The organism is Glycomyces lechevalierae (assembly GCF_027622945.1).
GTDB classification, from domain to species: domain Bacteria; phylum Actinomycetota; class Actinomycetes; order Mycobacteriales; family Micromonosporaceae; genus Glycomyces; species Glycomyces rutgersensis.
In genome coordinates, this window is the sequence record NZ_JAPZVQ010000008.1 from 6413 (window position 1) to 118290 (window position 111878).

Consider the following 111878-nt stretch of genomic DNA (forward strand, 5'->3'; position numbering starts at 1 on the left):
CGCCCCCACACCCCCCCCCGGGCGCCCCCGCCCCGCGCGGGGGCGGCCGCGGCGGCGCTCTCACTCTTTCGAGTGACACTTCCATTAACGACGGTAAGAACCGGGGTTTGCTGTCGGACCCCGGCGAGAGACTTGGCCTGGGGTCGCCCCCCTGGGAGGGCGGGGGCTGCCCTCGGGCGGCCGGGCCCTAGAGCGTCTCGACGCCCGCGACGCCCCGCAGCGCACCCCGGGTGTCCAGCACCGGCACGCCCGCCGGGAGCGATTCCGGCCGGTACTCGGCGTGGTTGGTGAGCAGCACGATCAGGTCCGCCTTCGCGGTCGCGAGGTCGGTGACGCGCTCGACCTGCTGCGGGCCCACGCTCCAGACCGGCACGTGCGGGTCGTGGTATGCCAGCTCCGCGCCCGCCGCGATGAGCTTGCGCGCCACCGGCGTCGAGGGCGACTCGCGCTGGTCGGCGATGTCGGGCTTGTAGGTGACCCCGAGCAGCAGCACCCGGGCGCGCGACAGCGCGATCCCGGCCGCGTTCAGCCGCGCCATCGCCCGCGTCACCACGTACTCGGGCATCCGGTTGTTGATCTCCTGCGCGAGCTCCACGAACCGGAACGGGTACCCGAGCGTGCGCACCTTGTACGACAGGTAGTTCGGGTCGATCGGGATGCAGTGCCCGCCGACGCCCGGCCCCGGATAGAACGCCTGGTACCCGAACGGCTTGGTCTTCGCGAGGTTGATCGCGTCCCAGAGGTCCACGCCGAGCTCCTGGCAGAACACCGCCATCTCGTTGACGAGCGCGATGTTCACGTGCCGGTACGTGTTCTCGAGCAGCTTCGCCATCTCCGCCTCGCGCGGGCCCTTGGCCTCGACGATGGTGTCGATGAACCGCGAGTACATCGCCTTCGCGACGGCCGTGCACGCCGGGGTGAGGCCGCCGACCACCTTGGGGGTGTTGACGATCCCGTACACCGGGTTGCCCGGGTCGACGCGCTCGGGCGAGAACGCGAGGTGGAAGTCGACGCCGGGTTCGAGCCCGGACTCCTCGCGGAGGATCGGGGCGACGACCTCTTCGGTCGTGCCCGGGTACGTGGTGGACTCCAGGACCACGAGCGTGCCGGGCCGCAGGTGCTTCCCGGCGGCGTGCGACGCGCCGATGACCGCCGCGAGGTCGGGGCCGCCGGCCTCGCCGAGCGGGGTCGGCACGCAGATGACGATCGCCTTGGCGCGCGCCTGCACCGACGCGTCCGTGGAGGCGCTGTACCCGCCGCGGAGCATCGTGTCGAGGTCGGCGTCGGAGACGTCGTCGATGTGGCTGGACCCGGCGTTGAGCGCGTCGGTCACCCGCTGCGAGCGGTCGAGGCCCACCACGGTGAGGCCCTTGGCGATCGCCGCCTGGGCCAGCGGCAGGCCGACGTACCCTTGGCCGACGACGACCAGGTCGATCGGGCGCGCTGCTTCGTCAACAGTTGCCACAGTGGAGTCCTTTGCGATTCAGAGGCGAGTCAGGGGTGCCTGGGCCAACATTACCAATAGCGAACAACGCAACGCTGGCCAGGGAAGACGTCGTTCCCTGTAGGTCATTCGTTCATATCGGCGACACCTTTCGTCAAGCCGTTCGCAGCCTCGTCGGATTGTTCACCTTGCGATTGAAAAGAGTTCACCATTCTTCGGCTCGCGACACGAATCAAGAATGGCCCTCGTATTCACAGTGAAAATCCGCCGTTTACATGCGCTGATGCCCTATCTGCGACGTGATCCCGGTCCTATTCACCGGGCAATGCGAGTGTGCGCTTGGGGCTACTATCGACACATGCCCGCTCTGAGCATTGTCATCCCCGTCTTCGAGGCCGAGGAATACCTCCCCGGTTGTCTCGACACCGTCGTCGACGGCGGCACCGGTGTGTACAACGCAGACGAGCTCGAGATCGTCGTCGTCGACGACTGCTCGCCCGACGGCTCCCGCGCCGTCGCCGAGCGCTACGCCGAACTCGACGGCCGCGTCAAGGTCTTCACGACCCCCGCGAACGCCGGCTCCGGCCCGGCCCGCAACTACGGTCTCGCCCAAGCGAAGGGCGACTACGTGTGGTTCGTCGACGCCGACGACGAGCTCAAGCCCGGCGCGGTCGAGCGGGTCCTCGCCGCCATCGCCGGGCCCCGCCCGCCGGACGTCGTCCTCGTCCAGCATGAGAAGCGCCGCGACACCGGCTTCATCGAGACCGGCGAGCTCCCCGAGCTCGCCGCGCACTGCCCGGCCGACCCGAGCGGCTTCACGCTCGCCGAATGGCCCCGCATCGTCGACTACACGCACACCCCGTGGACGAAGGTCTCGCGCCGCGACTTCCTGAACGGCACCGGACTCGGCTTCCCCACCGGCTGGTACACCGACATCCCGTGGACCTACGCGCTGCTGCGCCGCGCCGAGCGGATCGCGGTCGTCGTCGAATGCTGCTACCAGTGGCGCCAGCGCGCCGGGTCCTCGATCACCCGCACCCGCGACGACCGCCACTTCGACGTGTTCACCCAGTGGCAGCGCACCTGGGACGATTTCGAGGACGTGGACGACGCGGGCATCCGCGTAGCCCTGTTCAACCACATGGTCTGGCACCTGCTGCTCGTCATCGGCAACACCGAGCGGGTCGAGCCGAAGAAGCGCCGCGAGTTCTTCCGCCGCACCTCGGAGCTGTACCGCCGCTACCACCCGGGTCCGGACGCGTGGCAGCCCGCCGAGGGCGTGACGGGCCTGAAGCAGCGGCTGCTCGCCGCCCGCGCGTACGTGGGCTATGAGGCGTTCCGGCAGGTGTACCGGCTTGCCAAGCGGGTCAACCGGAACGGGCCGCAGCGGCCGGTGCCGGTGCCCGAGCCGACGGCTTCCGAAGTGGAGGCGTCGTCGGCGAACGGCTCGGTGGGTTCAGCGGTCCAGCACGCGGCGGAGGAGGCCCCGGGCTTTCCCGCGCAGCCCACGCTGCCCGCCCCGCGCGTCACCGGTTCCTGATCCCGCACCGTTCGCGCCGAACGCTTCGGCGTGCCGGCCGGAGACGCGTGCGCTGCCCCAGACGGCGTCGATGTCGACCCCGAGGCGGGCGGCCCTGGCGGCGGCGGCGGTGCGTTCGAGGCGCAGGACGCCTTCGGGGGTCGCGACTTCGAGCAGGCCGAGCCGGTGCCGGTTGGCGTACTCGACGAGCGCCGCGATGGAGTCCGGGCCGAGCTCGGCGGCGGCGGGGACGCGGATCACATACGGCACCTTGGGGTCCGGTTCGTGGGCGTCGGTGAACGCGACCCGGGGTTCGCCCCGGAACGCCTCGAGGAGCAGCCGTGCCCGGAGGGCCGGGTCGTCGAGGGCGGCGTGGCGGCCGGTGTGCGGTGCGGGCCAGTCGCCGGTGAGCGTGACGCGGACATCGGGGGCCGTACCCGCCAGGATCATGTCGACAGTGGACTCGAGTTCGGGTGCGGGGGCCTTGCCGGCGTCGATGACGACGTCCGCGAGCGGCGTCTCCCAGATCCGGGTGGCCCTGGGGCGCTTGCGGTCGAGCTCGGGGACGCGGTTCGCGATGCGCGGCCGCCGGTAGGCCTTCGCGAGCTCGCCGCGTTCGGCGATCTGGCGCGGTCCGAGATGCCACGCCGAGGACTGGTCGTCCGGCACGAACACCGCGCCGGCCTGGTGCAGCCGGTACCCGAAGACCGTGTCGGAGCCGAGCAGCACGTCCGCGTCCATGCCGCCCGAGGCGTCGAACAGGCTGCGGTGCACGGAGAACGATGCGCCGACGAGGACCCGGAACGCCCGGTGGTCCGCTTGGCGCAGCCCCGCGGTGGCGTCGATGATCTGCTCGATCCACTGCGGCTCAGCGCGCTCGGCGTCGAACAGCTCCGCGGCCTTCCCCGCCCGCACGGCCTCGAACACGTCCGCCGGGTCGAGATCGCCCGCCCGGTAGTCCACGAACCGCTTGTGGCCGAGGACCGCGAGGTAGTCGGCGGCATGGTGCCAGCGCAGCTGGGCGGCCACGTGGTCGTCGAACACGAGCATGTCCGCGTCGAGGCGCAGGATCACGTCGCCGTCGCTCTGGGCGGCACCGGAGTTCGTGGCGTGCGCGGAGGCCCAGCCGCCGGGCAGGGGCGCCACGATCCGCGTCGACTCGGGCCTGATCTCCGGGAGCCGCAGGGCCGGCTCGGAGCCGTCGTCGACGACGACGACCTCCATGAGACCGGCCGGATACGTCTGGGCGGCAAGGGACGCGAGGGTCGCGTCGAGCTTGTCCTGCTGGCCGTACGCGGGAATGACGACGCTGACGCTGAGCCGGGGCGGCGCGTCGGGCCGTTCGAGCGGCCCGTAGTCGTTGCCGCGCAGCACGGGAGCGGCCACGGTCACCGCCGCAGGAGGGCGCGCAGGCGCGCGCGCTGGCGGGCGTCGAAGAACCGGCGGGCGAAGCGCCGGGCGGCGTCGGGCGGGCCGGGCTCGTACACGGTGGATTCGGGTTCGCGGGCCGCGAGCCCGGTGTACTGGGCGGCGCCCCAGATCCCGGCGACGACCTGGTCGAGCCCGCCGCCGTCGGTGATGTGGCGGGCGCGCGCGAAGGCCGCCGTGCGTTCGAGGCGCGCGGGCGGCGCGTCCGGCAGGGGAGCGAGGAGCAGGCCCGCGTCGGACCGTTCGATGCTCGCTATGAGTTTCGCGACACTGTTGGGCCGCAACGGGACCGGCTTCGGCAGGACGAGCCGGTAGGGGACGACCGGGTCGGGCGCGGGCGCCTCGGCCGCGATCCGGACGCGCGGTTCGCAGTCGTAGGCCTCTTCGACCAGGCGCAGTTGCGCGCCGTCCCCGGCGAGGATCGACGCCCGGTCCTGCGGGGCGGGGCCCTGCCCGGTGACGAGCGTGATCCGGGCGTCCTGGCCCGCGAGCACCGGTGCGACGCAGGCGTCCACGTCGGCGGCCGTCGCGTCCTTGACGTCGATCACGATGTCGACCAGCGGGACCCGCCACGCGCGCGGCGGCGCGGTGCGCCGCATCCCGTGCAGGGGAACGCGCTGCGCGATATAGGGGACGCGCTGGTGGCGGCCCTCGTCCCACTTCTGCAGCATCTGCGGCATGCCCAGATGCCAAGCGGAGGACGTGGTCTCGGGGACGAACACGGCCCCGGCCTGCGCGAGCCGGTACGCGAACTCGGTGTCCGAGCCGAGCCGCAGATCGGTGTCGAGCCCCCCGGCGGTCTTGAAGAAGTCGCGGTGCACGGAGTTGGTGGCGCCCACGAACACCCGGAAGATCCCCGGGTGGTGCTGCACGAGCCCGCCCGTGTCCGCGATGACGTTCTCGATCCAGTGCGGCTTCGAGTCCTCCACGGCGAACAGCGCGTCGGCCTCGCCCGCGAGCACCTTCTCGTGCACCTGCTCGGGCGTGAACCGGCCCGGTTCCCAAGCCACGAAACGCTTGTGGCCCAGCACGGCGAGGTAGTCGGCCGCATGGTGCCAGCGCATCTGCGCCTCCACGTGGTCGCGGAAGGCGAGCATGTCGGCGTCGAGCCGCAGCACGACCTGCCCGTCCGCGTGGTTCACGCCGGTGTTCACCGCGTGCGCCGAACCCCAAGACTCACTTGTGGTCACGACCAGTCGCGTGTGCTCCGGCCGCAGTTCCGGCAGCCGCAGCGGCGGGCGCGAATTGTCGTCGACGACGACGACTTCCATGAGGCCGGCCGGATAGGACTGCGCGGCGAGGGCCGCCAATGCGAGATCCAGTTCGTCCTGGCCGCCATAGGCCGGGACGACCACACTCACCGCGAGACTCGGCGTCCAATCACCCGAGGTGGGCGGGTGCAGGGCCTTATAGTCGTTGCGGACGATGCGCGGGCGTTTCGGTGAGTCGCTCATTTCCCGACCACGATATCCCGGCGCCATTCGCGGGGAATGACCGGCTTCCCAGTTCAGCATCTGTTTACGCGAGTGAGGAGCATTGTTCGCACTCAATTCAGTTCTATTGCCTTTGGTTACGCGAAGATCTGGGCGGAATGCAACGTGGAGATGAACGGACGAGATGAACCCAGCTGATGAGACCGCACGCTATCCGGGACGACTCACCGATGATCTCCTGGTGCGCGCGGGCGAGCGGGCCCCCGGCACCATGGCCGCGACCGCGCTGCGCACCCGCTCGCCCGGCGCCCGCCACCTGCTCGCACGCGCCGCCACCCGCCGCCTCGACCTGCCCTCCCTGATCGACGCCGCCCACCACCGCGATGCGTTCCCCGCGAGAGAACTCGAGGTGAACCCGGCGGCGCTGGCGTCACTCGCGCGGGTGATCGGCCTCCAGACGGGGAGTGAACAGGACCGGCGGGACGCGTTGGCGCTCTTCGACCTCGCGCTGGACGCGGGCGGGGTGCGGCGGGTGAGCCCGCGGGAGGCGGCCGTCCACGTGCAGCTCGCGTACGTCCTCGGCGACCTGGGCCGGACCCGGAGTCTGCTGCGCCGCTACGGAAGGCACCTGCCCGCGTTGGAGCGGGGCGCGCTCGTCGCGGACCTCGCGCACCCGGACGCGGGGGGCGACGAGCTGGCGTGGATCAAGCGGCTCGGCGCGCTCGCGGGCCATCGGGAGCTGCGGCTCGGTCCGGCCTCGGCCGACGGCGAACTGCTGCCGTGGTTCGACCGGCTGCGGGCCGCGCCGGGCCGGCGGGTCCAGTCCGGGCCGCGGATCTCCGTGGTGGTGACGGCGTACCGGCCGGACCGGGCCCTGCTCACGGCGGTCCGCTCGCTCCTCGACGGCGAGTGGACGAACCTCGAAGTCCTCGTGGTGGACGACGCCTCCGGGCCCGACTACGCGGCGGTCCTCGACGCGGTCGCCGCGTTGGACGAGCAGCGGGTGCGGGTGATCCGCCGGGGTCTGAACGGGGGCACGTTCGCGGCGCGCAACACCGCGTTCGACGCGCTCACGGGGGATTTCGTGACGGGCCTGGACTCGGACGACTGGGCGGTCCCCGGGCGGCTCGCGCGTTCCGTCGCGCCGCTGCTCGACGACCCGGGCCTGCAGTTGACGTACGGGGAGGCGTTCCTGTGCAACGAGGACCTGACGGTGACCCGCCCGGGCCGGGTCCTCACCACCGTGTCGACCGCCTCGATGATGTTCCGCCGCAGCGTGCTCGACCGGCTCGGCTACTACGACGAGATCCGCAAGGGCGCGGACACCGAGTTCCTGCACCGGGTCTCGGCCGCGTTCGGCGACGGCGCGGTCCGCCGCCTCCACGGCGTCCGCGACACGATCATGCGCCAGGCGCCCGGCTCGCTCTCCCGCGACGAGTTCGGTCCCGGCTGGAAGCACCCCGCGCGCCGCGCCTACCAGTCCTCGTACCCGCTGTGGCACGACGAGATCCGCGCCGGCGCCGACCCGTACCTGCCGAGATCCCCGGCCCGGCGGCCGTTCTGGGCCCCGTACCACGCGGCGGTCGCCCGCGCCGACCAGCGCCGCCGCCACTTCGACGTCGTGTTCTGCCTCGACTGGCGGCCCTTCGGCGGCCCGCAGAAGTCCATGATCGAAGAGATCAAGGCGCTCAAGGCCGCCGGGATGAACGTCGCGGTCATGCACCTGGAGTCGTGGCGGCACATGACCGTCGACGACCGGCCGATGTGCGAGCAGTTCCAGCGGCTCGTCAACGACGGCATCGGCGGAGCCGACGGCGGCACCGGCGGCACCGACGATGGCACCGGCGGAGCCGACGATGGCACCGGCGGAGCCGACGATGGCAGAGTGGAGCAGGTCCTCGTCACCGACGACGTCGCATGCGACCTGCTCGTCCTGCGGTACCCGCCGATCCTGCAGTTCCGCTCCGGCGAGCGCTCGAACGTGCGCCCCGAGCGGATGATCGTGCTCGCCAACCAGGCCCCGCACGAACGCGACGGCTCCGACACCCGGTACGTCCCGGACGCCTGTCACGCCAACGCGATCGACATGTTCGGCGTCGCCCCCCTGTGGGTCCCGCAGGGCCCGCAGGTGCGCGAGGCGCTCGCGGGCCTGACCGCGACCCGCCTGGCGGACTTCGACATGCCCGGGATCATCGACACCGCGGACATCGCGCCCGCCCGCACCGGATTCCGGTCCGTCATGCCCGTCGTCGGGCGGCACTCGCGCGACGACCGCACGAAGTGGCCCGCCGCGGCGGACCTGCCGCTCATCTACCCGGGCGACGGCCGCTGGGACGTGCGGATCATGGGCGGCGCCGGGTCGGTAGCCCGCATCACCGGCGAGGACCCGCCGGCGGCGTGGACCTGCTACGGCTTCGACGAGACCGACGTCGAGTCGTTCCTGTACCAGCTCGACTTCTGGATCTACTTCCCGCACCCGAGCCAGTACGAGGCGTTCGGGCGGGCGATCCTCGAAGCGCTCGCCGCCGGGTGCGCGGTCGTCCTCCCGCACCGGTTCGAGCCGACGTTCGGCGACGCCGCCCTCTACTGCGAACCATCCGAAGTGGCCGGTGTGGTGGACGGGCTGTACGCCGACCCCGACCGGTTCCTCGCCCGCAGCGCCCTCGCCCAGCGGCGGGTGCGCGAGCGGTTCAGCCACGACTCCTACCGCCGGCTCGTGGCGGACCTGCTGGACGGCGCCGCAGGCGACGCCCCCGGGCCCGCCCCGGCGGTCGGCGCTCCGGCCGCCCGGCCCGAGCCCGCCGAAACCCCCGCCGTCCGAAGTCCCGTCGCCAGATGAGGGTGCGCCTCCCATGAAGCAGAAGCTCAAAGCCGTCTACGTCCGGCTCGGCAGGCCCTCGCCGCTGCGCCTGGCGGTGGCCGCCTGGTGCGCGTGCGCCGTCGTCCTCCTCGCCGTCGGCCTCTTCGGCGGCCCGCGCCTGGTGTGGGCCGTCTCATTGCTGATGAGCCTGGTCACGTTGGGGGCGTTGGGCCTCGTGTGGAACGAGAGCCGCCAGACCCGGCTCGAGGCCCGCGCCTCGGCCGAGCGGTCCGAGGTCACGCTGCGCCGCATCCTGGCCGCGTTCGAGGTCGAACGCCTGGCAGCGGAGCGGCGCGGCGCCGCCGCCGGCGACCGCGCGGCCTGAACCGGGCCCCGCGGCCCGGCATGAGGAAGGTCTCCGATCTGCCGCGAGCTGCCGAAAACCGCCGGGCGGTACTATGGGCGCGCTGTGTCAACCACCTGTCCGGGAGGGCCGCCCCCATGGAAGAGCCGATCATTCAGGCTCGTGACCTCGGGATCTGCTTCGCGAAAGGCAAGCAGAAGAAAGGCCGGGTCAAAGACCTGTTCGTCAGGCGCGCCGCCAACCAGAAGGGCGTCGCGGCGCAGGACTTCTGGCCGCTGCGCCACGTCAACTTCGACATCTTCCCGGGCGACGCCGTCGGCATCATCGGCCGCAACGGCACCGGCAAGTCCACGCTGCTGCGCCTGATCACCGGCGTGCTCATCCCCGACGAGGGGTACGTGCGCCGCGAAGGCCGCGTGGCCCCCCTCATCGCGCTCTCCGCGGGCTTCTCGGGCGACCTCACCGGCCGCGAGAACGTCAACCTCGTGGGCGCGCTGCACGGCATGACCAACAAGGAGATCAAGGCCAAGTACGACGAGATCGTCGAGTTCTCCGAACTCGAGGACTTCATGGACACGCCCTTGAAGCACTACTCCTCCGGCATGAAGGTGCGCCTCGGCTTCGGCGTCATCACCCAGCTGCCGCACCCGATCCTCCTCGTCGACGAGGCCCTCGCGGTCGGCGACGCCGCGTTCAAGCGCAAATGCCAGGCCGTCATCGCCGGACTCCTCAAAGAGGGCCGCACCCTCGTGTTCGTCTCCCACTCCGAAGGCGACCTGAAGAAGTACTGCAAGCGCGGCATCTTCCTCGACGCCGGCACGCTCGAGACCGACGGCACCGTCGAAGAAGCCCTCGACGCGTACAAGGCCGCCGAGAAGCGCGACGCCGACGCCAAGGCCGCCAGGAAGAAGCGCCAGGAGGCGGCGAAGGCCGCCGCGGAGCAGGCCGCCGCTCCGGCCGTCGTCCCGGGAGCGGTCGAGGCGGCCACGTGAGCCGAGCCGTCATCCTGCCGGCTCCGGGCGGCCACGCCGAGATCACCGAAGACACCACGGTCCTCGACCGGCTCATCGCGCAGATCCGCGAAGCCGGATGCGACGACGTCACCGTGCTCACCCGGCCCGGGACGGACCGGCCCGTGAAGGCCGCCCAGCTCGAGTCCGCCGACGCGAACGCCGACCTGCGCCACCTCGGCGACCTCGCGTTCGCCGGCGGCGGCGCGCTCTTCGTGGCCTGCGCCGACCTCGTGGCCTCCCAGACCACCGTCGCCGCCGTCCTCTCCGACTCCTCGCGCCGCTCCGGCGTGCTCGTCGGCGGCGACGACCCGACCGCGGCCCCCGTCAACGTCGAACGCGGCCTCGTCACCGGGCCCGGCCCGGGCCCCGTCCGCCTCGGCGGCCTCCTCAAGGTCTCCGCGGCCCACCTCGCCCGGCTGCGCCGGCACTGGCCGCGCCGCGCCAGTGCTCCCGACGGCACCGGCGACGCGTTCGCGTCCATGCTCGCCGCGCTGCACGCCCGCGCCATCCCCGTCAACGCGTACCGGACCGCCGGGCTCGAGCACCGCCAGGTCGACAACCCCGACGAGGCCCGCGAGACCATCGCGGCCTTCGAAGCGGTCGACATGGACGCGTGGCGGCTCAAGAACGCCATCAAGCACGACGACGACTTCTTCGCGACGTACGCGGTCTCGACCTGGACGCCGAAACTCGTGAAGCTCGCCGCGCGCCTGGGCTGGACCCCGACGCCGATCACGTGGGTGTCCATCGCCCTCGCCGTCGGCGCGGCCGCGATCTTCGCGACCGGCTGGTCATGGTGGTACCTGGCGGCGGCCGCGCTCATGTACTTCAGCTTCGTGTTCGACTGCGTCGACGGGCAGCTCGCCCGGTACACGCAGAACTTCTCCTCGTTCGGCGGCTGGCTCGACATGATGGCCGACCGCTCCAAGGAGTTCCTCATCTACGCCGGCCTCGCCGCCGGCGCCGTCGCGGGCGGCGCGGGCGCGCCCGCCGCGTGGGGGCTCGCGATCGCCGCCATGGCGACCCAGACGATCCGGCACACCGCCGACACCTGGTACGCGGTCCTCCTCGACACGGCCGTCGTCCGCCAGGCCCGGATGCGCGAATCCGCCCCTCCCGTGGGCCGCGCCGCCCACCTCGGCCGCCGCCTCGGCTCCGCGTCCGAGCAGGTCATGGGCGCGCACCGCACCCCGCTGTACTGGGCGAAGCGCACCATCGTCGCCCCCGTGGGCGAGCGCTGGCTGCTCCTCGCCGTCGCGGCCGTGGCCTTCGGGCCGCAGATCGCGATCACCGCGCTGCTCGTGTGGCAGCTCCTCGCGCTCGGCTACACGACCGCCGGCCGCACCCTCCGCTCGCTCGCCGCGCGCACGGCGGCCCTGCGCCGCCCGGACCGCTCCGCGCACCGCGACGACGGGCCCCTCGGGAAGCTCGTGCCGCGCAGCCCCGTCGGCGGGGACATGACGCCGTTCGCCGCGACCGCCGCCGCCGTCCTCGCCTCCGGCGCGGCCGTCCTCGCGGCCGCGCTCGGCACGCCGCCGTGGGTGCCGTTCGGCCTCGCCGGGCTCGCGATCGTCCTCGCCGCCTCCGTCGCCCGCACCGACCACGAGGGCCTGCTCGACTGGTTCATCCCGGCCGGGCTGCGCGCCGTCGAACTCGGCGCGATCGCCGCCGCCGGGATCGCCGCCGGCGTGTCCTGGCCGGTGCTGTACACCCTCTTGACGGTGATCGCCCTGTACTTCTACGACCTCGCCGCCGGACTCGACAAGGCCGCCTCGCCGGTGGCCCGCCGGGACCTCGGCCTCGGCTGGCCCGCCCGCAGCATCATCGCGATCGCGGCCGCCGCGATCGCCGTGGCCACCGAACCTTCAGTGGCCACTGTGGTCTACGGGGTGCTCGCGGTCTACGTCGCCGGCGTGTTCGTCGGCGCCGTCGTCACCGGCACGATCCGCGCCGCCCGCGAAGCCGCCGCCTGACCCCCGAACCCCCGCCGCCCCAACGCCACCCGGCCCAAAAGGCCCGTCATGCTTGACCGCCAAGCGAACTCGTTCGGGTTACATGCCCCGACAGGCGAGCGCCGCTGGTGTCCCACGACTAAGGTGTACCTGTGCGCAAGTTCCGGCTCTCGCGTCTGGTGCTCGCCGCGACCGTGATCGGGGTGGCGGGTCTCTTCTCGCTGCCCGCGATTCTCGGCGACGCGGCGGCGGACGGGAACGCGGCCGGCGACCCCTCCGCGATTTCCCATGTGGACTGGATCAACGCCGACGAGACCTACCCGGGCCCGTCCGGTTCCCCCGCGCCGAGCCCCAGCTACGACGGCGACGGCACCTCCGACACCGACGGCCACGACACGGACGGGGACGGCACGCCCGACCCGTCGAACGGCGGCGGCGCCAGCCCCGAGTCGGGGCCGAGGGACTCCGGGTCCGGCGGCGGCGACGGCGGCCTCCTCGACCTCGCCTTCCCCGTGCAGGCCGGCATGAGCGTCGGGCTCATCGCCCTCGCGTTCCTCGCGCTCCTGCCGGGCCGGAAGATGCCCGCCGGCCTCCGCTGACCGGAGGCCGGCCGAAGCGCGACCCTTCGGTGCTCAGAGCGCGGTGTAGACGTAGCCGCGCCGCGTGAACTCCGCGAAGATCGACTTGAGCGCCCCGCACATGTCCTTCTGGTTCGACGCGCCGTCGTGCAGGAGCACGATCGCGCCCTCCTCGCTGCGGTCGAGCACCCGGTCGCGGATCTGCGCCTCCGTGGTCGCGTTGTCCCAGTCCGACGGGTCCACGCTCCAGTGCAGGGACTCCATGCCCATCTCGGCGGCCACGGCGATCGCCCGGTCGGTCCACTGCCCGCCCGGGTGCCGGAAGTACGCGATCTCGGCGCCCGGCGCGGCCTTGAGGATCGCGTCGTTCGTGCGCTGCAGGTTCGCGCGGATCTCCGCCTCGCTCCACTTGCCGAGGTCGAACTCGTGGAACCACGAGTGGTTGCACAGCGTGTGGCCCTCGCGGACGATGTCCGCCACCAGCTCCGGGTACGCCTCCGCGTACGCGCCGATCAGGCAGAACGTGGCCTTGACGCCCTGGTCGCGCAGCATGTCGAGGACCTTCGGCGTCCACTCGGGGGACGGCCCGTCGTCGAAGGTCAGCGCCACCGTGGTGTCCCCGGTGTGGTTGCGCGTCCCCAGCGGCCCGTCGTACGTGTTCGCGGCCTGCTCGGCCGGCGGCGGGGCCGGCGACGCGGGCGCGGGCGGCGAGGCCGGCGTGGGTTCCGGACTCGGATCCGGCTGCTCGGGAGTGGACGGTTCGGGCGACGCCGCGGGCGTGCTCGGGGCCTCGGGCGAACCCGTGTCCCCGGCCTCGTCCTCGCCCTCGCTCGGGGGCGCGGACGTCCCCGAGGCGTTAGGCTCGGTCGCGGCCGTCGTCGCGCTCGCAGGAGGCTCCGCGCCCTCGGGCCAGAGCCAGGCGAGTACGAGAAGCGCGGCGGCGGCAGCCGCGATGCCCAGATTGTGGCGGACCATGCCGTGATTGTAAGTGCGCTGGGCCACAATTCGAGGAAACCTGGAGGGTACATGCGACTCGTCGTCGGCATCACCGGAGCGACAGGCGCGATCTTCGGCGTCCGGATCCTCGAAGCCCTCCGCGAACTCGACGGCGTCGAGACCCACCTCGTCATGAGCCGCTGGGCCCGCACCACCCTCCGCCTCGAGACGCCGTACACGCCCGCCGACGTCACCGCGCTCGCCGACCACGCGTGGGGGCCGGGGGAGCAGGCCGCGCCGATCTCCTCCGGGTCGTTCCGCACGGACGGGATGATCATCGCGCCGTGCTCGATGAAGACCGTCGCGGCGGTGCGCACCGGTTACACGGAGGGCCTGATCGGACGGGCCGCGGACGTGACGCTCAAGGAGCGGCGCCGGCTCGTGCTGCTCGCCCGCGAGAGCCCGCTCTCGGAGATCCACCTGGAGAACCTGCTGGCGCTCTCGCGCATGGGCGCGGTCGTGCTTCCTCCGGTGCCCGCCTTCTACAACAAGCCTGAGACGATCGACGACATCGTCGACCACGTGGTCGCGCGGACGCTCGACCAGTTCGGGCTCGAGTACTCGCGCGCGCGCCGCTGGGACGGCCTGCAAGGCTTGGACGCGGAAAGCACCGGCGCGGAGGAGGAGTAGCGGTGGACACGCTGATGTGGGAGGCCAAGGCCGCCGAGGGGCGCGGGGCCGAACTGCTCCGCTGGGTGCTCGACGAAGGCGTGCGCGCCTTCGCCGACCCCGGGGTGCGCATTGAGGTGTTCATCGCCGGCGAGCGCGTCGTCGTGATCGCCGTGGGCGACCACCCGCCCCGCCGCCTCCCCGACCCGCCTGAGGAACTCATCGACCGCCCCCCGCACGCCTGGCCCTTCACGAGAGTCAACCTCGCGCCGTGAACGACGAACCGCCCGGCGCGTCGTGCGCGCCGGGCGGTTCGGGGAATTCGCGTCTCAGAGTTTAACAGCGGAGCCTGGCAGCAGAGCCTAACGGCGGAGCCTGGCCGCAGTGCGGCGTCTAGCGGCCGATGCCCTGGTACGACCAGCCGTGCTTGCGCCACTGCTCCGGGTCGAAGGCGTTCATGCCGTCGAGGATGCGCCGCTCGGCGACCTGCCGGCCCAGGGCCTCGGGGTCGAGCGTGCGGAACTCCTCCCACGGCACCATCGCGCACACGACGTCGGCGTCCGCGACCGCCTCGGCGAGGGTCTTCACGAAGCTCAGCTCGGGCGCGTACGCCTTCGCGTTCTCCAGGCCCTCGGGGTCGTACACGACGACGTCGGCGCGCGCCGAGCGCAGCCGCCGCGCGATGTCGAGTGCGGGCGAGTCGCGGATGTCGTCGGTGTCGGGCTTGAACGTCGCGCCCAGGTAGGCGATGCGCACGCCCGAGAGGTCCGGGCCGTTCGGGCCCGAGGTGCGCCCGGCCAGGTCGGCCACGGCCCGCACGGTGTGCGTGCGGCGGCGCGTGTTCACGGAGTCGACCTCGTCGAGGAACCGGAACGACTCGCCCACGCCGAGTTCGCCGGCGCGCGCGGAGAGCGCCCGGATGTCCTTGGGCAGGCAGCCGCCGCCGAAGCCGATGCCGGCGCGCAGGAACCTGTTGCCGATGCGCTGGTCGTAGCCGATCGCGCGGGCCAGGTCGACGACGTCGGCGCCGGCGGCCTCGCTCAGGTCGGCCATGGCGTTGATGAAGGAGATCTTGGTGGCCAGGAACGCGTTCGCGGCGACTTTCACGAGCTCGGCGGTCGCCAGGTCGGTCTCGACGACGGGGACCTCGCGGTCCTCGACGGCGGCGAGCTCGAGGATGCCGCGGTGGACGTCCTTGAGGAGCTGGGAGGCCCACTCGGACTGGGAGGCGTAGACGATCCGGTTGGGGCGCAGGACGTCGTGCATCGCATTCGACTCCTGCAGGAACTCCGGGCTCCAGCCGACCTCGACCCCGAGTCCTTCGGGGGCGTGGCGGTCGACGAGCTCCTGGACCCACTGCGCGGTGCCGACGGGCACGGTGGACTTGCCGACGATGAGGACCTTGCGGCTCAGGTGCTTCGAGAGGTTGACGACGGCCGTCTCGATGTAGGAGAGGTCCGCGCCGTGCTCGCCCTTGCGCTGGGGGGTGCCGACGCAGATGAAGTGGACGTCGGCGAAGTCGGCGACGGCCTGGACGTCGGTGGTGAACCGCAGGCGCCCGGATTCGAGGTTCTTCTTCAGCAGCTCGGGCAGGCCCGGCTCATGCATCGGGAGGACCCCGGTGTTGAAGGACTCGATCTTGGCGGCGTCGACGTCGAATCCGACCACCTCGTAGCCCAGCTCCGCGAAGCAGATCGCGTAAGTCGCCCCGAGGTACCCGCACCCCAGGAAGGAGATGCGGGGCCGGGTGGTGGTGTTCTGCGAGGGAGGCTGGATCGCGTTGACCATCTGGTGCCTTGTCTGTTCGTTCGGCAGGCGTGCCCGGTGGGGGCGGCGCCCGTGCGTGGGATCCGTGCGCGGCGACCTCGAATTGTACGTGAATGCGACTTTGGCCTGCGCAGTCGTATATTCAGCTTCACGCATGAACTTCGTCCTAAGTTGCGGCGAAGCCGTGAGAAATTCGCGGTGGCGGGCGTCACCGGTCGCGTCCACCGTGGGTTACACTCGGCCTGTCTTACTGACGAGTAACAACCGCGGGAGCCACTGATGTCCACCGGGTTCAGCCCCTACCAGTTGCCAGAAGAGTACGCCGACATCCGCTCGGCCACCCGGGAAGTCTGCGACACGGGTGTCGCCCCGCACGCCGCCGAGGCCGACGCGGCCGCGACCTTCCCGAAGCGCTCGTACGAGGCGCTCAAGTCCGCTGACCTGCACGCCCCGCACATCCCGGCGGAGTACGGCGGGGCGGGCGTCGACGCGCTCGGCACCGCGATCGTCATCGAAGAGGTCGCGCGCGCGTGCGCCTCGTCCTCGCTCATCCCCGCGGTCAACAAGCTCGGCTCGCTCCCGCTGCTCCTCGACGCCTCGGAGGAGCTCAAGCGCCGCTACCTGCCGCCCGTGGCGGCCGGGGACGCGATGTTCTCGTACTGCCTCTCCGAGCCCGAGGCCGGCTCGGACGCCGCCTCGATGACCACCCGCGCCGTCAAGGACGGCGACGGATGGGTGCTCGACGGCGTCAAGCGCTGGATCACCAACGCGGGCGTGAGCGAGTTCTACACGGTCTTCGCCGTCACCGAGCCCGGCGCGGGCGCCAAGGGCATCTCCGCGTTCGTGGTCGAGAAGGGCGACGCCGGCGTCTCCTTCGGCAAGCCCGAGAAGAAGCTCGGCATCAAGGGCTCCCCGACCGCCGAGGTCTACCTCGACTCGGTGCGCTTGCCCGCCGACCGCCTCATCGGCAGAGCGGGCCAAGGGTTCTCGCTCGCCATGCGCACCCTCGACCACACCCGCGTCACCATCGCCGCGCAGGCCCTCGGCATCGCCCAGGGCGCGCTCGACGCCGCGACCGCGTACGCCGCCGAGCGCGAGCAGTTCGGCAAGCCGATCGCCGCGTTCCAGGGCGTCCAGTTCATCCTCGCGGACGCGGCCATGAAGATCAGCGCCGCAAGGGAACTCACCTACGCGGCCGCCGCCCGCTCCGAACGCGGCGACGCCGACCTCACCTACTTCGGCGCCGCCGCCAAGTGCTTCGCCTCCGACGCGGCCATGCAGATCACCACGGACATGGTCCAAGTCCTCGGCGGCTACGGCTACACCCAGGACTTCCCTCTCGAACGCATGATGCGCGACGCCAAGATCACCCAGATCTACGAAGGCACCAACCAGGTGCAGCGCATCGTCATCGCCCGGGAGCTCCAGCGCGGCAAGGCGTTCTAGGCGGCGAGCACCGAGCGGCCCGAACCGTTCACCGGTTCGGGCCTTTTCTGTCATGTTGCGGGGCTTCCGAATAGGACGTCCCTTCGCTTATGATTTCGGGCATGAGTGAACCTCTGCACCATGCCCCCCGCCGTCGCAAGATCGCCGCGGTGGCGCTCGCCCTGCTCACCGCTGCAGGGCTCCTGGCGTCCGCGCCGGGCGCCGCCCAGGCCCGGGACGCTGCCGACCACTGCGTCGTCAACCTCAGCACCGGCGAGACCACTTGCGCCGCAACCCAGTCCCTGGCGCTCGCCGCGGACGCGGCCGCCGCCGAGGACGTCGGCATCATGTCCGTCACCCTCATCACCCTGTACGACCGCACCAACTACGACCCGGCCGGAGGCACCCGGTCCTTCGTCGCCGACGGCAGCTACACCTGCTCCGCCGCGTACTCGCCCGTCGAGTTCAGCGTCGACCACCTCGACGCGGCCAACTGGAACAACCGCGCGAGCTCCGTGCACACCTACCGCTCGTGCGACATCAAGCTGTGGGACACCGTGACCCTCTCGGGCGCGTCCTCCACCTGGATCGACAACCTCGCCAACCTCGACACGATCGGCTGGAACAACCGCGCCGGCTCGTACCAGATCAGCTGACCTGGGAATGAGAACGCCCGGACCGCGACGGTCCGGGCGTCTTTCGTTGCGCGGCTACGCTTCGGCCTCCACCGGGGCGGGAGCGGTGGCCGCTTCCCGTTGGGCCGCTGTGCGTTTCGGAGCGATCAGGACGAGGGCCCAGACGGCCGCGAGCGCCAGGTAGAGGCCCGTGACCACCGGCCACGGCACATCGAAGTTCCCCAGCAGGGTGCGCAGGTTCAGCGCCACGACGAGCATGCCGATCGTCGAACCGAGCTTCGCCGTGGGGATCTTGCGGGTCAGCCACGCCGCGAGCGGGGCGGCGGCCATGCCGCCGACCGCCATGCCGACCACGACCGGCCACAGCACCGTCAGCGTGTCCGGCACCGCCATCCAGAAGCCGAGCACGGCCGCCGTCGACGCGAACACCTGCGCGGTCGAGACCGAGCCGACCACGCGGTGGGGCTCCAGCCGCGACGTCGTCAACGTGATCGGCATCGTCACCGGACCCCAGCCGCCGCCGCCCACGGCCGCGAGGAAACCGCCGACCAGGCCCGTCGGGATCGCGAACCCGCCGCGGATCGGGCCGTGGCCCGCGCCGGCGCCTTTCACGAAGCGCCACACGATGACCGCGCCGAGCGCGATGAGGATCGCGCTCGTCACCGGCGTCGCCGCGTCCAGGCGCGTCAGGGACGCCAGCGCCCAGGCGCCGGCGAAGCCGCCGACCGCGCCGGGTATGCCGAGTTTCAGGGTGGTCGGCCAGTGGACGTTCTGCAGCCTGTGGTGCGAGGCGGCGCTCACCGCGCCGGTCGCGATCGTCGCCACGTTCACCGAGGCGGAGGCGACGGCCGGGGCGATGCCCAGGCCCAGCAGGAAGGTCATGGTGATGGTGCCGAAGCCCATGCCGAGGCTGCCGTCGACGAGCTGGGCGACGAAGCCCGCGGCGACGGAGGAGAGGATGGTGGTCGCGAACAGCACGCGCGGCTCCCTCGGGTACGGATGGCCTCTGAATAGTCCACTACATCAATCGGACAAGTCAACGAGTGCCCACGCTTCGGGACCGCGAAGCGGGACGGATATGCGACACCACGCGGGTTCCCGTCCGTCCCGCCATCATCCCCCGGCGCGGCCACCCCGGGCGCCGCACAGCCCGGCCGATCGCATTTGGAGGCCTCCGCCACCCGGTCAGGGGCCGGTCGCACCCTCCGAGACGAGGGTCATAGCGTGGACGAACAGACCTGGTTACTCTCGTGTAGCCCAACATTCACCTGGTACGCCACGGCGACGCACGCGCCGCCGCAACAACCCGAGGGCCTGCGAACCGCACAGGCAGCCTTAATGCAGAGGAGCATTCGATGGGTAAGAAAGTCACGGTCGTCGGCGCCGGATTCTACGGCTCCACCACCGCCCAGCGCCTGGCCGAGTACGACGTCTTCGACGAGGTCGTCCTCACCGACATCGTCGACGGCAAGCCCGAGGGCATCGCCCTCGACATGAACCAGTCCCGCACCATCGAGGGCTTCGAGACCAAGGTCGTCGGCGCGACCACCGACAACGACGGCAACGGGTACGAGAAGACCGCCGGCTCCGACGTCATCGTCATCACCGCGGGCCTGCCGCGCAAGCCCGGCATGAGCCGCATGGACCTCCTCGAGGTCAACGCCAAGATCGTCCGCGGCGTCACCGAGAACCTGGTCAAGCACTCCCCGAACGCCGTCATCATCGTCGTCTCGAACCCGCTCGACGAGATGACCGCGCTCGCGCAGCTCGCCTCCGGGTTCCCCAAGAACCGCGTTCTCGGCCAGGCCGGCATGCTCGACACCGCCCGGTTCACGAACTTCGTGGCCGAGGAGCTGCAGGTCCCCGTCAAGTCCGTCACGACCCTGACGCTCGGCTCGCACGGCGACACCATGGTCCCCGTCCCCAGCCAGTCCTCTGTGGACGGCAAGCCGCTCGCGGACCTCCTCCCCGCCGACAAGGTCGAAGAACTCGTCACCAAGACCCGCAACGGCGGCGCCGAGATCGTGGCCCTCCTCAAGACCGGCTCCGCGTACTACGCGCCGTCCGCCGCCGCCGCCCGCATGGCCAAGGCCGTCGCCGAGGACTCCGGCGCCGTCATGCCCGTCTGCGCCTGGGTCGACGGCGAATACGGCATCTCCGGCGTCTACCTCGGCGTCAACGCCAAGATCGGCGCCGAAGGCGTCAAGGAGGTCGTCGAGACCCCCCTGACCGACGACGAGCTCGCCAACCTCAAGGAAGCCGCCGAAGCCGTGCGCACCAAGCAGGCCGACGTCGCCGGACTGTAACCCGCGCTTCCCGAAAGATTCAGGCACCGTTCAGGGGCGCCCGCCCGGGCGCCCCTGCGGCGTATCCGGCCGCACCCCCATATCCGATTCGCCGGGCCCGTGCCGGTCGCTAGGCTTACGCCCGTGATCGCCGCAGACCAGCGCCGCACCGACGCCTGGCGGCCCTTCGTGCTGAAGCGGCCGCGCTCATGGGTACCCGAGATCGTCCTCGCCGTCGCGTTCGCGGCCCTCACCATCCCGCTCGCCTGGCCGAGCCCGCTGGTCGACCTCGACATCTGGATCCGCGACTTCTCCGACGCCCACCGCCCCGAATGGGCGTACCTCCTCGCCGTGCAGACCAACCGCCTCGGGCAGGGCGGCCTCCTCGGCGGCATCGCCCTCGGCATCGCGGCCATCATCGCCTGGCGCGGCCGCAACGTGCGACCCCTCATCGCGTTCCTCGTCGCCTACGGCATGGCCGGGGCCGTACTCGTCCTCAAGTACACGCTGCCGCGCGTCTACCCCCACTGGCCGCGCCCCGAACCGGGCCCGTACGCCGAAGCCGCGCAGGCCGTGCTGTTCACCTCGCTCGACCCGTCCGGCGCGTACCCCTCGGGGCACGTGCTCAACACGATCATCTGGTACGGGTTCATCGTCCTCCTCATCGGCGCGCACATGCGGCGCTGGCAGCGCGGGCTGGTCCGGCTGGCGCCGCCGGTGATCGTCATGTTCTCGACGACGTACGTGAGCTTCCACTGGTTCTCGGATACCCCGGGCGGGCTCGTGCTCGGGCTCCTCATCCTCCGCACGGTCCAACGCATCCCATGGGACACAGTGGTACTGCCGATCTGGCTCGAGCCTGACCGGCGCTATCGCTAGCCGGTTCGCGTAATACGGGCACGGTATCTTCGACCCATGCCCACACCGCCGCGCGAGCGGCCGACACTGCAGCGCCGCCTCGGACTCCCCTCAGCCATCACGATCGGTCTCGCGTCGATGCTCGGCGCGGGCGTCTTCGCGGTCTGGGCCCCCGCCGCGCGCGCCGCCGGGTCCGGGCCGGGCCTGCTCGCCGCCCTTGCGGTCGCGGGCGTGGTCGCCTACTGCAACGCGAACTCCTCGGCGCGGCTCGCGGCGCTCTATCCGCAGGCGGGCGGGGCGTACGTGTACGGGACGCGGCGGCTGCACCCGGCGGCCGGGTTCGCGGCCGGGTGGGCGTTCGTGGTCGGCAAGACCGCTTCGGCCGCGGCGATGGCGCTGACGCTCGGCGCGTACCTGCTGCCGGACCATCCGCGGGCGCTCGCGGCGGCGGCCGTGACCGCGTTCTGCGCCATCAACCTCTTGGGCGTCAAGAAGACCGCCGCGGCTTCGGCCGTGTTCGCCGCGACGACGCTCGCGGTGCTCGCCGCCGTCGTCGTCGCCGGGTTCACGGGGCCCGTGGCCGCGCAGCCGCTCGGCGGCACGCACCCGTGGGGCGTGCTCACCGCCGCCGGGTTCCTGTTCTTCGCGTTCGCCGGGTACGCCCGGATCGCGACCCTCGGCGAAGAGGTCAAGGACCCTGAGCGGACGATTCCCCGCGCGATCCCGATCGCCCTGGGGATCGCCTTCGCCGTGTACCTGCTCGTCGCCGTCACCGTCTTGAGCGTCCTCGGCGCGGGCACGCTCGCCACGTCGACCGCGCCGCTCGCGGACCTCGCCGGGGCCAGCGCGCCGGCACTCAAGCCGGTGGTCGCGATCGGCGCGGGCGTCGCCGTCGCGGGCGTGCTGCTGAGCCTGCTCGCCGGGATCGGCCGCACCACGCTGGCGATGGCCCGGGACCGGCGGCTCCCGGGCGGACTCGCGGCGGTGTCGGAGCGGTTCGGGGTGCCGTGGGCGGCCGAGGTCGCGGCGAGCGTCCTCGTCCTGATTCTGGTGTCCACACTGGACTTGTCGGGGGCGATCGGCTTCTCGAGCTTCTGCGTGCTCGTCTACTACGGGGTCGCGAACGCCTCGGCCGTGACCCTCGAGCGGCGCGCCGTGATCCCGTGGCTCGGGCTCGTCGGCTGCCTCCTCGTCGCCGCGAGCCTGCCGCTGCACTCCGTCCTCGGCGGCTTGGCCGTCTTCGCCGTCGGCGCGGGCTGGTACGCCCTCACCGAACGCCGCGCCCGCCGAGCCTGAGCCCGGTCAGCGCTCGGCGCGCCGCTGATCCCGGGCGGCCCTGAGCCGCCGCACCACCGCCGGCTGCTCCGCGGCCGCCTCCGGGTGGTCGATGAGCCGCGCCAGATGCTGGTAGTACCGCTCGGGGGTGAGCTCGAGCTCGTCGCTGATCGCCTGCGTCTTCGCGCCCGACGCCCGCCACCAGCGGGCCTCGAACGCGAGCAGCCGCGACTCCAGCGCGCTCAGCTTCGACTCGGGACCGCGCGGTTCCCGTTGCGGGGCAGGCTGCTTCGGGGGCGCCTCCCGTGCCGGACGGGAGGTCTCCTCCCCGCGCGCCGGCCGCGGCGCGGGCAGCAGTTCCTCACCGCCCTGGCGTGCACGGGATGCGGACTGGGCGGGGCGTTGGCCGGGAGGCATGGGGCGGCTCCTCGTGAACGTGCGGCGCCGCGAGCGGTGCCGTGACTACTCGATCCAGTCGATCAGGTCCGCCACCGAATCCTTGACGTGGTTCGGTCGGAAGGGGTAGCGCTCGACTTCTTCCATAGTGTCAGTGACCCCCGACAAAACGAGGACCGTCTCGAGCCCGGCCTCGAGGCCCGACAGCACGTCGGTGTCCATGCGGTCGCCGATCATCACCGTCGTCTCCGAGTGGGCCCCGATGCGGCGCAACGCGTTCCGCATCATCAGAGGGTTGGGCTTCCCCGGGAAGTACGCCTCGGAACCCGTCGCGGCAGTGATCATCGCCGCAACCGCGCCCACACCGAGCATCAGGCCCTCCGGGCTCGGCCCGGTCGTGTCCGGGTTGGTGCAGATCAACCGCGACCCCGACTTGACCAGCCGCACCGCCGTCGTGAGCGCCCCGAAGTCGTACCGCCGGGTCTCACCGAGCACCACGTAGTCCGGCCGGTAGTCGGTGAGCACGTACCCGATCTCGTGCAGCGCCGTCGTCAGGCCCGCCTCGCCGATCACGTACGCCGAGCCCTTGGGCCGCTGCGACTGCAGGAAGTCCGCCGTCGCCATCGCCGAGGTGTAGATCGACTCGACCGGCACCTGCAGCCCGGAGTTCTTCAGCCGCACATGCAGGTCGCGCGGGGTGTAGATCGAGTTGTTGGTCAGGACGAGGAACCGCTTCCCCGCCGTCTGCAACTTCTCGATGAGCTTGTTGGCGCCGGGAACCGGCACGCCCTCGTGGACGAGCACGCCGTCCATGTCCGAGAGCCAGCTGTCGAAGGGTCCAGGTGTAGTCATGCTCAACATCTTGCCATCGCTCGGAGAAAACGACGAGGACCGGACGTAAAGTGGTGCCCGTGGAGACGGCATTGACGGCCGTGCTCGTCATCGCCGCAGGCGCCATGGCGGGCGCACTCGGCTACTGGACCATTCGAACCGCGAGGAACAAATGAGCGAGCGCGAAGTACCCGAAGAGTTCGCCTCGACCTTTCAGAAGGTCGAGCCCTACCCGTTCGAGGAGACCGACGACCTGCGCCGCGGGCCCAACCTGCACGACGACCTGCTGCCGCTGCTGCCCCTCGTCGGCCGCTGGCGCGGGCGCGGCCAGGGCGGCTACCCCGGCACCGAGGACTTCCTGTACGCCCAGGAGATCGCCTTCCTCCACGACGGGCGCCCGTTCCTGCGCTACCACGCCAGGTCCTGGATCATCGACCCCGACGGGAAGCCCATCCGCCCCGCGGCCCAGGAGACCGGCTGGTGGCGAGTCGTGAAGGGCGAGGACCCCAAGCGCCCCGAGATCGAAGTGCTGCTTTCCCACCCCACGGGCATCCTCGACCTGTACTACGGGCACGTGGACGGCCTTCAGATCGAGATCGCCACCGACGCGGTCGTGCGCAGCCCGCAGGCGAAGGAAGTCACCGCCGGCAAACGGCTGTACGGCATCGTGGAAGGCGCCCTCATGTACGCCCAGGAGCTGGCCGCCGAAGGCAAGCCCCTCAGCCCCCACCTGAGCGCCAGCCTGAGCCGGGTGGCCGGATAGTCGTCCAGACACGCGATTGAGGGCGGCCGGGCTGGTGTGTCCGGCCGCCCTCTGGTGTTCCTCCATGGAGGAGGTGTGGCCTGTGCGGGGACCGCGCGCGGGTGGCTTCCCGCGCGCGGTCTCGGTATGGTGGCGTTCGCGAAATCCCTCTTGTCGCCGCCATCCCGCAAGGCCAGATGGCTTTTTTGATCCAAGGCTGACACATGCTGTAGTTGCTCTGCAACAGAAAGTTGCTGCCTGTGGATAACTTTCCGCAGAAGCGAGTTCGCGCTGGACACGGCTTTGTGGAGGGTGTCGGTGAGGCTGCGGGTGGGTCGGTTCGTCTGGCGCATGCGTCAACCCTGTCACGGGTTGTCGTTGATCGGCAACAGTGAGTTTCCGGCCTGTGGATAACTCTGTGGGCGGTTAGAAATCGCCTGGCCAGAGGTCGTCTTCCTGCTTCGCCTGCGGCGGCTCGGCGGCGTGGACCGTCGACTTGACCGGGCCTTCACCGGCCTTCAGCAGCAGGTCGAGGACCGCGACCGCTCCCTGCTTGTGCAGCGGCTCGTTGCCGTTGCCGCACTTGGGACTCTGGATGCAGCTCGGGCAGCCGAACTTGCAGCCGCAGCTCGCGATCGCGTCCTTCGTCGCGCCCAGCCAGTCCTTCCACTTGCGGAAGGCCTGCTCGGCGAAGCCGGCGCCCCCAGGATGACCGTCGTAGACGAACACCGTCGGCAGCTCCGTGTCCATGTGCGCCGGAGTCGACAGACCCCCGATGTCCCACCGGTCGCAGGTGGCGACCAGCGGCAGCAGGCCGATCGAGGCGTGCTCGGCCGCGTGCAGCGAACCGGCGAGGTCCTTGACGCCTTCCAGCGCTTCGAGTTCCACCGTCCACCACACCGCGACAGTGCGCAACGTCTGCGGCGGCAGGTCCAGGGCCTGGGTGTCGATGATCTCTCCCGACGGCAGCCGCCGCTTCTGATACGAGATCACGCACGACGTGACCTCGACATCGCCCAGGCACAGCGAGACGTCGCCCATCTCCAGCCGCTCGCGCTCTCCCAGGATCTCGAGATGCGTGATCTCCTGCGCGCTGGTCGTCCACGGCGGCTTCGCCGCGTGCACCATCGCGATGCCCTCTTCAAGGTCCAACTCGTCCACCAGGAACGACTCGCCCTGATGCAGATAGACCGCACCCTTGTGGACGATGCGGTGCGAGGCCGCCGCGTCGATCGTGCCGATCAGCCGGCCCGTCTTCGTCTCCGCGATGTCCACGCCCATCGGCCCCGAACCGCGCAGCGTCACCTCCGGCCGCTCCGAGCCGATCCAGTAGTAGCGGCCCCCCGGGCGCTTCCGCAGCAGCTTCTGCTCGCAGAGCTGGTCCGCCACTTCACGGCTGCCCGGAATCGCGTCGAGGTCCTCGTTCTTGAGCGGCAGCTCCTCAGCCGCCAGGCACAGATGCCCCGCCAGGACGTACGGGTTCGACGGGTCGCACACGCTCGCCTCCACCGGCCGGTCGAAGATCGCCTCCGGATGATGCACCAGGTACGTATCGAGGGGATCGTCCTTCGCGAGCATCACCGCCAGCGCCTCCGTGTCCCCGCGGCCCGCGCGCCCGATCTGCTGCCAGAACGACGCCAGCCGTCCCGGATACCCGCAGAGCAGCACCGCGTCGAGACCCGTCACGTCGATGCCGAGTTCCAGGGCGTTCGTCGTCGCGACACCGAGGAGTCTGCCCTCGCGCAGGTCCGACTCGAGGTCCCTGCGGTGCTCGCGCAGGTAGCCCGCGCGGTACGCGGCGATCCTGTTCGCCGCAGGGTCGGCCCCCAAGCGTGATTTCGCCTCCGCCGCAACGATCTCCGCGCCTCGTCGCGACGGCACGAACGCCAGGGTCCGCACGCCCCGGCGCGTCAGCTGGGCCAGCATCCGCGCGGTCTCCGAGAGCGTGCTCGCCTGCTGCGGCTCGCCCTCGATCTCGTAGGTGACCGGCTCCCAGAGCGCCACCGTGGCCCCCGGATGCGGCGAGAAGTCCTCCGTCACCGCCACCGCGGGACGTCCGGTCAGTACCGACAGGGACGCCGCCGGGTCTGCGGCGGTCGCGCTGGCGGCGATCACGGTGGGGCTCGCGCCGTAGTGCGCGGCGAGGCGCAGGAGCCGGCGCAGGGTGAGTGCGACGTGTGCGCCGAAGACGCCCCGGTAGACGTGGCATTCGTCGACCACGACGTATTTGAGGTTCTTGAGCAGTGAGCGCCACATGCGGTGGCGGGGGAGCAGCGAGTGGTGGAGGAGGTCGGGGTTGGAGAGGACGAGGTTGGCGAACCGCTGGGCCCACTGGCGGTGCTCGAAGGGGGTGTCGCCGTCGACGATCGCCGGGATGAGCCCGGGGACCTCGAATTCGGCCACTGCGCGGGCCTGGTCGGCTGCGAGGGCCTTCGTGGGGGCCAGGTAGAGGGTGCGGCCTTCGCCGGGTCTCGGGGACGCTTGCGGGCCGTCGATCGGTGCGGCTGCGGCTTCGGTGAGGAGTGGGAGGAGGTAGGCGAGGCTCTTGCCGGAGGCCGTGCCGGTGGCGACGACGACGTCGCGGCCTTCGAAGGCGTGTGTGGCGGCCTCGACCTGGTGGGGCCAGGGGCGGGTGATCCCTATGCCGCCCAAGGCGTCTCGCACGTCGCCGGGCACCCACTCGGGCCATTCGGTGCGCACGGAGGCGCGCGGCGGGAGGCGGCGCAGGTGGCGGAGGCCCGCTCTTGGCGAAGCTTGCGAGCCATAAATCTGCACTGCCTCCGATTCGAGGGCGGCGATGAGCTGGTCGACGGACACCGTCCAATGATGCCGCAGCCCACCGACAGGGTCGCCGCCAGCGAAGCCGCGCGCCCGCAATTCGGTCATACGCTCCCGGCTCCCCTTCACTGGGAACGCAGTACGCTTATGGGCCAAGACACAGTGCTCATATGCCGCGGCTGCGTCGGGACCGGGCCCGCCCAGGCCCGCCCGCACCACCGCGGGATCCGCCGAGAGAGGGGAGCGACGGCGTGAGGGGAACATCAGGCGATGGCGCGGCCGAGCCCGAGCTGGGGCTCAGCCTCTCCGAGGTCGGCGAGTACGCGGTCATCAGCGTGACCGGCGAGATCGACATGTACACCGCGCCGCAGTTGCGCGAGGCCGTCCGCCAACTCTCCTCCGAGGGCCGCATGCGGGTCGCGATCGATCTCACGCCTACCGAGTTCTGCGATTCGACCGGTCTCGGCGTGCTCATCGGCGCTCGTCGGCGCCTCTCCGACGCGGGCGGGAGCCTGGTCGTCGTCTGCGCGAACCCGCGCATCCGGAAGCTCCTGGACCTCACCGGCCTCGACAAGGTGCTCGATGTCCGGGAAGCGGTGCCCGGCGAGTGAACGGCTCCAAGCACGACCGCACTGGGGGACGGGCCGAGGCGGTGACCGTCCGGTTCGCGTTCACCCCGGCCGCCGCGTACGTCCGCGCCGCGCGCCTCGTGGCCGCGGACGTGGCCGCGCACGCGGGCGTCGCGACGGGTCTGCTGGACGAGGTGCGGCAGGCGGTCGGCGAGGCGTGCACGCGCGCGGTGCTGCGGCACCGTGACCGGGGCATGGACGATCTGGTGCGCGTGGAATTTTCGATCGGTGATCGTTTTGTTGCGAAAATCACGGATAACGCGCAGGATCTGCGCGCGCGCTCGAGCGGCCGGATCGGGGCGGGCGTCGGCGGCGGCGATGCGCGAGCGGGCGATCACGACGCGATGGAAGAGGACACCCTCTCCGAGGAGATCACCCTCATCGTCCTGGGGGGACTGGTCGAAGACCTGGTCGTGACCGGTCCCGACGCGAACGGCGGGACGACCGTCAGCATGTCCTGGCCCCTCCCCGGATCGGGCTCCGCCGCCGATCACTGAGGCGTTGCACACCCGGTCGGGAGAGCGTGACCATCCCCACTCGCAAAGCCCTCACATCGTTACACTCCGCACGTTACTTCTGCCGGGCCGTTGGCCCGGCCCCCTGGCCGCGCCGTCCTACCCGTCCCGCGGCCTTTACGTGTTCGCGATACCTGTCCCGCGGTGCCCCGCCGGACACATGGCGAAGCTTGCGAGCCATGAAATGTGTACAGCTTGGAGGAACTACATGCATACGTTGCTCGCCAATGGCGACGAGGGCGTAGGTGAGCTCGCGGGCTCGAACCTGAGCCTCGTCGTGGTCGCGGCCGCGCTCGCGCTGGTCGCCCTCGGCGGCGCCGCCGCACTCGTCAAGAGCATCCTCGCGGCCGGCACCGGCACCGACAAGATGCGGGAGATCTCCGGGGCCGTCCAAGAAGGCGCCTCGGCCTACCTGCGCCGCCAGTTCCGCGCGCTCAGCGTGTTCGTCGTCATCGCCGTGGTCCTGCTGTTCCTGCTGCCCGCCGAAGGGGGCATGGACGTCCGCATCGGACGCAGCGTGTTCTTCATCGTGGGCGCGCTGTTCAGCTCGTTCATCGGCTGGGCCGGCATGAACATGGCCACCCGCGCGAACGTGCGCGTGGCCGCCGCGGCCCGCGACGGCCAGCCCACCACCGCGATGCACCTGGCCTTCCGCACCGGCGGCGTGGTCGGGTTCCTCACCGTCGGCCTCGGCCTCCTGGGCGCCTCGATCGTGGTGTTCGTCTACAACGGCGACGCGCCGGTGGTCCTGGAGGGCTTCGGCTTCGGCGCCGCGCTCCTCGCCATGTTCATGCGCGTCGGCGGCGGCATCTTCACCAAGGCCGCCGACGTCGGCGCCGACCTCGTCGGCAAGGTCGAGCAGGGCATCCCCGAGGACGACCCGCGCAACCCGGCGACCATCGCCGACAACGTGGGCGACAACGTCGGCGACTGCGCCGGCATGGCCGCCGACCTCTTCGAGTCCTACGCGGTCGTGCTCGTCGCGAGCCTCATCCTCGGCCGCGCCGCGTTCGGCGAGACCGGCCTGGTCCTGCCGCTGCTCGTCGCCTCCGTCGGCATCGTCTGCGCCGTCCTCGGCGTGATCATCACCCGCATGCGCGCCTCCGACGCCTCCGGGCTCACCGCGATCAACCGGGCGTTCTACCTGTCCGCGGTCATCTCCGCGCTGCTCACCGTGGCCGCGGTCCTGTGGTACGTCCCGTCCGACTGGGCCTCGCTCGGCACCGGCATCGACGCCGCCGGCATCCCGGTCAACCCGCAGGTCTACGCCATCGTCGCGGTCGTCATCGGCATCGCCCTGGCCGCCGTCATCATGGCGCTCACCGGCTACTACACCGACACCCGCTACAAGCCCACCCGGGCCGTCTCGGCCTCGACGCGCACCGGCGCGGCCACCAACATCCTGTCGGGCTTCTCGCTCGGCCTGGAGTCGGCCGTCTACACCGCGCTGTGCATCGCGGCCGCCGTCCTCGGCGCCTACCTGCTCGGCGGCGGCGAGATCCTCATCAGCCTCTTCGCGGTCGCGCTCGCCGGCTGCGGCCTGCTCACCACCGTCGGCGTCATCGTCGCCATGGACACCTTCGGGCCCATCAGCGACAACGCGCAGGGCATCGCCGAGATGTCCGGCGACGTCGAAGGCGACGCCGCCCGGACCCTCACCGACCTGGACGCCGTCGGCAACACCACCAAGGCCATCACCAAGGGCATCGCGATCGCCACCGCGGTCCTCGCGGCCACGGCCCTGTTCGGCTCCTACACTGACGCCGTCGCCGGCGAGGGCCTCGCCGGAGCGGCCCTGTTCGAGGCCCTCAACATCGCCAACCCGGCGAACATCGTGGGCTTCATCATCGGCGCCTCCGTCGTGTTCCTGTTCTCCGGCCTCGCCATCAACGCCGTCGCCCGCTCCGCCGGCGCCGTCGTCAACGAGGTCCGCGACCAGTTCGCGCGGTTCCCCGGGATCATGGAGGGCACGCAGCGGCCCGAGTACGGCCGCGTCGTCGACATCTGCACCCGCGACGCCCAGCGCGAACTCGCCACGCCCGGCCTCCTCGCCATCACCGCGCCCATCGCGGTCGGCTTCGGCCTCGGCGTCGGCCCGCTCGCCGCGTACCTCGCCGGCGCGATCGCGTGCGGCGTGCTCATGGCCGTCATGCTCGCCAACTCCGGCGGCGCGTGGGACAACGCCAAGAAGGACGTCGAGGACGGCGCGCACGGCGGCAAGGGCTCCGAAGCCCACGCCGCGGCCGTGATCGGCGACACCGTCGGCGACCCGTTCAAGGACACCGCGGGCCCGGCCATCAACCCGCTCCTCAAGGTCATGAACCTGGTGAGCCTCATCATCGCCCCGGCCGTGGTCGTCTACACCGTCGACGGCGTCGGCGCCGAGTCCGGCGGCCCGGTCCGCTGGATCATCGCCGGCCTCGCCGTGGCCGTCCTGGTCGCCGCGATCATCGTCTCCAAGCGCCGTTCCGCGGTGGTGGAGGCGGGGGAAGCACGCACTCCGGAACAGCGTGAGAAGGTCGAAGTCGGCTGACCGCCGACGACACCGGTCAGCTCGCGAGCAGCCACGGCGACGCTTGCGAGCCGTAGATCGGCTCCGCTGATTCTGGAACATTCCCGCGTGTGCCCCGGCCGATCCGGCCGGGGCACACCCATGTCGGTTCCGCGTATTCGTCACGTCCGGCGGCTAATGTGAGTCGGTGCAACTGCGATACCGCTACCGCCTCTACCCCGGCGCCTCCCAGGAGGCGGCGCTGGCGAAGGCGTTCGGCAGTTGCAGGGTCGTGTTCAACGACGTGATCGAGTTGCGCGACAAGGCGTTCGCCGAAGGACGGCCCTGGGTGAACGACGCCGAGGTGTCACGCCGGGTCGTGACCGAGGCCAAACGCCGTCCGGAGCGGGCCTGGCTCGCCGAGACCTCGGCGGTGGCGCTCCAGCAGGCCGTCCGGGACGCCAACAAGGCCTACCGGCACTACTTCGCCGCGAGGACCGGCAAACGGGCGAGGGGCCCCGTCGGCAAGCCGCGCTTCAAATCCCGGCGCGACCGCAGGCAGGCGATCCGGTTCACCCGGAACGCGCGATTCAAGATCACCGCGGCGGGACGACTCAGGCTCCCCGGCATCGGCGAGGTCAGCGTGGTCTGGTCGCGCGACCTGCCGTCGGCGCCTTCGAGCGTCACCGTCGTCCGCGAAGCGTCCGGGCGGTACTTCGCCTCGTTCGTCTGCGAGACCCGCGACGATCCGCTCCCGGACACGGGCCGCGCGATCGGGCTCGACCTCGGACTGGCATCGTTCGTGACCGGGTCCGACGGCTCGAAGACGGCGGCGCCGCAGTACTGCCGCCGGGCCGAACGGAAACTCGCGAAGGCGAACAGGAATCTGGCGCGAAAACGGCCGGGCTCCGCGAATCGCGAAAAAGCGCGTCGCGCCGTCGCGGTCGCGCATTCGAGGGTCGCGGACGCCCGCACGGATTTCCTTCACCGGCTTTCTTCGAAGATCATCGGCGAGAACCAAGTGGTGGTCATCGAAGACCTGTGCGTGAAGGCGCTGGCCAGGACCCGGCTCGCGAAGAGCGTGCACGATGCGGGCTGGGCGAGGTTCACCGCGATGCTCGAATACAAGGCCGCAAGGCGCGGCCGGGAACTCGTGAAGACGGATCGCTTTCTGCCGTCCACGAGGACCTGCGCTTCGTGCCGGGCCGTCGGCGATCGTAAGCCGTTGCACGTCCGATCGTGGACGTGCAACCATTGCGGCGTCCTCCATGACCGGGACGTCAATGCGGCGAAGGTCATTCTCGCGGCGGGGCTCGCCGAGAGGGAAAACGCCTATGGAGCGGAAGAAGACCTGCTAGCGCCCCCGCGCGACCAGGCGTTCGCGCAATCTCAAGCCCGACATCCGGTCGGGGACTGGGCAGAAGTAGGAATCACCACTGCCGCGAGGTAAGCGGCCACAGTATGGTGGAAACCGCTCCGTCACGGAGCGGCGAAGGCCAACGTAACGAACCGAGTGCATATCCGAGTGAATGGTGGGAGCAGTGGCCGATCTGAAACGCCTGGTCATCGTGGAGTCCCCTGCGAAGGCCAAGACGATCGCCTCCTATCTCGGACCCGGCTACATCGTCGACTCCTCGCTCGGGCACATCCGGGACCTTCCGCGCAGTGCGAAGGAGATCCCGGCCAAATACAAGGACAAGGCCTGGTCGCGGCTGGGCGTGGACGTCGAGAACGACTTCGCGCCGCTGTACATCGTCAACCCCGACCGCTCGGCGCACGTCAAGAAGCTCAAGGGCTACCTCGCGGAGGTCGACGAGCTCTTCCTCGCCACCGATGAGGACCGCGAGGGGGAGGCCATCGCCTGGCACCTGCTCGAGACCCTGAAGCCGAAAGTGCCCGTGAAGCGCATGGTCTTCCACGAGATCACGCCGCAGGCCATCGCCGAGGCCGCCGCGAACCCGCGCGAGCTCAACCAGGACCTCGTGGACGCCCAGGAAGGGCGGCGCATCCTCGACCGGCTCTACGGGTACGAGGTCTCCCCGGTCCTGTGGAAGAAGGTGATGCCGCGCCTGTCCGCCGGGCGCGTGCAGTCCGTCGCGACGCGGCTCGTGGTCGAGCGGGAGCGGGCGCGCATGGCGTTCCGCGCCGCCGACTACTGGGACGTCACCGCGAATCTCGCCACGGATGACGACCAGCGGTTCAAGGCCACGCTCATCGCCGTCGACGGCGACCGCGTCGCCACCGGCAAGGACTTCGACGCCGCCACCGGGCACGTCAAGGGGAACGTCGTCCACCTCGACGAGGCCGGCGCGCGCGGCCTCGCGCAGCGCCTCGAAGGCCGCGACTTCACCGTGCTCAAGGTCGAGAAGAAGCCGTACCGGCGCAAGCCGTACGCGCCGTTCATCACCTCGACGCTGCAGCAGGAGGCCGGACGCAAGCTCCGCCTCTCGAGCGCGCAGGTCATGCGGGTCGCCCAGCGGCTCTACGAGAACGGCCACATCACCTATATGCGGACCGACTCGACGAACCTGTCGAACACCGCGATCAACGCCGCGCGCGCCCAGGCCGCCGAGCTCTACGGCGCCCAGTACGTGCCGTCCGAGCCGCGCCGGTACGCCCGGAAGGTGAAGAACGCCCAGGAGGCGCACGAGGCCATCCGGCCCTCCGGCGACCGCTTCAAGACCCCGAACCAGCTCAAAGGCCAGCTCTCGGCCGAGGAGCACCGGCTGTACGACCTCATCTGGCGGCGCACGCTCGCCTCCCAGATGGTCGACGCGACCGGGAACTCCACGTCCGTGCGCACCCGCGCGACCACCCCGGACGGCGAAGAGGCCGACTTCGGCGCCTCCGGCAAGACCATCACCAACCCGGGCTTCCTCCTCGCCTACGTCGAGTCCATCGAGGACGGCGACGCGGACGACGCCGAGAAGCGCCTCCCCGAACTCGCCGAGCGCCAGCACCTCTCCGAGCAGGGCCTCGAGCCGGCCGGGCACACCACGCAGCCGCCGGCGCGCTACACCGAGGCGAGCCTCGTGAAGGCCCTGGAGGAGCGCGGGATCGGCCGGCCCTCGACGTACGCGTCGATCATGCAGACCATCCAGGACCGCGAATACGTGTTCAAGAAGGGCCAGGCCCTCGTCCCGGCCTTCCGCGCGTTCGCCGTCATCGGCCTCATGGAGCGCCACTTCCCGCGCCTGGTCGACTACGACTTCACCGCCGGCATGGAGAACGAGCTCGACGAGGTCGCCGCCGGGCAGGAGTCCCGCGAGGAGTTCCTCCACAAGTTCTACTTCGGCGGCAAGGACAAAGAGGGCACCGTCGCCGCCTCCGGCGGACTGCGGCACATGATCGAGGAGGAGCTCGCGAAGATCGACGCCCGCGAGGTCAACTCCATCCCGCTGTACACCGACGACAAGGGCCGCAAGGTCGTCGCCCGCGTCGGCCGCTACGGGCCCTACCTCGAGCGGACCACGCCCGGGCAGGAGGACGCCGCCGAGCCCGGCAAGCGCCCCTCGATCCCCGAGTCGCTGGCGCCCGACGAGCTCACCCCCGAGAAGGGCCAGGAGCTGTTCGAGCTGGCCGAGAACGAGGGCGAGCTCGGCACCCACCCCGAGACCGGCGAGCCCGTGTTCGCGAAGACCGGCCGCTACGGCCCCTACGTGACCAGCGGCGAGAAGTCCTCCTCGCTGCTCACCGGGCAGAAGCTCTCCGAGATCACCCTCGCCGACGCCGTGAAGCTCCTGACGCTCCCGCGCCTGGTCGGCAAGGACGCCGAAGGCGAGGAGATCCGCACCGGCCTCGGCCCGCACGGCCCGTACGTCAAGAAGAACCGCGACTTCCGGTCCCTCGAGAACGAGGAGCAGCTCTTCACGCTCACCCTCGACGAGGCCGAGAAGCTCCTCGCCCAGCCGAAGACCCGCGGACGCCAGCAGCGCGCCCAGACCCTCCTCAAGGAGCTCGGCCCCGACCCCGTCACGGGCAAGGAGGTCACCCTCAAGGACGGCCGGTTCGGCCCGTACGTGACCGACGGCGAGACGAACGCGTCGATCCGCAAGACCGACTCGATCGAGGACCTCACCATCGACCGCGCCGCCGAACTGCTCGCCGAGCGCCGCGAGAAGGTCTCCTCCGGGGCCGTCCCCGCCAAGAAGACCGCGAAGAAGGCCGCCAAGAAAGCGGTGAAGAAGACCGCCGCGAAGAAGACCGCGGCAAAGAAGACCGCCGCCAAGAAAACCGTCAAGAAGACCACTGCGAAGAAGGCGGCGAAGAAGGCCGCGCCCGCTTCCGACGAGTAGTCGCGGGTACCCGGACGAGTGATCCCGAGGCGACGCGATCACTGGAAGTTTGCCCGGTTATGTGGCTTATCTGACAGTGCCATGCCACCGGCCACGCCCGGGTCCTGCGCGTCCCCCTAGGGTTCAGCCTTCCGTAAACTAAATGCCGCGTAGATGCAACCCGCAGCGGTGGCTCGCGCGTCAAAGCAATGCGGATCGGTCTCGGCGTAGAGCACCGTCTATCCGTTGTGGCTGAAGACGGCAATTCTTCGAAAGCGAGTTTCGAGTTCATGCGAATCACATTTCTGGTCCGGAACATCTATGGCATCGGCGGGACCATTAAGACCTCCATCAATACCGCTGAAGCCCTGGTCGACCTGGGCCACGACGTGACCATCGCCTCATTCGTGAAGCACAAGGCCAAGCCCGCGTTCGCCATCGACCCGCGCATCAAGATCGTCGACCTCTGGAACGTCCGCAAGCCCTCCGACGGCGGCGACAAGCTGTCCTTTATCGAGCGGTGGCAGTCGAAGCGGCCGTCATTCCTCGACGCCGACAAGGTGAACAACCAGGGCGAATCCTCGAAGCTCCTGGACATGAGGGTCAAGAAGTACCTCCAGAAGCTCGACACCGACATCGCCATCGGCACCCAGATCTCCGTGAACCTGTACATGGCCGCGTACGGCCGCCCCGACCGGTACGCCATGGTCGCCCAGGAGCATATGTACCTCGACAGCTACCGCGCCAACATGCGCCAGCACATCGACGCGCAGTACCCCAAGCTCGACGCGATCGTCACCATCACCGAGGCCGACGCCAAGGCCTACCGCGAGGCCTTCCCCGCGATCACTGAAAAGATCGTCTGCGTCCCCAACTCGATCCCGGCGAACCCCAACCCGCCCTCGGTGCTCACCGAGCCGGTCATCATGACCGCCGGCCGCATGACGGGCATGAAGGGCTTCGACATCCTCATCAAGGCCTTCGCGCAGGTCGCCGAGGAGTTCCCCGAGTGGAAGGTCAAGATCTTCGGGCGCGGCCGCGACCGCAAGAAGCTCGAAGGCCTCATCACCGAGCACGGCCTCGAAGGCCGCGTCGAGATGCCCGGCCCGGTCACCCCCCTCGACGCCGAGTGGGGCAAGGCCTCCATCGCCGCGATCCCCTCCCGCTTCGAGCCGTTCGGCCTCGTCATCGTCGAGGCCATGACCGCCGGCCTCCCCGTGGTGTGCACCGCCGTCAAGCACGGCCCGATCGAGATCATCGACACCGAGGAGAACGGCCTCCTCGTCGAGTCCCAGAACCCCGCCGCGCTCGCCGACGCCCTCCGCCGGCTCATGGCCGACCCGGACCTGCGCCGCAAGCTCGCCGACGGCGGCATGGCCACCGCCAAGCGGTTCGAGCCCGACCAGGTCGTGGGCCTCCACGTGCAGCTGTTCGAGAAGGTCCTCAAGGCCCGCGCCACGGCCGGGTCGTAGCAGCGCAGCGCACCCGCCGCCGCGACGCGCGGGCCCGCTCGGCCCGCGCGCGCGGCAGGGAACGTAGATTGGTCCGGCAGCCGACCGCCGACCAGCAGGAGGACCAGTCGTGCCCCACCCACCGACCATCGCGGCGGTCCTCGCCGGCGGCCGCGGCTCCCGCATGGGCGCCGCGGTCCCCAAACAGCTCCTCGAAGTCGCGGGCAAGCCGGTGCTCCAGCACACCCTCGAGGCCTTCGAGGCCGCCGCCGCGGTCGACCGGATCGTGCTCGTCATGGCCGAGGGCTTCCACGACACCGCCTGGGCCATCGCGAAAGCCGCGAATGTGACAAAACTCTCCGCGGTCATCGACGGTGGCGCGACCCGCGCCGACTCCTCCGTCGCCGCGATCCGCTGGGCCCTCGCCCAGCCCGGCGTCGGCGAGGACGCGAAACTCCTCGTCCACGACGCCGCCCGCATGCTCGTCACCGGCCGCATCATCAACGATGTCGTTGCCGCCCTTGACGAATGCCAGGCCGTCACCGCCGCGATCCCCTCCTCCGACACGGTCGTCGAGGTGCGGGACGGGCGCATCGTCGACGTCCCCGACCGGGCCTCCCTCGCCCGCGTCCAGACCCCCCAGGGCTTCCGGCTCGGCCTCATCGCCGCCGCCCACGCCGAAGCCGCCGCCGACCCCGGCTTCACCCCCACCGACGACTGCTCGGTGGTCCTGCGCTGCCGGCCCGACGTCCCCGTCCGCACCGTCGCGGGCGCCGAACGCAACCTCAAAGTGACCGAACCCGCTGATCTCGCCCTCGCCGAGGCCCTCCTCGACCGGTGACCGTCACCCCCGGTCCCTGCCGCGCGACAGCCCGCATCATCAGCGCATTCACATGTGACCCCCGTGGAAACCGCACGTTGGGCCATGCGTCACGGGACGTTCAGCTAGGTAAACTGCACCAATCCATCATCCAAACCGAACGAGGTGGCACTCGACATGTCCACGAACATCGTGATCCTCGCGGCCGGCGTCGGCTCCCGGCTCGGCAAGCCGCACCCGAAGCCGCTGACGCCCCTGAACACCGGCGAGACCATCCTCGGCCGCTCCCTGCGCCTGCTCACCTCCCGGTTCAGCCGCCACTCCATCCACCTCGTCGTCGGCTTCAAGAAGGAGATGATCATGGAGGAGGTGCCCGACGTCGGCTTCATCTACAACCAGGCCTACGGCGACACCAATACCTCCAAGAGCCTCCTCAAGGCCTTCAACATCCTCGGCCCCGGCGGGGTCCTCTGGCTCAACGGCGACGTCGTGTTCGACCCCCAGGTGCTCGACGTGATCCTCCCGCACATCGCCATGGACCGCTCCTTCATCTCCGTCAACACCGCGAAGGTCTCCGACGAGGAGGTCAAGTACACCCTCGGCGCCGACGGGTACATCAACAAGCTCTCCAAGAAGGTCAGCGACGGCGCGCTCGGCGAGGCCGTGGGCATCAACTACGTCTCCGCCGACGACCGCGCGCTCGTCGCCAAGCGCCTCGCCGAGGTCGACGACCAGGACTACTTCGAGGGCGGCATCGAGCTCGCCATCGAGAAGGACGGCCTCAAGTTCGAAGCCGTCGACATCTCCCAGCACAACGTCATCGAGGTCGACTTCGCCGAAGACCTCAACAGCGTCAACCAGGCGTTCAAGTAAAAGGTCCCGCAGGAGTGACCGCTCGACAGACACCGTGCGGCGCCGGGCCCGGCCCGGCGCCGCGCGCACGAACCTAGCCGAAGGCCCGGTGCGTTGAAGAAACTGCTCAAGTCGCTGCCGATCTGGCTCAACCTGCTCGCGGTGGCCTCCGTCGTGACGGCCGTCGCGATCGCCTCGCAGCCCTGGATCACCCTGCTCGTCGCCGTCGCCGTGTTCGGCATGATCACGTGGAAGGTCCCGGACGCGCTCGTCAGCATGCGCATGGCGCGCACCATGACCGCGCTCGCCGTGCTCATCACCGCCTGGAACCACGGCGGGACCGACCGCTGGCCGTTCCTCGTCGCCGGCGTCCTCGTCACCCTGTTCATCGTCGGCGCCGACACGATCGCCAAGGCGCTCAACGTCGGCTTCCTCCAGACGAGCAACCTCGACATCGAGCGCTCCAAGCGCGAGCGCTGGTCCACCCCGCCCGCGATCGGGCTCGTCATGAACTGGCTGACGATCCTCTACGCCGTCGCCGCCTGGCCCGAGGCCCCCTTCGGCACCGCCGTCGACCTCGTGTTCGTCGCCCTCACCGGCGTGGCCCTCGCCTGGACCGGCGTCGCCGTCCTCGACGGCTACCTCCACCGCAAGCGCGAACCCCATCCCGTCGACGGCCGCGTCATGACCGCCGTGACCCGCCTCCAGCCGAAGTTCGTGATCCACTTCGCCGGCGCGCGCGAGTCCGAGTACCAGCTCAACATGTGGCTGCCGTACTTCGAGCAGGTCGGCGACCCGTACATGATCATCATCCGCGACCGCTACCTCTACGACGGGATCGCAGCGCGCACCAGCGCCCCCATCGTGCTCGTGCCCGCCCAGTCGGTGCTCGACACGATCCTCCCCGAGAGCGTCCGCGCCTGCTACTACGTCAACCACGCGGTCAAGAACGCGCAGCTCATCAAGCTCGACAACTACCTCCACGTGCAGCTCATGCACGGCGACTCGGACAAGGCCATCAGCCGCAGCCCCGTCTCGCTCATGTACGACCGGGTGTTCGTCGCCGGGCAGGCCGGCGTCGACCGCTACCACCGCCACGGCGTCGACATCCCGAACTACAAGTTCCGCAAGATCGCCCGGCCGCAGCTCCACGACCTCAAGGTGGGCGAGCGCGACAAGATCGAGGGCGCGCGCCCGGTGGTGCTGTACACGCCCACGTGGACCGGCCTCACCGCCGACGTGAACTACTCGTCCCTCAAGCAGGGCAAGCGGATCGTCGAGGCCGTGCTCGCGCGGGACGTGACGCTGATCTTCCGCACGCACCCGTACACGCGCACCAACGCCGCCTACCAGGCGCTCGCGGACGAGATCAAGGCCATCATCGCGGCCGACGCGGCCAAGACCGGCCGGGCGCACCTGTGGGGGGCGCAGGCCGAGACCGAGGTGAGCCTGACGGACTGCGTGAACGCGGCCGACGTGGCGATCTCGGACATCAGCGGCACCGCCTCGGACTGGATCTACAGCGGGCGGCCGTTCGCGATGACGGACCCGAAGGGCTTCAAGGAGCACTACCTCGCGGAGTTCCCGCTGGCGAAGGCCTCGTACCTGCTCGACCCGGACGCGGGGAACGTCGAGAAGGTCCTCGACGAGCTGCTGGTGACCGACTCGAAGGCCGTGCTGCGGGCCGAGATCCGCGAGTACTACCTCGGCGACGTGGCCCCGGAGGACCTGGTGCCGCTGTTCGTCGAGGAGGTCAAGGCGACGTACGCCGAGCCGGTGCGGAAGATCGCCACCGGCGAGTCCGCCCTCGCCGCGTAATACGCTGTTCCGAAGGGGCCCTGCCGATCCGGCAGGGCCCCTTCGGCGTCTCAGCGGGCGTCGGCGGTGTTCCGGAGGCGGGTCGGGAACGCCAGGGGCGTCGTGCCGCGGGAGGCGGCGACCGTGGCCGGGTGCGGGGCGACGAGGCCGAGCTTGTCGCGGGCGTCGCACAGGTCCGCGAGCTTCTCGTAGGCGCGGGCGCCGAGCAGTTCGGTGAGCTCCACGGCGTACGAGAGGTACACGGGCTCGGCCGCGGTGTGCGCGGTCGGCGAGGCGGTGCACCACCAGTCGAAGTCGTGCCCGCCCGGGCCCCACGAGGCGCGGTCGAACTCGGTGATGAGGGTGACCGAGACCTCGGTGCCGTCGGCGCGGTGCTCGGTCTTGAAGTCGCGCTTCACCGGCAGCTGCCAGCACACCTCGGGCTTGTACTCCATCGGGTGGACGCCGTCGCGCATCGCCTGCTGGTGCAGGGCGCAGCCGGCGCCGGTGGGGAAGCCCTCGCGGTTGTGGAAGACGCACGCGCCGTCGACGACGGCGGTCTTCTTCGCGGGCTCCTCCTCGCCGTCCTCGTTCTCGAGGGTGTCGTCGACGATGGTGTCCTTCCACCGCCGGTGCAGCTGCCAGGTCTCGGGCGTGAGCTTCTTGACGATCTGCTTGGTGCGCTTGATGTCGGCCTCGTCCGTGTAGAACGCGCCGTGCAGGCAGCAGCCGTCGGCGGGCTGGTCGGCCTCGATCCCGGGGCAGCCGCCCTCTTCGGGATGCCTGCCGAACACGCACCCCCAGCGCGACAGCAGCCAGGTGAGATCGGCCCGGACCATGGTCTCGGGGTCGTCGGGATCGAGGAATTCGACCCATTCGCGGTCGAAGTCCTGCGCCACCTCGTCGGTCATCCCACCAAGGTACCCGGCCGGGAGCGGTCCGAACGGGACGCGCGCCCGCCGCGAAGGGACGACCCTCGGCGAAGCTTGCGAGCCGTAAATCGGTACGGCGTACCCTGGGGGGCGTGACCCAGTCCGTCCCGGTTCTGCTGTCGACCACCTCCGTCTACCCGGAGCCCACCGCCGTCGGTTTCGAGCTCGCCGCCGAGCTCGGCTACGACGGGGTGGAGCTGATGGTGTTCACCGACCGGGTCTCGCAGGACCCGGCGGCGGCCGCCAGCCTCGCCAAGCACTACGGCGTGAAGATCGGCGCGGTCCACGCGCCGTGCCTGCTCGTGACGCAGCGGGTGTGGAGTTCTGACCCCTGGACGCGGCTGCGGCGGTCGGTGCAGGCCGCCGAGTACCTGGACTCGCCGACGGTGGTGATCCACCCGCCGTTCTCGTGGCAGAAGGAGTACGCGTCGAAGTTCTCGACGGTGCTCGACGGGCTGAAGGTCCGCTACCCGCACGTGACGATCGCGGTCGAGAACATGTTCCCGCTCAAGCTCGGCAAGCGGAAGCTCGTGCCGTACCGGCCGCACTGGGACCCGACCCGGCACGGGTACGACTCGTACACGCTCGACCTCTCGCACTGCGCGGCGTCGGGCGCGGACGCGATCGCGATGGCCGAGCGGATGGGCAAGGGCCTCAGGCACATCCACCTGTGCGACGGCACCGAGCCGGGCGCGGACCAGCACCTCGTGCCGGGCCGCGGGACGCAGCCGTGCGCGGAGCTGCTCGGCTCGCTGGGCGCCTCGGACTGGGACGGGTCGATCACCGTCGAGGTGAGCACCCGCAAGAGCGGCAACCGGACCCGCCGGGCCGAGGACCTGTACGAGTCGCTGAAGTTCGCGAAGGACGCGCTCATCGCCGACCGCCCCGCGTAGCGGTCCCCCCGACGCGGCAACCTGTTCCCGTCCTGTCGCGTTTGTATTATCTGGAGGGCCACAGCGCCGTTCACCCCCTGCCATCGCCCATTTCGAGGAGTACGGATGCCCAAGGAGCAGCGGAGCCCGGTCGCAAGGATGCGCCGGGCCGCGGGGCGGCTCTTGCCCGCGTCGCTCAAGGCGAAGCGGGCCGCGCGGGCCCGTGAGGGCAGCGCCGCGCCGCGCCGGGCCGCGCTCCTCGCCCGCGACGCCGGGCTGGGCGCGTTCGAACGCGACGGCGCCGCACTCGTGGGCCGCCGGGTCGAGCACTTCACCGCCGCCGAAGCCGCCGAGGCGAACCTGCGGCTCGTCGTGGACGTCGCCGAGGCGGCCGGGCTCGCGTACTTCCTGATCCGCGGCAACGCGCCCGAGCGGTACACGGTCGGGCTGCGGCGCGCGGACAAGAAGGCGTTCCTCGAGGCGATGCGCGAGCGCCACGGCGACTCGGAGCTGTACGTGGCCCGCGCGAGCCGCGCCGGGAACCTCACGGCCGGGCCCGCGCTGTACGCCGAAGGCGCACTGCCCGCGCAGGTCAAGAGCTCAATGAGTCTCCGCTACGGCCGGTTCCTGCTCGGCCCCGAAGGCCAGTGCCTGGCCGGGCTCGAGTACGGGTGCGACGTCGAGTTCTGGTCCGACGGCGAGGACTTCGCCGCGCACCCCGACTACGCCGAGCGGATCGACCGCGTCAAGGTCCTCATCCCCAAGGCCCTCTTCGCCGGGACCTGGGTCGCGCCGCGCCCCAACAGGGTCGCGGACGTGCTGCCCGCCGAGGCCCGCAAGGCCGCCACGCTGATCGTGGGCGAGCACAAGTACCCGACGTTCGAGCCGTTCACGCGCAAGCTCATCGACGACGTGGACTTCCCCGTCGACGCGGTCTACATGTGGGTCGACGGGTCCGACCCGGCCTGGGCCGCGAAGCGCGCCGCGCACTCGGGGGACGCGGCCTCCGGCTCCGCCGCCGAGGGGCACGCGCACCTCGCCGGCGCCTCCCGGTACACCGACCGGGACGAGCTCAAGTACTCCCTGCGCTCGCTCCACACCTTCGCGCCCTACCTGCGGAACATCTACATCGTCACCGCCGGGCAGACCCCCGCCTGGCTCGACCCGGACGCGCCCGGCGTCCGCGTGGTCGACCACAGCGAGATCTTCGCGGACACGAGCGCGCTCCCGGTGTTCAACTCGCACGCGATCACCACGCAGCTCCACCGCATCCCCGGCCTCGCCGACCACTACCTCATCCTCAACGACGACGTGTTCTTCGGCGCCGCCAGCCGCCCCGAGCAGTTCTTCCACGCCAGCGGCATCGCACGGGTCCCGTTCTCCTCCATGCAGATCGGACTCGGCGAAGGCCGCCCCGAGGACTCGGCGCCGAACCTCGCCGGCCGCAACGCCCGGCGGCTGCTCGAAGCCGACTTCGGACGGCTCGTCACGAACAAGTTCAAGCACGTGCCGCACCCGCAACTGCGCGAGGTCGCACTCGAACTGGAGGCCCGCTACCCCGACGCCGTCGCCGCCACGGCCCGCTCCCGCTTCCGCGACCCGGCCGACATCGAGTTCGCCGGGCTCCTCCACCACTACTCGGTCCTCACCGGCCGCGGCGTGCCCGGCGCGTCCAAGCTCATGTACGTCGACGTGGCCTCCGCCGACGCGCCCGCCAAGCTCGCGGCGCTCGAGACCCGGCGTGACGCGGAGTTCTTCTGCGTCAACGACGTCGACACCCCGCCCGAACGGGAGGCCGAGATCGACGCGATGGTGCGCGGGTTCCTCGAGCGCTACTTCCCGTTCCCGTCACCGTACGAACGGCGCTGAACGACCCCGTTCACGCCCCGGTTCCCTGTTCAGAACCTGGTCGCTTCCTCGGGTTCTGCGTCAATTAACCGAATATTGCGTCTGTATTATCGACGGCGCATCACCGAACGAAAGCCCGCGAATCACACCCCTGGGGGGACGAATGTCAGACGAGCAGAGGGAGTTCATTCCCCCGGCGCGACCGCACATCGGCGAGGCCGAGATCGAGGCCGCCGTGCGCGTCCTGCGCAGCGGCATGGTCGTGCAGGGCCCCGAGGTGGCGGCCTTCGAAGAAGAGTTCACCAAGGTCTCCGGCACCGCCCACTGCGTCGCCGTCAACTCCGGCACCTCCGCGCTCCAGCTCGCGCTCCTCGCCATGGGCGTCGGCCCCGGCGACGAGGTGATCGTCCCCTCCTTCTCCTTCGCGGCCAGCGCCAACGCGGTGCGCCTCGTGGGCGCCGACCCGGTGTTCGCGGACATCGAGGCGGACTCGTTCAACATCGACCCCGACTCGGTCGCGTCCCTCATCGGGCCCAAGACCGTCGCGATCATGCCGGTGCACCTGTACGGCAACCCCGCGGACATGACCCGCCTGACCGCCCTCGCGGATCGGCACGGCCTGGCGATCCTCGAGGACGCCTGCCAGGCGCACGGCGCGCAGGTCGACGGGAAGCCGGTCGGCTCCTTCGGGAAGGCCGGGACGTTCAGCTTCTATCCGACGAAGAACATGCACTCGCTCGAGGGCGGCATGGTCTCCACCGACGACGCGCAGTTCGCGCGGACGCTGCGGCTGCTGCGCAACCAGGGCATGGAGCAGCGGTACGCGAACGAGATCGTGGGCGCGAACATGCGCATGACGGACGTGTCCGCGGCGATCGGGCGGGTGCAGCTCGGCCAGCTGGACGCGTGGACGGAGCAGCGGCGGGCGAACGCCGCGCGTTTCGACGCGGAGTTGAAGACCGTGGTCACGCCGCCCGTGGCGGCCGGGGCGCGGCACATCTACCACCAGTACACGGTGCGCGTTGATGCGGCCGAGCGCGACAGTGCGCTGGCGCAGTTGAAGGACGCGGGGGTCGGTTCCGCCGTGTACTACCCGACGCCGATCCACAAGCTCATCCCGTACGCGCACATGGACGTCGACCTGCCGGTGACGGACCGTGCGGCCGCCGAGGTCCTGTCGATCCCGGTCCATCCGTCCCTCACCGAGGGCGACCTCGACCGCGTCATCGCCGCGGTGAACGCATTGGAGCTCTAGCAGTGACCGATTCGCAGCTTCGCGCGGGCCTGGTCGGCCTGGGGGCGATGGGCCGCAACCACGCCCGTGTCCTGAACGCCCTTGAAGGCGTCGATCTGGTGGCGGTGGCGGACCCGGTGGCGGACGCGGCGTCGCTGCCGTCCGGGGTGGGTCTGGTGGCGGGGGTCGAGGACCTGATCGCGCTGGGCGTGGACTATGTGGTCGTGGCGTGCCCGACGGCGTACCACGAGCAGGTGGGTCTGGCGCTCGCCGACGCGGGTGTGCATGCGCTGATCGAGAAGCCGTTGGCGCACACGGCGGAGGCGTCGGTGCGGTTGGCGGCGGCGTTCGAGGCCGCGGGCCTGGTCGCGGGCGTGGGGCACATCGAGCGGTTCAACCCGGCGGTCGCTTCGCTGCGGGAGCGGTTGAAGGCGGGTGAGCTGGGGGAGATCCTGCAGGTGGTGACGCGCCGCCAGGGTCCGTTCCCGGGGCGCATCGCGGATGTGGGCGTGGTGAAGGACCTGGCGACGCACGACATCGACCTGACGGGGTTCGTGACGGGGCAGTCGTACCGGACGATCAGCGCGCAGACGGTGTCGCGGTCGGGTCGGGAGCACGAGGACATGATCGCGGCGGTCGGGCAGCTCTCGGGCGGTGCGATCGCGAACCACTCGGTGAACTGGCTGAGCCCGTTCAAGGAGCGCACGACGGTGGTCACGGGCGACCGGGGCTGCTTCGTGGCGGACACGTTGACGGCGGACCTGACGTTCTACGCGAACGGCGTGGTGGACACCGAGTGGGAGGCGATCAGCAACTTCCGGGGCGTCTCGGAGGGTGACATGATCCGGTACGCGATCCGCAAGCGCGAGCCGCTGCTGGTGGAGCACGAGCACTTCCGCGACGCGGTGCTGGGGAAGCCGAACGACATCGTGGACCTGCGGCGCGGGGCGATGACGGTGGAGGTCTCGGAGATGATGCTGCGGTCGGCGGCGACGGGGCAGACCGTCGCGCTCGACCCGTCTGCCCTGGACAGCGCCGGATCGCGATGAACGAGACGACCCCTCCCGCGGCGACGCTGGTCTCCGAGCCCGCGGAGTGCGTCGCGGCCGCGGCGCGGATCCTCGCTTCGGCGGACGGCCCGGACCGGGACGAGCTGGTCTTCGGGGCTTTCGCGTCCGAGGTCGCGGAGGCTTTGCAGCCGCATGCGCTGGCGGTCGACGCCGGTGAGCGCGCGAAGTGCTGGACGGCGGTCGCCGAGTTGGCGGACGCGCATTTGAGCGAGGAGCTGCGGTTGCGGCTGCCGACGGAGCCGCGGGTGCGGGTCTCGTTGGCGCAGCACCGGGACCATGCGCTGCTGGAGGCGGCGGTCGCGTTGGAGGCGCCCGGTTTCCTGTTGGAGGACGGGCGGCTGTTCGCGCGGTACCCGGGGTTCCGGGAGGAGCCGCACGGGCTGGCGGACGAGTGGTTCGAGGTGGTCGCGGAGCAGGTGACGGTGCCGCTCGCGAAGGGCCTCAGGCCGCGGTATCTGGTGTGGACGGGCGTGAGGCGCTCGGACTACTGCCTGGAGTATTCGTTCTTCGTGCCGGTGGAAGGCCTTGGGGCTGAAGCGGTGCGGGTCGGTGTGGACCGGCTCGCGAAGGGCAGGTCGCCGCGGAAGCGCCGTGCGGTCGAGGCCGCGTCGGCGCCGGCGTTCGATGTGGACGCCGCGGTGGAGGTGCGCGCCGAGGGCGCGGTCACCGTGGTCACGGCGCGGCTGCGGACCGAGGAGTTGACGGGGCGCGGCGCGGGCCGCTGGTCGCTGCGGGCCCGTGTGACGCTCCTGGGCTTCACGTACGATCTGCCGCTGAAGGCCCCGCGCGGGTACTTCCAGCGGCTCGGCATGCCGATCGGGCTCGCCGTCGAGTACGGCGGGCACCGGAGCCTGGCCGTCAGGGTCGACGAGCGGGCCACGTGGCGGGGTCTCTCCCGTCTTCGAGTACTGGACTTCAGAAAGTGATGCGTGAGATGCGGATCTGTGTCGTCGCCATGGGGAAGATCGGGCTGCCGCTGGCGGTCCAGTTCGCGACTAAGGGCCACCGGGTCGTGGGGGCGGACGTCAACGCCCGGACCGTGCAGTCGGTCAACGACGGGGTCGAGCCGTTCCCGGGCGAGTACCGCCTCGCGGAGCTGTTGAAGGAGACGGTGACCTCGGGGCACCTGAAGGCCACGACGGACACCGCCGCGGCGGTGGCCGAGGCCGAGGCCGTGGTCATCGTGGTGCCGCTGTTCGTGGACGCGCAGGGCGTGCCGGACTTCGGGTGGATGGACGCGGCGACGAAGGCCGTCGCGGCCGGGCTCAAGCCGGGGACGCTCGTGTCGTACGAGACGACGCTGCCTGTGGGCACGACCCGGGACCGGTTCGGGCCGATGCTGGAGGCCGGTTCCGGCCTGACCGCCGGCGAGGACTTCCACCTGGTGTTCAGCCCCGAGCGGGTGCTGACGGGCCGGGTGTTCGCGGACCTGCGCCGCTACCCGAAGCTGGTGGGCGGCATCAACGAGGCGTCGGCCGCGGCCGGTGTCGCGTTCTACGAGGCCGTGCTCGACTTCGACGAGCGGGACGACCTGCCGCGCGCGAACGGCGTGTGGGACCTGGGGTCTTCGGAGGCCTCGGAGATGGCGAAGCTCGCGGAGACGACGTACCGGGACGTGAACATCGGGCTGGCGAACCAGTTCGCGCGGTTCGCGGACAAGCAGGGCCTGGACGTCATGAAGGTCATCGAGGCCTGCAACTCGCAGCCGTACAGCCACATCCACCGTCCCGGGATCGCCGTGGGCGGGCACTGCATCCCGATCTACCCGCAGATGTACCTGTGGAACGACCCGGAGGCCACGGTGGTCCGGGCCGCGCGCGAGGCGAACGCCGGCATGCCGTCGTACGCGGTCGACGTGCTCGCCGCCGCGTATGGGGACCTCGCGGGCGCGAGCGTGCTCGTGCTGGGCGCGGCCTACCGCGGCGCCGTGAAGGAGACCGCGTTCTCGGGCGTGTTCCCGCTGGTCGAGTCGTTGCAGGCGAAGGGCGCGACGCCGTACGTGTCGGACCCGATGTACACGGCCGAGGAGCTCGAGGCGGAGGGCCTGCCCGCGCACCGCGGCGAGGCCGTGACGGCCGCTGTCGTCCAGGCCGACCACGACGAGTACCGTACGCTGGCCCCTGCGGACCTTCCCGAGGTCACGGTGCTGCTCGACGGCCGCCGGATCACCGACCCCGCCGCCTGGGAGGGCCGCGAGCACATCGTGCTCGGCAGCTGATCCCCCGGAAGGCAGGAATCATCGACATGGAGTCCGCGCAAGGCCGCGCCCGCGTGGTCATGGTGGTCCCCAACCGGATCGACGGGGACTCCCGCGTGCAGAAGGCGGCGGCCTCGATGGCCGCCGCCGGGTGGGAGACGCATCTCGTCGGCGTGTCCGTGACCGGTGCGCAGGACCCGTACGTGCAGGACGGCGCCCACATCCACAAGATCCCGCTGCCGAAGATGGACCCGCCGCGGTCCCTGCGGCGGCACCTGGCGGCCTGGCGGTACCCGTTCGCGTACTCGGACCTCGCGCTCGCCAAGAAGCGCGAACGGCACTTGAAGGCGGCGCGGCTCGAACTCGACGCGCTGCGCGGGGGGACCCGCGCCCGCGGCGGGATCCGGCTGCCGTTCGTCGTGCACCGGGCCGGCCGCAAACTCGAGCGGGCCTGGGTGGGCGGCCGCGTCCGCCGGACCAAGGCCCGCGAGCAGTACTTGAAGCGCGAGGGGCGCCTGGAGCGCATCGAGCGCCGCTGGTGGGGCCTGCTCCTCGGCGACCGGGCCTGGCGGCGGCTCGACGTCAACATGCAGCGGTTCGAGCTGGCGTTCCGGCCCGAGATCCTGCGGCTCGAACCGGACCTGCTCCACGCCCACGACGCCTATTCGATCGGCGTGTGCGTGCGCGCCGCCGAGCAGCTGCGCCGCTGGGGCAAGACCGTGAAGGTCGTGTACGACGCGCACGAGTTCGTGCCCGGGCACGAAGGGCTCGAACCGAACAAGCTCGAAGCGCAGTCGCGGTGGGAGCGGCAGTACCTGCCCGGCGCGGACGCCGTCGTCACCGTCTCGCACCCGCTCGCGAAGCTCCTCCAGGAGCGCCACGGCCTCGACCGCGAGCCGTCCGTGGTGTACAACGCGCCGCTCGCGCATCCCGCGCCCCGCCCTGACCCCGGTGACCTGCGCAGCGACCTCGGCCTCGACGAGCACACGCCGCTCGCGGTCTACATCGGCTGGGCCTCCCCGGAACGCCAGCTCGAGGTCATGATCGAGGCCGCCCGGCTCGTGCCCGACCTGCATCTCGCGTTCATGGTCAGCCGCCACGACACCAACCCGTACGTCAAGAAGCTCCAGGCCCTCGGCGAGGAGCACGGGATCGCCGACCGGCTCCACTTCCGCGGCTACGTCGCTTACGAGGACCTGCCGCGGTTCATCTCGACCGCCGACATGGGCATCCACCCGATGCCGACCGGCTCGGTCAACCATGAGATCGCGCTGCCCAACAAGTTCTTCGAGTACTGCCACGCGCGGCTGCCCCTCATCGTCACCACCGTGAAGACCCTCTCCGCGGAGGTGCGGCGCCTCGGCAACGGCGAGGTCTTCACCTCCGGCGACCCCCGCAGCCTCGCCGCCGCGATGGAGCGGATCATCGCCGACGAGGACGGCTACCGCCGCGCCTACAAGGACCCGGCGCTGCTCGAGGAGTACTCGTGGGAGCACCAGGCCCGCGAGTACGTGCGCGTCTACGAGCGGCTCATCGGCCCCGCGCCCGCGGCGTGACCCCGACGAAGGAGAACCCATGACCTGGCTGATCACCGGCGGCGCCGGATACATCGGCTCCCACGTGGTGCGCGAGATGACCGGCGCGGGCGAACGCGTCGTCGTCCTCGACGACCTCTCCTCGGGCCGCGCCGCCCGCCTCCCGGCGGACGTGCCGCTCGTGCACGGCGACGTCCTCGACCGGGACCTCCTCGACCGCGTCATGCGCGAGCACGGCGTCGCCGGGGTCGTCCACATCGCCGCCCGCAAGCAGGTCGGCGAGTCGGTCGAACGGCCCCTCGAGTACTACGGGGCGAACGTCGAGGGCCTGCGGGTCGTCCTCGCGGCCGCCGCGGCCGCCGGGGTCGGGCGCTTCCTGTTCTCCTCCTCCGCCGCGGTCTACGGCATGACGGACGTCGACCTCGTCACCGAGGACACGCCGTGCGCGCCGATGAGCCCGTACGGGGAGACGAAGCTCGCCGGGGAGTGGCTCGTGCAGGCCGCGGGCCGCGCGCACGGCATGGCCACGGCCTGCCTGCGCTACTTCAACGTCGCGGGCGCGGCCGTGCCCGAACTCGCCGACACCGGCGTGTTCAACCTGATCCCGATGGTCTTCGACCGCCTCACCACCGGCGAGGCGCCGGTGATCTTCGGCGACGACTACCCGACCCCGGACGGCACCTGCGAACGCGACTACGTGCACGTCGAGGACATCGCCTCCGCGCACCTCGCCGCCGCCCGCCGCCTCACCGCCGACGCCGAGACCCGCCTGGTCCTCAACGTCGGCCGCGGCGAGGGCGCCTCGGTCGCCGAGATGTGCGCGATCATCCTCGACGTCACCGGCCGCGACGGCGTCGAGCCCGCGATCGCGCCGCGCCGCGCCGGCGACCCCGCCCGGGTCGTCGCCTCCGCCGAACTGGCCATGAAGGAACTCGGCTGGTCCGCCCGGTACGGCGTGCGCGAGATGGTCGAGTCCGCCTGGCAGGGCTGGTGCCTCCACCACCCCGAAGCCCGGCGCTAGACGCACGGAAAAGCCCCCGGCCGGACGGCCGGGGGCTTTCCTCATGCCGTCTTACCGGTCGCCGAGGAACAGCTCGTCGAAGTCGCCGCTCACCACCGACCAGTCCCATGTGGACAGCGCGTATTCGGAGGCGAGCTTGGACGCGTCGGCCCAGGAGCCCTCGGTCGTGTTGACCTCCAGGACCCGGTGGGCGGCCTCGGCGGGCGTGTCCACGACCCACCCGTCCGGGTAGAGCGTCCGGGCGCTGTTCGCCTTGCCCGCGTAGAACGGCCAGTCGCGCACCACCGGCACCGCGCCGCTCGCCGCGCCCTCCATGACGCCCACGTGCGAGCCCTCGCGCACCGAGGAGCTGATGACGAACCCGATGTCCGTGAGCTTGCCCGCCACGTCGTCCGTCGGGCCCAGCCGCAGCACCTGACCGGACGCGACGAGCGGCTTGAGCACCCGCTCCATCCGGTTGCGGTACTTGCGGGTCGCCTGGCTCGTGCCCGGGTCCATGTCCCCGCCCACCAGCAGCAGCCGGTACCGCTCGTCCTCGGCGCGCAGCAGCCGCAGCAGGTCCACCGCCCAGATCGGGTCCTTCGCGACCTGGCTGACCCCGACGAGCCCGATGTTGAACCGGGCGTCCGGGGCCTTCTCGCGGGCGAACCCGGCGAGCTCCATCGCGTTGTGCAGCATCGGCATCCGCGGCGCCTGCGGGCCGCGGAGCTGCGGCGCGAGCGACGTCGCCAGGTCCCGCACGTGGTCGGCGACGAACACCAGGTCGTCGATGCGCGAGAAGTCCACGAGCTGCGTCCAGCGGGTGAACACCTCGTAGGAGTGCAGGCGCACGATCACGCGGGTGTCGCCCGGGTCGATCGTGGTGAGCATCGCCGCCGGGCCCACGCACCAGTCCAGGAACAGCGTGTCCGCCCAGTCCAGGTGCGGGCGCAGCAGGTCCTCGACGAGCGCGGCGTACTCGGGGTCGCCGCCCATGCGCGTCGCCAGGACCCGCCAGTCGGTGCCGAGGATCCGCTTGAGCGACGGCTGGGTCGTGAAGTCCAGGTACCGGACCTCGACGTCCGGGTGCTCCCGGTACCGGTCGAGCAGGTGGCGCAGGAAGTTGTCGTTCGCGCTCGTCGCGATGAGCAGCCGCAGCGGCCCGTCCGTCGGCGGCTCGGCGGGGGGCCGCTCGCGCCCGCGCGGCGCCATGATCGCCTGCAGCGCCTTCGACGCGTGGAACGGCTTCACGAACCGCTCCGGGTTGTCCGCGAGCGGCGAGGTGAGCTGGTCGATGTGGGTCACGCGGTGGAAGCCGAGGACGAGCGCGCGCCGCAGCGTCATCGCCGCGTCCTGGTACTCGCCGGCCGCGAACTTCGCGTCGGCCTGCACGAGCAGCGCCTTCACGGCCTGGTTCACGTGCTTGGACACGACGCCCCGGCCGAACTCCATCGAGGCCGCGTCGTCGAGCAGCCGGGCCTTGACCGCCGGGTCCTTGACCTTCGACGCCGTCAGCGCGAGCGCGTACGCCGCGCCGCTGTGCTTGTCCGCCCACTTCATCGCCTCGGCCACACGGCGGCCGGTGGCGACGCGGAGGCCCTGCGGCACACCGGGGGCGCGCAGCGGCAGCCGCCACAGCTTCGCGACGACGTTCCGCCGCATGAGCTTCCGGGTGGTGAGCGCGCGGCCCGTCGCGTCCGGCAGGCGCTTGAGGGCCCGCCCGAAGTCGCGGGCGACCAACGACGCCGGCGGCCGGAACGCCTTCGGCGCGGGCGCGCCCTGCTCGGCGAGCTCGCGCACGGCGTTGAGCGCCGGCGCGACCCCGTACACGGCCTTCGCGGTGCGGTTGCGCTGCGCGAGTTCCCAGACGGTGTACACCGAGCCCTCTTCGAGCGCGACGATCACATGCGCCTTCGCGGCGTGCTCGCGCAGCCACGCGTCCTTGCGGGAGCGCAGCCAGACGCGCTCGCCGAACGGGAGGTTCGCGGCGCGGCGCAGGTTGGCGCGGGGGAGGCGGTGCTTGTCGGCGAAGTCGATCCCGTCGAGCTGCCCGGCGTACCACTGCGCGGGCACGGAGGCGGCGTACGAGACGCGGGCGCCCTCGGCCCCGAGCTTGCGCACGGCCTCGCGGAGCATGGGGACGGCGACGGTGTTGCCGCTGATGAGGAGTACGTCGATCACTGGGCTCTTCACTGTGCGCGGCCCTTCTGCACCTGGAACTCGTTGACGAGGTCCTTCACGGCCTCGGCCATGATGATCTCGCGGGTGAACCGGTCGGCGTGCGCCATGGCCTCGGCGTGCTGCTCGTCCGTGGAGTCGACCGCGAGGTGGGCGGCCTCGACGAACGCCTCCGTCATCGCCTCGCGGTCGATGCCGCGCGCGCCCGTCCACAGCGGGTGGCCCTTGAGGACGTTCGAGGCGTCGTGGTCGATGACGTGCGCCGAGACGATCGGCAGGCCCGTCGCCATGTACTCGTACACCTTCCCGGAGGTCACGTAGTGCCCGCCGATGAGGATGAGCACCATGGCGTCCCAGCGGGCGTACGTCGCGGCGACCTCGGCCTTGGCGACCGGGCCCCCGTAGCTCACGCCGTCCGGCTCGGCCTCCTGCAGCAGCACCGCGTGCGGGTTCGTGCCGCGGTGGGCGCCGCCGCCGATGTGGCCGCGCACCTCGAAGCGGGCGTTGGCGAGCAGCGGCTCGCGCTTGCGGGCCGCCCGCCACGCGTCGAGCACGACCTTGAGGTGCTCGGTCGAGAAGTTGACGGTGCCGAGGTAGCCGAAGACGAGGCCCTGCCCGGGGTCCGGGCGGTGGGCCCGGCCGGGGGCGCTGTCGGCGTCGTAGCCGTTGCGCACCACGTGGACCCGGTCGGCGTACTCGGGGTAGCGCTCGCGGTAGTGCTCGGCGATCGGGTCGTTCACGACCCACAGGGAGACGGCGGAGCCGAGGATGCGCTCCTCCCACCGGCCTTCCTCGGTGTCGCGGCCGAAGGCCTCGCGGCCGTCGACGACGTCGATCGACCAGCCGTCGCGGAAGTCGACCGCGTACGGGACCCCCGCCTCCTCCCACAGCTTCCAGGCCGCGGCGAGGTTCACGTAGGGCACGCAGCTGGCGAGCAGCAGGTCCGCCGGGTGCTCGCCGTGGAGGCGCGTCACGGCGTCTTCGATCGGGCCGCGCCAGTCGCCGAAGGTCGCCTCGGGGAACGCGGCGCGCTGGCGCTCGCGCAGGGCCTTGACCCAGCGGGTCGGGGCGATGGCCCGCTCCTCGTCGAAGCGGCGGATGTCCGTCTCGAGGTCCTCGCGGCGCAGCGGCAGCTTCACGACCTGGACGCGCGGGTCGACCTGCTCGGAGAGCGAGTGGTCGACGCCGGAGTCGAGCTCCCAGGACTCGTCCGCGATGGTCACGACCGTGACGTCCCAGCCTTGGGCGGTGAACTGGTTCGCGGTCTCGCGCATGCGGTACGCGCAGCTCTTCGCGGCCGGTGGGAAGCCGATCGCGAGGTAGATCAGGTGGGGGCGCTGACCGCCGCGCCCTGGACCGGCGACATTGTCGGTGGAGGCGCTGCCGGAGCGAGGGGCCCCGGAGCTTGAGAACGCTGACATGATAGTGGACGTTAGCACGGAGCTCAAGGGCCCTGAGCTGTCCGGATCAGGTATGTGGGGTGAACGGTGAGGGCGCCGGCGGCCGGGTGTTCACCCTGTCGCCGGCGCCCTCACCGCGCGTCACTTCAAGTGGTCTTCGAGGACCTTCACGACGGCGGCGCCGGCGCGGCCGTCGCCGTACGGGGCGTCCAGCGTCTCGGCGGGCGCGGGACGGGTCGCGGTCGCGTGCCACTCCTCGACACTGAGCCGGTCCGGGCGCGGGACCAGGACGTTCCAGCCCGCTTCGAGCGTCTCGACCCATTCGGTCTCGGTGCGCAGCGTGGTGCAGGCGCGGCCGAGGAGGTACGCCTCCTTCTGGAGGCCGCCGGAGTCGGTGACGACGCCCGAGGACGCGAGGACGGCCGCCACGAGCTGGCGGTACGGCAGCGGCTTGCCCGCGTGCAGGTTCCCCTGGGTGAGCTTGAGCCCGTACTGCTCGGCCTTCGCCTGCAGCCGCGGGTGCGCCAGGAGCGCCACCGGGATCGGCAGGCCCGCAAGGGATTCGACGAGCGCGGCGAGCAGCTCGGGGTCGTCGGTGTTCTCGGCCCGGTGCAGCGTCGAGACGAGGAACGGCCGCTCGGGGTCGATCCCGGCGGGCAGTTCGGGGCGCTCGCCCGCGGCCAGCACGGCGTCGCGGGTGTGGAAGCACACGTCGACCATGACGTCGCCGACGTTCACGGCCCGGTCGCCCAGGCCCTCGTTGGTGAGGTGCCGCACGGCCTCGTCGGTGGGCGCGAGCAGCAGGTCCGCGCAGTGGTCGGTGAGGACCCGGTTGTGCTCCTCGGGCATGCGCCGGTTGAACGAGCGGAGCCCGGCCTCGAGGTGCGCGACCTTCAGGTGCTGCTTGACGGCCGAGAGCGCGCCCGCGATCGTGGAGTTCGTGTCGCCGTAGACGAGCACCCAGTCGGGCTGCTCGGCGTCGAGGATCGGGTCGATCGCGGCGAGCATCGCGCCGGTCTGGGCGCCGTGGCTGCCCGAGCCGATGCCGAGGTGGAAGTCCGGTTCGGGGATGCCGAACTCGGTGAAGAACACGTCCGAGAGCTCGGGGTCGTAGTGCTGCCCGGTGTGGATGACCACGTGCTGGTGCTCGGTGCCCGCGAAGGCCTTCGCGACCGCGCCGAGCTTCACGAGCTGGGGGCGGGCCCCGACGATGCTGACGACCTTCACTGCTGCTCCTTGCTCTCTTCGATGGGGGAGAGGACGCCGTCCTGCTCCGCGTACCGCTCCCCAGTCTGCGGGCAGCGCCATTGGCCCTCGCCGTCGGCCTCGAGCCGTTCGCCCGCGCGCCCGACCCAGCCGGCGAAGCGGGCGGGGACGCCCATGACGAGCGCGTAGTCCGGCACGTCCTTCGTCACGACGGCACCGGCGGCGACCATGGCCCAGCGGCCGATGCGGATCGGGGCGACGCAGACGGCGCGCGCGCCGATCGAGGCGCCCTCGGCGACGTCGACGCCCACGGCCTCCCAGTCGTGGGCGCGCTTGGCCTTCCCGTCGGGGGCGACCGCGCGCGGGTTGTGGTCGTTGGTGAACACGGCGGCCGGGCCGACGAACACGCCGTCGGCGAGGGTCGCGGGCTCGTACACCAGCGCGTAGTTCTGGATCTTGACGTTGTCGCCGATGCGCACCCCGGTGCCGATGTAGGCGCCGCGGCCGATCACGCAGTCGGTGCCGAGGCTGGCGTGCTCGCGGATCTGGGCGAGCTCCCAGATCGCGGAGCCGTCGCCGACCGCGGCGGTCTCGTGCACCTGAGCGGATTCCTGAACCCTGTAACGCATTCGCTGCTTTCAATGGATTGGTGGCGTTCGCCGAGATCGGTCTTGACCGGGACGAGTATACGGACGGGGCGTTCGCCACGACCTCAGCGGAAGCAAGCGAACGTCATATTGCGCAGGTCAGTCGCGTTTTCGAACTGCGAGACAACGAAGGGTGAACGAATCCGTTTCGTACGATCTGTCGTTAGACCGGGGTAGGAGACCATCCCACCACGACCATTCGGAGGAACCATGGGCAGACGCATCGTGATGCTGGTGCAGAACGGCGTCGTCGGCGATTCCCGCGTGCAGAAGGAGGCGGCCTCCGCCGCCGCCGCGGGCTGGGACGTGATCCTCTTGGGCCGCAGCGAGAAGCGCGCGGAGGAGTGGCAGCTCGGCGGCGCGACGGTGCGGCTCGTGCCCACCGGCCGCGACTTCGACCTGCGCCGCCACGAGGTCCGCCGCCCCTGGCTGCGCAGCCCCCTCGCCTACCCGCCCGGGCCCCTCGAGTCCTACCGCCGCAAGCAGGTGCAGGCCTGGAAGGCCGACCTCGCGTACGCGAGAGCGAAGATCGCGGTCGAAGGCGCCGGGCCCGGCCCGCGCCTCGCCCTCGGCGCCCGCAGCCTCGCGGTGGGCGCGGCGGGCACGTGGATCCGCGCCCGCACCCGCCTGAGCCGCCGCGTGCGCGAACGCCGTGCGGCCGCGAACGCCCCGGTCGACCGCGCCGCGGGCCGCTTCTGGACCGCCGCGCTCGGCGACCGCGCCTGGCGCCGGCTCGACCCGGCCCTGTGGGACCTCGAGCTCGCGTTCGGCCCCGTCATCGACGAGCTGCGGCCGGACCTCATCCACGCCAACGACTTCCAGATGCTCGGCGTCGGCGCCCGCGCCAAGATCCGCGCCAAGGCCGTGGGCCGGGAGGTGAAGCTCGTGTGGGACGCGCACGAGTTCCTGCCCGGCATGAAGCCCTGGAAGCCCCACCCGTGGTGGCCCGCCGCCCAGCTCGGCTTCGAACGCGAGCACGCGCCGTACGCGGACGCCGTCGTCACCGTCTCCGAGCCGCTCGCCGACCTCCTCGTCGCCGAGCACGGCCTGAAGACGCGCCCCGCGATCGTCATGAACACCCCCGACCAGCGCGAGGACGACGGCGAGGACGTGCCCGACCTGCGCGAACTGTGCGGGGTCGACAAGGACACGCCGCTGATGATCTACAGCGGCGTGCCGCTGGAGCAGCGCGGCATCCACATCATGGTCGAGGCCCTGCCCTCCCTGCCCGAGGTGCACACGGCGCTCGTCGTCTCCAAGCCGCACTGGGCGTACGTGCGCCGCATGGCCGCCCGCGCCGAGGAGCTCGGCGTCGCCGACCGGGTCCACATCCTGCCCCACGTCCCGCACCACCAGGTGGTGCGGTTCATCGCCGGGGCCGACATCGGGGTCAGCCCCAACCACCACCACCAGAATCACGAGATCTCCTTGAACACCAAGTTCTTCGACTACTCGCACGCGCGGCTGCCCATGGTCGTCTCGGACGTGAAGACCATCGCCGAGGAGGTGCGCCGCACCGGCCAGGGCGAGGTCTTCCGGGCCGGGGACACCGCGGACTTCGCGCGGGCCGTGACGCTCGTGCTCGCCGACCCCGAGCGCTACCGCGAGGCCTACCTCGAGCGGGTGCCGCTCGACGAGTGGACCTGGCGGCGCCAGGCCGAGCACCTCACGGGCGTCTACGCGTCCCTCATCGGGTCTCCCGAAACAGCCGACGTGCCCGAGCTCGGGCGGGCGGCGTGACCGCCGTTACGCGGCCCGGCCGCGTGGTCATGGTGGTGGCCAACCGGATCGACGGGGACTCGCGCGTGCAGAAGTCCGCGCAGTCCATGGCCGAAGCAGGCTGGGAGGTCCACCTCGTCGGCCTCTCGGTCGCGCGCAAGCCCGAGCACTACCGGCACGGCGACGTCGACTACCACAAGATCCCCGTCCCCAAGATGGACCCGCCGCGCACCCTGCGCCGGCGCGTCGCGGGCCTGAAGTACCCGCTGGCGTACCGGGAGTCGGCCCGCGCCGGGCACGGCGTGCAGCGCATCAAGGCCGAGCGGATCGAGGTCGCCGCGATGGCCGAGGAGCCGGGCAGCGGCCTGCTGCGCGTGCCGCGCCTCGTGCGCCGCGCCGGGCGCAAGGTCCAGCGCGTGTGGATCGGCCGCCGCATCGACCAGACCAAGGCCCGCGACCGCCACCTCGCCCGCGAGAACGGGTTCCTCGACCGCGTCTCGCGCCGCTGGTGGACGCTGCTGCTGGGCGACCGCGTGTGGCGGCGGCTCGACAACGACGCCGTGCGCATCGAGCTCGCGCTGCTGCCCGAGATCGTCCGGCTCGAACCGGACCTGCTGCACGCGCACGACATGTACCCGATCGGGTTCTGCGCCCGCGCCGCCGCGGCCTTGCGCCGCAAGGGCAAAGCGGTGAAGCTCCTGTACGACGCGCACGAGTTCGTGCCCGGCTGCGACACGCTCCCGGCCGACCGCTTCGAGTCCCTGGTCCGCTACGAGCGGCGGTACCTGCCGTACGCGGACGCGATCGTCACCGTCTCCCAGCCGCTCGCCGCGCTCCTCAAGGAGCACCATGGGCTGCAGCGGGAACCGGCGGTCGTGCTCAACGCGCCGCTCACGCCCGACTTCTCCCGGCCCGACCCGGGCGACGTGCGCACCGCCTGCGAACTCGGGCCGGACACGCCGCTCGCCGTCTACTCCGGCTGGGCCGCACCGGAACGCAAGATCGAGATGATCATCGAGGCGGCCCGGCAGGTCCCGGCGCTGCACGTCGCGTTCCTCGTCAACCGGCCGAACCACCCGTACGTCAAGTCGCTCATCGCGTTGGGCGAGCAGTACGGGATGGCCGAGCGGCTGCACTTCCGCGGCTACGTCGACTACGCCGACCTGCCGCGGTTCCTCTCCACCGCGACGATGGGCATCCACCCCATGCAGACCGGGCCGATCAACCACGAGATCGCGCTGCCCAACAAGTTCTTCGAGTACAGCCACGCGCACCTGCCGCTCATTGTCTCCGATGTGAAGACCCTCTCGGAGGAGGTGCGGCGCATCGGCAACGGCGAGGTCTTCACCTCCGGGGACGTGGGCAGCCTCGTCACGGCCATCGACAAGGTGATCGCCGACCCCGAGTCGTACCGGGCCCCCTACCGCGATCCCGCGACGCTCGCCGCGTACACGTGGGAACGCCAAGTGGGCCAGTACGTCTCGCTGTACGAGGAACTCCTCGGGAAGGGGGCCCGGCGATGAGCGCACGCCGACACGTGGCCGTGGTGACCCCCTGGTACCCCGACGCCCAACGCCCCTACCGGGGTTCGTTCGTGCAGGCGATGGTCGAGGCCACCGCCCCCGGGCTGGACAGTGTGGACGTCTACCACCTGGACGGCTGGGCCGTGACCCGCGAACCGGAGAAGCTGGCCCGCGTCCGCGACCTCCAGCACCGGCTCCTGCCGCGCGCCCTCGCACCGGCCCCGGCCGTCGCGGGCGCCCGGCTCTATCGCCTCCCGGTCGTCATCGAACGCAGCCGCGAGCACGCCCTCCACGCCCGCCGCCACGCCGAATGGCTGCGCGTCGCCTTGGACGGCAAGCAGATCGAGGCGGACCTCATCCACGCGCACGTGCCCATGTACGGCGGGTACGCGGCGCTCGAGAACGCCCGCCCCGGCGCGCGCGTCTACCTCACCGAGCACTCCTCGTTCCTCGCGGACGTGCTCGCCCAGGAGGAGGCCCGCGCCCTCTACGACGAGATCCTGGACCGCAGCGCCGGGCTCTTCGTCGTCGGCGAGCCCCTGCACCGGCTCATCGAGGACGTCTTCCCGCACCACGCCGGGAAACTCGCGTACATCGCCAACCCGATCGACTTCCGCGTCCGCCGCCCCGAACCGCCGATCGCGTTGCGGCGCTGGCTGTCCGTGGCCGGGCTCATCGAACGCAAGCGCCTCGACCACCTCCTCCGCGCGTTCGCCGAATGCCGTGCCCAGGACCCTGACCTCCGGCTCACGCTCGCGGGTGAGGGCGAACTGCGCCGCCAGCTCCTCGCCCTCACTTCGGAACTGGGCCTTGACGACGCGGTGGACTTCATCGGCGCGGTCGAACCGGGCGACATCCCCGGGCTCATGGCCGACCACGACCTGCTCGTGCACACCAGCCGCCACGAGACCTTCGGCGTGGTCGTCGTCGAGGCGCTCGCCGCCGGCACCCCGGTCCTGGTGACCCGCTCGGGCGGCTCCGACCAGGTCCTGGAAGGCATCGAGGAGGACGCGGGCGCGCTCGTCGACGTCGTCGATGACCCGTCGGTCTTCGCGGACGCCTACCGCTCCCTGCGCGACCGCTACCCCGGCAAGGTCGACCTCGACCGGGCCCGGGACCACTTGCGCGCCAAGTACTCCTACGAAGCCGTAGGCGACCACCACCACCGGATCTGGTTCGGAGACGCATCGTGAACCTGCTCTTCCTCGCCCCGCAGGCCAGCCGGAAGCGCGCCGTCGCGATCGAGACCCGCCGCGCCCTCGACGACGGGCACCACGTGGTCCTCGTCGCCGAGGCCGGCGTGAACCGCGAAGGCTGGGACCTCGACCCGCGCGTCGAGGTCGAATGGCTGCAGGCCAACACCATCGACGCCGCCGAGCCGCGCGCGACCGCGCTCTTCGCCCGCAAGCTCCCGCTCGGCCTCCTGCGCCGCGTCGGCCGCGGCCCGCTCCGCAAACCCGCGGACAAGGCCGCCCGCCGGTGGAAGCGCCAGGTCACCAACCCGCTCGACGCCGACCGCAGACGCCGCACCGAGGCCCTGCGCGAACGCCACCGCCTCGAACGCGTCCAAGCGCGCATCGAAGCGGCGCAACCGGACTGGCTCGTCCTCTGCGAGTCCGCGGCCATCGAACTCGCCGCCGAGTTCGTGCCCGCCCTCCTCGACGCGCACCCCGACACCCGCGCGACCTACGCGTACGAGCCCCTGCCCGGAGGCGACCGTGACCGCTGAACCGCCGCCCCTACGGCTGCTCTACCTGGCCTTCTACTTCCCGCCCTCGCGCGCCAGCGGCGTCTACCGGGCCCGCGCCACCGCGAACTACTTCGCCGAGGCCGGCTGGGACGTCACCGTCGCCCGCGTCCCGCAGTGGTTCCTCACCGACGTGGTCGGCTCCACCGACGACGGCCTCCTGGACACTGTGGACCCCCGCATCGCAACGGTCAGCCCCGCGCTCGACGACTTCATGTGGGAGACCGACGTGCGCGCGTTCGGGTCCTTCCGCGGGAACTTCCCGTTCCTGGCCGCCCGCTGGCACAAATGGCTGCAGCGCTTCAAGTTCCCCGACCGGTACGCCTCCTGGGGCGAGTCCGCCGTCGCCGAGGGCCTGCGGCTCCACGCCGAACGCCCCTTCGACCTCATCGTCGCCACCGGCAACCCGTTCTCCGCCTTCGGCGCCGCCTACGAGCTCGGCAGGCGCACGGGCCTGCCGTACATCGTGGACTACCGCGACTCCTGGACCCTCGACCTGTTCACCAACGAGGACGCGTTCCCCAAGGGCGACAAGGCCTGGCGCTGGGAGAAGCGCATCCTCGAGAACGCCGCCGAGGCGCTGTTCGTGAACGAGGCCCTCCGCGAGTGGCACGCCGCGCGCTACCCGCGCGCGGCCGAGCGCATGCACGTGATGCTCAACGGCTGGGACCCCGACGTCCTCCCGCGGATCCCCGAGTCCACAGCGGACGAGAGCCGCCCGCTCTCCTACGCCTACATCGGGACCCTCACCGCCAACCAGCCCGTGGACGCCCTCTTCGCGGGCTTCCGCGCCATGGCCGGCGCCGGCTCCCACCCCGGCAGCACCCTCGACCTCTACGGCCACCTCGGGTTCTTCGCGAAGTACGAGTCGCGGATGCGCGCCGACATCGGCCTGGACGACGAGGCCGAGGACCGCGTCCGCCACCACGGACCCGTCTCCAAGGCCGAGATCGGCGACGCGTACGCCGCGAGCGACGTGCTCGTGTTCCTCGTCGGCGGCTCCAAGTACGTGACCTCCGGGAAGATCTTCGAGTACATGGCCACCGGCAAACCCATCGTCTCCGTGCACGAACCCGGTTCGGCCGCAGAGGAACTGCTGCGGGACTACCCGCTCTGGTTCAACCCCGGCAGCCTCGACCCCGGCGCCGTGGCCGCCGCCATGGCCGAGGCCGGGGACGCGGCCCGCAAGGCCGACCCGGACCTGGCCGAACGCGCCCGCGAATACGGCGCGGGCTTCACCCGCTACCGCGCCATAGAGGCCTTCGAACGGCGCGCCCGCGCCATCGCGCAGAACGGAGGCGAGCGATGAGCAGCACTGAAAGCACTGACACGCTCGAGACCACCGCCGGACTCCCCGAACGGGTCGTCATCCTCCTCTTCGGCAACGGCGCCATCAAGCGCACCAACGACTACGCGTACCAGATGGCCCGCCGCGGCGTGAAGGTCCAGGCCGTCGTCGCGGACGGCCAGGGCTGGCGCCGCGCGCCCGCCCTCCACCCCAGCGTCGAGGTGTACTCGCTCGCGAAGCCGGAGAACCGCCAGCCGCTCCTGTGGCTCTACGAATCCGTCATCGAACGCGCCCCCGCCGCGGTGCTCCGCCGCCTCGACGGCAGGGTCCCCGGCGCCGGCCTCGCCCGCCGCGCCCACCGCAAGGCCGCCGGCTTCTGCCGCCGCAACCTCTTCTGGAAGCTCTACCGGCCCGTCCGCCACCAGGCCCTCCGCGCGATCGCGCTCCGCCGCATCGGCCGCCTCGACATCGGCGCCGCCGACCACGTCGTCTGCCCCGACCCCGCGGCCGTCCCCCTCGCCTGGTCCCTCGCCAAGCGCCACGCCCGCCCCGTCGTCACCCGCGCGCTCCACTACGGCCCCTACAAGGACCACCCCGTCGTCCTCCCCCTCGAACCCTGGGACCCCGACACCCACCGCAAGGAGGACCGCCCGCCCTACCTGCCCCTCTGAACCCGCCGCGGCCACGGCGGGTGCGGCCCCGGCCGCGGTGTCACTAATATGGGGCTTTCCGTCCATCGCCCGGGCGGGAGGAGCCTCACAGAGAGAAGCACCGATGTCGGACCAGGAGCGGCCGCACCCCCGCCGCCGCGTCGTCATGCTCGTCGACAACGCCATCGACGGCGACTCGCGGGTGCAGAAGGGCGCGAGGTCGATGGCCGAGCACGGCTGGGACGTCCACCTCATCGGCATCGCCCCCGGCAAGACGGCCTCCCGCTTCGAACTCGGCGGCGCGACCGCGTACCGGCGCGTCGTCAAGCTCTGGCCCGGCCTGAACCCGCTGCGCCAGCGCCTCGCGCGCGCCCGCTTCCCGTTCGCCCACGCCACGGTCGCGAAGGCCGAGCTGGAGTGGGAGCGGCGGCGGATCCTGCGCACCGAGGACGCGCAGCGGCGCCTGCTCGCCGAGCGCCGCGGCCGCGGCGGCCTGCCGCTGCTCGCGCAGCGGGTGCGGACGAAAGCCGGCGTGCGCTGGCTGCGCTTCCGCCTCTCCCAGACGCGGGGCATGGCCGAGGCGCAGAAGGCCCGCCCGGACGGCCGGCTGGAGCGGTTCGAGGCGTCGTACTGGAAGCTGATGCTCGGGGACCGTGCCTGGCGCAAGCTCGACCCGTGGTCCTTCCGCTTCGACCTGGCGTTCTCGCCGTTGATCACCAAGCTGGCGCCCGACCTGATTCACGTGCAGGACCACCGGATGCTCGGCGTCGGTGTGCGTGCGGCCGCCCGTGCTCGCGTCAAGGGACGCGAGGTCCCCGTCGTGTACGACGCCCACGAGTTCGTGCCCGGTATCAAGCCGAAGAACCCGAAGTGGCAGACCGCGCAGATCGCGCATGAGGCCGAATACGTGCCGTATGCCGACGCCGTGGTGACGGTGTCGCCGCGTATCGCCGAACTGCTCGTGGAAGAGCATGGGCTTTCCGAGACTCCCGAGATCGTCCTCAACTCGCCGCCGCGCCCGGACGCGGCCCGCGAGGACTGGGCGACTCCGGAGGGCTTCCGGGACGTGCGGGCCGCCTGCGGCCTGGACGCCGCGACGCCGCTCATGGTCTACTGCGGCGGGGCCACGCCGGTGCGAGGGCTGCACCTCATGGCCGAGGCGCTTGGTCTGGAACCGGATCTCCACGCCGCCTTCGTGATCAATCAGCTCACCGGGCCGTACCCGGACTCGCTGATCGAGCAGGCCGCGAATCTCGGGGCCGCGGATCGCCTCCACCTCATGCCTTACGTGCCGTACGACGTGCTGACCACCTTCCTGGCTACTGCCGATGTCGGCGTCCACCCGCTCGAAACCGGCCAGGTGAACCACGAGAGCGCGTTGAGCACCAAGTTCTTCGAGTTCATGCACGCCGGACTCCCGGTCGTCGTGAGCGACGTGAAAGTGATGTCCGAAGAGGTCGCGCGTCTCGGCATCGGCGAGGTCTTCCACTACGGGGACGCGGCGGGCCTCGCGCGCGGCGTGCGCGCCGTGCTCGACGACCGCCCGCGCTACACGAAGCCCTACGCCGAACCGGGGTTCCTGGACGAGTTCACGTGGGAGGCGCAGGCCGCCCGCTACGACGCGATCTACCGCCGGCTGCTCAACGGCGGCCCGGAGCCGCTGGTGCCCTCGCCGCGAACCGACCAAAATGGTCAGAACCAGGCAAATTCCCTGAGTGAACCGGCGGGAACAGAGGCCTGACGCCAGCCGGGCCTTGGAAGGCAAGAAGTTTTCGCCATTCGGGGCGCGGTTTCCAATGTTGCGGCACACGTGTTACGCCACCGTGACCTGTGCCCGGGCCGGGTGCGGCTACGCTGCAGACATGCTGCGTTCTGTCATTCTCGCCGCCGCCCGGTCATCGAAGATCGAGCGGCTCGTCGGCACCGCGCCGGTGACGCGTTCGCTCGTCCGCCGCTACGTCGCGGGCGAGACCACGGCCCACGCCGTCGCCACCACCAGGACCCTCGCGGCCGACGGACTGCTCGCCACCCTCGACTACCTCGGCGAGGACACCATCGTCGTCGAGCAGGCCGACGCCACCCGCGACGAATACCTCGGCCTCCTCACCGCCCTCAAGAAGGAGAGCCTCGCCAAGTCCGCCGAGGTCAGCGTCAAGCTCTCCGCGGTCGGCCAGCGCATCGACCCCGAGCTCGCCTACGAGCGGGCCCGCGAGATCTGCGGGGCCGCCGCGGACGCCGGCACGACGGTCACGATCGACATGGAGGACCACACGGTCACCGACTCCACGTTGGAGATCGTGCAGCGCCTCCGCGAGGAGTTCCCGTCCACCGGCGCGGTCCTGCAGGCCTACCTGCGCCGCACCGAGGACGACTGCAAGTCGCAGGCCGTCCCGGACTCGCGCATCCGGCTCTGCAAGGGCGCCTACAAGGAGCCCGAGTCGGTCGCCTACCAGCGCAGCCTCGACGTCGACCGGTCCTATGTGCGCTGCATCAACGCGCTCATGGCCGGCGAGGGCTACCCGATGCTCGCGACGCACGACCCGCGGCTCATCGAGATCGGCATCGACCGGGCCCGCTGGTACGACCGGGACAAGGACTCGTTCGAGTTCCAGATGCTGTACGGGATCCGCCCCACGGAGCAGCTGCGGCTGGCCGCGGACGGGTACCGGATGCGCGTCTACGTGCCGTACGGCGACCAGTGGTACGGGTACCTGATGCGCCGCATGGCCGAGCGCCCGGCGAACCTGGCCGTGTTCGCGCGCTCTTTGTGGACGAAGTCTTAGAAGTCTCTGAGGTTCCGGGCCGCGCCGGTGTGTCCGCCGTCGCGGCCCGTCCCTGTTCACGCGGGGTGGACGACCAGCGCACACCCGCTGTTCGGGGCTCGCACGGGTAGCGATCGGCGACTACAGTTGCGAACGTGACTCAAGCCCCCGAGGACTTCACCCCGGATTCCCCCGAGCGCGACCACCCCGGCGAGCCCCGCCCCGGGCAGGCCGCGCCGGCGCCGCACGTGCCCGGCCAGCGCTCCGGGTCCGAGACGCCGCGCAGCACCTCGCCCGAACCGGTGCTGCCGCAGGCGGACGCGGGCAATGCGGCGATCCCGCAGGCCGCCCCGATGCCGCCGATCCCGGAGCCGACGGCGCCGCCGTCGGCGCTGCCGGTCGAGATGCTGCCGCCGGGGGCGGTGCCGCAGGGCCCCATGCCTGGCCAGGCCCCGCCCGGCCACTATCCAACGGCCCCTTACCAGGGCGTGCCGCAGCACGGCGCGGTCCCGCCCGGGCAGGTCCCGCCGGGGCCGATCCCGGTGTCGGCGATGCCGCCGTGGCCCGGCGGGCCGGTGCACTACTACCCGCGGCCCGACCGGAAGCGGTCGCGGTTCGGCACGATCCTCATGGTCCTGCTGCTCGTCACGGGCTCCGTCTTCGGCGGGGCCCTCGTCAACGGCTGGCGTCCGGCGCTGCCGGGGGCCGAGACGGGCACGATCGAGGGGCTCGCGGTCCAGCCAGGCGAGGGCTCGGTCCCGAGTCCGGGCCCGGACGCGTCCGAGGCGGAGATCCTCGCCTATCTCAAGGAGCAGGCGCAGCTCGTGCTCGACGCGCAGAGCGAGTCGCTCATCAACGGCAGCCTCGAGGGCTGGCTGGCGGCGTACGACCCGACGCTGCACGACGCGATGACGGGCCGTTTCGACTCGCTGACGTCGATGCAGGTGTCGCGGTTCGACTACCAGATCGCCTCGGGTCCGATCGAGGACGCGTCCGGTGCGGTGCCGCTCTACGACATCTCGGTGGCGCTCTCGTACTGCTTCGTGGAGCCGGCGGACACGTGCAAGGCCGCTGACATCGTCTTCGACTCGCGCTGGCGCGCGGGCGAGGACGGCATGGTGATGGTCGAGGTCTCGAACTCGGAGTACGGGGAGGGCCCGCACCCGTGGGAGGTCACCGACCTGGTTGCGGCCGTGGGGGAGCGCACGGTGACCGCGGTGCCGCTGGAGATGGCCGACCGTCTCGACGACGCGTTGGAGATCGCCGAGGCGGCCGCGGTGAACGCGGACGAGTGGGCGTACTGGGAGAAGCCCGACCGGTACGTCATCTACATCGCGAGCGACGAGGAGTTCGAGACCTGGTTCGGGGGCTTCTGGGACTCCGAGGACGTGCTCGGTTTCGCGCTGCCGCTCAACGGCACGGTGGACGGGCGGCGCCAGCCGTCGACGTACGCGACGGTGATGGGCGTGGACCGGACGGGTTGGGGCTACGGCCTGACCTCGGTGATCCGGCACGAGCTCGGGCACGCGGTGACGCTGTGGGCGGCGCCGTCGGAGCGGTACGCGGACGACACGTGGTGGATGGTCGAGGGCGTGGCCGAGTACATCGACAACGGCGACCGGCCCGTGGACGAGTACGACCGCGCGCTGGACGTGCGCGACTACGTCGAGCAGGGCGGTTGCGCGACGGACATCCTGCCGCCCGACGCGGACGACGACACGCTCGCCGGCTCCGGGAAGTACGGGTGCGGGTTCCTCGGCGTGCACTACCTGATCGACACGTACGGGGTCGACAAGTTCGCCGAGTTCTTCGGCGCGACCGCCCGCGAGGGCGAGCCCGCGGTGGACAAGGCGCAAGAGGTGTACGGGAAGAGCTATGCCGACCTGATGCAGGAGATTACGGCCTTCATTGCCCAGACCGTGTGAGATCGGGTGTTGCCGGGTGGCCCGGACTGCCGTAACATGAGCCTCATCCCAATCGAAAGACATCAACGTCACAGTCTGTGACGACCGACTTGTTTCGGTTCATATGGGCATTCGCGTCCGCCGCACCTCAAACACATCACACACCCCACGTCCTTGCATAAGTGCTCGCAACAGCCCTCGACAGAACGGTGAGACACATGAGCGAACCCGGGGACCTCCTCGACGAGGTCAAGTTCTTGACGGTGACGGAGGTGGCCGAGCTGATGCGCGTCTCGAAGATGACGGTGTACCGGCTCGTCCACAACGGCGAGATCGCGGCGGTGCGGGTCGGGCGCTCCTTCCGCGTGCCCGAGAGCGCCGTCAAGACCTACCTCTCCGAAGCGCTCCAGACCGACGACTGATCCCCCTCGGCCCGGCAGGTCCCGCCACGCACGAGCTGTGACGGGGCCTGCGGTTCCGCTCGCCCGGCGCGGGGGCCGCCGGGCAGGCGCGTTAGGCTGGTCGGGCTCGAAAAATTGTCTAGTGAACATCTGTGAGGAAGCTCTATGGGCTCGGTCATCAAGAAGCGGCGCAAGCGCATGGCGAAGAAGAAGCACCGCAAGCTGCTCCGCAAGACCCGCGTGCAGCGTCGCAAGCTCGGCAAGTAGCCGAGACGACCGGCTCGCGAGCACCTGCGGGTAGGCTGAGCGCATGCCTGAGTTCACAGCGGTAGCTTTCGCCTTCGAGGTGAGGTTCTTCGTCTACCTGGTCATCACGCTCGGAGCTGCCTTGCTGTCGGTGATCGCCCTCACCCATTGCGCGGTGCAGAAACCCGACGCGTTCAGCGCCGTCGGCACGCTCTCGAAGGGCGCCTGGCTCGGCATTCTGGCGATCACCCTGCTCCTGTCGCTGTTGCTCAGTGTGCGGGGAGGGTTCATGTTCACCTTGATCGCGCTCGCCGCGGCGCTGGTGTACCTCCTGGACGTGCGCACGGGCTTCAAAGACCTCCGTGGCGGCGGTTCGTCGTACTGAGCGGTCCGCTCGAACACGTGAGAAAGCCGCGTCGACGATGTCGACGCGGCTTTCGCTGTACCCCTTGGCTAGCGCACTAGCGGACGACGCCGCGGGCCATCTCCCGCAGGCGCTTCACCCGCTCCGCCGTCGGCGGGTGGGTCGAGAACAGGCTCGTGAGCCCGCCGCCGCGCAGCGGCGACTCGATCATCAGGTGCGACTGCTCCGCGATGCGGCTGTCCGACCGCGCCGGCATCCGGTCGACCCCGGCCGAGATCTTCTCCAGGGCGCTCGCGAGCGCGAGCGGGTCCCCGGTGAGGCGCGCGCCGTCCGCGTCCGCCTCGTACTCGCGCGAGCGCGACACGGCCATCTGGATGAGGCCGGCCGCGAGCGGGCCGAGGATCATCGTCAGCAGCAACACGAGCGGGTTCGGCCGGTCCTCGTCGTCGGACGCGAAGAACGGCAGGAACATCGCGAGGTTCGCGAGCATCGTGATGATGCTGGCGAGCGCCCCGGCCACCGAGGAGATGAGGATGTCGCGGTTGTAGACGTGCGACAGCTCGTGCCCGATCACGGCCCGCAGCTCGGCGGGCGTGAGGAGCTGCAGGATGCCCTCGGTGACGGCGACCGCCGCGTTCTGCGGGTTGCGGCCCGTCGCGAACGCGTTCGGCTGCATGGTCGGCGAGACGTACAGGCGCGGCATCGGCTGGTTCGCGCGCTGCGCGAGCTCGCGCACCATCGCGTAGAGCTGCGGGGCCTGCGCCTCGGAGACCGGCCGCGCCCGCATGGCGCGCAGGGCGATCTTGTCGGAGTTGAAGTAGGCGTAAGCGTTCATGCCGACGGCGATGACCGCGGCGATGACGATGCCGGTGGAGCCGCCCAGCGCGTAGCCGATGGCGATCACGAGCGCCGACATCGCGCCGAGCAGCACCGCCGTCTTGAGGCCGTTGTGGTGCTTCATGATGTTCGAGTTCCCTCCCTGTGGGAAGAAGCAACGTCCTGATTACGGCCAGTATTTCTGCATGAGCTGGGAATTCACCGAGAAACGGCGGTGAAGTCGAGCACGGCCTGCGGCGCCACGGTCACCGCGAGCAGCGCCAGCCCGATCGCGGCGACGGCGATCGCGAAGCGGCCCTTGCCCGTCGCAGGCCCCCGGCCGAGCAGCACGGTCCGGGCGAGCGGCAGATAGTAGGCGAGCCCCAGCACCGAACCTGCGGCGACGATCACAGCCAGCCACACCGCCGAAGGCGCCAGCACCTCCAGGATCGCGACCTTCGCGAACGTCCCCGCGAGCGCGGGCGGCAGCCCGGCCAGCCCGATCACCGCGAAGAGGAACACCGAGGCCGGAAGCGGCGCGGACCGCCACAGCCCGGCGAGCTCCCCGATCGCGCCGCCTTCGCCGACGCCGGAAACGCGGCCCTCGGCGGCGGCGACCGGCCTGACGGCCGTGAGCGCCGCGAAGGCGCCCGCCTCCAGCAGCACGAAGAACACCGCGTACGCCAGCGCCGCCGACGCGGCCTCCTGCCCCACGGCGGTCGCGACGACCGCGAGCGGGGCGAGCACGTAGCCCGCATGGGCGATGCCGGACCACGCGAGCAGCGGCACCGTGCGGCGCTGCACCAGCGCCCCGAGGTTCCCGATCGCGATCGAGGCGACGCTCAACGCCGCCACCACCATCCCGGTGCTCGTCTCGGCGCCCGCCGCGAGACCGAAATAGACGACCCAGATGATCGCGACGGCGCCGCCGAGCTTCGAGGCGCTGGCGAGGTATGTGGCGATCGGCAGCGGGGCGCGTTCGAGCACGAGCGGCGCCCAGGCGTGCAGCGGCGCGGCCGCGAGCTTGAACGCGAAACCGCCGAGCAGCAGCGCGGCCCCGGCCGCCGTGAGCGCGGGGTCGGCCGACCCCAAATTGCTTGCGAGACCGGCCAGGTGCACCGTGCCGGCCGCCGCGTACAGGAACGCCGCGCCCATGAGCGCGGTCGCCGAGGACGCGATCGAGGCGATCACGAAGGTCACGCCCGCTTCGGCGCCGTCGCGGCCGGGCTTGGTCACGAGCACGTACAAGGGCACGGTCAGGGTCTCGAGCGCCACGATGAGCGTGATGAGGTCGCGCGCGCCCGCGAGCGTGATGCCGCCCGCCGCCGAGACCGCCAGTAGGAACCAGTACTCGCCCGGCTGGCGTCCGCTCACCGCCGCGACCAGGACGCTCAAGCCCGCGAACAGGGCCGCCGCGCCCATCGCCGCGTCGTCGGCCCAGTACGAATGCCATGGGCCGACGGCGAACGTGGCCCGGTCCGCCCCCGCCGCCACAATGACTGCCGCGATCGCGGCGGCGCTGAGCCCGATCATCATGCAGGCCTTCGCGAACCGTCCCGTGAACAGCGCGAGTGCGGCCGTGCCGGCCGCGAGGTAGAGCGGCAGCAGCGCCACGTGGTCGATCGCCTGGACCCGCATCTACAGCAGCCCCTCCCCGAACAGGTCCAGCAGCGGCCCCGGCATCAGGCCGAGCAGCAGCGTCCCGGCCACCAGCGGCGCCCAGACCGCGAGTTCCACAGTGGAGGCGTCGCCGATGCCGTCGGTCGCGGGCACGATGGGGCCGTGGCTGACCCGCCGCAGCATCCGCAGCAGATAGGCCGCGGCCAGGAACGCCCCGAACGCCGCGGCGGCGGCGAGCGCGAGCCAGGCGCCGCCGCGTTCCGTTGCGGCGTAGACGGTGAAGGCCTCGCCCCAGAACCCGGCGAGGCCGGGCAGGCCGAGCGACGCGAGCGCGGCGAACCCGAGCAGGCCCGCGAGCTGGGGCGCGGCGAGCCTGAGGCCGCCGAGCGAGCCGAGGAGGCCGGTGCGCGTGCGGGCCTTGAGGGCTCCGGCGAGGAAGAACAGGAGGGGCGTGATGAGGCCGTGGGCGACGTTCCCGAAGAGCGCGGCGCGGATGCCGGCTTCGGTGCCGGCGGCGAAGGCGAGGACCACGAAGCCCATGTGGCCCACCGAGGAGTACGCGATGAGGCGTTTGAGTTCGGGGAGGCTCAGGCAGACGAGGCCCGCGATGAGGATGCCGAGGGTGGCGAGCACCGCGAGGACGGGCGCGGCGTCGGCCGCGCCTTGCGGGGCGATGCCGCCGGCGATGCGGATGAGGCCGTAGGTGCCGAGTTTGAGGAGGACCCCGGCGAGGAGGACCGAGCCCACTGTGGGGGCGGCGGTGTGCGCGTCGGGCAGCCAGGAGTGGAGGGGCCAGAGCGGGGCTTTGACCGCGAATCCTATGGCCAGCAAGGTGAAGACGAGCAGCGAGACGCCGGAGCCGACGCCCCCGCCGACGATGATCGCCCCGAGGTCGGCGGTCCCGGTGTCGGCGACGGCGACGAACAGGCCCGTGGCCATGACCAGCGACCCGCCGACGGTGAACAGCGCGAACTTCGCGGCGGCATGCCGCCGCGCGGCGGGGTCGCCGTAGCGGTGGATGATCGCCCACATCGGGAGGAGCACCGCCTCGAAGGCGATGAAGAACAGGATCAGGTTGTCCGCGAAGAACACGAGGATCGAAGCGAACTGAACCGCGAGGAGGAGGGCGGTGAGCGATGCGGAGGGCCGAGCCGCCCCGGCACCCGCGAAAGATCCCGACGCGCCGAGCGCTGCCGCGCCACCGGGCACACCGGGCCCCAATTGGCCGGGCACGCCGGAAACGTCATCCGCGGCCAGGGAAGGGCCCCCGGTTGCAACCGTAGCGACCGGAACCTGAAGGGGAGCTGAAGTGCGGCCCTCCGCTCCCAGCGCATTGTGGAGGCAGCACAGGAGGCCGAGGAGCGCCGTCAGGGCCGCGAGAGGCCAGGAGACGCCGTCGACCGCCAGTGCGAAGTCCAGGTGGATCGCGGGCGCCCACTCGTACTCGAGCTGGTGCCACCAGCCGCCCGAGAGGTGCCCGCCAGTGATGACCCAGTTGCCGTCGCCGCGCCCGATCGGCAGCAGCGCGACCGCCGCCAGCGACAGCGCCGCCGCGCCCACGCCGAGCCAATGCGCGAAAGCCCGCTCCCGCCAAGCCCACACCAGCACCGCGCCGAAGAACGGCACCGCGACCGCGACCAGCAGCATCACGTCCACAGGCTCACCCCGATCGCCACCACCGCGACCAGCAGCGTCCCCGCGGCGCTCAACCGCAGGTACCGCACCAGCCCGCCCCGGTGCCCGGCCGCGGTCTCCTCGGCCGCGGCGAGCGTCGCCCGCGCCGAGCCCTCCACGGCCGTCCGGTCGACCAGTTGCTCGTCGAGCACCCGCGCCGCCGACCCGGCCGTCCGCGCCATCGCGCGGGTCGCCTTGCCCGCCAACCACTCCGCGTACAGGCCGTCCGCGAACGCGGGCCGGGCCCGGCCGAGGACGCCCGCCGGGTCGCGCTCGTCGTCCGTCGCGGGCACGCCGCGCCGGACCGTGCGCCACCACGCGTCGGCGACCACGAGGAAACCCCCGGCGGTCGCGAGCAGCACCAGCGCCATCAGATCCATGTGCAGGTCCGGCACCTCGAACAGCCCGGTGTAGTACACCGCGCCCACGCCCACCGTGGCGATCATCAACGCCCACAGGCTGAACGACTCACCGACCGGCACCGCCGGCCGTGTCTCCCGCGCGGATTCGCCGCGCCAGAACAGCATCAGCCACAGCCGCGCCGAATACGCCGCCGTCAGGATGCTCGCGCCGACCCCGGCCCAGAACACGACCACCCCGGCCGGCGTCCCGGCCTCGTAGGCCGCGCCGAGGACCGCTTCCTTGCTGTAGAAGCCGCCCAGCGGCGGTAGACCCGCCATTGCGGCGAGTCCGATCGTCATGGCCCAGAAAGCGAGCGGCGCATCGCCAGGCCGCAGCCGGGTCGTCCGCAGTGAGCCGCTCGTCCCCGCCAGCGAGATGATGACGCCCGCGGTGAGGAACAGCAGGCCTTTGAACGCCGCGTGCGACACGAGGTGGAACAGCGCCGCGTCCCCGGCCGCGACTGCGACGGCCGCGAACATGAACCCGACCTGGCTCACCGTCGACCATGCGAGCACGCCCTTGAGATCCCTTGCCGCGAGCGCGCACAGGCCCGCGCCGATCATCGTCGCTGCAGCGACCAGCGCGACCACGAGCAGCAGGTTTTCCGGCCAGACCGGCAGCAGCCGCGTCTGCACGTACGCGCCGGCCGCGACCATCGTCGCGGCGTGGATGAGCGCGCTCACCGGCGTCGGGCCGGCCATGGCGGGCGGCAGCCAGATCTGGAGCGGGAACTGCGCGGACTTCCCGATGCAGCCGAACAGGATCAGCAGCATCCCGGCCGCAGCCGTCCCTCCGGACACCTCCGCGACGTCGCCGATCCGGAAACTCCCGGCTGCAGTGCCGAGGACCATCACGCCGAGCACGAACGCCACGTCGCCGAAGCGCGTCACCAGGAACGCCTTCGCCGCCGCACCGGGCGCTTCGGGCAGCTTCGCGTAGTGCGCGATGAGGAGGTACGAGCAGGCGCCCATGACCTCCCACCCGATGAGCAGGAACACGAGGTCGTCGGCGGCCACGACGAGCAGCATCGCGGCGCAGAACAGGTTCACCTGCGCCGCGAACGGGATATAGCGCGGATCGTCGCGCAGGTACGGGGCCGAGTAGACCTGGACGAGGAGCGTCACGAACGCCGTCGCGATCGCCACGGCCGCAGCCGTTCCCGAGACGTCGAGCGCGAGCTCCACTCGGATCGAACCGAAGTCGGCCAGCGTCAGCGCGAACTCGGGCAGGGTGACCGCGCACATGAGCGCCGCACACAGTGCCAACGCCGGCGCGGCGATCGCCCAGAACTTCGCGAGGCCCCGATGCCGGAACAGCAGCCCGGCCAGCCCCGCCGCGGCGGGGAGGCCGATGAGGAGGAGTCCGTACGCCATCAGCCGCTCCGGTCCTCGGGAGGCGCTTCAGCGGGCACCCCGGAAACATCGTCCGCGGCCAGGGAAGGGCCCCCGGTTTCAACCCTAGAGCGGGCTTCCTGAAGCGCACCTGAAGTGTGAGTCTCGGCTCCGCGCCCGGCAGCCCCGTCAGTCTCGGCGGGCAGGTCGTCAGTGTCGATCGTGGCCCGCTCCCGCCACAGGTTCAGGATGAGCGCGAGCCCGACCCCGACCTCGGCGGCCGCGATGACCACGATGAACAGCGCGAAGCTCTGACCGGTGTACGCATTGTGGACCAGATCGGCGGTCACCAGCACCAGGTGCACCCCGCCGAGCATGAGCTCGGCGGCGGCGAGCTGCAGCACCGCATTGCGGCGCGTGAGGACCCCGTAGAGGCCGATCGCGAACAGCCCTACGGCGATCAAGAACCCGATCAGCGGATGCACGGCATCCTCCCCGGGGGGATGAGATGGGTCGATCGGGGCCACATGGCCTCATCTTGGACTACCGGGCACCCCGAAGTCCAGCGTCGAGACCGTGTTGATACTCGTCGATCCATACAAGGTGAGATGCGGGAACGTCGTATTCGGCGAATCGGCCGCTCTCGTCAGCGCCTCCCGGCGATGGTGCGGGCGCGCGCTTCGACGGCCGGACGCATCGGGTCGTGCTCCCAGGCCGGGTGCCAGTTCTCGATGTCGGACGGCGGTTCGGTGAGCACGGCGATGAGCCGCGGACCCGCGCTGGTCATCTCGTCGGATACGAGCCGGTGGAGTGTCGGGTCGGTGGTGGAACGGAAGACGGTGAGGCGGACGCGATCGCCTCCGCCGATGCCGATGTAGAACTCGTCAAGTCTGAGCCAGTCGCGCGAGTCGGCGGAGTCGTCGCGGCGGTCGATCGGGATGAGTGCGCGGCGCGGTTTCGTCTTGTCGGTCATCGGGCCGCCCCTTGGAGTTCGAGGACAAGGGCGGCAAGCGGATTGGGCGCGGTCGGGCTGGGGGAGGGGCGCGTCCTGCGGCGGTGGCGGGTGGGAGTGCTGCGACGGAGCCGGAGGTCGGCGGGGGAGATGTCGCCCGACTCGAGCGCGGCGGCGCGCTGGGCTTTGGTTGCGGTGTAAAGGAAGAGGCGCACGGCGGACTCGCGGGCGGTGCAGCCGTGTGTGCCCCAGCGCTCGCCGCACCAAGTGCAGCGGAGACGGCCGAACCCCAGCCAGGTCCGGTAAGGCTCGTGGAGATGCAGGGCGATCTTCGTCCGAGCGGGGACAGGGTCGCGAACTAGGCTCAGCAGCGCCATGGGACTTCCGTTCTCGTGGAGCGCGCGGCCCGCCGGTCGAGGTTCCAAGCTTTCCGGCGGGTCGCTGTTCGTTTGCGGCCCTATTGGGTCCGACTAGTCCGATAAGTACACCACAACCGATGGCATCGGTCAACAAGCAATGCCATCGAAATGAGTTGCGCTCACACGCCGCTCATTCCGGGGCGCGCCACTGGGTAGGCTGATGCGGCATCAGGCGAGGAGGGGTTCGAGGGACATGCCAGGCAAGCGGGGCGCATCAGCGGCGGTCGCCGTCGACGCGCTGCGCCAGCGCATTATCGACGGCACTTACGCTCCCGGCGACCGCATGCCCAGCGCCACATTGATTAGTGAAGAGTTCGGCATCGACCGCGGCACCGCCGCGAGAGTGCTCGCTCAGCTCCGCGAAGCCGGATACATCATCACCAAGCCGAGTTCCGGCAGTTATGTGCGGAGCTTCGAGCGGATCGTCCGCTCCTTCCCGCATCGCCTCACCGTCTGGCGCGAGGGCGAGGCGATCCAGGACGCCGACACCGGCAAGCGGGCCCGCATGGTCGAAGTGACCGTCGGCGAGGTACCGGCGAGCGAGTCGATCGCGTCGTCCTTGGGTGTTGCGCCCGGCGACCCGGTGCTGCGCCGTTCGAGGCGTTTCGCGGTCGAGCAGCGGCCGGTCCAGCTCGCCGACTCCTTCTACCTGATCGACATGGTCCGCGCGACCCCGATCGTCTACACCGACACGGGACCTGGCGGCGTCTACGCCCGGCTCGCCGAGATCGGGCGTGCGCCAGTCCGATTCACCGAACGCCTGCATGCGCGGATGCCATATCCAGCGGAGCGGACCGCGCTCGAACTTCCCGGAGGCACACCGGTCATCGCGATCGTGCGCACCGCGTTCGACGCCGAAGACCGCTGCGTCGAGGTCACCGAGATGATCATCGATGCCAGCGCCTACGAACTCGAGTACCACGCAGAAGTCTGAATGGCGAATTGCGGTGTGGGCGCGCATGGATCACTCACGCCTGCCGCGCCGTTTCGGTCGAGGTTAGAGCGGGCAGCGACAAAGGGTCGGATCCCTTTTGGGCGTGCAGTGCGGCTGGCAGGCAGCGTCGGGGCGCGGGCGGGGGTAGCGATTCTCCCTTGGTTTGTATTGCGCTCCAGGGAGGTTGGAGTGGAGGTGGGGCAGGGTATCGATAGTCCTCTATGGAATGTTCACTCTATCGGGTGATGACACCAGCACGGTGGGATGTCATCATTGAAGTACGAACAAGCAAGCGAAAACAGCCAGATCATTCGAGAACAGGTGTGGAGGCGAGACCCATGGCCCACTGCAACACCCACACCACTCCGGCCCTCTCCCCCGCCTCGAACCTCTCTGCTTCTGCCGATCGCAGGTCTCAGGCTGCGGCGATCCGCACGGCCCTCGATGAGGCCGCTGCCGGTATCAACGCCTTCCACACCCAGATCCTCTCCTCCGTGATCGCGATGAAGGAGCAGGGCCTGCACCGCTCCGAGTTCGGGTTCTCCGCCCTGCGGGATCTGCTGCTGTCCCAGTTCGACTTCACCTACAACACGGCAGGATCCATCGCGGCCATCGCGAGACTGTCAGGGAAGTTCCGGATCCTGGCCAAAGCGGCAACGACAGGAACCGCCAGGATCGACCAGGTCGCCTATGCCGTCCGCCAACTCGACCAGACCCCCGCCATGAGACTCTTCGCCCGCACCCCCTTCCGCACCCCTGCGGTCTCGCCTTTCGATGCCTCGGTCGAGTGCACGACTCCAGAGGCGATGGTCGCCCAGTACTGCCAGCACGCTTCGTTCAAGGAGCTGCGGCGGCACCTGGATGAGCTGTGGGCCTCGATTGCAGAAGAGAGCGAACTGTTCGACGAGTTGGGTGAGCAGTCCCTGCAGCGGCTTGAACTCACCGAGACCGGCAACGGCATGTGGCACCTCGAAGGCACCCTGTCCGAGGCGACCGGTCGGCTGCTGGACAAGTACTTGAAGACCGCGTGCCCGCCGCCTCGCCAGGAAGACACCGAGGCTGAGGCTGATACTGAGGGCGGGGAAGGGCTCCTGCCCGCGCAGGCGAACCGGAATGCCGAAGCCCTCCACCAGCTCCTGGCCGGGTACGGGTCCTCGCCGCAGGCGGCCACGAGGCATGGGCACACTGCCACCCTGGATCTGGTGGTGGACATCGAGACGTTGCAGGGCAAGGACACCGGCCGCCTCCCCCTCCTGGAAGGGCAGCCGATCAGCGTCGCCCGTGCCCGCCTGCTCGCTTGTGAAGCCGGGGTCATCCCCTCGGTCTTCAACTACACCACCGGTGAAGCCGTCGAGCTCGGTCGGGCGATGCGCCTCCCGAACGCTTCCCTTAGGAGGAAGCTGGAGCTTGAGCAACCGAAAGGGTGTGCTTGGCACGGTTGTGACCGGCCGGTCGCTTGGACTGAGGCGCACCACATCCAGCATTGGGCCGATGGCGGGCTGACCACTGCTGAGAACCTGATCCTGCTCTGCCGGTTCCACCACGGCCGGATCCACACGACTGGCTGGAGCGTGGAGAAGACCGGGCCCGGCCAGGCCATCATCACCCACCATGACGGCCACGAAGCAGGCGGCAACGACAGCCAAGGCTGCGGCTGCTCGGACTGGCGCACCGACCACGACATGGACACCGAACACCAAGGCTCGGACTGGGATGTGTTCCCCACCGGGCTCTACCGCTCCGAATGGTCCGAGAGCATGAAGCCCGAGCTTGACGGCATGGCCCAGATGATTGAACGAGACCGGGCGATCAATGCCATGCGAGCGGCGAAGGCCCGATGCCGAGCGAACTTCGCGAAACCGGACCCGGAGTCGGTGGCACCGATACCGGTACCGGTCTTAGGGTGCCCCAGCGGGCGACTGCTGGGGGAAGCGCCGCAAGGGCACCACACTATGCAGCGCAGCTCGAACCTCCGCTTGAGGTTCGGGCCCCTTGGCATGCCCAAGCCAGGAATCCGACCCCCGCCAACCACTTCCCATCGCCGCCCGCCCGAACCCCGACCCGATCGGGCAGGGCAGCCGCAGTGCGTCCGCGCCTTGCCACTGCCTCGTTGTCGCCGCCAGTTTGAACATTGAGGCAATCGGGCCGAGCAGCCGGAGACCAGCCAGGACTGCATGACGCCTTGTTGTCGCTGCCAGGTTGAACCACGGCCCGACCGGACCGGGCGGCCGCAGCAGCAACAGCAGCCCGCCACCACCTCGTTGTCGCCGCCGCTTGAACCGGAACTCAATCAGGCCCCGGGGACGAAAGAAGACACCCCGTCCCGCGCCCATCTCATTGTCGCTGCTCGTTCTGACCGTGCCCGTTCACCCCACCGGCAAGCGAACGCATGACAACGCCAAAACACGACTTGAGCTGTATCGCTGAGCTGCATCCATATCGACGAATTGGCGAACTTCATGGGACAACCGCCGAACTGAAAATCGAACTGAGCATCAGGTCCAGGTGGTTCGGTGCCGTTCGAGGCCGTCGAGGATGAGGTCGAGGCCGATCCAGAACTCGTCGGCGTAGGCGTAACCGGGTTTGAGGGCGTGCTCGACCGCGAGTTCGGCCAGGTGCGGGAATCCCTCCATGGCGGCCTGCTCCAAGATCGGGCCGGCGACCGCTTCGAGGTCGCCAGGCGACTCGAACGGGAGCGCCAGCTCTTGGAGCACGAAACCGTAGATGTAGGCGTCGAGCAGTGAAAAGGCATGCGCCGCACCGGCGACCGTGAACCCTTGTGAGCGCAGGCAGCCGATCACCGCATCGTGGTGCCGCAGCGTCGCCACGCCGGCGTTCGCCCGCGAATCCATCAGCCCGGTCGCCCAGGGGTGGCGGATGAGGGCCTCGCGCATCGACTGGGCGCGATCGCGCATCGCGGACTTCCACTCGACGCCCTCGGCGGGGAACTCGATCTCGGCGAAGACGAAGTCGACCATGCCGTCGAGCAGCGCGTCCTTGTTCCGGAAGTGGTGGTAGAGCGCCATGGCCTGGACGCCGAGGCGTTCGGCGAGCTTGCGGGTGCTCGGTACCTTGCCGCCCGACTCGTCCGCCATCTCGACGGCGGCGCGCACGACCTTCTCCCTGCTGAGCGTGCCGCGGGCTGATGCCGGTTCGGTGGTCACTCGTCGATCCCCGTTCATCGATCGGATTTTCGCCGGTACTTTACACTGTACAGATTTCCTGTACAGTGTAAAGGTAGAAGCACCCTTCACCACGAGGAGAAGTCATGGAACCGTCGAACCCGATCGTGCCGCAGGTCGGCGCGGGCAAGCGGATGTGCATCGTCGGCGCGTCAGGGAAGCTGGGCCGCTACATGGTCCAGCACGCGCTCGAACGCGGCTACGAGGTGGTCGGCGTCTGTCGCGAGAAGAGCGTGCCCAAGCTCGCCGACTACGCGGACCGCATCACCGTGCTCGGCGGCTACACGAACGACCGCGAGGTCATCGCCAAGGCCGTCGAAGGCTGCGACGCCGTCCTCACCGTCCTCGCGCCCTGGGGCGTGGACGACTACGCCTCGGGCACTGCCAAAGCCGTCATCGACCACGCGAGACCCGAAGCGCGCCTGATCTTCTCGTGCGGCTGGCACATCACGCGCGACGGCAAGGACGTCTACTCCCGGAAGATCAAAGCAGCGGTCGTCCTCGCCCGGCTCCTGCGGATCACGCGGCTCGTCGACCTCAACGACCAGTACCGCGCCACCGACCTGATCTTCGACAGCGGCACCCGCTGGACCGTCGTCCGCGGCAGCGACCTCGAGGAAGGCCCCAGCGAAGGCCTGCCGGTCTGGGCCCGCCACGTCGGCGACCCGGTCCTCGCCAGCAACATGACGCGGCGGACCGACTTCGCGCTCTTCATGGTCGAAGCCGTCACCGACGACACGCTCGTGCAGGAGGCGCCCGCGATCGTCGGCCGCCTCACGCCCTCGGCGCTGGCCCACGCCTCCGAAGCGGCCTGACGGTCAGGGCCGGGCCGCGGCCCGGCCCGTCAGCGCAGCAGCAGGTCCGCCAGCGCGAAGGCGAACAGGGCCACCGCGACGAAGCCGTTCGCGGTGAAGAAGGCGCGGTTGACCTTCGAGAGGTCGTTGGGCTTGACCACGGTGTGCTCGTAGGCGAGTGCCACGGCCACGGCCGCGAGGCCGATCCAGTAGATCCAGCCGAAGCCGGTGAGCGCGCCGAACCAGGCGAAGGCGGCCCAGGCGATCACGTGCGTCACCGTGGAGGCGTGCAGTGCGGCCTTCACGCCCCAGCGGGCCGGGGTGGAGTGGACGCCGATCTCGCGGTCGATCTCGGTGTCCTGGCAGGCGTAGATGAGGTCGAAGCCGCCGATCCAGAGGCCCACGGCCGCACCGAGAACGATCGAAGGCGCCGAGCCCTCGAAGCTGCCGGTCACCGCGAGCCACGCGCCCACCGGCGCGACCATCTGGGCCAGGCCGAGGATCGCGTGCGGGTAGTTCGTGAAGCGCTTCGCGTACGGGTAGACGATCAGGGGCGCGACCGCCAAGGGGCTCAACAGGAGGCACAGCCGGTTGAGCAGGCCGGCCGAGACCAGCAGGGCCACGAGGCTGACCGCGCAGCCGATGTAGGCGGTCTGCAGCGAGACCTTGCCGGTCACGAGTTCGCGCTTGGCGGTGCGCGGGTTGAGCGCGTCGATCCTGCGGTCGATGATCCGGTTGGCCGCCATGGCGAGCGTGCGGGCGCTGACCATCGCGATGGTCACGAGCACGAGGACCCGCCAGCTGAAGGCGTCCTCCAGCGTCATGACGGTGAGCGTCGAGAGGTACGCGAAGGGCAGCGCGAACACGGAGTGCTCGAACGCGACGAGCTTCAGGAAGTCCTTGACGTGGTTGGGCTTCGGGGCGAGGGTTTCAGTCAAGTCCGTACTCTTTCCAACGGCGGTCGACGGTCGCTTCGATCGCCGAGCTCATGCGCATCGCCTCGGGCCAGCCGCGCGTATAGCCCTCCTCGGGCCATTTCGCGGTGGCGTCGATCCCGGCCTTGCCGCCCCAGAACTGGTGGTAGGAGGCGTGGTCGAGGTGGTCGACGGGGCCCTCGGTGAGGAGCAGGTCCCGCGAGTAGTCCACATTGCCCAGTGCGCGCCAGGCGACCTCGCGGTAGTCGTGCACGTCGCAGTCGGCGTCGACCACGACGATGAGCTTGGTCAGGCTCATCATCTGCAGGCCCCAGATGGCGCTCATGACCTTCTGCGCCTGCTTCGGGAACTTCTTGTCGATCGAGACGATCACGCAGTTGTGGAAGACCCCGGCGGCGGGCATGTCGTAGTCGACGATCTCGGGGATCATGATCTTCACCAGCGGCAGGAAGATCCGCTCGGTCGCCTTGCCGAGCCCGTGGTCCTCCTGGGGCGGGGCCGAGGTGATGATGGTGTGGTAGATCGGCTTCTGCCGCATGGTCATCGCCTCGATGTGCATGACCGGGAACGGCTCCACGGGCGTGTAGAACCCGGTGTGGTCGCCGAACGGCCCCTCGGGCACGCGCTCGCCCGGCTCGGCCCAGCCCTCGAGCACGATCTGCGAGTTCGCCGGGACCTGGAGCGGGACGGTGAGGCAGTCGACCATCTCGACGCGCTCGCCGCGCAGGAACCCCGCGAACAGGTATTCGTCGATGTCCGGCGGGAGCGGCGCGGTCGCCGCGTAGGCCATCACCGGGTCCGGGCCGATCGCGATCGCCACGGGCAGGCGCTCGCCGCGCTTCTCCGCCTCGGCGTAGTGCGAGGTCGAGTTCTTGTGGATCTGCCAGTGCAGGCCGATCGAGCGCTCGGTGTGCTGCTGGAGGCGGTAGAGCCCGACGTTGCGCTTGCCGGTCTCGGGGTGCTTCGTGTGGGTGAGCCCGAAGTTGTGGAAGACCCCGCCGTCGCCCGGCCAGACCTGGAGGCCCGGGAGCATGTTCAGGTCCACGTCGTCGCCGGTGAAGACCACTTCCTGGCACGGGGCCTTGCGGATCTTCTTGGGCGGCACGGACTTGAGCTGCATGAGCTTGCCGAGGCCGTCGCGGATGCCGGCCCAGCCCACGGGCAGCTCGGGCTTGGCGAGGGCGCCGATGCGGTCGCCGATCTCGTTCAGCGAGCTCACGCCGAGGGCCTTGGCCATGCGCGCCTCGGTGCCGAAGAGGTTGATCGCGACCGGCATGGTGCTCCCGGCCGGGTTCTCGAAGAGCAGCGCGGGGCCGTCCTCGCGGATCACCCGCTGGGTGACCTCGGAGATCTCAAGGTGAGGGTCGACCTCGGCCTTGACGCGCTTGAGCTCGCCGTCCGCCTCGAGGGCGGCCAGGAACGCCTGCAGGTCTTCGTACGGGAACTTTGGTGCCACGGCGTTCATTCAACCACCCTGCCGTCGTCACATTTCCGCGCTGTACTTCGTCCTAGTGGTGTTAGAGGCGCAGCGGTGTGAGAGGCACAGCGGTGCAGGGGGCACGGCGAGCAGTCGGCGCGGCGGTGTCGACGGCGTGTGGACAGCCCGGCGGTCTTGATCGCTTGCGGTCCCGGCGCGTGTGAACTATCTTACGAAACGGTACCGTCTCGTTTCGGAAAGGCGTAAACTCGAGCGAGCACCACGATACGACCGGGGTACGACAACCCCGGGCATCGAACACCCAGCGCGCCCCGGGCCGGAACCCCGCGCGCACGAGCCGCGGTCGGCGCCGCGGCCACATCATCAGATGCACGAATCTTCTTGCACTGCACAGAAACGGAAACCCTGTGAGCGATACCCGTTCCGAACCGACCCTGGAGGTCGAGGACCAAGGCCACCCGCGCAGGTGGGCCATCCTCAGCGTCCTCGTCATCAGCCTCATCGTCGTCGTCCTCGACAACACCGTCCTGAACGTCGCCATGAAGACCCTGGCCGACCCCGAGGCGGGCGTCGGCGCCAGCCAGAGCGACCTGGCCTGGATGATCAACTCCTACACGCTCGTCTTCGCGGGCCTGCTCTTCGCGTCCGGCATCATCGGCGACCGCATCGGCCGCAAGAAGATGCTCCTCGCCGGCCTCGCCGTCTTCGGCGTCGCCTCGCTGCTCTCCGCCTACGCGAGCTCGCCCGACCAGCTGATCTGGTACCGCGCTCTCATGGGCGCCGGCGCGGCGATCATGATGCCTTCGACGCTGTCGCTGCTGCGCAACGTCTTCTCCACCAAGGAGTTCCCGAAGGCCCTCGGCATCTGGACCGGCGCGGTCGGCATCGGCGGCGCCATCGGCCCGATCGTCGGCGGCGCCCTGCTCGACCACTTCTGGTGGGGCTCGGTCTTCCTCATCAACGTCCCGATCGTCATCTTCGGCCTCATCGCCGTCACGATCCTCGCGCCCGAGTCCAAGGGCAGCCAGGCCAAGGCCGACTTCGTCGGCATGGTCCTGTCCATGGTCGGCCTCGTCAGCCTCACCTACGGCATCATCGAAGCCGGCGACGCCGGCTCGTGGACCGGCATCGAGGTCTGGGGCACCATCGCGCTCGGCGTGCTCGTCCTCGTCGGCTTCGTCCTGTGGGAGAAGCGCATCCCGCACGCCTCGCTCGACATGAAGCTGTTCAAGAACACCCGCTTCTCGGCGTCCTCGGCCATCATCACCCTGACCTTCTTCGGAATGATGGGCCTGATGTTCTTCATGACCTTCTACCTCCAGCTCCTCAAGGGCTACTCGCCGCTGGAGACCGGTCTGCTGTTCCTGCCGTTCGGCGCCTCGATGCTGGTCTTCGCGCCGCTGTCGAACACGCTCGTGCAGAAGCTCGGCGCCAAGGTCGTCGGCATCGCCGCGATGCTCCTGGTGATCACCAACTTCACGGTCACCGCGCTCGTCTTCGAGGCCGACACCTCCGTCTGGGTCGTCATCGTCCTGTTCCTCATCACCGGCGCCGGCATGGCCAACCTCATGCCGCCCGCGATGAACACGCTGATGTCCTCCGTGCCCAGGGAGAAGGCCGGCGTCGGCTCGGCGCTCGCCAACACCCTGCGCCAGGTCGGCGGCGCCCTCGGCGTCGCGGTCCTCGGCACGATCATGGCCCAGGCCTACCAGTCCAAGATGGGCGACGCCGCCCCGCAGCTGCCGGACGCGGCCCGCGAGTCCTACGCGGCCACGTACGGCGCGCTCGAAGGCGGCCACATCCCGGCCGAGGCGGCCGGCGCCGTCGCGAACGCGGCCGACGCCTCGTTCATCGACGCCCTGCACACCACCGCGTTCACCGCGATCGGTGTGGCGCTCGTCGGACTCATCATCATCGCCCTGTTCTTCCCCGGCAAGCAGCGCCGGGAGACCCAGACCCCGGAGCGGGCCACCGAACCCGCCCTGGTCGAGGCCTAGGGGAGAATCGGGCCATGCCTCCCGAGCTCAGCGAGACACCGACCGTTCCGGACCATGCCGCCGCAGCCAGTGCCCCCGGGCCTGACGGCAGCGGACCCGATGGTGCCGCAGACGACGGCGCCGCGGCGCCGGCCCCCGCCAAGGGCCGGCCCCGCAGCGAGGCGGTCAGCCACGCGATCCTGGAAGCCGCCCTCGATCTCATCGCCGAGCACGAGAACACGACCGATGTGAGCGTGGAGGCCATCGCGGACCGCTCCGGCGTCTCGAAGGCCTCCATCTACCGGCGCTGGTCCTCCAAGGAGGAGCTCCTCGCCGCGGCGATGGAGAGCATCAAGGCCCCGCTCCCGGAGTCGATGCCGCGCACCTCGTTCCGCGACGATCTGATCCACCTGGGCCACAGCATGACCCGGACCTTCGGGCCCCGGGACATGAAGGTCGTCAAGTGCATGATGCTCGCCGCCAAGGACAACCCGGAATACCAGCGCCACCACAAGCGCCTCATCGAGTACCGCCGCAGATTCGTGCGCGACACCTTCGCCCACTGGGTCGAACGCGGCGAAGCCCGCCCGGACCTCGACCTGCACCTGGCGGTGGCGATGTTCATCAGCCCCCTGCTGACGATCTACGTCTACGGCCAGTACTCCGACGTCCAGCAGCCCGACACCGTCGAGCGGCTCGTCGACAACCTGCTGCAGGGCATCGGCACGGCCCTCGTCGAGTAGCGCAAGCACAAGAACGCCTCGCGGCCTTCACGATCCGCCGATCGTGAAGGCCGCGTTCGCTTCCCCCGACCAGATGCGACCGGGCCCCGCCGTCCCGCGGGGCCCGGTCACCGGAAGGAACCGAGGATGTGGTCTAGGGGCCCGGCTCGCCGCCACTAGGCGAGCCGGGCCGGCCGCCTTAGTTCACCGGCGGGTAGGCGTTCTGCAGGAGTTCCGCGAACTGCTCCGAGGACCAGTGGCCCGAGAGCGGCATGTTGTCGCGGGCACCGGACGGGTTGTTGCCGTTGCGGATGTTGCCCCCGTAGTCGGGGTCGCACATCTGGTCGAAGCCCTTGCCCTCGTCGTTGTCGATGAGCTGCGAGGAGCCGTCGGACTCGCCCGGGGGCTTGATCCAGACGTAGGCGTCGATGCCCGGCTCGGGGTTGGCCTGCGGCCGCTCGCCGAGGCCGGCGCCGGCCTGGTTGCACCAGTTGCCCTTGTTGTAGCGCTGGTCGATGCGGGACTCGTCCACGAAGGTGATCGGGTTCGTCGAGGTCGACGGGCCGGTCGGACGGTAGTCGCCGCCCCAGCCGTTGCGGCTGGTGTCGATCAGCATGCCGATGTCGGAGTTGAAGCCGTTGCTGATCAGCTCCTGGCGGAACGCGGTCGCGAAGTCGATCTCACCGTTGTAGGCGTTCCAGTCGACCCACTTGACGTCGCCGTTCTGGTTGATCGGCTTGCCCCCGACGTTCTGGTTGACCTCCCAGTAGGGCTCTTCCAGGACCGAGAAGTTCGCGGTGTTGGTGATGAAGCCGTGCACGTCGTCAGCGGTCATGCCGTTCATGCCGATGAGGTCGCCGTACTGCGCCGCGGAGGCGTGGAAGTTGTCGTACTGCGGGTCGTCGTTCGTCCACCCGATCCAGCCGTGGTGGCCGACGTCGAGGTAGTTGTACGTGTTGCCCAGCGCGCCGAGCTCCGAGACGGCGTAGGAGATGCCGTCCTCGTAGTTGCCGTTGGCCTTCATGGTGTTGCAGTTGTCCGTGGCGGTGGCGCGCGGCGAGACGTTGGTGACCAGGTTCGGCAGCGAGTCGACCTCGATCACGTTGACGATCCTGAGGTCGGCGTACTTGGCCTGGCCCATGATGTCGACGATCGGGTCGATGTACTCGGTCTTGTACTTGCCGATCTCGGTCGCGCCGAGTTCGCCGTTGGAGGCGAGGGCGGCGCAGTCGCGGCCGGGAAGGTTGTAGATGACGACCTGGATGACGTCCGCGCCTTGCGACACGGCCTCGTCGAGGTGGTCCTCGAGGCCCATGGAGCCGGTGGTCGGCGAGCCGTTGCCGTAGATCGCGGAGGTGCGGTCGATCCAGACGCCGGTGGGCTGGTCGGCGATCGCGTCGCCGCCCGGCTCGGCCGCGGCGTTCACGGACCAGATCGGGTTGACGTAGACCTGCGCGCCGCCGGCGTACGGGTTGTCGACCTTGTCGCCGCCGCCCGGGTTGCCCGTCGGGTCATCGGTGGGGGTCTCGGTCGGGGGAGTGGTCGGGGTGGTCGGGCCGTTGCAGACGTCGCCGTTCACCGTGAAGCGGGCCGGAGTCGCAGAGGACCCGCTGCCGATGAACCCGAAGACCTCTTTGCTCTGGCCATGCGCGATGCTCGCGTTCCAGCCGACGTCCTTACCGGTGAAGCCGGTGCCGCTCTGGGTCCAGCCGACGTTCCACGCGGAGGAGACCTTGGTCCCGGACGGGAAGTCCCACTTGACCTCCCAGCCGTTGATCGCTTCGTCGGCCGTGATCACGACGTTGGCCTGGAAGCCGCCGTTCCACGAGCTGACGACGTTGTAGTCGACTTCGCAGCCTTCTTCGGCGAGTGCCTGGTTCGCCGAAGCAAAGGTCAGACCGGTGGCCGCGAGGGCGCCCACGGCGACGCTCGTGAGCGCGAGTCTCCTTCTCCTTCGAGATACTTGCATGTGTCGATGTCCTTCGGGGTTGATGGGCCGCGCCAACGGCCCGGAACGGGTGCCCATCGAGGGAAGCGCTCCCAAGATGTGCATTGATAATCTCCGATATATTGATGGACTGTCAAGAGGTCCACCAGGAAATTTCGCTCCTTCGGCTCATTTGGCCAACGCTTTCGAAGGTAGTCCCAATGAAGGCAAGCGCTTGACGCAGTGAAAACGCTCCCGCATAAACCGTATGGTTCCCTTAGAAAAACTTCCCGCCGCAACCCTGTCGGACCCTCGGGGTGGGTGTCCGTTTTGCGCGCGATCGCCAGACTCGGCCCGTTTCGCATTCGCGCCGCTCGCGAGCATCCTTGCCCCGCAGCACGACACGCCGGCGGGGCCGCGCGTTGCGCGGCCCCGCCGTCTTCATGCGGGCGAAGTGCCGGTTCGCCCTTGTCCTGCCCGAACTAGCTCATGGGCGGGTACGCGTTCGCCAGCGGCTCAGCGCTGTGCTTTCCGGTTCGCCGAGCCGCAAGGTCGCTAGCTGACCGGCGGGTACGCGTTCGCCAGCAGCTCGGCGAACTGCTCCGAGGACCAGTGGCCCGAGAGCGGCATCTCGCCGCGCGCCCCGCTCGGGTTGTTCCCGTTGCGGATGTTGCCCTCGTAAGCCGGGTCGCACATCTCGTCGAAGCCCTTGCCCTCGTCGTTGTCGATCGGCTCCGAGGCGCCGTCCGACTCCCCCGGAGGCTTGATCCACACGTAGGCGTCGATGCCCGCCTCAGGCGAGGACTGCGGCCGCTCGCCCAGGCCCGCGCCGGCCTGGTTACACCAGTTGCCCTTGTTGTAGCGCTGGTCGATGCGCGACTCGTCCACGAAGGTCACCGGGTCGGTCGACGTGGACGCGGCGGTCGGGCGGTCCGGGCCGCCCCAGCCGTTGCGGCTGGTGTCGATCAGCATGCCGATGTCGCTGTTGAACCCGTTCGACACGAGCTCGTCCCGGAACGCCGTGGCGAAGTCGATTTCGCCGTTGTAGGCGTTCCAGTCGACCCACTTGACGTCGCCGTTCTGGTTGATCGGCTTGCCGCCGACGGTCTGGTCGACCTCCCAGTAGGGCTCCTCGAGCGCCGAGAAGTTCGCGGTGTTGGTGATGAAGCCGTGGACGTCGTCCGCGGTCATCCCGTTCTCGCCGATGAGGTCGCCGTACTGGGCGGCGGAGGCGTGGAAGTTGTCGTACTGCGGGTCGTCGTTGGTCCACCCGATCCAGCCGTGGTGGCCGACGTCGAGGTAGTTGTACGTGTTCGGCAGCGCGCCGAGCTCGGCCGCCGCGTACGAGACGCCGTCGATGTAGTTGCCGTTGGCCTTCATCGTGTCGCAGTTCGGCGTCGCGGTGGCCCGCGGCGAGACGTTCGTGACGAGGTTCGGCAGCGAGTCGACCTCGATCACGTTGACGATCCGCAGACCCGCGTAGGCCGGGTCGCCCTGGATCGCCACGATCGGGTCGATGTACTCGTTCTTGTACCGGTCGATCTCGTCGGCCTTCAGCTCGCCGTTGGAGGCGAGCGCGGCGCAGTCGCGGCCCGGCAGGTTGTAGATGACGAACTGGATGACGTCCGCGCCCTGCGCCACGGCCTCGTCCAGGTGGTCCTTGATGCCCATGCTCCCGGTGGTGGGGGAGCCGTTGCCCTCGATGGCGCTGATCCGGTCGATCCACACGCCGGTGGCCTCGTCCGCGATCGCGCTGCCGCCCGGCTCGGCCGCGGCGTTCGCGGACCAGATCGGGTTGACGTAGACCTGCGCGCCCTCGTAGGGGTTGTCGACCTTCGCCTGGGCGATGCCGGCGTCCGGCTGCTCCTGGGCTCCGGCGCTGGTGAGCGCCAAGGTGCTGACCGATGCGGCGGCGAGCGCCGCGGCCGCCAGGGCCCCTAGGCGCTGTTTCCTTCGACTGAGTGTCATGTGCCTTCCCTCGATTGATAGTCGGGCTTGACGTCTTCGGGAACGGCTCCGTGGGTACCGGGCGGACACGGAAGCGCTCCCAAACTTTCACATCGAAGTTTGCCTATGTCTCACTGTGATGTCAAGGGGCTCGATACCGGAGAATCCAGAATTTTCCCATTGGCGGCATGTATGGCGACTCAGGGTATTCATCCGACTTCAAAAAGTGAACAAATGCCCTTAATGGAACAAAATAGATCCACTTTGGATCAGATGTGGTCCGGGCAGCGAAAAACCCGCGCCGCCTGATGGCGGCGCGGGCTCGGATCTCCGCGGAACCTTCGGTCCCGGCTGTGCTTGCCTCAACAACTGTGCTTGACCAAACAACTGCGCCTGCCCCGACAACCGCGCCTGCCTGAACCGCTAGCCCGAACTGCGCCTGCCCCGAGCATGCGAAAAGCCGGTACCGGGCGCGTCCTTCCTCGGCCGTGTGCGGACGTGGGGCGCTGCGCGGGACCGGCTTGTGCCGGACGGTCGTTCAGTTCACGGAATCGCGGTCGCTGAGGCGGCCGCTCGTTACGGCTGGGCTGCGGTGTTACTGGGCGTTACCGGTCTCAAAAGTCGTCTGTGCTCCGGCATCGCCTTCGAGCAGGGCCCGCACTTCCGATTCGCGGAACCGGCGGTGTCCACCCGGTGTGCGTATGCTCCCGATCCGGCCTGCGGCGGCCCAGCGCGTCACGGTCTTGGGATCGACTCGGAACAGCGTGGCCACTTCGCCGGGTGTGAGTAGGCGGTCCTCGGTCTCCATGATTTCTTCCTCCCCGTGATGAAGACTCACTTCGTGCGTTAAACCCATTACACCACTATTCAGTCAAACCTGCCATGAGTTCTTGGACATACTTTCGGCTGGTAGGTATTGCCTGAAAGTACCACGCGTATGTCAACGGCGCTCTGAGCTGAATCTGACGCTCTAGGACTACGCGGGTATGAGGTAGGCACAGGGCGCAAGTGGCAACTCTGGTTATCCTCGACAAGTGGACGAGATCGACCAGACCATCGTGAACCTCTTGCGCACCGACGGGCGTACCTCCTACGCCGAGCTGGCGCGGCGGGTCGGTCTCACCGCGCCCTCCGTGCAGGACAGAGTCACCAAGCTCGAGAAGAACGGCATCATCACCGGCTACAAGGCCGTGATCGACTCCGAGGCCATCGGCCTCGGCATCACCGCCCTCATCGGCATCATCCCCGACAACGCGGCCGACCACCGCGACATCTGCGAACGGCTGCGCGCCATTCCGGAGATCGAATCGTGCTATTTCCTCGCGGGCGTGGAGTGCTATCAACTCAAGGTCCGGGTGCCCAAGATGGGCGATCTCGAACGGCTGATCCATCGCGTGGGCGCGATTCCCGGTGTGGCCCAGACGCGCACCACCATCACCCTCTCGACCAAGTGGGAGGACCGCCCGCAGCCCGTCCCGTTCGAGCAGGCGGACTGAATGCGCTCCGTCGACCGGGCCCAGCCGCGGCTTTGGACCAACTGGGCGATCACCACAGTGGAGGCCGACGCCAACCGCTCCGCCGACACGCACCTGCTGCCGTTCCCGCTGCCGCCCGAATGGGGCGTCGACCTCTACCTCAAGGACGAGTCGACGCACCCGACCGGCTCACTCAAGCACCGGCTCGCGCGCTCGCTGTTCCTCTACGCGATCTGCAACGGCTGGATCGGCGAGGGCACGCCCGTCATCGAGGCCTCCAGCGGCTCGACCGCGGTGAGCGAGGCGTACTTCGCGCGGATGCTCGGGCTGCCGTTCACCGCCGTGATGCCGCGGACGACGAGCGCGTCGAAGATCGCGCTCATCGAGTCGTACGGCGGCAAGGCGCACCTCGTGCGCGAGGCCGGGGAGGTGTGCGCGGAGGCCGAGCGGCTGGCCGCCGCGACCGGCGGGCACTTCATGGACCAGTTCACGTACGCCGAGCGGGCCACCGACTGGCGCGGGAACAACAACATCGCCGAGAGCGTCTTCGAGCAGATGCGGCTCGAGCGGCACCCGGTGCCGACCTGGATCGTGGTCGGCGCGGGCACGGGCGGGACCTCGGCGACCATCGGGCGGTACGTGCGCTTCCGCAAGCACGCCACGAACCTGTGCGTGGTCGACCCCGAGCACTCGGCGTTCTTCGACGGGTGGCTCGAGGGCGACCCGGAGGCGTCGAGCGAGCGCGGCTCGCGGATCGAGGGGATCGGGCGGCCGAAGGTGGAGCCGTCGTTCATCCCCGAGCTGGTGGACCGCATGGTGAAGGTGGACGACGCCGAGTCGATCGCGTGCGTGCGCTGGGCCTCCGAGCGGCTGGGGCGGCGCCTCGGCGGCTCGACCGGGACGAATCTCGTGGCGGCGCTCGCGATCATCGCGGAGATGCGCGCGGCCGGGCGCGGCGGCAGCATCGTGACGCTGCTGTGCGACTCGGGGCAGCGGTACGGCAGCACCTACTTCGACGACGACTGGGTCGCGGCCCAGGGCATGGACCTCGAAGCAGCGGCCGCGCGCCTCGCGCCGCTCCTCCCGGACTGAGCGTTCGGGCGCCGGCGCTCGCGTCACTCGTTCGGGTGGCTTCCGCGCGGGTGGCCCGGATTCGAGCCGGTTCTTGTCGCACCCGCGCGAAATGATCGCGGCACAGTCCCCGGGTGGGTGGGGGTTAGGGATGGCATGCATCGTTACGGCCTTGACAGGCCGGGTGGGTCGGGTCTTGTGCGAACGTTTGCCTCGGGGTTACGATGCTCCGAAACACATCGAAATGTATGAGTATGTAAAACCTTTGGCGCACCCGGCACCGCTCGAGGTCCTTCGCAGGGGCCCGCGAACCGCGCGATCTTGAATCGTTTCATCAAGTCGTGCTCCGGCCGTGTGCGCATCCACTTTCGAAGGAGCGCACATGACCCACCCAGCGGACCACCCCAACCCCTTCAGCGCCAAGCTCTCCCGCCGGTCCCTCGGCCTCCTCGCCGGACTCGGCGCCGGCGCCGCCGCGGGCGGGTTCCTCGGCGCGGGCGCCGCGAACGCGGCCTTCACCCCGGGCACCTGGTACCACCTCCAGTCCCGCTACTCCGGCCTCGTCCTCGAGGTCGCGGGCGCCTCGACCGCCACCGGCGCCAAGCTCGTCCAGCGCAACCGCACCTACGCGACCAACCAGCAGTTCCGCTTCGTCTCGGTCGGCAGCGGCTACTACCGCATCGAGGCCCGCCACTCCGGGCTCGTGCTCGACGTCTACGGCAAGTCCACCGCCAACGGCGCGGACGTCATCCAGTGGACCAGCACCGGCGGCACCAACCAGCAGTGGCAGATCATCGACGACGGCACCTGGCTGCGCTTCGTCAACCGCAACTCCGGCAAGGCCCTCGACGTGTGGGAATGGGCCATCGCCCAGGGCTCGCGCGTCTCCCAGTACGACAACGGAGGCGGCATCAACCAGCAGTGGAAGCTCGTCCCCGCCGAGGCCGCGGCCGCCTCCGGCAACCCCACGATCTACGTCGCCTCCGACTCCACCGCCCAGACCTACAACTCCTCCGCCTACCCGATGACCGGCTGGGGCCAGAAGCTCGGCGGCTGGATGGACGCCAACACGACCATCGCCAACCACGCCATCGGCGGGCGCTCCTCGCGCTCCTTCATCGAGCAGGGCCGCCTCCAGGCCATCCTCGACGTCATCAAGGCCGGCGACTACCTGTACGTCCAGTTCGGGCACAACGACGCCGACTCCTCCAAGCCCGAGCGGTACACCTCGCCCGCGGACTACAAGATGTACCTCCGCGACCACTACATGGCCGGGGCCACCGCCAAGGGCGCGATCCCCGTGCTGCTCACCCCGGTGAACCGGCTGGACTACAACACCTCCACCGGCCAGTTCAACGAGTCGTTCGCGACCTACGCCGCGAAGGTCCGCGAGCTCGTGAACGAGACCGGCGTGGCCTCCATCGACCTCGGCGCCCGCTCCCGCTCGTACCTCAACGCGATCGGGCCCGACCGCGCCCGCGAAGAGGTCTTCATGCACCTCGCGGCGGGCGAGTACCCGAACTACCCGGACGGCCTGGCCGACTCGACCCACTTCCAGGAGAACGGCGCGAACCAGATGGCGCGCCTGGTCTCCGAGGGCACGAAGGCGCTGAGCAAGCCGATCGCGGCGCACGTCCGCTAGCCGGTTCCACGCGGCGCATGCCCTCCACCCTGCCCTCCACCCCGGGCATGCGCCGCGGCTCGCGCGCCCCGCAACTCCTCGCAACTCCTCGCAACCCTGCAGCGGCCGCCACACGTATCGACATGTATTGACTTTTGAGATTCCACTCGGTACGGTCCCCTTGGTAGTAAACGCTTGCCCCGCAATCGGCCCATTGATTGAAACGATTCAGTCCCGCTTGCCCGGAAAGCACCCTCCTCTCACTACGGAAGTGACCATGAGGCCCACAACTCCTCCTCCGGCCTCCCGGTGGCGCCGCACCCTCGCGGTGCTGGCAGCCGGGGCCACCGCGCTCGCGGGCGTCCTCTCCGCGGGCGCCCCCGCACAAGCCCAGGATGACGGCATCACCGTCTACCTCGCCTCGGACTCCACCGTCCAGACCTACGACCCCTACTGGGAGCCGCAGGCCGGGTGGGGCCAGGTGATCGACCGCTACTTCGACGAGACCGTCACCATCAAGAACCACGCCATCGGCGGGCGCTCCTCGCGCTCCTTCATCGAGCAGGGCCGCCTCGACGCGATCCTGAACGAGATCCAGCCGGGCGACTACCTCTTCGTCCAGTTCGGGCACAACGACGCCACCGCCTCGGTCCCCGAGCGGTACACCTCGCCCGACGACTACAAGAGGTACCTGCGGGACTACTACATCGCGGGCGCGATCGAGAAGGGCGCCATCCCGGTGCTCGTCACCCCCGTCTCGCGCCGCAGCTTCAACGCCGAGACGGGCGAGTTCAACGTGTCCTTCCCCGAATACGTGAACAAGGTCTACGAACTCCACGAGGAGACCGGCGTCGCGATGGTCGACCTCTCGGCCTCCTCGCGCGCCTACCTCAACGAGATCGGCCCCGAGGAAGCGAAGTCGGTGTTCCTGCACGTCCCGGCCGGGGTCTACCCGAACCGGCCCAACGGCACCGCCGACGACACGCACTTCCAGGAGTACGGCGCGATCCAGATGGCCCGCCTCGTCGCCGAGGAGACCGCCCAACTCGATCTCCCGCTCGCCGAGCACGTCGTGGACGTCGCGCCCCCGGCGAACGTGCCGGCCGCGCCCACCGGCCTCACGGCGGCCACTGTGGCCAACGCGAGCGTGACGCTCAACTGGGACACCGCCGAGGACGCCGACATCTACCGCGTCTTCGTGCGTGAACCGGGCGGTGAATGGCGCCTCGGCTCCACCGCCACCGTCGGCGTCGGCCGCGTCTCGGGCCTCAAGGAGGACACGGACTACGAGTTCGCCGTCGCGGGCGTCAACGGCAAGGGCGAAGGCGAGAAGTCCGCCCACCTCAGCGTCACCACCGCCACCGCCGGCTTCAAGTACGACTTCGGCCCCGCCTCGCAGACCGTGGCACCCGGCTACACCGAGGTCAACCGCGGCACCGCCTACAGCGCCGAGCGCGGCTACGGCTTCACCACGGACATGACCGCCGCCATCGACCGCGACCGCGGCGTCACCACCGACCCGCTCGGCAGCGACTTCGTGGCCTGGTTCGGCGGCTCGTACGACTTCGCCGTCGACGTGGCGGACGGCCTCTACACCGCCCGCGTGATCACCGGCGACTACGTCGGCTCGGCCCGCACCAACGTGAAGTTCGAAGGCGTCGACTACGGCGCGGCGAACGCCGCCTCGAAGGCCATCCTCACCAAGGACTTCGAAGGCATCACCGTCGAGGACGGGCAGCTCGACGTCACCGTCTCCGGCCAGACCGGGCACCTGAACGGCCTCGAGCTCACCCGCATCGGGGACGTCCCCGGCAGCGGGTCCGAAGGCCCCGACGAGCCGTGCACCGAGTGCGCCGAGCAGATCGAGAGCCTCGACCGCGCACCCGTGGCCGTGAGCACCGAAGGCGGGAACTTCCTGAGCTGGCGCAGCCTCACGCTCGACCCGGAGGGCCTGGCGTTCAACGTCTACCGCGACGGCAGGCTCATCACGCCCGAGCCGACGCAGCTGACCAACCTCACCGACCAGGGCGGCACCGCGAACGCCACGTACTGGATCGCCACCGTCTCGGAAGGCGTCGAGACCGGTTACACCAAGGCCTTCGAGGTCTGGGACGACCAGTACATCGACATCGACATGGAGCGCCCCGCCGGCGGTACCACCCCGGACGGGGTCGCCTACGAGTACCGGCCGAACGACGCCACCGTCGCGGACGTGAACGGCGACGGCGTCTACGAGATCATCCAGAAGTGGGACCCGTCCAACTCGAAGGACAACTCGAAGAGCGGCTACACCGGGAACGTCTACATCGACGCGTACACGCTCAGCGGTGAGCGCCTGTGGCGCATCGACCTCGGCCGCAACATCCGGGCCGGGGCGCACTACACGCAGCTCGTCGCCTACGACCTCGACTCCGACGGCAAGGCCGAGCTGGCCCTCAAGACCGCCGACGGCACCGTGGACGGCGAAGGCAACGTCATCGGCGACGCGGACGCCGACTACCGCGGCACCGACGGCCGCATCCTCACCGGACCGGAGTTCCTCACGGTCTTCAACGGCCAGACCGGCGCCGCGATGGAGACCGTCGACTGGGCGCCCGCGCGCGGCGACGTCTGCTCATGGGGCGACTGCTACGGCAACCGCGGCGACCGGCTCATGCTCTCGGTCGCCTACCTCGACGGCGTGCACCCGTCGCTGATCACCAACCGCGGCATCTACGCCAAGACCGAGATCACCGCCTGGAACTGGGACGGCGACAACCTGCCGCAGCTATGGAACTTCACCTCCGACCGCTGGGGCGGGAAGTACCAGGGCCAGGGCAACCACCAGATGTCCATCGCGGATGTCGACGACGACGGGCGCGACGAGATCGTGTTCGGCGCGATGACCATCAACGACGACGGGACGCCGCTGTACTCGACGGGCCTCGGCCACGGCGACGCGCTGCACGTCTCGGACTTCGACCCGTCCAACGAGGGCCTGGAGATCTTCAGCCCCTTCGAGTGCATGGCGTGCTCGGGCAACAAGGCCGCCGCGTTCCGCGACGCCGACACCGCCGAGGTCCTGTGGTCCATCCCGGGCACCCGCGACACCGGCCGCGGCGCGTGCGGCGACATCGACCCGAACTACGCGGGCGCCGAATGCTGGGCCGTGAGCGCCACCGGCGCGTGGAACTCGCGCGAAGGCGAACTGCACGCCGCCGACGGCACCCTGATCGGCACCACGATCCCGTCCGCGAACTCGATGATCTGGTGGGACGGCGACCTCGGCCGCGAGATCTTCGACCACGAGTTCAACGAGCCCGACTACGTGCCGATCTACCCGTACATCGCCGACTGGGACTACGAGACCGGCGCACAGGAGGAGATCTTCACGCCCGAAGGCGTGGACACCAACAACGGCACCAAGGGCAACGCGGTCCTCACCGGCGACCTGCTCGGCGACTGGCGCGAGGAGGTGATCCTGCGCAAGGAGTCCAACGACGGCGTGCGCATCTTCACCACCTCGATCGCCTCGGACTACGCCATGCCGACGCTGATGAACGACCCGCAGTACCGCCTCGCCGTCTCGTGGCAGAACGTCTCGTACAACCAGCCGCCGTGGCCGAGCTTCTTCCTCGGCTACGACATGGAGGCCCCGGTCTGGGAGACCGTCACCGCCGGCCCGGCCCGCGACACCGCCGCCGCCCCCTACGCGGCCGCCTCCTGCTCGGTCGAGTACGACGTGGTCGCCGACTGGGGCGACGGCTTCGTCGTCCAAGTCAAGGTCACCAACACCGGCGACACCGCGATCGGCGAGTTCGACCTCGCCTGGAAGTCAGGCGGCGTCACCTCCGTCGAGCACGACTGGGGCGGCACCATCGCCATCGACGGCGACGCCGTGCACGCCGACCCGGCCTTCTGGAACTACCCCCTGAAGCCGGGCCAGACCAAGCAGATCGGCTACCAAGGCACCGGAGACCCGCACGACCCGGGCATGTTCCTCATGAACGACCAGGTCTGCGCCACCGCCTAGCCCACAACTGAATGAAGCACGGCCCGGACGCATCGCGTCCGGGCCGTACTCGTGCTCACCGGTAACACTTCGATAAAGACTCCTAAACGGATGAACCGCTGAGGCCGATGTGGCGTGTTGCCTCTGCTGGGCAAATGCTTGCCAGCCCCCCTTCGAAGACCCCGTTCATCAAGGAGATCCATGTCCACTCCCGATCCTCGTCGGCGATTCGCCCGGCGCACGGCCGCGGCCCTCGCCGCTGCGGGCCTCGGCATCGGCGTCGCGGCCCCGGCCGCCAGCGCCGAAGAGGCCCCCTACGACTTCCAGACCGGAGCGTTCCCCGAGGCCGAGTACTGGTACACCGACGGCGCGCACGTCGGTGTGCCGCAACCCGGTTCCTTCTACGCGAACCCGTTGCTCGAAGGCGATGAGACCATCGCGAGCTTCGAGGCCACGCTCTCGGTCCCGTCCCAGTACGGCATCACGCTGATCACCGAGGACGAGAACTGCACCTCGGACGGCACCACCATCGCCTGCCTCTACGTCGACACGACCTGGGGCGCCGAGGTCGATTTCGACCTGGTGGCCGATGGCGGGATTCCCGCGGGCGAGGAGATCGAGTACACGATCAGCGTCACCGCCGACGGGTACGACACCGAGTACTTCTCCGACCTCTGGCAATTCGAGACCGAGGAGGACGAGTACATCTTCTACGACGTCGAGGCCTCCGGTTTCACGGATGTCGAGCCCGGCACCTCGGTCACCCCGGAGATCGCCATCGCGAACCCCACTGACACGACGTTCAAGGGCACGTACGTGACCCTCACCGCCGACGAGGAGTTCTTGACGGTCGCGGCCGACTACAGCAACTGCGGTGAGTTGGAGCCGGGCTATCTCGTCTGCGTGCTGCCCGAGTTCTCCCCTGAACCGGGCACGGTCTACGAGCTGGACCCGAACACGCCGGTTACCGTGACCCTCGCGGAGAACGCGCCCGGGCCGATCACGTACCGCGCCTGGTTCGAAGCCTCGCCCGTCGGTCCTTTCGACGAGGTGGACTTCTTCGACGCCGATGAGGAACTGGCGTTCGTCGAATCCGATCGGGACAGTGTCGAGGGCTGGGGCCTGATCGAGATCGAGTCCGCCGAGAATCTGTACGACCTCGCGGTGAGCGACCAGGTCGTCGGGTCCTCGACCCTCGCGATCCCGGTCGGGAACAACGGCCCCGCGGCGGCATTCGCGCGCCAGCACCCGGGTAGCGGCGAGGGTGGCTTCACCGTGAGCGTCCAGTTGCCGACCGGCGTCACGATCGGTGAGACCGACGAGGGCGTGATCGACGGCGGCTCGTACTTCTGCGCCGTGGCCGACGCCTTCGATTGGTTCGATGGGATCGACCCGGCGGTCTACGGTGTCGAGCGCCTCGACGTCCAGTGCTGGATCTACGACACGATCGCCGCCGACGGCGCGGTCGAGATCGAGCTTCCTGTCGTCATCGCCGACGGCGCCTCCGCCGCTGACGGTCTCGTCGTCGCCCAGCTCGACACGACCGGTTGGGACTTCGACGAGTTCGAGGAGAACTGGCCGGACCTGAGCGAGGAGGACTACCCGGTCCTCGACGCCGACCTCGAGAACAACACCGCCAAGCTGTCCGTCGGCGACGGCAGCGGCTCCGGCCAGCTGCCGGTCACCGGCAACGCGCTTACTGCGGTCGTGGGCGCCGCCGCCGCGGCGCTGGTCGCCGGTGCGGTCCTGTTCGTACTGCGTCGCCGCAAGGCCGCCGCGAACTGGTAACGAGTGGTTGATCGACGGCCCGGACGCATCGCGTCCGGGCCGTCGCTATTTCTCGGGTTTGTGGAGGCGGCCCGACTCGTACGGGATGGGGGTGCGCTCGGCCAGGTCGATGGCTTTGCCGCGCAGGGAGGTCGCGGTCCAGGAGGCGGCGAGGAGCATCATCACGTTGAAGAGGTAGAGGAAGACGAGGAGACCGACGGCGGTGGTGACGGCCTGGTAGGCGGGGCGGTCGGAGACGTGGAGGACGTAGATGCGGCCCACGGTCTTCAACAGCTCCATGCCGATAGCGACCGCGACGGAGGCCCAGACGACCCGCCGCAGGGGCATGACGACCCGGGGGAGGGCCTGGAGGAGGACCATCGCGAGGAGGGCGTTCGCGATGAGGCCCACGAGGATCGAGATGCCGCGGACGACGAGGGCGAGGTTGCCGGTGGCCTCGTCGAGATTGAACCAGGCGAGCACCCATTCGGCGCCGGCGGTGGCGCCGATGGTGATGAGCAGCAGTACCGAGATGCCGATGAGGATCAGGAAGTCGATCGCCCACCGCAGGAACGGGTTCCCCGGTTGCGCGTCGAGCCCCCAGATCTGCCGGATCGCGGCCCGGACCGACTGGACCCAGGCGACCCCGGCGACGACGAGCGCCGCCGAAGCGAAGATCGTGACGGACTTGCGGGAGCTTTCGAGGACGCCGATGTCGATGACCGGCAGGTTCTGGGAGAGCCACGACTCGACGGACGCGTAGATGTCCGGGAAGTTCAGCAGGTAACCGAAGATCGCCAGCGCGAGCAGCGACATCGAGAACGCGGCGAAGAAGGCGTAGTACGAGATCGCGGCGGCGAGCTGGCCGCCGTGGACCTCGCCGTACCGTTCGCCCGCGCGCCAGGAGTGGTCCACCAGATTGGACCGTTTTCGAGCCCCGAGGAGGACGCGGTCCCACCAGGCCCCCAAGTCAGGGAACTTCACGAGCCGATTCTGCCAAAGCCGGAGCCGCGGGCGCGGCCCGACGCGTCAGGGGCGGATGACCCAGGCGTCGGGGTCTTCGAGGAGTTTGGTGACGGAGGTGGGGAGGTCGTCGTTCGCGACGGCCGCGAGGGAGACCGATTCGAGGATGTTGCGCTCGGAGACGCGCAGGGCGATCCAGACGTTGGTCATGGCGGCGGCGGTGCCGGTGTAGGGCACCTCTTCGGGCCGTTCGCCGCGGACGCCGACAAGCGGGCCGTCGACGGCGCGGATGACGTCCGCGAGGCTGATCTGGTCGCCGGGGCGGGCGAGCTGGTGGCCGCCTTCGGAGCCGCGTTTGGAGGTGGCGATGCCGCCGCGGCGGAGCTGGAGCAGGATCGATTCGAGGAATTTGCGGGGGATCCCCTGGTCATCGGCGATCTGCTCGGCGGAGACCCAGCGCTCGCCGTATCCGGCGAGGGCCACGGCGGCCCGCAGTGCGTAGTCGACGCGGGCGGACAGGCGCATGGGGACTCCTTCGATCTCGAGCGGCTGTATTGACTCTATCTCCCTGATGCGGCTTTCCTACCGGCTCAGGGGAGTGCCTGTGAGCCGTCCGGCCCGTTGGCGGTCAGTCAATCGTCGATGAGCAGGCGCAGGTACGCGGCGGTCTCGGCGGCGGCGAGGTCGGCGTCCCCGGCGATGATGGCCTCGATGGCGCGGGAGTGGTCTATGTGGGGTTCTTCGGCGAGGTTGGGGCCGAGGCCGGCGCGGACGGTCTCGCGGAGGGAGTCGGCGAGTTCGGAGTAGAGCTCGGCGAGGAGCTTGTTGTGGCTGGCTTCGGCGACGGCCTGGTGGAGGGCGATGTCGGCCGCTATGAACGACTCGGTGTCGTTGACCTCGTGGGTGGCCTCGCGTTCGGAGAGGAGGATGCGCAGGCGGGTGATGTCGGCTTCGTCGCGGCGGTGGGCGGCGAGGCGGGCGGCTTCGACTTCGAGGCCGCGGCGGACCTCCATGGCGTCGGAGGCGGGGCTGGCGGCGATGCGGCGGCGGACGGCGGCGGTGACCTCGGAGCGGCCGACGACGAAGGTGCCGGCGCCTTGGCGGATCTCGAGGAGGCCGGCGTGGGCGAGGGCGCGGACGCCTTCGCGGATGGTGTTGCGGCCGACGCCGAGGAGCTCGGCCAGTTCGCTCTCGGTGGGGATGCGCGAGCCGAGGCCCCATTCGCCGTCGCTGATCTGCTGGCGAAGCTGCTCGATCACCTGATCGACGAGGGCGGACTTGCGTGTCGACTGCAATGCCACTGACGGACCTGACCTCTCCGGAGCGTCCATGGCTTGCGGGGGCCCGCCATGGGAGGGTGCGTGTTTCCCAACACTAGGAGGATTAAAGCAGACAGCCGTCGCGATACCGTTGACAGGCCGTCAATTCATCCTATGAATTGACTCCATCCTATCCCAGCGCCCACGGCGAAGCCTGCGAGCCGCAAATGCGTACTGAAGTGTGGACAAGCGTCCGCCGAACGGTTGGATAACGGTTACCCCCACCGGACCCCGCCCGCCTCCGCCCCACCCGGAAGGAGCCGTCCGCGTGACGACGACCGATGCGCCCGCGACCGGTGTTGAGAACCCCGTCGAGAACCCCGTCGAGAACCCCGTCGAGCACCCCGCCCCCACCCCGCACGCGGAACTCGCCGATCCTCCGGCCCCGACCAGAACGGCCGCCGTCGCGGCCGGCTGGATGCTCGTGGCGGGCGTCGTCCTCGCCGCCTTCAACTTCCGCACCGCGGTCACCAGCGTCGGCGCGATCCTCGCCGAACTGCGCACCGGCCTCGGCATGTCCGAGACCGTGGCCGGGCTCCTCACCACCCTCCCGGTCCTCGCCTTCGCCGGCCTCGGCGCCTTCGCCCCGCGCCTCGCCCGCCGCTACGGCCCCCGGGCCCTCCTCACCGGCGCGCTCCTGGTCATGAGCGTCGGCATGATCGCCCGCGCCTGGGCCCCGAACACCGCGCTCTTCCTGCTCTTCAGCCTCCTGGCGCTCGCCGCGGGCGCGGTCGGCAACGTCGCGGTGCCCGTGATCGTCAAGCGCTACTTCCCGAACCGCATCGGGCTCATGACCACCGCCTACTCCACGACGCTCGCGGTCGGCACCGCCGTCGCCGCCGCCGCGACCGCCCCGATCGACCACCTCACCGGCGACTGGCGCCTCGCGCTGGCGGTCTGGGCGCTCCCGGCGCTCATCGCGGTCGTCCCGTGGCTGCTGTGGCGGCCCGGGACCGCCGCGGCCGGGGCCGCGCCGATCGGCCGCCTCGACGGCGTCCGCCGCTCGCGCCTGGCCTGGATGATGCTCGTCGTCTTCGGCAGCCAGTCGGCGATCGCGTACATCCTCATGGGCTGGACGACGACGATCCTCGTCGCGGACGGCATGGCCCCGGCCGCCGCCGGGTCGATGCTCGGCCTGCTCACGATCGTGCCGATCCCGATCTCGGTGGTCGTCCCGATCCTCACCGTCCGCTGGGGCCCGCGCCCGGTCTTCCTCGCCCTCATGGCCTGCTACCCGCCCGCGATCGCCGGGATGTGGATCGCCGGAGGCGGCCCGCTCACCTGGCTGTGGATGGCGCTGTTCGGCATCGGCACCTCGGTGTTCCCGCTGGTCCTCACCCTGTTCGGGCTGCGGGCCCGCACGCCCGCCGGGACGAGCGCGCTGTCCTCCTTCGCCCAGTCCGGCGGCTACCTCATCGCCGGGGTCGGGCCCCTCGCCGTGGGCTGGGTCTACGGCCTCACCGGCTCGTTCTCGGCCCCGTTCGGGTTCGTGGCCGCGCTGACCGCGGTCCTCTTCTGCGCGGGCCTCTACGTGATCCGCGAGCGCTACATCGAAGACGAGCTGGAATAACTGAATAGGGGGACGAAACCGCCGAAACGGACGCCCCCGCAAGGCAGGCCGAGGCTTCCTCGTGACACGATAGTGCTGTGGACCACACTGTTGTGGATATCGGGGAGGCGACGTGACCAACGAGGTGCTGTGGCTGCCGCGGCCTGACGCGGTGGAGACGACGAACATCGGGCGGTTCAGCCAGTGGCTGTCCCGCCGGGAGGAGCGCGACCTCACCGCCTATCCGGCCCTGTGGCAGTACTCCGTGGAGCACCTGCGCCCGTTCTGGGGCGCGATCTGGGAGTACTTCGGCCTCGGCAAGACCGTGCCAGAGCACCGGGTCCTCGCGGACGAGACCATGCCCGACACCGTGTGGTTCCCCGACGAGACCTTCAACTACGCCCGCGCGGTGCTCACCGCGCCCGGCGTCGACGAGGACGACGTCCTGGTCCGCGCCTACTCCGACACCCGCGAACCCGTCGAATGGACCCTCGGCGAGCTCCGCGAGGCCGTCGCCCGCGCCCGCGCGGGCCTCATCGCCCACGGCGTGCGCCGCGGCGACCGCGTCGCGGCCTGGATGCCGAACATCCCCGAGACCTACGCGCTCATGCTCGCCACCGCGAGCCTCGGCGCGGTCTTCTCCAGCTGCGCCCCCGAATTCGGCGCCAAGGCCGTGCTCGACCGCTTCACGCAGATCGAGCCGAAGGTCCTCGTGGCCGTCGACGGCTACAAGTACGGCCCCAAGACCATCGACCGCACCGCGGACCTGCGCCGCGTCGCGCGCGGCCTCGAAGGCCTCGGCTCGCTCATCACCCTGCCGTACATCGGCGCCGAGGTCGAGGGCGAGACCTGGGACCGCTTCTGCGCCTACGACGAAGGGGTCGCCTTCGAACCCCTCACCTTCGACCACCCGCTGTACATCCTGTACTCCTCGGGCACCACCGGCCTGCCCAAGGCGATCGTGCACTCCCACGGCGGCATGGCGATCGAGCACGCCAAGATGCACTCGCTCCACCACGACCTCGGCGTGGGCGACCGCTTCTTCTGGTACTCCACCACCGGCTGGATGATGTGGAACTACCTCATGTCCGCGCCCATCGTGGGCGCCGGCGTCGTCATGTTCGACGGCGCCCCCGACCCCGCCGGAATATGGCGCCTCGCCCAGGAGTCCGGCACCACCTACTTCGGCACCAGCGCCCCCTTCCTCATGGCCTGCCGCTCCCGCGGCATCAAACCCATGGAAGAGGCCGACCTCTCGCTCATCCGCGGCATCGGCTCCACCGGCGCCCCGCTCCCGGCCGTCGGCTTCGACTACGTCTACGAGCAGATCAGCGAGACCGCCCAGCTCCAGTCCCTCTCGGGCGGCACCGACCTCTGCACCGGCTTCATCGGCGGCGCCCCCACCGTCCCGGTCTGGCGCGGCGAGCTCTCCTGCCGGTGCCTCGGCGCGGACGTGCAGTCCTTCGACCCCGAAGGCCGCCCCGGCATCGGACGCGAAGGCGAACTCGTCATCGCCTCGCCCATGCCCTCCATGCCCGTGGGCCTCTGGGGCGACCCGCTCAAGCACCGCTACCGCGACACCTACCTCACCGACTTCCCCGGGATCTGGCGCCACGGCGACTGGATCACCATCACCGACCGCGGCTCGGCCGTCATCTCCGGCCGCAGCGACGCCACGCTGAACCGCGGCGGCGTGCGCATGGGCACCGCCGAGTTCTACGCCGTCGTCGAAGCCATCGAGGGCGTCGCGGACTCCCTCGTCGTACACCTGGACGACCCGGGCCAGGACCGGCTCCTGCTCTTCGTCTCCTGCAGCGAAGGCGCGGAGCTCGACGACGACCTGCGCCGGCGCATCAACACCGCGCTCCGCGAGCAGCTCTCGCCCCGGCACGTCCCCGACGAGGTGCGGCAGGTCCCCGCCGTCCCGCGCACCCTGAGCGGCAAGAAAGTCGAGGTCCCGGTCAAGAAGATCCTCAAAGGCGTGCCCCCCGAAGAGGCCATCGCACGCGACGCGCTGGCCAACCCTGACGCGCTCAAGGCGTTCATGCGGACATGACCGAGACCTGAGTGACAAGGGACGCTCAATAACCCGATTTCCTTACGCGGCAAGGGAATTCAGTGAGGTGTGTGCCCGATCGCAGGCGTCCGGCAGATAGTATGCAACGCGTCGCCCCGGTCGGTTTCCCCCGTAGCCGCCGGGGCGGCGCTATGTCTCGGGCCCGCCTCGGCGGCCCCTGTGCTCCAATAGGCGCGTGACTGACACGACCGGCCCCGCCCAGCCCCCGCACGACGCGAGCGAACCCGAGAACCCCGTGTTCGAGGACCCCGCGCTGGAGGCGGTCGGCGTCGGCCCCTGGGAGGGCCCGCTCCCCGCAGGCGAGCACTACGACCCCGACCTGCTGCGCCTGGGCGACCGCCGCAACGTGGTCGACGAGTACCGGTACTGGACCCGGGAGGCGATCATCGCCGACCTCGACCAGCGCCGCCACGAGTTCCACGTCGCCATCGAGAACTGGCAGCACGACTTCAACATCGGCACCGTCGTGCGCAACGCCAACGCCTTCCTCGCCGAGTCCGTCCACATCGTCGGCAAGCGCCGCTGGAACCGCCGCGGCGCGATGGTCACCGACCGCTACCAGCACGTCCGGCACCACGCCACGGTGGAGGAGTTCGTCGCCTGGGCCCGGGACGAAGGCCTCGCGGTCGTGGGCATCGACAACCTCCCCGGCTCCGTCCCGATCGAGACCACCGCCCTGCCGCGCAGGGCCGTCCTCGTCTTCGGCCAGGAGGGCCCCGGCCTCTCCGAACCGGTGCGCGAGGTCTGCTCGATGATCTGCTCCATCACCCAGTTCGGATCGACCCGCTCCATCAACGCCGGCGTCGCCAGCGGCATCGCCATGCACGCCTGGGTAAGGGAACATGTGTTCGGTCAGCGCCCGACGAGATAGCGCTGCCTGGCGGCGGTCGCAGGGATAACACGGCCCGTCGGATATCCGACCGCCCTTGGGGCTACACGATGTCGCACCCCGGTGGCACTCTGGAATGGAGCACCCGCGTGCTCGGGAGGTCCGAAGGCGACGACGCCTGGGTACACCGCGTCGCGGCGCGACTCCCCACGGGGCGTTCGCGAACGGCCGGTGTCGGATACCTGACGCTTCCATAGGGTCAAGGGGTGCGATGCGCCTACATTGAGCCAATGGCAGGTTACTTGGGGTAAGCTCCCGGAGGTACAAGCGAATAGGTTGAATCCGCTGGTAGATAGGCGGAGTCGGGCGAAAGTGGCACCACCGCGTTACGCTGATCCCGGCACCCGGGCCGCACGGTTCGCACCGTTGGGGCCCAGACAAAACTGAAAGCCGAGTCCTGCTCGTACGGTAGACTCGTGCCAGCCTGCGCCAGACGAACGATCGGCCAGGACCCTTGACGGGAGGGGTGAGGAAGTTGAAGAAGTTTCTGACTTGGGGCGGACTTGCGTTCCTGGTGTTCTTTGTAGCCTTCAGGCCAGGCGAAGCCAGCGACGTGGTCGGGAACCTCGCAGGCGGAATCCTCGATGCCGCAAACGGTTTCGCGGCGTTCTTCACGAACCTCGTGACCTGATAGCGACGGCACTATGACCGATTCCGGTGCAGGCGGCTCGGGGGACAACAAGGACACCGAGCCGCTGGAACCCCCTAGCCCCCGCGCCCCCTCCGACAGTCCCGCCCCGGGCGCGGAATCCCCCACGCGCGAATTCAGCTTCCCACCGGGAACCGCCGGATCCGCGCCCGCGACCGCCGCGAGCGACATCGACGGCGTCCGCTTCGACGACGGGCTCACCGCCGGACTCGGCGGCGGCCTCCTCGGCGGCGTCCGCGCCCCGTCCGTGCCCGACGTCCCCTCCCCGATCTCCGCCCGCTATCTCTTCCCGACCGAGAAGTACCGCGGCGAGTGGCGCCGGCACTGGGTGCACCTCATGCCCTGGTACCTCGTCGGCACCCTCGCGACCTTCATCATGGGCCTCGCCTCCGGCATGCTCACGAAGTCGGACTACGAGAGCCGCGGCACCGCCGTCACCGTCACCGTCCTGGTGTGGCTGCTCATCCTCGGCTTCGTCGGCTGGAAGATCCTCGACTGGTACATGGACAGGTTCATCCTGACCAACAAGCGGATCATGCTCATCCAGGGGGTCATCACCCGCTCGGTGGCCATGATGCCGCTCGGCCGCGTCACGGACATGAAGTACGCGCAGACCCCGATGGGCCGCATGCTCAACTACGGCGAGTTCATCATCGAGTCCGCCGGCCAGGACCAGGCGCTGCGCAACGTCCCGCACCTGCCGAACCCGAACGAGCTCTACCTCCAGATGTGCGAGGAGATGTACGAGCCCGAGGCGGTCGACGAGCGCGAGGCCGAACCCGAAGAGGACCTGATACCCGAAGGGGAGCCCGCGCCGAAACCGGCAGACGCCTGAGGCCGCGCTCCCGCGTTCACCGTCCGCACACCCGCCGACACCGTCGGCGGGTGTTCTTCGTCCTGGTCATGACGCAGATCAATGCAACGGATGCCGGGACCCGAGGGGTTGCACCTACTTCGTATACTCAGTTTCTATCCGACCCACGGTTGCCAGGAACACCCATCTCTTGGCAGAATTCCGCCCGGTGGCGCAACCGCCCGCCGGGGTGATGTCGTCTGTTCTTCGACCCCCCCAGGGAGACTCGTGAGCGAGGTCAAATCGTCCCAGGACGAGGAGTTCCGCGAGTACGTGGCGGCTCGCTCCGCCGCGCTGCACCGTGCGGCGTATCTCCTGACGGGGAACTGGGCGACAGCGGAGGACCTGGTGCAGACGACCTTGACGAAGACCTACCTGGCGTGGAGCCGGATCAGGACTACTGATTCGGTCGACGCCTATGCCCGCCGCATCCTCTACAACACCAACGCCTCCTGGTGGCGCAAGCGGTCCAACCGCGAGAAGCCCACCGAGGTGTTCGAGGACCGGCCGGACCACTCGCGCGACTTCACCGAGCACTCGGCGGTGCGCGACGCGATGTGGCGCCACATCGCCGCCCTTCCCAAGCGCCAGCGCGCCGTCCTCGTCCTCCGCTACTACGAGAACCGCACTGACCAGCAGATCGCCGAGATCCTCGGCATCTCCGTCGGCACCGTCAAGAGCCAGGCCTCGCGCGCGCTCGCGGGCATGCGCAAGCGACTCGGCACGCCCACCGAAGCGCTCGGCCTCGCGATGGAACCGAGGAAGGCGGCATGAGCGACGACATAGAGTCCCTGCTGCGCAGCGGGCTGGCCGAACGGGCCGACGCCGCGCCCACCTTCGACGACCCCGGGCTGGCCGATCTGGCCATCGCCGGGGCCGGCCGCATCCGCCGCCGCCGGCGTGCGGCCGCCGCCGCGAGCGGCGCGGGCCTGCTCGTGCTCGGCGCCGCCGTCTTCGTGTGGCAGCCGTGGCTCGTGCCCGACGACGAGGGCGAGAACGGCGTGATCGCCGCGGACACGAACGCCACCGAGGTGCAGGACGAGTTCGCGATGGAGTTCCTCGTCGCGGATCCGGACGGCTACTCGGTGCTCACCGAGAACGGCGACACCATCCCCTACGGCGGCGAGGAGCCGCCCGGCGACATCTACAAGCTCGCGGGCATGTACATGACGGAGACCGCGACCTCCGTCGTGACGGTCAGTCTCGACGGCGAGGGTGCAGAGATCGACAAGCCCTCGGAGGCCGAGACCTACACCAAGATCAACGGCGTCGGCGACCGCTTCGCGCTGGTCACGCCGAACTCGGACTACACGGCGGAGGAGTACTCGCTCGTCGACGTCTCCCTCCACGAGCCGACCGAGGAGTCCGGGTTCACGACCAACTACGCCGTGACCCTGGAGGACTGGGACGACACCACGGCCGTGTTCACGACCGACCTGTACTCGACCGCCACCGGTGTCGCGAAGGGCTACTACTTCAACGAGGAGCTCGATCTGGGCCTCGAGTCGGTGAGCGCCGCCGGGTTCGAGACCGCGGTCCTGGTCGACACGACCGACCCGGAGTTCGTCTGCGTCTCCGACCTCGACGCCGCCGGCGAGGCCAGCGGCCAGGAGCAGTGCGGCCCCGTCGACAGCGACGCGGTCGTGCAGTCGCTCGCGATCGCCGAAGAGGGCGCCCCCGCGGGCGTCGAGGCCGATCCGACCCCGCTCGTCGAGCGGGTGATCGGGAACGTGCAGTCCATGGAGGATCCCGAGTTCTCGCCGCTGGACGACCTCGACCTGGGGGAGTACCAGCAGCAGTACGACAGCGCGTCGGAGTACTGGACGGATCCGAAGGGCGAGTGGCAGATCGCCGGCACCCGCGACGCCGACTCCTGGCTCCTCATCGACGCGTCCGGCGAGAAGCCCGTGGTCTCCGAACTCGAGCCGCCCGCGAACGCTGTGATGCCCATCCTGAGCTACACCTAACACGGGTGGTCGAATCCGGATCTGTGACCGAGCGGACTTGACATACTCGCAGCGTGGGTGGAATCGAATACTTGCTGACGGTCATGGTGACGCTCTTCGTCATCATGGACCCGCCGGGGATCGTGCCGATCTATCTGGCCCTCACGGGGACCATGGATCAGCGCGAGCGCAACCGGGCCGCGCTCCAGGCGACGCTGCTGTCCTTGGGCGTGATCTCGCTGTTCGCGCTGCTCGGCCAGCAGATCATCAACTACCTCCACATCGACCTGGCCGCGCTCCAGGGCGCGGGCGGGCTGCTGCTGCTCCTCGTCAGCCTCCAGCTCCTCACCGGGCAGGCCGACGAGCCCTCGGGCACGGCCACTTCGAACATCGCGCTGGTGCCGTTGGGCACGCCGCTGCTGGCCGGGCCGGGCGCGATCGTCGCGGTGATCCTGTTCGTGCAGCAGGCGCCGTCGCACGCGGACTACCTGTGGATCGCGTTGGCGATCATCGTCATCCACATCGCGATCTATCTGGTCATGCGCTTCTCGGGGTTCCTGGTGAAGATCCTGCGGCGCGGCGGCATCGAGGTGCTGACGCGGATCGCGGGCGTGCTGCTGGCCGCGATCGCGGTGCAGCTCATAGCAGATGCCGTGATGGGCTACGTCGAACTCTTCGAAAGTTCTGCCGGGGCTACCGGCTGGTGATTGTTTAGGGTTCAATAAACCCCATGCCGACGATTCTCAATCTCCCTCTGCACCCGCTGGTGGTGCACGCGCCGATCATCCTGGTCGGGCTGCTCGTCCTGGGCGGCCTCGCCTATCTGCTGATTCCGCCGCTGCGCCAACGCATCGGCTGGGCCGTGGCGGCGCTGGCGCTGGTGGCACCCGCGTCGGTGTACGGGGCGATCCTGACCGGGCAGGAGCTCGCGGACTACAACGAGCCGGACGGCTGGTCCGAGGCCGTCACGCAGCACCACGACTACGCGTACTGGCTCTTGTGGACACTCCTGGCGCTGGTGCTGGTGTGGTTCCTGTTCGCCGGCCTCGACCGCGGCCGCCGCGCGGCCCGCGCCCGCGACGGCGGTGCGTCTGCTCCCGCCGAGGACGGCGAGGGCGCCGCTGCCGGCTCGTCCGACCCGGCGGCGACCGGACGGAAGGTCGTCATGTTCGTCGTCGGGGTCGCGGCGTTCGCGCTGCTGCTGCTGGCGGGCTGGTGGCTGTTCCAGACCGGCCACGCGGGCGCGGAGATGACCTGGGGCGGCCTGGTGCGCTAGGGCGCGAAGCGAAGACGACGGCCCCGGCCGGGTTGACGCCCGGCCGGGGCCGCTGCGTTCCGGTCAGTGGGTGAGCAGGCCGACGATGAGCACGGTGAACATGAGCGCCACGCTCACCAGGGTGATCCAGTGGGTCACGAGCCGCGCGCGCTGCTCGGCCGCGGTGATCGCGGCGTGGTCCTGCGGCGGCAGCGCCCGGGGCTCACTCGGCAGCGCCACGGCCTCGACCCGCCAGCCGGGAGGCGGCGGCACGTTGACGGGCGGCCCGTCGTACTCGTTGCGGTCGCTCATGCGGGAAAGCCTAGCGCTGGAGCGCAGGAGAAGGCGTGGGTCGTCGGACGCGGTGGACTGGTGCGAGACGGGTGTCCGAGTCGTCCCGCACGCGAGGTCGGGTGTGTCGGAATCGAAGGTCCCCCGGTTCAACGATGGCGCGGAGGTACGACGGTTCCGGGAGCGTGTCCGGCTTGTCCCGCACCCGGGGTCGGGTGTGGCGGATCGGCGCGCCCCCCGAATCAACTGTGGCGCGGGGGTGCGACAGCACGGTTGGGGGCGATGCCGAGCGACGGACGCGGACGCGAGAACGGCTCGGGCCGGTGAGATCCGATCGGATCTCACCGGCCCGAGCCGCTTCGCTTTTGCCGCTTAGGCGGGCGACGGGCGGTCGCTGTGGCGGGGGGGGGGGG

Annotated in this window: 93 protein-coding genes; 62 read left to right on the plus strand and 31 right to left on the minus strand. The window is 70.2% G+C overall.

What is annotated here, in order from left to right:
* Window positions 1–187: 187 nt before the first annotated feature.
* On the minus strand, window positions 188–1465 hold the full coding sequence (locus O2L01_RS13990) for a nucleotide sugar dehydrogenase (RefSeq protein WP_270122569.1): 1278 nt from the start codon (window positions 1463–1465) through the stop codon (window positions 188–190).
* 337 nt (window positions 1466–1802) lie between these two features.
* Between O2L01_RS13990 and O2L01_RS13995 the strand changes: the two genes are divergently transcribed.
* Window positions 1803–2984 (plus strand): glycosyltransferase family 2 protein, encoded by a 1182-nt coding sequence (locus O2L01_RS13995; protein ID WP_270122570.1) that lies wholly within the window; start codon window positions 1803–1805, stop codon window positions 2982–2984.
* Here O2L01_RS13995 and O2L01_RS14000 read toward each other — a convergent pair.
* Window positions 2901–4349, minus strand: a complete 1449-nt coding sequence (locus O2L01_RS14000) for a glycosyltransferase family 2 protein (RefSeq protein WP_270122572.1) — start codon at window positions 4347–4349, stop codon at window positions 2901–2903. The genes O2L01_RS13995 and O2L01_RS14000 overlap by 84 nt on opposite strands.
* A 2-nt stretch (window positions 4350–4351) precedes the next feature.
* Complete coding sequence (locus O2L01_RS14005) at window positions 4352–5845, minus strand: glycosyltransferase family 2 protein (RefSeq protein ID WP_270122573.1); 1494 nt, start codon at window positions 5843–5845, stop codon at window positions 4352–4354.
* Window positions 5846–6008: 163 nt separating this feature from the next.
* Between O2L01_RS14005 and O2L01_RS14010 the strand changes: the two genes are divergently transcribed.
* From O2L01_RS14010 to O2L01_RS14030, 5 genes are all read left to right on the plus strand, one after another.
* On the plus strand, window positions 6009–8663 hold the full coding sequence (locus tag O2L01_RS14010; RefSeq protein WP_270122574.1) for a glycosyltransferase: 2655 nt from the start codon (window positions 6009–6011) through the stop codon (window positions 8661–8663).
* Between the two features lie 13 nt (window positions 8664–8676).
* Window positions 8677–9009 (plus strand): hypothetical protein, encoded by a 333-nt coding sequence (locus tag O2L01_RS14015; RefSeq protein ID WP_270122575.1) that lies wholly within the window; start codon window positions 8677–8679, stop codon window positions 9007–9009.
* A gap of 116 nt (window positions 9010–9125) precedes the next feature.
* Window positions 9126–9980 carry an ABC transporter ATP-binding protein gene (locus tag O2L01_RS14020; protein ID WP_270122576.1) on the plus strand — a complete coding sequence of 285 codons (855 nt, stop codon included), beginning with the start codon at window positions 9126–9128 and terminating at the stop codon, window positions 9978–9980.
* Complete coding sequence (locus O2L01_RS14025; protein WP_270122578.1) at window positions 9977–11974, plus strand: CDP-alcohol phosphatidyltransferase family protein; 1998 nt, start codon at window positions 9977–9979, stop codon at window positions 11972–11974. Before O2L01_RS14020 ends, O2L01_RS14025 begins: the two co-directional genes overlap by 4 nt.
* 131 nt (window positions 11975–12105) lie before the next feature.
* Entirely contained in the window at window positions 12106–12552 is a 447-nt protein-coding gene (locus O2L01_RS14030; RefSeq protein ID WP_270122579.1) for a hypothetical protein, read from the plus strand.
* 33 nt (window positions 12553–12585) lie between these two features.
* Here the strand turns inward: O2L01_RS14030 and O2L01_RS14035 are convergent, their stop codons facing one another.
* Window positions 12586–13506: a polysaccharide deacetylase family protein gene (locus O2L01_RS14035; RefSeq protein WP_270122580.1), complete on the minus strand. Its 921-nt coding sequence runs from the start codon at window positions 13504–13506 to the stop codon at window positions 12586–12588.
* 51 nt (window positions 13507–13557) lie between these two features.
* On the opposite strand from O2L01_RS14035, the gene O2L01_RS14040 reads away from it, so the two are divergent.
* Both O2L01_RS14040 and O2L01_RS14045 read left to right on the plus strand, forming a co-directional pair.
* Window positions 13558–14157, plus strand: coding sequence for a UbiX family flavin prenyltransferase (locus O2L01_RS14040; RefSeq protein WP_270122581.1), 600 nt, complete (start codon window positions 13558–13560; stop codon window positions 14155–14157).
* Between the two features lie 2 nt (window positions 14158–14159).
* On the plus strand, window positions 14160–14411 hold the full coding sequence (locus O2L01_RS14045) for a hypothetical protein (RefSeq protein WP_270122582.1): 252 nt from the start codon (window positions 14160–14162) through the stop codon (window positions 14409–14411).
* Between the two features lie 118 nt (window positions 14412–14529).
* Here the strand turns inward: O2L01_RS14045 and O2L01_RS14050 are convergent, their stop codons facing one another.
* Window positions 14530–15924 (minus strand): UDP-glucose dehydrogenase family protein, encoded by a 1395-nt coding sequence (locus O2L01_RS14050; RefSeq protein ID WP_270122583.1) that lies wholly within the window; start codon window positions 15922–15924, stop codon window positions 14530–14532.
* Between the two features lie 258 nt (window positions 15925–16182).
* On the opposite strand from O2L01_RS14050, the gene O2L01_RS14055 reads away from it, so the two are divergent.
* Together O2L01_RS14055 and O2L01_RS14060 are read left to right on the plus strand one after the other, a co-directional pair.
* Window positions 16183–17349 carry an acyl-CoA dehydrogenase family protein gene (locus O2L01_RS14055; RefSeq protein ID WP_270122584.1) on the plus strand — a complete coding sequence of 389 codons (1167 nt, stop codon included), beginning with the start codon at window positions 16183–16185 and terminating at the stop codon, window positions 17347–17349.
* A gap of 101 nt (window positions 17350–17450) precedes the next feature.
* On the plus strand, window positions 17451–17984 hold the full coding sequence (locus O2L01_RS14060; protein WP_270122585.1) for a hypothetical protein: 534 nt from the start codon (window positions 17451–17453) through the stop codon (window positions 17982–17984).
* A 54-nt stretch (window positions 17985–18038) separates the two neighbouring features.
* Here the strand turns inward: O2L01_RS14060 and O2L01_RS14065 are convergent, their stop codons facing one another.
* Window positions 18039–18941, minus strand: a complete 903-nt coding sequence (locus tag O2L01_RS14065; RefSeq protein ID WP_270122586.1) for a sulfite exporter TauE/SafE family protein — start codon at window positions 18939–18941, stop codon at window positions 18039–18041.
* A gap of 377 nt (window positions 18942–19318) precedes the next feature.
* Between O2L01_RS14065 and mdh the strand changes: the two genes are divergently transcribed.
* The 3 genes from mdh to O2L01_RS14080 all read left to right on the plus strand — a co-directional run bounded on the left by mdh (window position 19319) and on the right by O2L01_RS14080 (window position 22402).
* Window positions 19319–20269, plus strand: coding sequence for a malate dehydrogenase (mdh, locus tag O2L01_RS14070; protein WP_270122587.1), 951 nt, complete (start codon window positions 19319–19321; stop codon window positions 20267–20269).
* Between the two features lie 123 nt (window positions 20270–20392).
* The gene (locus O2L01_RS14075; protein WP_270122589.1) at window positions 20393–21127 is read left to right on the plus strand and encodes a phosphatase PAP2 family protein; all 735 of its coding nucleotides are present in this window, start codon (window positions 20393–20395) and stop codon (window positions 21125–21127) included.
* A gap of 36 nt (window positions 21128–21163) precedes the next feature.
* A complete protein-coding gene (locus O2L01_RS14080) occupies window positions 21164–22402 on the plus strand; it encodes an APC family permease (protein WP_270122590.1) in 1239 nt (412 codons plus the stop codon).
* A gap of 6 nt (window positions 22403–22408) precedes the next feature.
* Here O2L01_RS14080 and O2L01_RS14085 read toward each other — a convergent pair whose 3' ends face one another.
* Both O2L01_RS14085 and O2L01_RS14090 read right to left on the minus strand, forming a co-directional pair.
* Window positions 22409–22798 (minus strand): DUF3263 domain-containing protein, encoded by a 390-nt coding sequence (locus O2L01_RS14085; protein ID WP_270122591.1) that lies wholly within the window; start codon window positions 22796–22798, stop codon window positions 22409–22411.
* Between the two features lie 45 nt (window positions 22799–22843).
* Window positions 22844–23629, minus strand: coding sequence for an HAD-IIA family hydrolase (locus O2L01_RS14090; protein ID WP_208496955.1), 786 nt, complete (start codon window positions 23627–23629; stop codon window positions 22844–22846).
* Between the two features lie 151 nt (window positions 23630–23780).
* Here O2L01_RS14090 and O2L01_RS14095 point away from each other — a divergent pair, with 151 nt between their 5' ends.
* Window positions 23781–24371, plus strand: coding sequence for a heme-binding beta-barrel domain-containing protein (locus O2L01_RS14095; RefSeq protein WP_270122592.1), 591 nt, complete (start codon window positions 23781–23783; stop codon window positions 24369–24371).
* Between the two features lie 405 nt (window positions 24372–24776).
* Here O2L01_RS14095 and O2L01_RS14100 read toward each other — a convergent pair whose 3' ends face one another.
* Entirely contained in the window at window positions 24777–27167 is a 2391-nt protein-coding gene (locus O2L01_RS14100; protein WP_270122593.1) for a DEAD/DEAH box helicase, read from the minus strand.
* Between the two features lie 212 nt (window positions 27168–27379).
* On the opposite strand from O2L01_RS14100, the gene O2L01_RS14105 reads away from it, so the two are divergent.
* The 9 genes from O2L01_RS14105 (at window position 27380) to O2L01_RS14145 (ending at window position 39978) form a co-directional block, all read left to right on the plus strand.
* On the plus strand, window positions 27380–27739 hold the full coding sequence (locus O2L01_RS14105) for an STAS domain-containing protein (RefSeq protein WP_270122594.1): 360 nt from the start codon (window positions 27380–27382) through the stop codon (window positions 27737–27739).
* Window positions 27736–28254: an ATP-binding protein gene (locus tag O2L01_RS14110; protein WP_270122595.1), complete on the plus strand. Its 519-nt coding sequence runs from the start codon at window positions 27736–27738 to the stop codon at window positions 28252–28254. The genes O2L01_RS14105 and O2L01_RS14110 overlap by 4 nt, the downstream gene beginning before the upstream one ends.
* 226 nt (window positions 28255–28480) lie before the next feature.
* Entirely contained in the window at window positions 28481–30805 is a 2325-nt protein-coding gene (locus O2L01_RS14115; RefSeq protein ID WP_270122596.1) for a sodium-translocating pyrophosphatase, read from the plus strand.
* Between the two features lie 166 nt (window positions 30806–30971).
* Window positions 30972–32213: an RNA-guided endonuclease InsQ/TnpB family protein gene (locus tag O2L01_RS14120; RefSeq protein ID WP_270122597.1), complete on the plus strand. Its 1242-nt coding sequence runs from the start codon at window positions 30972–30974 to the stop codon at window positions 32211–32213.
* Window positions 32214–32292: 79 nt separating this feature from the next.
* Window positions 32293–35058, plus strand: a complete 2766-nt coding sequence (topA, locus tag O2L01_RS14125; protein WP_374727631.1) for a type I DNA topoisomerase — start codon at window positions 32293–32295, stop codon at window positions 35056–35058.
* 269 nt (window positions 35059–35327) lie between these two features.
* A complete protein-coding gene (locus O2L01_RS14130; protein WP_270122599.1) occupies window positions 35328–36509 on the plus strand; it encodes a glycosyltransferase family 4 protein in 1182 nt (393 codons plus the stop codon).
* A gap of 109 nt (window positions 36510–36618) precedes the next feature.
* On the plus strand, window positions 36619–37329 hold the full coding sequence (gene ispD, locus O2L01_RS14135) for a 2-C-methyl-D-erythritol 4-phosphate cytidylyltransferase (protein ID WP_270122600.1): 711 nt from the start codon (window positions 36619–36621) through the stop codon (window positions 37327–37329).
* A gap of 156 nt (window positions 37330–37485) precedes the next feature.
* Complete coding sequence (locus O2L01_RS14140) at window positions 37486–38181, plus strand: phosphocholine cytidylyltransferase family protein (RefSeq protein WP_270122601.1); 696 nt, start codon at window positions 37486–37488, stop codon at window positions 38179–38181.
* 93 nt (window positions 38182–38274) lie between these two features.
* The gene (locus O2L01_RS14145; protein WP_270122602.1) at window positions 38275–39978 is read left to right on the plus strand and encodes a CDP-glycerol glycerophosphotransferase family protein; all 1704 of its coding nucleotides are present in this window, start codon (window positions 38275–38277) and stop codon (window positions 39976–39978) included.
* Window positions 39979–40028: 50 nt separating this feature from the next.
* On the opposite strand, the gene O2L01_RS14150 is transcribed toward O2L01_RS14145, so the two are convergent.
* On the minus strand, window positions 40029–40868 hold the full coding sequence (locus O2L01_RS14150; RefSeq protein ID WP_270122603.1) for a hypothetical protein: 840 nt from the start codon (window positions 40866–40868) through the stop codon (window positions 40029–40031).
* A gap of 113 nt (window positions 40869–40981) precedes the next feature.
* On the opposite strand from O2L01_RS14150, the gene O2L01_RS14155 reads away from it, so the two are divergent.
* The 8 genes from O2L01_RS14155 to galE all read left to right on the plus strand — a co-directional run bounded on the left by O2L01_RS14155 (window position 40982) and on the right by galE (window position 50666).
* Window positions 40982–41782, plus strand: a complete 801-nt coding sequence (locus tag O2L01_RS14155) for a sugar phosphate isomerase/epimerase family protein (protein ID WP_270122604.1) — start codon at window positions 40982–40984, stop codon at window positions 41780–41782.
* Between the two features lie 105 nt (window positions 41783–41887).
* Window positions 41888–43630: a stealth family protein gene (locus O2L01_RS14160; RefSeq protein ID WP_270122605.1), complete on the plus strand. Its 1743-nt coding sequence runs from the start codon at window positions 41888–41890 to the stop codon at window positions 43628–43630.
* Between the two features lie 142 nt (window positions 43631–43772).
* Window positions 43773–44864 carry a DegT/DnrJ/EryC1/StrS family aminotransferase gene (locus O2L01_RS14165; protein ID WP_270122606.1) on the plus strand — a complete coding sequence of 364 codons (1092 nt, stop codon included), beginning with the start codon at window positions 43773–43775 and terminating at the stop codon, window positions 44862–44864.
* 2 nt (window positions 44865–44866) lie between these two features.
* On the plus strand, window positions 44867–45892 hold the full coding sequence (locus O2L01_RS14170; RefSeq protein WP_270122607.1) for a Gfo/Idh/MocA family protein: 1026 nt from the start codon (window positions 44867–44869) through the stop codon (window positions 45890–45892).
* Window positions 45889–46839 carry a hypothetical protein gene (locus O2L01_RS14175; protein WP_270122608.1) on the plus strand — a complete coding sequence of 317 codons (951 nt, stop codon included), beginning with the start codon at window positions 45889–45891 and terminating at the stop codon, window positions 46837–46839. The genes O2L01_RS14170 and O2L01_RS14175 overlap by 4 nt, the downstream gene beginning before the upstream one ends.
* Before the next feature lie 8 nt (window positions 46840–46847).
* Entirely contained in the window at window positions 46848–48131 is a 1284-nt protein-coding gene (locus O2L01_RS14180; protein ID WP_344469359.1) for a nucleotide sugar dehydrogenase, read from the plus strand.
* Window positions 48132–48157: 26 nt separating this feature from the next.
* Window positions 48158–49666 carry a glycosyltransferase family 4 protein gene (locus O2L01_RS14185; protein ID WP_270122609.1) on the plus strand — a complete coding sequence of 503 codons (1509 nt, stop codon included), beginning with the start codon at window positions 48158–48160 and terminating at the stop codon, window positions 49664–49666.
* Window positions 49667–49685: 19 nt separating this feature from the next.
* Window positions 49686–50666: a UDP-glucose 4-epimerase GalE gene (gene galE / locus O2L01_RS14190; protein ID WP_270122610.1), complete on the plus strand. Its 981-nt coding sequence runs from the start codon at window positions 49686–49688 to the stop codon at window positions 50664–50666.
* Between the two features lie 51 nt (window positions 50667–50717).
* Here the strand turns inward: galE and O2L01_RS14195 are convergent, their stop codons facing one another.
* The 4 genes from O2L01_RS14195 to O2L01_RS14210 form a co-directional block, all read right to left on the minus strand.
* Complete coding sequence (locus tag O2L01_RS14195) at window positions 50718–52826, minus strand: glycosyltransferase family protein (protein WP_270122611.1); 2109 nt, start codon at window positions 52824–52826, stop codon at window positions 50718–50720.
* An 8-nt stretch (window positions 52827–52834) separates the two neighbouring features.
* The gene (locus O2L01_RS14200; protein WP_344469361.1) at window positions 52835–54151 is read right to left on the minus strand and encodes a glycosyltransferase; all 1317 of its coding nucleotides are present in this window, start codon (window positions 54149–54151) and stop codon (window positions 52835–52837) included.
* A 213-nt stretch (window positions 54152–54364) separates the two neighbouring features.
* Window positions 54365–55450 carry a non-hydrolyzing UDP-N-acetylglucosamine 2-epimerase gene (gene wecB, locus O2L01_RS14205; RefSeq protein ID WP_270122613.1) on the minus strand — a complete coding sequence of 362 codons (1086 nt, stop codon included), beginning with the start codon at window positions 55448–55450 and terminating at the stop codon, window positions 54365–54367.
* On the minus strand, window positions 55447–56058 hold the full coding sequence (locus O2L01_RS14210) for an acyltransferase (RefSeq protein WP_344469351.1): 612 nt from the start codon (window positions 56056–56058) through the stop codon (window positions 55447–55449). Before O2L01_RS14210 ends, wecB begins: the two co-directional genes overlap by 4 nt.
* Window positions 56059–56304: 246 nt before the next feature.
* On the opposite strand from O2L01_RS14210, the gene O2L01_RS14215 reads away from it, so the two are divergent.
* The 12 genes from O2L01_RS14215 (at window position 56305) to O2L01_RS14270 (ending at window position 68701) form a co-directional block, all read left to right on the plus strand.
* Window positions 56305–57816, plus strand: coding sequence for a glycosyltransferase family 4 protein (locus O2L01_RS14215; protein WP_344469363.1), 1512 nt, complete (start codon window positions 56305–56307; stop codon window positions 57814–57816).
* Window positions 57813–59318, plus strand: a complete 1506-nt coding sequence (locus O2L01_RS14220) for a glycosyltransferase (protein WP_270122616.1) — start codon at window positions 57813–57815, stop codon at window positions 59316–59318. The genes O2L01_RS14215 and O2L01_RS14220 overlap by 4 nt, the downstream gene beginning before the upstream one ends.
* Window positions 59315–60511 (plus strand): glycosyltransferase family 4 protein, encoded by a 1197-nt coding sequence (locus O2L01_RS14225; RefSeq protein WP_270122617.1) that lies wholly within the window; start codon window positions 59315–59317, stop codon window positions 60509–60511. Before O2L01_RS14220 ends, O2L01_RS14225 begins: the two co-directional genes overlap by 4 nt.
* The gene (locus O2L01_RS14230; RefSeq protein WP_270122618.1) at window positions 60508–61047 is read left to right on the plus strand and encodes a hypothetical protein; all 540 of its coding nucleotides are present in this window, start codon (window positions 60508–60510) and stop codon (window positions 61045–61047) included. Before O2L01_RS14225 ends, O2L01_RS14230 begins: the two co-directional genes overlap by 4 nt.
* Complete coding sequence (locus O2L01_RS14235) at window positions 61037–62374, plus strand: glycosyltransferase (RefSeq protein ID WP_270122619.1); 1338 nt, start codon at window positions 61037–61039, stop codon at window positions 62372–62374. Before O2L01_RS14230 ends, O2L01_RS14235 begins: the two co-directional genes overlap by 11 nt.
* Window positions 62371–63024: a hypothetical protein gene (locus O2L01_RS14240; RefSeq protein ID WP_270122620.1), complete on the plus strand. Its 654-nt coding sequence runs from the start codon at window positions 62371–62373 to the stop codon at window positions 63022–63024. Before O2L01_RS14235 ends, O2L01_RS14240 begins: the two co-directional genes overlap by 4 nt.
* Window positions 63025–63127: 103 nt before the next feature.
* Window positions 63128–64744 (plus strand): glycosyltransferase family 4 protein, encoded by a 1617-nt coding sequence (locus tag O2L01_RS14245; protein WP_270122621.1) that lies wholly within the window; start codon window positions 63128–63130, stop codon window positions 64742–64744.
* A 121-nt stretch (window positions 64745–64865) separates the two neighbouring features.
* Window positions 64866–65786, plus strand: coding sequence for a proline dehydrogenase family protein (locus O2L01_RS14250; protein WP_270122622.1), 921 nt, complete (start codon window positions 64866–64868; stop codon window positions 65784–65786).
* Window positions 65787–65920: 134 nt separating this feature from the next.
* Window positions 65921–67690 carry a gluzincin family metallopeptidase gene (locus O2L01_RS14255; protein WP_270122623.1) on the plus strand — a complete coding sequence of 590 codons (1770 nt, stop codon included), beginning with the start codon at window positions 65921–65923 and terminating at the stop codon, window positions 67688–67690.
* 197 nt (window positions 67691–67887) lie between these two features.
* Entirely contained in the window at window positions 67888–68091 is a 204-nt protein-coding gene (locus tag O2L01_RS14260; RefSeq protein ID WP_030155806.1) for a helix-turn-helix domain-containing protein, read from the plus strand.
* 144 nt (window positions 68092–68235) lie between these two features.
* Window positions 68236–68337, plus strand: coding sequence for a 30S ribosomal protein bS22 (locus O2L01_RS14265; protein ID WP_081687713.1), 102 nt, complete (start codon window positions 68236–68238; stop codon window positions 68335–68337).
* 43 nt (window positions 68338–68380) lie between these two features.
* Window positions 68381–68701 (plus strand): DUF2516 family protein, encoded by a 321-nt coding sequence (locus O2L01_RS14270; protein ID WP_270122624.1) that lies wholly within the window; start codon window positions 68381–68383, stop codon window positions 68699–68701.
* Window positions 68702–68777: 76 nt separating this feature from the next.
* On the opposite strand, the gene htpX is transcribed toward O2L01_RS14270, so the two are convergent.
* From htpX to O2L01_RS14305, 7 genes are all read right to left on the minus strand, one after another.
* Window positions 68778–69641: a zinc metalloprotease HtpX gene (gene htpX / locus O2L01_RS14275; RefSeq protein WP_270122625.1), complete on the minus strand. Its 864-nt coding sequence runs from the start codon at window positions 69639–69641 to the stop codon at window positions 68778–68780.
* Between the two features lie 74 nt (window positions 69642–69715).
* The gene (locus O2L01_RS14280) at window positions 69716–71134 is read right to left on the minus strand and encodes an NADH-quinone oxidoreductase subunit N (RefSeq protein WP_270122626.1); all 1419 of its coding nucleotides are present in this window, start codon (window positions 71132–71134) and stop codon (window positions 69716–69718) included.
* Entirely contained in the window at window positions 71135–72763 is a 1629-nt protein-coding gene (locus O2L01_RS14285) for a complex I subunit 4 family protein (RefSeq protein ID WP_270122764.1), read from the minus strand.
* Window positions 72763–74565, minus strand: coding sequence for an NADH-quinone oxidoreductase subunit 5 family protein (locus O2L01_RS14290; protein ID WP_270122627.1), 1803 nt, complete (start codon window positions 74563–74565; stop codon window positions 72763–72765). Before O2L01_RS14290 ends, O2L01_RS14285 begins: the two co-directional genes overlap by 1 nt.
* Entirely contained in the window at window positions 74565–75008 is a 444-nt protein-coding gene (nuoK, locus tag O2L01_RS14295; protein WP_270122628.1) for an NADH-quinone oxidoreductase subunit NuoK, read from the minus strand. Before nuoK ends, O2L01_RS14290 begins: the two co-directional genes overlap by 1 nt.
* 161 nt (window positions 75009–75169) lie before the next feature.
* Window positions 75170–75496: a hypothetical protein gene (locus O2L01_RS14300; protein ID WP_270122629.1), complete on the minus strand. Its 327-nt coding sequence runs from the start codon at window positions 75494–75496 to the stop codon at window positions 75170–75172.
* Complete coding sequence (locus tag O2L01_RS14305; RefSeq protein WP_270122630.1) at window positions 75493–75852, minus strand: hypothetical protein; 360 nt, start codon at window positions 75850–75852, stop codon at window positions 75493–75495. The genes O2L01_RS14300 and O2L01_RS14305 overlap by 4 nt, the downstream gene beginning before the upstream one ends.
* 235 nt (window positions 75853–76087) lie before the next feature.
* Here O2L01_RS14305 and O2L01_RS14310 point away from each other — a divergent pair, with 235 nt between their 5' ends.
* Window positions 76088–76828, plus strand: coding sequence for a GntR family transcriptional regulator (locus tag O2L01_RS14310; RefSeq protein ID WP_270122631.1), 741 nt, complete (start codon window positions 76088–76090; stop codon window positions 76826–76828).
* A gap of 338 nt (window positions 76829–77166) precedes the next feature.
* Complete coding sequence (locus tag O2L01_RS14315; RefSeq protein ID WP_270122632.1) at window positions 77167–78963, plus strand: HNH endonuclease signature motif containing protein; 1797 nt, start codon at window positions 77167–77169, stop codon at window positions 78961–78963.
* Between the two features lie 360 nt (window positions 78964–79323).
* On the opposite strand, the gene O2L01_RS14320 is transcribed toward O2L01_RS14315, so the two are convergent.
* Complete coding sequence (locus O2L01_RS14320) at window positions 79324–79992, minus strand: TetR/AcrR family transcriptional regulator C-terminal domain-containing protein (protein ID WP_270122633.1); 669 nt, start codon at window positions 79990–79992, stop codon at window positions 79324–79326.
* 104 nt (window positions 79993–80096) lie between these two features.
* Here O2L01_RS14320 and O2L01_RS14325 point away from each other — a divergent pair, with 104 nt between their 5' ends.
* Window positions 80097–80825 (plus strand): NAD(P)-dependent oxidoreductase, encoded by a 729-nt coding sequence (locus tag O2L01_RS14325; RefSeq protein ID WP_270122634.1) that lies wholly within the window; start codon window positions 80097–80099, stop codon window positions 80823–80825.
* Between the two features lie 29 nt (window positions 80826–80854).
* Here the strand turns inward: O2L01_RS14325 and mqnP are convergent, their stop codons facing one another.
* Both mqnP and O2L01_RS14335 read right to left on the minus strand, forming a co-directional pair.
* Window positions 80855–81742 carry a menaquinone biosynthesis prenyltransferase MqnP gene (gene mqnP / locus O2L01_RS14330; RefSeq protein ID WP_270122635.1) on the minus strand — a complete coding sequence of 296 codons (888 nt, stop codon included), beginning with the start codon at window positions 81740–81742 and terminating at the stop codon, window positions 80855–80857.
* Window positions 81735–83195: a menaquinone biosynthesis decarboxylase gene (locus O2L01_RS14335; RefSeq protein ID WP_270122636.1), complete on the minus strand. Its 1461-nt coding sequence runs from the start codon at window positions 83193–83195 to the stop codon at window positions 81735–81737. The genes mqnP and O2L01_RS14335 overlap by 8 nt, the downstream gene beginning before the upstream one ends.
* Before the next feature lie 389 nt (window positions 83196–83584).
* Between O2L01_RS14335 and O2L01_RS14340 the strand changes: the two genes are divergently transcribed.
* Window positions 83585–85174 carry an MFS transporter gene (locus O2L01_RS14340; RefSeq protein WP_270122638.1) on the plus strand — a complete coding sequence of 530 codons (1590 nt, stop codon included), beginning with the start codon at window positions 83585–83587 and terminating at the stop codon, window positions 85172–85174.
* Window positions 85175–85188: 14 nt separating this feature from the next.
* On the plus strand, window positions 85189–85896 hold the full coding sequence (locus O2L01_RS14345) for a TetR/AcrR family transcriptional regulator (RefSeq protein ID WP_270122639.1): 708 nt from the start codon (window positions 85189–85191) through the stop codon (window positions 85894–85896).
* A 178-nt stretch (window positions 85897–86074) separates the two neighbouring features.
* On the opposite strand, the gene O2L01_RS14350 is transcribed toward O2L01_RS14345, so the two are convergent.
* From O2L01_RS14350 to O2L01_RS14360, 3 genes are all read right to left on the minus strand, one after another.
* Complete coding sequence (locus O2L01_RS14350; protein WP_270122640.1) at window positions 86075–87844, minus strand: glycoside hydrolase family 6 protein; 1770 nt, start codon at window positions 87842–87844, stop codon at window positions 86075–86077.
* 513 nt (window positions 87845–88357) lie between these two features.
* The gene (locus tag O2L01_RS14355) at window positions 88358–89770 is read right to left on the minus strand and encodes a glycoside hydrolase family 6 protein (RefSeq protein WP_270122641.1); all 1413 of its coding nucleotides are present in this window, start codon (window positions 89768–89770) and stop codon (window positions 88358–88360) included.
* Between the two features lie 574 nt (window positions 89771–90344).
* Window positions 90345–90557, minus strand: coding sequence for a BldC family transcriptional regulator (locus O2L01_RS14360; RefSeq protein WP_205326807.1), 213 nt, complete (start codon window positions 90555–90557; stop codon window positions 90345–90347).
* 226 nt (window positions 90558–90783) lie between these two features.
* Here O2L01_RS14360 and O2L01_RS14365 point away from each other — a divergent pair, with 226 nt between their 5' ends.
* The 5 genes from O2L01_RS14365 (at window position 90784) to O2L01_RS14385 (ending at window position 99695) form a co-directional block, all read left to right on the plus strand.
* A complete protein-coding gene (locus O2L01_RS14365) occupies window positions 90784–91245 on the plus strand; it encodes an Lrp/AsnC family transcriptional regulator (protein WP_270122642.1) in 462 nt (153 codons plus the stop codon).
* Window positions 91246–92316, plus strand: a complete 1071-nt coding sequence (gene cds1, locus O2L01_RS14370; protein WP_270122643.1) for an L-cysteine desulfhydrase Cds1 — start codon at window positions 91246–91248, stop codon at window positions 92314–92316.
* Window positions 92317–92677: 361 nt separating this feature from the next.
* A complete protein-coding gene (locus tag O2L01_RS14375; protein WP_270122644.1) occupies window positions 92678–93937 on the plus strand; it encodes an RICIN domain-containing protein in 1260 nt (419 codons plus the stop codon).
* A 256-nt stretch (window positions 93938–94193) separates the two neighbouring features.
* Window positions 94194–97928, plus strand: coding sequence for a rhamnogalacturonan lyase family protein (locus O2L01_RS14380; protein WP_270122645.1), 3735 nt, complete (start codon window positions 94194–94196; stop codon window positions 97926–97928).
* Window positions 97929–98108: 180 nt separating this feature from the next.
* Entirely contained in the window at window positions 98109–99695 is a 1587-nt protein-coding gene (locus tag O2L01_RS14385) for an LPXTG cell wall anchor domain-containing protein (protein ID WP_270122646.1), read from the plus strand.
* A 45-nt stretch (window positions 99696–99740) separates the two neighbouring features.
* Here O2L01_RS14385 and O2L01_RS14390 read toward each other — a convergent pair whose 3' ends face one another.
* The 3 genes from O2L01_RS14390 to O2L01_RS14400 form a co-directional block, all read right to left on the minus strand.
* Window positions 99741–100658: a YihY/virulence factor BrkB family protein gene (locus tag O2L01_RS14390; RefSeq protein WP_270122647.1), complete on the minus strand. Its 918-nt coding sequence runs from the start codon at window positions 100656–100658 to the stop codon at window positions 99741–99743.
* 45 nt (window positions 100659–100703) lie between these two features.
* Window positions 100704–101162 (minus strand): RrF2 family transcriptional regulator, encoded by a 459-nt coding sequence (locus O2L01_RS14395; protein ID WP_270122648.1) that lies wholly within the window; start codon window positions 101160–101162, stop codon window positions 100704–100706.
* A 107-nt stretch (window positions 101163–101269) separates the two neighbouring features.
* The gene (locus O2L01_RS14400) at window positions 101270–101938 is read right to left on the minus strand and encodes a FadR/GntR family transcriptional regulator (RefSeq protein ID WP_208497014.1); all 669 of its coding nucleotides are present in this window, start codon (window positions 101936–101938) and stop codon (window positions 101270–101272) included.
* Between the two features lie 286 nt (window positions 101939–102224).
* Here O2L01_RS14400 and O2L01_RS14405 point away from each other — a divergent pair, with 286 nt between their 5' ends.
* The 9 genes from O2L01_RS14405 (at window position 102225) to O2L01_RS14445 (ending at window position 111195) form a co-directional block, all read left to right on the plus strand.
* On the plus strand, window positions 102225–103526 hold the full coding sequence (locus O2L01_RS14405) for an MFS transporter (RefSeq protein WP_270122649.1): 1302 nt from the start codon (window positions 102225–102227) through the stop codon (window positions 103524–103526).
* Between the two features lie 112 nt (window positions 103527–103638).
* Window positions 103639–105561, plus strand: a complete 1923-nt coding sequence (locus tag O2L01_RS14410; protein WP_270122650.1) for an acetoacetate--CoA ligase — start codon at window positions 103639–103641, stop codon at window positions 105559–105561.
* Window positions 105562–105817: 256 nt separating this feature from the next.
* Window positions 105818–106453 carry a TrmH family RNA methyltransferase gene (locus O2L01_RS14415; protein WP_344469367.1) on the plus strand — a complete coding sequence of 212 codons (636 nt, stop codon included), beginning with the start codon at window positions 105818–105820 and terminating at the stop codon, window positions 106451–106453.
* A 484-nt stretch (window positions 106454–106937) separates the two neighbouring features.
* Window positions 106938–107102 carry a hypothetical protein gene (locus tag O2L01_RS14420; RefSeq protein WP_230601565.1) on the plus strand — a complete coding sequence of 55 codons (165 nt, stop codon included), beginning with the start codon at window positions 106938–106940 and terminating at the stop codon, window positions 107100–107102.
* Window positions 107103–107115: 13 nt separating this feature from the next.
* Window positions 107116–107955, plus strand: a complete 840-nt coding sequence (locus tag O2L01_RS14425) for a PH domain-containing protein (protein ID WP_270122652.1) — start codon at window positions 107116–107118, stop codon at window positions 107953–107955.
* 246 nt (window positions 107956–108201) lie between these two features.
* Complete coding sequence (locus O2L01_RS14430; protein ID WP_270122653.1) at window positions 108202–108747, plus strand: SigE family RNA polymerase sigma factor; 546 nt, start codon at window positions 108202–108204, stop codon at window positions 108745–108747.
* Window positions 108744–109940, plus strand: a complete 1197-nt coding sequence (locus O2L01_RS14435) for a hypothetical protein (protein ID WP_270122655.1) — start codon at window positions 108744–108746, stop codon at window positions 109938–109940. Before O2L01_RS14430 ends, O2L01_RS14435 begins: the two co-directional genes overlap by 4 nt.
* 62 nt (window positions 109941–110002) lie before the next feature.
* The gene (locus O2L01_RS14440) at window positions 110003–110626 is read left to right on the plus strand and encodes a MarC family protein (protein ID WP_344469369.1); all 624 of its coding nucleotides are present in this window, start codon (window positions 110003–110005) and stop codon (window positions 110624–110626) included.
* Between the two features lie 23 nt (window positions 110627–110649).
* Window positions 110650–111195 (plus strand): hypothetical protein, encoded by a 546-nt coding sequence (locus O2L01_RS14445; RefSeq protein WP_270122658.1) that lies wholly within the window; start codon window positions 110650–110652, stop codon window positions 111193–111195.
* Between the two features lie 63 nt (window positions 111196–111258).
* On the opposite strand, the gene O2L01_RS14450 is transcribed toward O2L01_RS14445, so the two are convergent.
* Window positions 111259–111486 carry a hypothetical protein gene (locus O2L01_RS14450; protein WP_270122659.1) on the minus strand — a complete coding sequence of 76 codons (228 nt, stop codon included), beginning with the start codon at window positions 111484–111486 and terminating at the stop codon, window positions 111259–111261.
* Window positions 111487–111878 lie beyond the last annotated feature (392 nt).

Bases quoted from the DNA above. Each gene is read 5' to 3' on its own strand.
- galE (WP_270122610.1), top strand. From the start codon at position 49,686: ATGACCTGGCTGATCACCGGCGGCGCCGGATACATCGGCTCCCACGTG.
- O2L01_RS14085 (WP_270122591.1), bottom strand. From the start codon at position 22,798: ATGCCTCCCGGCCAACGCCCCGCCCAGTCCGCATCCCGTGCACGCCAG.
- O2L01_RS14245 (WP_270122621.1), top strand. From the start codon at position 63,128: ATGTCGGACCAGGAGCGGCCGCACCCCCGCCGCCGCGTCGTCATGCTC.
- O2L01_RS14115 (WP_270122596.1), top strand. From the start codon at position 28,481: ATGCATACGTTGCTCGCCAATGGCGACGAGGGCGTAGGTGAGCTCGCG.
- mdh (WP_270122587.1), top strand. From the start codon at position 19,319: ATGGGTAAGAAAGTCACGGTCGTCGGCGCCGGATTCTACGGCTCCACC.
- O2L01_RS14285 (WP_270122764.1), bottom strand. From the start codon at position 72,763: ATGCTGCTGGTCGCGGTCGCGGTGCCGTTCTTCGGCGCGGTGCTGGTG.
- O2L01_RS14250 (WP_270122622.1), top strand. From the start codon at position 64,866: ATGCTGCGTTCTGTCATTCTCGCCGCCGCCCGGTCATCGAAGATCGAG.
- O2L01_RS14345 (WP_270122639.1), top strand. From the start codon at position 85,189: ATGCCTCCCGAGCTCAGCGAGACACCGACCGTTCCGGACCATGCCGCC.
- O2L01_RS14445 (WP_270122658.1), top strand. From the start codon at position 110,650: ATGCCGACGATTCTCAATCTCCCTCTGCACCCGCTGGTGGTGCACGCG.
- O2L01_RS14050 (WP_270122583.1), bottom strand. From the start codon at position 15,924: ATGGTCAACGCGATCCAGCCTCCCTCGCAGAACACCACCACCCGGCCC.
- O2L01_RS13995 (WP_270122570.1), top strand. From the start codon at position 1,803: ATGCCCGCTCTGAGCATTGTCATCCCCGTCTTCGAGGCCGAGGAATAC.
- O2L01_RS14425 (WP_270122652.1), top strand. From the start codon at position 107,116: ATGACCGATTCCGGTGCAGGCGGCTCGGGGGACAACAAGGACACCGAG.
- O2L01_RS14360 (WP_205326807.1), bottom strand. From the start codon at position 90,557: ATGGAGACCGAGGACCGCCTACTCACACCCGGCGAAGTGGCCACGCTG.
- O2L01_RS14130 (WP_270122599.1), top strand. From the start codon at position 35,328: ATGCGAATCACATTTCTGGTCCGGAACATCTATGGCATCGGCGGGACC.
- O2L01_RS14215 (WP_344469363.1), top strand. From the start codon at position 56,305: ATGCTGGTGCAGAACGGCGTCGTCGGCGATTCCCGCGTGCAGAAGGAG.
- O2L01_RS14290 (WP_270122627.1), bottom strand. From the start codon at position 74,565: ATGGCGTACGGACTCCTCCTCATCGGCCTCCCCGCCGCGGCGGGGCTG.
- O2L01_RS14225 (WP_270122617.1), top strand. From the start codon at position 59,315: ATGAGCGCACGCCGACACGTGGCCGTGGTGACCCCCTGGTACCCCGAC.
- O2L01_RS14375 (WP_270122644.1), top strand. From the start codon at position 92,678: ATGACCCACCCAGCGGACCACCCCAACCCCTTCAGCGCCAAGCTCTCC.
- topA (WP_374727631.1), top strand. From the start codon at position 32,293: ATGGTGGGAGCAGTGGCCGATCTGAAACGCCTGGTCATCGTGGAGTCC.
- O2L01_RS14150 (WP_270122603.1), bottom strand. From the start codon at position 40,868: ATGACCGACGAGGTGGCGCAGGACTTCGACCGCGAATGGGTCGAATTC.
- O2L01_RS14450 (WP_270122659.1), bottom strand. From the start codon at position 111,486: ATGAGCGACCGCAACGAGTACGACGGGCCGCCCGTCAACGTGCCGCCG.
- O2L01_RS14020 (WP_270122576.1), top strand. From the start codon at position 9,126: ATGGAAGAGCCGATCATTCAGGCTCGTGACCTCGGGATCTGCTTCGCG.
- O2L01_RS14265 (WP_081687713.1), top strand. From the start codon at position 68,236: ATGGGCTCGGTCATCAAGAAGCGGCGCAAGCGCATGGCGAAGAAGAAG.
- O2L01_RS14395 (WP_270122648.1), bottom strand. From the start codon at position 101,162: ATGCGCCTGTCCGCCCGCGTCGACTACGCACTGCGGGCCGCCGTGGCC.
- O2L01_RS14355 (WP_270122641.1), bottom strand. From the start codon at position 89,770: ATGACACTCAGTCGAAGGAAACAGCGCCTAGGGGCCCTGGCGGCCGCG.
- O2L01_RS14140 (WP_270122601.1), top strand. From the start codon at position 37,486: ATGTCCACGAACATCGTGATCCTCGCGGCCGGCGTCGGCTCCCGGCTC.
- O2L01_RS14160 (WP_270122605.1), top strand. From the start codon at position 41,888: ATGCCCAAGGAGCAGCGGAGCCCGGTCGCAAGGATGCGCCGGGCCGCG.
- O2L01_RS14060 (WP_270122585.1), top strand. From the start codon at position 17,451: ATGAGTGAACCTCTGCACCATGCCCCCCGCCGTCGCAAGATCGCCGCG.
- O2L01_RS14015 (WP_270122575.1), top strand. From the start codon at position 8,677: ATGAAGCAGAAGCTCAAAGCCGTCTACGTCCGGCTCGGCAGGCCCTCG.
- cds1 (WP_270122643.1), top strand. From the start codon at position 91,246: ATGCGCTCCGTCGACCGGGCCCAGCCGCGGCTTTGGACCAACTGGGCG.
- O2L01_RS14380 (WP_270122645.1), top strand. From the start codon at position 94,194: ATGAGGCCCACAACTCCTCCTCCGGCCTCCCGGTGGCGCCGCACCCTC.
- O2L01_RS14260 (WP_030155806.1), top strand. From the start codon at position 67,888: ATGAGCGAACCCGGGGACCTCCTCGACGAGGTCAAGTTCTTGACGGTG.
- O2L01_RS14180 (WP_344469359.1), top strand. From the start codon at position 46,848: ATGCGGATCTGTGTCGTCGCCATGGGGAAGATCGGGCTGCCGCTGGCG.
- O2L01_RS14305 (WP_270122630.1), bottom strand. From the start codon at position 75,852: ATGGCGCTGCTGAGCCTAGTTCGCGACCCTGTCCCCGCTCGGACGAAG.
- O2L01_RS14310 (WP_270122631.1), top strand. From the start codon at position 76,088: ATGCCAGGCAAGCGGGGCGCATCAGCGGCGGTCGCCGTCGACGCGCTG.
- O2L01_RS14280 (WP_270122626.1), bottom strand. From the start codon at position 71,134: ATGCGGGTCCAGGCGATCGACCACGTGGCGCTGCTGCCGCTCTACCTC.
- O2L01_RS14165 (WP_270122606.1), top strand. From the start codon at position 43,773: ATGTCAGACGAGCAGAGGGAGTTCATTCCCCCGGCGCGACCGCACATC.
- O2L01_RS14385 (WP_270122646.1), top strand. From the start codon at position 98,109: ATGTCCACTCCCGATCCTCGTCGGCGATTCGCCCGGCGCACGGCCGCG.
- O2L01_RS14040 (WP_270122581.1), top strand. From the start codon at position 13,558: ATGCGACTCGTCGTCGGCATCACCGGAGCGACAGGCGCGATCTTCGGC.
- O2L01_RS14435 (WP_270122655.1), top strand. From the start codon at position 108,744: ATGAGCGACGACATAGAGTCCCTGCTGCGCAGCGGGCTGGCCGAACGG.
- O2L01_RS14240 (WP_270122620.1), top strand. From the start codon at position 62,371: ATGAGCAGCACTGAAAGCACTGACACGCTCGAGACCACCGCCGGACTC.
- O2L01_RS14095 (WP_270122592.1), top strand. From the start codon at position 23,781: ATGAGCGAGCGCGAAGTACCCGAAGAGTTCGCCTCGACCTTTCAGAAG.
- O2L01_RS14325 (WP_270122634.1), top strand. From the start codon at position 80,097: ATGGAACCGTCGAACCCGATCGTGCCGCAGGTCGGCGCGGGCAAGCGG.
- O2L01_RS14175 (WP_270122608.1), top strand. From the start codon at position 45,889: ATGAACGAGACGACCCCTCCCGCGGCGACGCTGGTCTCCGAGCCCGCG.
- O2L01_RS14210 (WP_344469351.1), bottom strand. From the start codon at position 56,058: ATGCGTTACAGGGTTCAGGAATCCGCTCAGGTGCACGAGACCGCCGCG.
- O2L01_RS14005 (WP_270122573.1), bottom strand. From the start codon at position 5,845: ATGAGCGACTCACCGAAACGCCCGCGCATCGTCCGCAACGACTATAAG.
- htpX (WP_270122625.1), bottom strand. From the start codon at position 69,641: ATGAAGCACCACAACGGCCTCAAGACGGCGGTGCTGCTCGGCGCGATG.
- O2L01_RS14270 (WP_270122624.1), top strand. From the start codon at position 68,381: ATGCCTGAGTTCACAGCGGTAGCTTTCGCCTTCGAGGTGAGGTTCTTC.
- O2L01_RS14315 (WP_270122632.1), top strand. From the start codon at position 77,167: ATGGCCCACTGCAACACCCACACCACTCCGGCCCTCTCCCCCGCCTCG.
- O2L01_RS14080 (WP_270122590.1), top strand. From the start codon at position 21,164: ATGCCCACACCGCCGCGCGAGCGGCCGACACTGCAGCGCCGCCTCGGA.
- O2L01_RS14090 (WP_208496955.1), bottom strand. From the start codon at position 23,629: ATGACTACACCTGGACCCTTCGACAGCTGGCTCTCGGACATGGACGGC.
- O2L01_RS14185 (WP_270122609.1), top strand. From the start codon at position 48,158: ATGGAGTCCGCGCAAGGCCGCGCCCGCGTGGTCATGGTGGTCCCCAAC.
- O2L01_RS14035 (WP_270122580.1), bottom strand. From the start codon at position 13,506: ATGGTCCGCCACAATCTGGGCATCGCGGCTGCCGCCGCCGCGCTTCTC.
- O2L01_RS14010 (WP_270122574.1), top strand. From the start codon at position 6,009: ATGAACCCAGCTGATGAGACCGCACGCTATCCGGGACGACTCACCGAT.
- O2L01_RS14300 (WP_270122629.1), bottom strand. From the start codon at position 75,496: ATGACCGACAAGACGAAACCGCGCCGCGCACTCATCCCGATCGACCGC.
- O2L01_RS14055 (WP_270122584.1), top strand. From the start codon at position 16,183: ATGTCCACCGGGTTCAGCCCCTACCAGTTGCCAGAAGAGTACGCCGAC.
- O2L01_RS14350 (WP_270122640.1), bottom strand. From the start codon at position 87,844: ATGCAAGTATCTCGAAGGAGAAGGAGACTCGCGCTCACGAGCGTCGCC.